This is a genomic window from Psychrobacter celer, from assembly GCF_016107555.1.
Classification (GTDB): Bacteria; Pseudomonadota; Gammaproteobacteria; order Pseudomonadales; family Moraxellaceae; genus Psychrobacter; species Psychrobacter celer.
On record NZ_JABASU010000007.1, the window covers coordinates 1 to 111,440 of the forward strand.

General features: G+C 47.4%; 90 protein-coding genes. 46 read left to right on the forward strand and 44 right to left on the reverse strand.

Annotated features, from left to right (window positions below; translation table 11 throughout):
* Positions 1-160: 160 nt before the first annotated feature.
* A complete protein-coding gene (locus JFC05_RS05100; RefSeq protein ID WP_198336039.1) occupies positions 161-910 on the reverse strand; it encodes a hypothetical protein in 750 nt (249 codons plus the stop codon).
* A 223-nt stretch (positions 911-1,133) separates the two neighbouring features.
* Between JFC05_RS05100 and JFC05_RS05105 the strand changes: the two genes are divergently transcribed.
* The 4 genes from JFC05_RS05105 to JFC05_RS05120 all read left to right on the forward strand — a co-directional run bounded on the left by JFC05_RS05105 (position 1,134) and on the right by JFC05_RS05120 (position 6,139).
* Entirely contained in the window at positions 1,134-1,571 is a 438-nt protein-coding gene (locus tag JFC05_RS05105; protein WP_198336040.1) for an HIT family protein, read from the forward strand.
* Between the two features lie 340 nt (positions 1,572-1,911).
* Entirely contained in the window at positions 1,912-3,957 is a 2,046-nt protein-coding gene (locus JFC05_RS05110; protein ID WP_105246160.1) for a BCCT family transporter, read from the forward strand.
* Positions 3,958-4,087: 130 nt separating this feature from the next.
* The gene (dusB, locus tag JFC05_RS05115; protein WP_227697420.1) at positions 4,088-5,134 is read left to right on the forward strand and encodes a tRNA dihydrouridine synthase DusB; all 1,047 of its coding nucleotides are present in this window, start codon (positions 4,088-4,090) and stop codon (positions 5,132-5,134) included.
* Between the two features lie 117 nt (positions 5,135-5,251).
* Positions 5,252-6,139, forward strand: a complete 888-nt coding sequence (locus JFC05_RS05120; RefSeq protein ID WP_198336041.1) for an SDR family NAD(P)-dependent oxidoreductase — start codon at positions 5,252-5,254, stop codon at positions 6,137-6,139.
* A 55-nt stretch (positions 6,140-6,194) separates the two neighbouring features.
* Here JFC05_RS05120 and JFC05_RS05125 read toward each other — a convergent pair whose 3' ends face one another.
* The 4 genes from JFC05_RS05125 to lipB all read right to left on the reverse strand — a co-directional run bounded on the left by JFC05_RS05125 (position 6,195) and on the right by lipB (position 8,871).
* A complete protein-coding gene (locus JFC05_RS05125; RefSeq protein ID WP_198336042.1) occupies positions 6,195-6,530 on the reverse strand; it encodes a hypothetical protein in 336 nt (111 codons plus the stop codon).
* A gap of 113 nt (positions 6,531-6,643) precedes the next feature.
* Positions 6,644-7,117 (reverse strand): hypothetical protein, encoded by a 474-nt coding sequence (locus JFC05_RS05130; RefSeq protein ID WP_198336043.1) that lies wholly within the window; start codon positions 7,115-7,117, stop codon positions 6,644-6,646.
* 177 nt (positions 7,118-7,294) lie between these two features.
* Positions 7,295-7,825: an inorganic diphosphatase gene (locus JFC05_RS05135; protein WP_105246152.1), complete on the reverse strand. Its 531-nt coding sequence runs from the start codon at positions 7,823-7,825 to the stop codon at positions 7,295-7,297.
* A gap of 197 nt (positions 7,826-8,022) precedes the next feature.
* Positions 8,023-8,871, reverse strand: a complete 849-nt coding sequence (gene lipB, locus JFC05_RS05140) for a lipoyl(octanoyl) transferase LipB (RefSeq protein WP_198336044.1) — start codon at positions 8,869-8,871, stop codon at positions 8,023-8,025.
* A 629-nt stretch (positions 8,872-9,500) separates the two neighbouring features.
* Between lipB and JFC05_RS05145 the strand changes: the two genes are divergently transcribed.
* The 5 genes from JFC05_RS05145 (at position 9,501) to pncB (ending at position 17,802) form a co-directional block, all read left to right on the forward strand.
* Positions 9,501-10,955: a coniferyl aldehyde dehydrogenase gene (locus JFC05_RS05145; protein ID WP_198336045.1), complete on the forward strand. Its 1,455-nt coding sequence runs from the start codon at positions 9,501-9,503 to the stop codon at positions 10,953-10,955.
* A 343-nt stretch (positions 10,956-11,298) separates the two neighbouring features.
* Positions 11,299-13,242, forward strand: a complete 1,944-nt coding sequence (locus tag JFC05_RS05150; RefSeq protein ID WP_198336046.1) for a glycine betaine ABC transporter substrate-binding protein — start codon at positions 11,299-11,301, stop codon at positions 13,240-13,242.
* A gap of 65 nt (positions 13,243-13,307) precedes the next feature.
* On the forward strand, positions 13,308-14,210 hold the full coding sequence (locus JFC05_RS05155; RefSeq protein ID WP_198336102.1) for an ATP-binding cassette domain-containing protein: 903 nt from the start codon (positions 13,308-13,310) through the stop codon (positions 14,208-14,210).
* 380 nt (positions 14,211-14,590) lie between these two features.
* Positions 14,591-16,291, forward strand: a complete 1,701-nt coding sequence (gene msrAB / locus JFC05_RS05160; RefSeq protein ID WP_244658157.1) for a bifunctional peptide-methionine (S)-S-oxide reductase MsrA/peptide-methionine (R)-S-oxide reductase MsrB — start codon at positions 14,591-14,593, stop codon at positions 16,289-16,291.
* 287 nt (positions 16,292-16,578) lie between these two features.
* Complete coding sequence (gene pncB / locus JFC05_RS05165) at positions 16,579-17,802, forward strand: nicotinate phosphoribosyltransferase (protein ID WP_192992890.1); 1,224 nt, start codon at positions 16,579-16,581, stop codon at positions 17,800-17,802.
* 10 nt (positions 17,803-17,812) lie between these two features.
* On the opposite strand, the gene xseB is transcribed toward pncB, so the two are convergent.
* The 3 genes from xseB to JFC05_RS05180 form a co-directional block, all read right to left on the reverse strand.
* Entirely contained in the window at positions 17,813-18,070 is a 258-nt protein-coding gene (gene xseB, locus JFC05_RS05170; protein WP_198336048.1) for an exodeoxyribonuclease VII small subunit, read from the reverse strand.
* Positions 18,071-18,130: 60 nt separating this feature from the next.
* Positions 18,131-19,693, reverse strand: coding sequence for an exodeoxyribonuclease VII large subunit (gene xseA / locus JFC05_RS05175; protein WP_198336049.1), 1,563 nt, complete (start codon positions 19,691-19,693; stop codon positions 18,131-18,133).
* 332 nt (positions 19,694-20,025) lie between these two features.
* A complete protein-coding gene (locus tag JFC05_RS05180; RefSeq protein WP_198336050.1) occupies positions 20,026-20,394 on the reverse strand; it encodes a hypothetical protein in 369 nt (122 codons plus the stop codon).
* A gap of 257 nt (positions 20,395-20,651) precedes the next feature.
* On the opposite strand from JFC05_RS05180, the gene JFC05_RS05185 reads away from it, so the two are divergent.
* The 11 genes from JFC05_RS05185 to purF all read left to right on the forward strand — a co-directional run bounded on the left by JFC05_RS05185 (position 20,652) and on the right by purF (position 31,387).
* On the forward strand, positions 20,652-21,308 hold the full coding sequence (locus JFC05_RS05185; protein ID WP_198336051.1) for an alpha/beta hydrolase: 657 nt from the start codon (positions 20,652-20,654) through the stop codon (positions 21,306-21,308).
* Between the two features lie 101 nt (positions 21,309-21,409).
* Positions 21,410-22,510, forward strand: a complete 1,101-nt coding sequence (gene zapE / locus JFC05_RS05190) for a cell division protein ZapE (RefSeq protein ID WP_105246127.1) — start codon at positions 21,410-21,412, stop codon at positions 22,508-22,510.
* Positions 22,511-22,753: 243 nt separating this feature from the next.
* Complete coding sequence (locus JFC05_RS05195) at positions 22,754-23,338, forward strand: nitroreductase family protein (RefSeq protein ID WP_227697426.1); 585 nt, start codon at positions 22,754-22,756, stop codon at positions 23,336-23,338.
* A gap of 116 nt (positions 23,339-23,454) precedes the next feature.
* Positions 23,455-24,747, forward strand: coding sequence for an NAD(P)H-dependent glycerol-3-phosphate dehydrogenase (locus JFC05_RS05200; RefSeq protein ID WP_198336053.1), 1,293 nt, complete (start codon positions 23,455-23,457; stop codon positions 24,745-24,747).
* Between the two features lie 75 nt (positions 24,748-24,822).
* Positions 24,823-25,281: a phosphohistidine phosphatase SixA gene (sixA, locus tag JFC05_RS05205; protein WP_192992887.1), complete on the forward strand. Its 459-nt coding sequence runs from the start codon at positions 24,823-24,825 to the stop codon at positions 25,279-25,281.
* 116 nt (positions 25,282-25,397) lie between these two features.
* Positions 25,398-26,633 carry a type II secretion system protein GspL gene (gene gspL, locus JFC05_RS05210; protein ID WP_198336054.1) on the forward strand — a complete coding sequence of 412 codons (1,236 nt, stop codon included), beginning with the start codon at positions 25,398-25,400 and terminating at the stop codon, positions 26,631-26,633.
* A 44-nt stretch (positions 26,634-26,677) separates the two neighbouring features.
* Entirely contained in the window at positions 26,678-27,253 is a 576-nt protein-coding gene (gspM, locus tag JFC05_RS05215; protein WP_198336055.1) for a type II secretion system protein GspM, read from the forward strand.
* Positions 27,254-27,405: 152 nt separating this feature from the next.
* On the forward strand, positions 27,406-27,864 hold the full coding sequence (locus JFC05_RS05220; protein ID WP_227697421.1) for a DUF4870 family protein: 459 nt from the start codon (positions 27,406-27,408) through the stop codon (positions 27,862-27,864).
* A gap of 119 nt (positions 27,865-27,983) precedes the next feature.
* Positions 27,984-29,018, forward strand: coding sequence for a quinone-dependent dihydroorotate dehydrogenase (locus tag JFC05_RS05225; protein ID WP_198336056.1), 1,035 nt, complete (start codon positions 27,984-27,986; stop codon positions 29,016-29,018).
* A gap of 60 nt (positions 29,019-29,078) precedes the next feature.
* Positions 29,079-29,576 (forward strand): CvpA family protein, encoded by a 498-nt coding sequence (locus JFC05_RS05230; RefSeq protein WP_192992885.1) that lies wholly within the window; start codon positions 29,079-29,081, stop codon positions 29,574-29,576.
* 275 nt (positions 29,577-29,851) lie between these two features.
* Positions 29,852-31,387, forward strand: coding sequence for an amidophosphoribosyltransferase (gene purF / locus JFC05_RS05235; RefSeq protein WP_198336057.1), 1,536 nt, complete (start codon positions 29,852-29,854; stop codon positions 31,385-31,387).
* Between the two features lie 114 nt (positions 31,388-31,501).
* Here the strand turns inward: purF and JFC05_RS05240 are convergent, their stop codons facing one another.
* The 6 genes from JFC05_RS05240 to yajC all read right to left on the reverse strand — a co-directional run bounded on the left by JFC05_RS05240 (position 31,502) and on the right by yajC (position 38,352).
* Positions 31,502-31,861 carry an AzlD domain-containing protein gene (locus tag JFC05_RS05240; RefSeq protein ID WP_198336058.1) on the reverse strand — a complete coding sequence of 120 codons (360 nt, stop codon included), beginning with the start codon at positions 31,859-31,861 and terminating at the stop codon, positions 31,502-31,504.
* Positions 31,851-32,582, reverse strand: a complete 732-nt coding sequence (locus JFC05_RS05245) for an AzlC family ABC transporter permease (protein ID WP_420850561.1) — start codon at positions 32,580-32,582, stop codon at positions 31,851-31,853. The genes JFC05_RS05240 and JFC05_RS05245 overlap by 11 nt, the downstream gene beginning before the upstream one ends.
* Positions 32,583-32,815: 233 nt before the next feature.
* Positions 32,816-34,222, reverse strand: a complete 1,407-nt coding sequence (locus JFC05_RS05250) for an MATE family efflux transporter (protein ID WP_198336059.1) — start codon at positions 34,220-34,222, stop codon at positions 32,816-32,818.
* A gap of 307 nt (positions 34,223-34,529) precedes the next feature.
* Positions 34,530-35,753, reverse strand: coding sequence for a protein translocase subunit SecF (gene secF, locus JFC05_RS05255; RefSeq protein ID WP_198336060.1), 1,224 nt, complete (start codon positions 35,751-35,753; stop codon positions 34,530-34,532).
* Between the two features lie 9 nt (positions 35,754-35,762).
* The gene (secD, locus tag JFC05_RS05260) at positions 35,763-37,640 is read right to left on the reverse strand and encodes a protein translocase subunit SecD (protein WP_198336104.1); all 1,878 of its coding nucleotides are present in this window, start codon (positions 37,638-37,640) and stop codon (positions 35,763-35,765) included.
* A 382-nt stretch (positions 37,641-38,022) separates the two neighbouring features.
* Entirely contained in the window at positions 38,023-38,352 is a 330-nt protein-coding gene (gene yajC / locus JFC05_RS05265) for a preprotein translocase subunit YajC (RefSeq protein WP_075102080.1), read from the reverse strand.
* Between the two features lie 522 nt (positions 38,353-38,874).
* On the opposite strand from yajC, the gene JFC05_RS05270 reads away from it, so the two are divergent.
* From JFC05_RS05270 to JFC05_RS05280, 3 genes are all read left to right on the forward strand, one after another.
* Entirely contained in the window at positions 38,875-40,155 is a 1,281-nt protein-coding gene (locus JFC05_RS05270) for a CNNM domain-containing protein (protein ID WP_227697428.1), read from the forward strand.
* Positions 40,156-40,877: 722 nt separating this feature from the next.
* Entirely contained in the window at positions 40,878-41,372 is a 495-nt protein-coding gene (locus tag JFC05_RS05275; RefSeq protein WP_198336061.1) for a hypothetical protein, read from the forward strand.
* Between the two features lie 273 nt (positions 41,373-41,645).
* Entirely contained in the window at positions 41,646-44,639 is a 2,994-nt protein-coding gene (locus tag JFC05_RS05280; RefSeq protein WP_198336062.1) for a LysM peptidoglycan-binding domain-containing protein, read from the forward strand.
* Positions 44,640-44,714: 75 nt separating this feature from the next.
* Here JFC05_RS05280 and JFC05_RS05285 read toward each other — a convergent pair whose 3' ends face one another.
* The gene (locus JFC05_RS05285; RefSeq protein ID WP_198336063.1) at positions 44,715-45,923 is read right to left on the reverse strand and encodes an MltF family protein; all 1,209 of its coding nucleotides are present in this window, start codon (positions 45,921-45,923) and stop codon (positions 44,715-44,717) included.
* A gap of 967 nt (positions 45,924-46,890) precedes the next feature.
* Positions 46,891-47,721, reverse strand: coding sequence for a Nif3-like dinuclear metal center hexameric protein (locus JFC05_RS05290; RefSeq protein WP_198336064.1), 831 nt, complete (start codon positions 47,719-47,721; stop codon positions 46,891-46,893).
* A gap of 336 nt (positions 47,722-48,057) precedes the next feature.
* Here JFC05_RS05290 and JFC05_RS05295 point away from each other — a divergent pair, with 336 nt between their 5' ends.
* Positions 48,058-49,362, forward strand: coding sequence for a S1C family serine protease (locus JFC05_RS05295; protein WP_198336065.1), 1,305 nt, complete (start codon positions 48,058-48,060; stop codon positions 49,360-49,362).
* Positions 49,363-49,453: 91 nt separating this feature from the next.
* On the opposite strand, the gene yfaE is transcribed toward JFC05_RS05295, so the two are convergent.
* From yfaE to JFC05_RS05360, 13 genes are all read right to left on the reverse strand, one after another.
* Positions 49,454-49,720: a class I ribonucleotide reductase maintenance protein YfaE gene (gene yfaE / locus JFC05_RS05300; protein WP_192992875.1), complete on the reverse strand. Its 267-nt coding sequence runs from the start codon at positions 49,718-49,720 to the stop codon at positions 49,454-49,456.
* Positions 49,721-49,823: 103 nt separating this feature from the next.
* Positions 49,824-50,957 carry a class Ia ribonucleoside-diphosphate reductase subunit beta gene (gene nrdB, locus JFC05_RS05305; RefSeq protein WP_198336066.1) on the reverse strand — a complete coding sequence of 378 codons (1,134 nt, stop codon included), beginning with the start codon at positions 50,955-50,957 and terminating at the stop codon, positions 49,824-49,826.
* Positions 50,958-51,009: 52 nt separating this feature from the next.
* Positions 51,010-51,387 (reverse strand): hypothetical protein, encoded by a 378-nt coding sequence (locus JFC05_RS05310; RefSeq protein ID WP_227697422.1) that lies wholly within the window; start codon positions 51,385-51,387, stop codon positions 51,010-51,012.
* A 64-nt stretch (positions 51,388-51,451) separates the two neighbouring features.
* Positions 51,452-51,739, reverse strand: coding sequence for a type II toxin-antitoxin system RelE family toxin (locus JFC05_RS05315; protein WP_198336067.1), 288 nt, complete (start codon positions 51,737-51,739; stop codon positions 51,452-51,454).
* On the reverse strand, positions 51,729-51,980 hold the full coding sequence (locus JFC05_RS05320) for a type II toxin-antitoxin system Phd/YefM family antitoxin (RefSeq protein WP_198336068.1): 252 nt from the start codon (positions 51,978-51,980) through the stop codon (positions 51,729-51,731). The genes JFC05_RS05315 and JFC05_RS05320 overlap by 11 nt, the downstream gene beginning before the upstream one ends.
* A gap of 132 nt (positions 51,981-52,112) precedes the next feature.
* The gene (locus JFC05_RS05325; protein ID WP_198336069.1) at positions 52,113-53,255 is read right to left on the reverse strand and encodes a hypothetical protein; all 1,143 of its coding nucleotides are present in this window, start codon (positions 53,253-53,255) and stop codon (positions 52,113-52,115) included.
* A 133-nt stretch (positions 53,256-53,388) separates the two neighbouring features.
* Complete coding sequence (gene nrdA, locus JFC05_RS05330) at positions 53,389-55,665, reverse strand: class 1a ribonucleoside-diphosphate reductase subunit alpha (RefSeq protein WP_198336070.1); 2,277 nt, start codon at positions 55,663-55,665, stop codon at positions 53,389-53,391.
* A gap of 534 nt (positions 55,666-56,199) precedes the next feature.
* Positions 56,200-56,577 carry a YbeD family protein gene (locus JFC05_RS05335; RefSeq protein WP_227697423.1) on the reverse strand — a complete coding sequence of 126 codons (378 nt, stop codon included), beginning with the start codon at positions 56,575-56,577 and terminating at the stop codon, positions 56,200-56,202.
* Positions 56,578-56,658: 81 nt separating this feature from the next.
* Positions 56,659-57,357: a class I SAM-dependent DNA methyltransferase gene (locus tag JFC05_RS05340; RefSeq protein ID WP_198336071.1), complete on the reverse strand. Its 699-nt coding sequence runs from the start codon at positions 57,355-57,357 to the stop codon at positions 56,659-56,661.
* Positions 57,358-57,483: 126 nt separating this feature from the next.
* Positions 57,484-58,131 carry a thiaminase II gene (gene tenA, locus JFC05_RS05345; RefSeq protein WP_198336072.1) on the reverse strand — a complete coding sequence of 216 codons (648 nt, stop codon included), beginning with the start codon at positions 58,129-58,131 and terminating at the stop codon, positions 57,484-57,486.
* A gap of 939 nt (positions 58,132-59,070) precedes the next feature.
* Positions 59,071-60,996 (reverse strand): RNA polymerase sigma factor RpoD, encoded by a 1,926-nt coding sequence (gene rpoD / locus JFC05_RS05350; RefSeq protein WP_198336073.1) that lies wholly within the window; start codon positions 60,994-60,996, stop codon positions 59,071-59,073.
* 644 nt (positions 60,997-61,640) lie between these two features.
* Complete coding sequence (locus tag JFC05_RS05355; RefSeq protein ID WP_198336074.1) at positions 61,641-63,788, reverse strand: DNA primase; 2,148 nt, start codon at positions 63,786-63,788, stop codon at positions 61,641-61,643.
* A 155-nt stretch (positions 63,789-63,943) separates the two neighbouring features.
* Positions 63,944-65,113 carry an outer membrane protein assembly factor BamD gene (locus tag JFC05_RS05360; protein ID WP_198336075.1) on the reverse strand — a complete coding sequence of 390 codons (1,170 nt, stop codon included), beginning with the start codon at positions 65,111-65,113 and terminating at the stop codon, positions 63,944-63,946.
* A gap of 728 nt (positions 65,114-65,841) precedes the next feature.
* Here JFC05_RS05360 and JFC05_RS05365 point away from each other — a divergent pair.
* The 3 genes from JFC05_RS05365 to JFC05_RS05375 all read left to right on the forward strand — a co-directional run bounded on the left by JFC05_RS05365 (position 65,842) and on the right by JFC05_RS05375 (position 68,801).
* A complete protein-coding gene (locus JFC05_RS05365; RefSeq protein WP_227697424.1) occupies positions 65,842-67,083 on the forward strand; it encodes an RluA family pseudouridine synthase in 1,242 nt (413 codons plus the stop codon).
* Positions 67,084-67,143: 60 nt separating this feature from the next.
* Complete coding sequence (locus JFC05_RS05370) at positions 67,144-68,100, forward strand: purine nucleoside phosphorylase YfiH/LACC1 family protein (RefSeq protein WP_198336076.1); 957 nt, start codon at positions 67,144-67,146, stop codon at positions 68,098-68,100.
* 83 nt (positions 68,101-68,183) lie between these two features.
* Complete coding sequence (locus JFC05_RS05375; RefSeq protein ID WP_198336077.1) at positions 68,184-68,801, forward strand: flavodoxin family protein; 618 nt, start codon at positions 68,184-68,186, stop codon at positions 68,799-68,801.
* 421 nt (positions 68,802-69,222) lie between these two features.
* Here JFC05_RS05375 and JFC05_RS12845 read toward each other — a convergent pair whose 3' ends face one another.
* Positions 69,223-69,357 carry a hypothetical protein gene (locus JFC05_RS12845; protein WP_265089355.1) on the reverse strand — a complete coding sequence of 45 codons (135 nt, stop codon included), beginning with the start codon at positions 69,355-69,357 and terminating at the stop codon, positions 69,223-69,225.
* 726 nt (positions 69,358-70,083) lie between these two features.
* Between JFC05_RS12845 and JFC05_RS05380 the strand changes: the two genes are divergently transcribed.
* From JFC05_RS05380 to JFC05_RS05390, 3 genes are all read left to right on the forward strand, one after another.
* Entirely contained in the window at positions 70,084-71,538 is a 1,455-nt protein-coding gene (locus tag JFC05_RS05380) for a cytochrome c (RefSeq protein ID WP_198336078.1), read from the forward strand.
* A 240-nt stretch (positions 71,539-71,778) separates the two neighbouring features.
* Positions 71,779-73,380 (forward strand): flavin monoamine oxidase family protein, encoded by a 1,602-nt coding sequence (locus JFC05_RS05385; RefSeq protein ID WP_198336079.1) that lies wholly within the window; start codon positions 71,779-71,781, stop codon positions 73,378-73,380.
* A gap of 30 nt (positions 73,381-73,410) precedes the next feature.
* A complete protein-coding gene (locus tag JFC05_RS05390; RefSeq protein WP_198336080.1) occupies positions 73,411-74,064 on the forward strand; it encodes a c-type cytochrome in 654 nt (217 codons plus the stop codon).
* Positions 74,065-74,176: 112 nt separating this feature from the next.
* Here the strand turns inward: JFC05_RS05390 and JFC05_RS05395 are convergent, their stop codons facing one another.
* From JFC05_RS05395 to tolQ, 4 genes are all read right to left on the reverse strand, one after another.
* Positions 74,177-75,514, reverse strand: coding sequence for a PD40 domain-containing protein (locus JFC05_RS05395; RefSeq protein WP_198336081.1), 1,338 nt, complete (start codon positions 75,512-75,514; stop codon positions 74,177-74,179).
* Positions 75,515-75,627: 113 nt separating this feature from the next.
* Positions 75,628-76,626 carry a TonB C-terminal domain-containing protein gene (locus tag JFC05_RS05400; RefSeq protein ID WP_227697425.1) on the reverse strand — a complete coding sequence of 333 codons (999 nt, stop codon included), beginning with the start codon at positions 76,624-76,626 and terminating at the stop codon, positions 75,628-75,630.
* Positions 76,627-76,704: 78 nt separating this feature from the next.
* Positions 76,705-77,163, reverse strand: a complete 459-nt coding sequence (tolR, locus tag JFC05_RS05405) for a protein TolR (RefSeq protein WP_198336082.1) — start codon at positions 77,161-77,163, stop codon at positions 76,705-76,707.
* Between the two features lie 4 nt (positions 77,164-77,167).
* Entirely contained in the window at positions 77,168-77,908 is a 741-nt protein-coding gene (tolQ, locus tag JFC05_RS05410) for a protein TolQ (RefSeq protein WP_198336083.1), read from the reverse strand.
* 426 nt (positions 77,909-78,334) lie between these two features.
* Between tolQ and JFC05_RS05415 the strand changes: the two genes are divergently transcribed.
* The 3 genes from JFC05_RS05415 to JFC05_RS05425 all read left to right on the forward strand — a co-directional run bounded on the left by JFC05_RS05415 (position 78,335) and on the right by JFC05_RS05425 (position 84,317).
* Positions 78,335-79,630: an NCS2 family permease gene (locus tag JFC05_RS05415; RefSeq protein ID WP_198336084.1), complete on the forward strand. Its 1,296-nt coding sequence runs from the start codon at positions 78,335-78,337 to the stop codon at positions 79,628-79,630.
* 758 nt (positions 79,631-80,388) lie between these two features.
* Positions 80,389-83,613 carry a bifunctional proline dehydrogenase/L-glutamate gamma-semialdehyde dehydrogenase PutA gene (gene putA / locus JFC05_RS05420; protein ID WP_198336085.1) on the forward strand — a complete coding sequence of 1,075 codons (3,225 nt, stop codon included), beginning with the start codon at positions 80,389-80,391 and terminating at the stop codon, positions 83,611-83,613.
* 11 nt (positions 83,614-83,624) lie between these two features.
* Positions 83,625-84,317, forward strand: coding sequence for an aldehyde dehydrogenase family protein (locus tag JFC05_RS05425; RefSeq protein WP_192994086.1), 693 nt, complete (start codon positions 83,625-83,627; stop codon positions 84,315-84,317).
* A 178-nt stretch (positions 84,318-84,495) separates the two neighbouring features.
* Here the strand turns inward: JFC05_RS05425 and JFC05_RS05430 are convergent, their stop codons facing one another.
* On the reverse strand, positions 84,496-85,668 hold the full coding sequence (locus tag JFC05_RS05430; protein WP_198336086.1) for a cupin domain-containing protein: 1,173 nt from the start codon (positions 85,666-85,668) through the stop codon (positions 84,496-84,498).
* A gap of 133 nt (positions 85,669-85,801) precedes the next feature.
* On the opposite strand from JFC05_RS05430, the gene JFC05_RS05435 reads away from it, so the two are divergent.
* On the forward strand, positions 85,802-85,987 hold the full coding sequence (locus tag JFC05_RS05435) for an NF038104 family lipoprotein (RefSeq protein WP_198336087.1): 186 nt from the start codon (positions 85,802-85,804) through the stop codon (positions 85,985-85,987).
* 164 nt (positions 85,988-86,151) lie between these two features.
* Here the strand turns inward: JFC05_RS05435 and purB are convergent, their stop codons facing one another.
* Positions 86,152-87,543, reverse strand: a complete 1,392-nt coding sequence (gene purB, locus JFC05_RS05440) for an adenylosuccinate lyase (RefSeq protein WP_198336088.1) — start codon at positions 87,541-87,543, stop codon at positions 86,152-86,154.
* A 284-nt stretch (positions 87,544-87,827) separates the two neighbouring features.
* A complete protein-coding gene (mnmA, locus tag JFC05_RS05445) occupies positions 87,828-89,057 on the reverse strand; it encodes a tRNA 2-thiouridine(34) synthase MnmA (RefSeq protein ID WP_198336089.1) in 1,230 nt (409 codons plus the stop codon).
* 152 nt (positions 89,058-89,209) lie between these two features.
* Between mnmA and ispF the strand changes: the two genes are divergently transcribed.
* The 6 genes from ispF (at position 89,210) to JFC05_RS05475 (ending at position 94,782) form a co-directional block, all read left to right on the forward strand.
* A complete protein-coding gene (gene ispF / locus JFC05_RS05450) occupies positions 89,210-89,707 on the forward strand; it encodes a 2-C-methyl-D-erythritol 2,4-cyclodiphosphate synthase (protein ID WP_198336090.1) in 498 nt (165 codons plus the stop codon).
* 258 nt (positions 89,708-89,965) lie between these two features.
* Positions 89,966-90,316, forward strand: coding sequence for a Grx4 family monothiol glutaredoxin (gene grxD / locus JFC05_RS05455; RefSeq protein WP_075102413.1), 351 nt, complete (start codon positions 89,966-89,968; stop codon positions 90,314-90,316).
* Between the two features lie 183 nt (positions 90,317-90,499).
* On the forward strand, positions 90,500-91,027 hold the full coding sequence (locus tag JFC05_RS05460) for a hypothetical protein (RefSeq protein WP_105246033.1): 528 nt from the start codon (positions 90,500-90,502) through the stop codon (positions 91,025-91,027).
* Positions 91,028-91,304: 277 nt separating this feature from the next.
* Positions 91,305-93,200 (forward strand): tRNA uridine-5-carboxymethylaminomethyl(34) synthesis enzyme MnmG, encoded by a 1,896-nt coding sequence (gene mnmG, locus JFC05_RS05465; protein WP_198336091.1) that lies wholly within the window; start codon positions 91,305-91,307, stop codon positions 93,198-93,200.
* 180 nt (positions 93,201-93,380) lie between these two features.
* A complete protein-coding gene (locus tag JFC05_RS05470; RefSeq protein WP_198336092.1) occupies positions 93,381-93,590 on the forward strand; it encodes a ChaB family protein in 210 nt (69 codons plus the stop codon).
* Between the two features lie 232 nt (positions 93,591-93,822).
* Positions 93,823-94,782 (forward strand): AEC family transporter, encoded by a 960-nt coding sequence (locus JFC05_RS05475; RefSeq protein ID WP_198336093.1) that lies wholly within the window; start codon positions 93,823-93,825, stop codon positions 94,780-94,782.
* Positions 94,783-94,881: 99 nt separating this feature from the next.
* Here JFC05_RS05475 and JFC05_RS05480 read toward each other — a convergent pair whose 3' ends face one another.
* From JFC05_RS05480 to JFC05_RS05495, 4 genes are all read right to left on the reverse strand, one after another.
* Positions 94,882-95,034 (reverse strand): hypothetical protein, encoded by a 153-nt coding sequence (locus JFC05_RS05480; protein WP_158676725.1) that lies wholly within the window; start codon positions 95,032-95,034, stop codon positions 94,882-94,884.
* Between the two features lie 48 nt (positions 95,035-95,082).
* Positions 95,083-96,084, reverse strand: a complete 1,002-nt coding sequence (locus JFC05_RS05485) for an LLM class flavin-dependent oxidoreductase (protein ID WP_198336094.1) — start codon at positions 96,082-96,084, stop codon at positions 95,083-95,085.
* A 208-nt stretch (positions 96,085-96,292) separates the two neighbouring features.
* A complete protein-coding gene (locus tag JFC05_RS05490; protein ID WP_198336095.1) occupies positions 96,293-98,851 on the reverse strand; it encodes a membrane-bound PQQ-dependent dehydrogenase, glucose/quinate/shikimate family in 2,559 nt (852 codons plus the stop codon).
* Positions 98,852-99,053: 202 nt separating this feature from the next.
* Positions 99,054-99,983, reverse strand: coding sequence for a LysR substrate-binding domain-containing protein (locus JFC05_RS05495; RefSeq protein WP_198336096.1), 930 nt, complete (start codon positions 99,981-99,983; stop codon positions 99,054-99,056).
* Between the two features lie 509 nt (positions 99,984-100,492).
* Between JFC05_RS05495 and JFC05_RS05500 the strand changes: the two genes are divergently transcribed.
* From JFC05_RS05500 to JFC05_RS05515, 4 genes are all read left to right on the forward strand, one after another.
* Positions 100,493-102,325 carry an AmpG family muropeptide MFS transporter gene (locus JFC05_RS05500; RefSeq protein ID WP_198336097.1) on the forward strand — a complete coding sequence of 611 codons (1,833 nt, stop codon included), beginning with the start codon at positions 100,493-100,495 and terminating at the stop codon, positions 102,323-102,325.
* A gap of 104 nt (positions 102,326-102,429) precedes the next feature.
* Positions 102,430-103,311, forward strand: coding sequence for a peptide chain release factor N(5)-glutamine methyltransferase (gene prmC / locus JFC05_RS05505; RefSeq protein ID WP_198336098.1), 882 nt, complete (start codon positions 102,430-102,432; stop codon positions 103,309-103,311).
* A 47-nt stretch (positions 103,312-103,358) separates the two neighbouring features.
* Entirely contained in the window at positions 103,359-104,162 is an 804-nt protein-coding gene (locus JFC05_RS05510; RefSeq protein WP_244658153.1) for a HesA/MoeB/ThiF family protein, read from the forward strand.
* A 31-nt stretch (positions 104,163-104,193) separates the two neighbouring features.
* Positions 104,194-105,513: an ABC1 kinase family protein gene (locus JFC05_RS05515; protein WP_105246017.1), complete on the forward strand. Its 1,320-nt coding sequence runs from the start codon at positions 104,194-104,196 to the stop codon at positions 105,511-105,513.
* Positions 105,514-105,616: 103 nt separating this feature from the next.
* On the opposite strand, the gene JFC05_RS05520 is transcribed toward JFC05_RS05515, so the two are convergent.
* Positions 105,617-106,105, reverse strand: a complete 489-nt coding sequence (locus tag JFC05_RS05520; RefSeq protein ID WP_100749496.1) for an Lrp/AsnC family transcriptional regulator — start codon at positions 106,103-106,105, stop codon at positions 105,617-105,619.
* A 218-nt stretch (positions 106,106-106,323) separates the two neighbouring features.
* On the opposite strand from JFC05_RS05520, the gene leuA reads away from it, so the two are divergent.
* Positions 106,324-108,108 (forward strand): 2-isopropylmalate synthase, encoded by a 1,785-nt coding sequence (leuA, locus tag JFC05_RS05525; protein ID WP_198336099.1) that lies wholly within the window; start codon positions 106,324-106,326, stop codon positions 108,106-108,108.
* 214 nt (positions 108,109-108,322) lie between these two features.
* On the forward strand, positions 108,323-108,943 hold the full coding sequence (locus tag JFC05_RS05530; protein ID WP_198336100.1) for a hypothetical protein: 621 nt from the start codon (positions 108,323-108,325) through the stop codon (positions 108,941-108,943).
* Positions 108,944-109,150: 207 nt separating this feature from the next.
* Here JFC05_RS05530 and accC read toward each other — a convergent pair whose 3' ends face one another.
* Both accC and accB read right to left on the reverse strand, forming a co-directional pair.
* A complete protein-coding gene (gene accC, locus JFC05_RS05535) occupies positions 109,151-110,512 on the reverse strand; it encodes an acetyl-CoA carboxylase biotin carboxylase subunit (protein ID WP_192995612.1) in 1,362 nt (453 codons plus the stop codon).
* A 192-nt stretch (positions 110,513-110,704) separates the two neighbouring features.
* The gene (accB, locus tag JFC05_RS05540; RefSeq protein ID WP_075102426.1) at positions 110,705-111,133 is read right to left on the reverse strand and encodes an acetyl-CoA carboxylase biotin carboxyl carrier protein; all 429 of its coding nucleotides are present in this window, start codon (positions 111,131-111,133) and stop codon (positions 110,705-110,707) included.
* Positions 111,134-111,440 lie beyond the last annotated feature (307 nt).

Here is a 111,440-nt window from a genome sequence, read left to right on the forward strand (position 1 = left end):
TTTGTTTATACCAACTTAGTTTACTCTTTCTCATAGTGCTATCCTAAATAATTTTGCTTATCTAGGACAGCCCCAAATCTTATTTTAATAGCAATGTGCCGTCCTGCAAGCGCATCAACGATAAACCATAAGAAGGCATAAGGCGGCCCAACACGACAATTTATGCTAGGCGCTCTAAGATGGCTTTGTCAAACCAAGGCAGATCGGTTTTATCCGCTTCTAGTCGGGCGATAACCTCTAGAGCGTGAGGCGCTGGCAATAGCTGATACTCAGCGCTGGCGGCGATGGGTAGTATCCGCACGTTTGCTGCCGCTTGTGAGTCAGCATCCTCTAAAACAGAGACAAGCGTTTGTTTGTCGTTTTTGTAGAGCACATCGACGCGACCAAAAAACTGCCAGTCTTTTAAGGCGGTGCTCAGCGCATCCACCGCCTCTTTGGTATAGATTTGCTCGGTGTCTTTGCCCGTATTGGTCCAGTGCAGACGCACAGCTAACTGCAGCGTCTCGCTAAACACCACCAGTGAGCCGATGACCTTGATATGCCAAGGACTGCTGATGAGCGCGGCCTCAATCCCGATGAGCTGCGCGGCCTCACTGGCATTCATCGGCCTATTAAACTGAGCCAGTAGGGCAGGTGTGAGCGGGTTGGCTTGCTTGATGGCATCGTCTAAGCTGTCGTAATGATATAAAAAAGGCAGCGGCAACTCCTGCGTCACTGTTTTTTTGCTGACTTTACAGTTGTGTATTTGCCAATGAATGCTGCTATCGGTCAGCACCTCGGCCAAAATCACGCTATTAGGCGGCAGGCTCTGCGCTGGATGCTCAGTACGCGTTTCTGCAGCAGATCTGGCAGCTAAATGGTCGTTTAGGTTGTCGTTTGATAAAGGCGTCGGCAAGGTAGGCGAATCCATAAATATAGCATCATTAAAGTAGAGGGTTAATATAACATTTAAAGTCTATGAGTCGCCAATAAATTGCTGAGCGAGTCGGCGCATATCGGTATGGAGGCTTTGATTGACAAGTCAGCAAGCGGCTTGTACTCAGGCGATATTTCGTCCACTATATAACACTTGTTGTGAGCAAAGCTTCCGAGTCATTCACTCACCACACTGGCCAATGAATAAAGGAATAACAATGAATCAAAACAATCACGTTCAATATGACGACAATAACATCTTTGCAAAAATGCTAAAGGGCGAGATTCCATATCATAAGGTTTATGAAGACGATAAGACCCTTGCCTTTATGGATATCATGCCACAAGCAAAAGGCCACGTACTGGTCATTCCCAAACAAAAAGCAATCGACTTGGCTGATCTGGAGCCTGAATATGCGGCAGCGGTACTGATGACCGCCAAAAAAGTCATGCAAGCGCAGCGCCAAGTGTTTGAGCGCGAAGGTATCATCCAAATGCAGCTAAATGGCTCGCAAGCTGGGCAGACGGTGTTTCATTATCATGTCCATCTGATTCCATCAAGTATTCATGAGCTAGGCCGTCATGCCGTCACCCAAGCAGATCAAGGCGAGCTGGCAGATCTGGCGCAACAGCTTGCCGCAGTTATTGCAGGATAATATTGTCATTGTAGACAAACAGATATATTTTATATATTAAAGGCGGCTAACAAGCTGCCTTTTTTGCTTGGTAATAGTCATGTAACAATCGTTAAAGTAGTGTTACAAGGACAGAGATTGTCTGGGGTTTTTCAAAAGAGTGTGATAAATATCATAATGGCTGACTGTTGGTTAAGCAGTTTCGTCTTTAGAACCCATACATCAAACCAGTGCCTATAAGCAGACAATGTCAGAAGTCAAAAATGTAGTATCAAACATTTATCAGACAGACATTTTATGCAAAAAATATTTTAACAAGCACGGTTGATCGGTTTTGTCACTTTTTGAGGATATCACTTCTATGAGTAAATTACCTCGCTCCACTATTTTGTTGCCAGTTTTTGTCCCAGCGGCGGCCATCATGCTGCTATTGGTGATTGGCACTGCTATCAATCCAGAGGCGGCCGGTGAGCTGTTTAGTACCGTTCTGGCATTTACCACTGAGACGTTCGGCTGGTTTTATATGCTGGCAGTTGCCATATTTTTGATGTTTGTCATCGTGTTGGCGTTTTCGCCTTATGGCAGCATCAAGTTAGGCCCTGACCATGCAGAGGCTGAATATCAGTTCCTCGAATGGTTTGCTATGCTGTTTTCGGCAGGTTACGGCATTGCCTTGCTCTTTTATGGTGTCGCCGAGCCGGTCTTACATTTTGCCAGTCCACCACTCTCAGAGCCTCAGACGATTGAGGCGGCCAAGGAGGCGATGCAGATTGCCTATTTTCATTGGGGGTTTCATATTTGGGCGATATACGGCGTCGTGGGGCTGTCATTGGCGTATTTTTCCTTTCGGCACGGTTTACCGCTGTCGGTGCGCTCAACCCTCTATCCCTTAATCGGTGACAAAATCCATGGGCCTATCGGACATACGGTGGATGTGTTTGCGATTTTGGGTACCATGTTTGGTATCGCCACCAGTTTGGGTCTGTCTGTGGCTCAGATTAATGCAGGCTTGAATTACTTATTACCCGATATGATTCCAGTGAGCACCACCGTACAAGTCATCATCATTGCGCTGGTGACCACCGCAGCACTGGTGTCTGTACTGGCTGGGATGGATAAGGGTGTCAAACGCCTGTCTATCTTAAACATGGTGCTGGCCACGGCTTTGATGCTGTTTGTGTTTGTGGTTGGGCCGTCGATATTTATCCTAAATGCCTTTATGGAAAATACAGGCAGTTATTTGGGCAATATCGTTGAGCGCACCTTTAGCCTACAAGCCTATCAGTCGAGCGATTGGATCGGTAGCTGGACGCTATTTATCTTTGCATGGACGATCGCGTGGGCGCCTTTTGTCGGACTATTTATCGCCAAAATCAGTCGCGGCCGTACCATTCGTGAGTTTGTATTGGGCGTGATGCTTGTGCCAACGCTGTTTACCTTCTTTTGGTTTTCGGTATTTGGGGATACCGCGCTGCATATGATTATGGTCGATGGTTATGAGGCGCTGATCGGCGAGGTACAAAACAACCAAGCCATTGCTTTGTTTAAGTTGCTAGAAAACTTACCTTTTACTCAAATTGTCTCGTCATTGACCGTCCTACTGATTATTACTTTTTTTGTGACGTCATCGGACTCAGGATCATTGGTCATCGACTCGCTCGCCGCCGGCGGTCGTAGTGATACGCCGTGGTGGCAGCGCTCATTTTGGGTAGTTACAGAAGGTGCTGTAGCGGCGGTGCTGCTGATCGCAGGTGGCCTAAGCGCTCTGCAGACAGCGGCTATCGTCAGTGCCTTGCCTTTTGCAGTGATTATCTTAATTTCGACATTTGGTATGTGGCGTGCGCTACGTATCGAGGGGCATCGTAATCAAAGTCTGGCTACTGACAACCATCTACCACCGCATCTGCTCAAATTAGACGCATGGCGTGATCGTATTGATTATATTACCAATCAGCCAACGCGCGAAAAGGTGCTCGGCTATATCAAGGGCACGGTGATGTCATCGATGCAGGAGGTTGCAGAAAAATTTGCCGAGACAGGCTGGTTGCCTGAGGTTAACTATGATGAGGTAAACAATCGAGCGGTACTAGAGCTAAGACGCGGTGATAATGTCGAGTTTTGGTACGAAGTACGCCTATCAGAGCATGAAGTTCCTGACTATTATACTGAAGATATGGCGGGTAACCTGCCCCAAGAGCACCATCACCGTGCTGAGGTTTATTTGCGCCGCGGTGGCCAAACCTATGACTTATATGGTTATCAGCCAGAGTCGGTAATCAACGATATCATCGATCAGTTTGAAAAATATCTGTATTTCGTCAATGTCTCGCCCGATATTTTGCCTTGGCGTATGCAGGAACACGATGATGATATTACCCTAGAGCAGGGCAGTGTGTTTGATAAGTAAGCGAGCGCATTGCTTATTTGGAAGTCGTATTGGAAGTCATAACGGCAAAGGATTGACTTGAATGGCTTGCAATATGCGTACGAACCCTTAGAATAACGGCTTGTTTTCTATGCAAATCAAGCCGTTTTTTATGTCTATAAATACTTCTGCGAATCCTGTGATGGCTGATTCTTCAGTACCAGTTGCCGCTCAGCATCCCTTATTACAGCCGCTTGATATCGGTGGTCTGAGTATCGAAAACCGTCTGATGGTCGCGCCCATGGCCGGCGTGACGGATAACCCTTTTCGTAGACTGTGCAAATCTTTTGGCGCAGGGCATGCAGTCAGTGAAATGATCATCGCCGATACCGCGCTTTATGCCAGCAAAAAGTCTTTGTACCGTGCCAATTTTGATAATGAAATTGCGCCCATCTCGGCACAAATAGCAGGGGCTGAGCCTGATAAATTGGCTGAAGCGGCGCGTTATCAGATTGACAATGGCGCGCAGATTATTGATATCAATATGGGCTGTCCTGCCAAAAAAGTCTGCCGTAAGCTGGCAGGCTCAGCTTTGCTGCAAGACGAAGATTTGGTGGCGCGTCTGCTCGATGCGGCAGTAGGTGCAGTCGATGCTCCCGTCACCCTAAAGACGCGACTGGGTTATGAAAATGGCCGCGAAAATATCTTGCGAGTGGCGCGCCGTGCTGAGCAAGCTGGTATCGCAGCGATTGCGATTCATGGGCGGACGCGTGAGGACATGTATACAGGTACGGCGCGTTATGAGCTGATACGCGAAGTCAAAGACAGTATCGGTATCCCTGTCATTGCCAATGGCGATATCGATAGCCCTGAAAAAGCCCAATATGTCTACGAGATGACAGGCTGCGATGCCGTGATGATAGGGCGCGCCGCTCAAGGTCAGCCGTGGCTGTTTCGTGATATCGGTCATTTTTTGCAGACAGGTGAGCGGCTACCAGCACCAAGTATTCGCGAGATTAAAGAGATTGTGCTCGCGCATCTACAAGAGCTGTATGATTTTTATGGCGAATACTCAGGCTGCCGTATTGCGCGTAAGCATATTGCGTGGTACACCACGGGCATCCCAAATTCCAATGCCTTTCGCCAAGCGATGTATGGCGAAGAGAGTACCGCAGGACAGTTTCGTGTGGTCGAGGATTTTCTGTGTACGCATCAGTAGTCACTAGGGCGGGTAAATAATCATCAATCGCGATGTTTGTACTGACGATTTATTCACCTCAGGCCATATTTTTTGCTATTCTACAAAAGAACATAAAACAAACAAAAAGGACTTTTTATGGCCAACCCCTCAAAAAAAGCAATCGCCAAAGCGGTTAAAGGTAAGCATATCATAATCACGGGTGCCTCAAGTGGTATCGGCGAGCGTACTGCTTTTTTGCTCAGTGAGTGCGGCGCTCATGTGATTTTGTTGGCACGTACCAAAGACAAGCTAAAAATTGTCGCGGACAATATCGAAACACTCGGTGGCAGGGCCAGTTATTATCCATGTGATTTGACCGATATGGATGATATCGAAGACGTCAGTAAACGGATTCTTGCTGATTTTGGTCATGTCGATGTGTTGGTCAATAATGCGGGGCGCTCGATTCGCCGTTCAGTGCATGAATCAGTCAACCGTTTTCATGACTTTGAGCGCACGATGGATGTCAATTACTTTGGTGCGGTAAAGATTATTTTGGGACTACTTCCGACGATGATTGGCAGAAAGAAGGGGCAAATTGTCAATATCTCCTCCATTGGCGTACTGGCAAACAGTCCGCGTTTTGCCGCTTATGTCGCCTCAAAGTCAGCGCTTGATGCGTTTAGTCGCTGTCTGGCAGCAGAGGTCAAAGGCGATAATATCAAAGTCACCAACATTTTTATGCCGCTGGTGCGCACGCCGATGATTGCCCCGACCAAGCTGTATCGTTATATGCCAGCATTGATGCCTGATGAGGCGGCGATGATGATCGCCAAAGCGATCGTCCATAAACCAAACAGTATCGCCAGCAACATGGGTAGATTTGCGTCTGCAAGCTACTCGTTGGTACCTGCATTTAACGTGGGGGTACAGTCTATTGGTTATCGTATCTTCCCAAGCTCGACGGCTGCCCAGACGACCGATAGTAAGCCAAATCTAGCGCAGCGTATTTTTGCAAAAATACTGCCTGGTGAGCATCACTAGTATAAGCGCTCAGTAGGGAGTACAGAGAGGCTCCCTACTGAGGCTTGATCCTTACTTATTGCACCCCATCTGCGGATGCCTTATCTAAGTTGGGGTTGTTTTCATTGACCGTCACCGTATCATCAGCTTTTTGGTCATTTTCTACACTGCCACTGCTAGAATAGTAGGCTGTACCTCCCGCACCTTCCTCATCTTCTGTAGAGTTAGGAGTAGGAGCTTGGTCTTTCTCTTCGCTCGCTGTTTGCACAGGCGTTATTTCGCTAGATTCTATATTATTGTTATCGTCTGGCTTTTGGGTCTCATTGCTGCAAGCACCAAGACCCAAGAGGCTCACCCAACATACTATCCATAATTTATTTTTAAGCGATTTTGCCGCTATAGATGTTTTCATTTTAATATCCTTATTGCCGTTAAGATCAAACCTTGCGTAAAATTCATACCAGTAGCGCGTTTAAATCCATAATAGTTTTACATTCAGCTAACTATAAAACCCGCCATGTCGCTCTAACCAAACACTCGCCATAATATCCAAAACAATCCCGCCATAATCACCATAATCAGCAATAAACGTTTTGTCCAATATGGCATTAAGGGTTTTTTGTATCCCAAGTTATTTAGCTGGCTATCAACCCCTTGTTGTAGGTCTTTAAAACCTTGAGTCTGCTTGGTGGTTTTGACGCGTGTTTTGATCAGTTTGCCAGATTCTAGCTCTTCTTTTGTTTCTTGCTCTCGATCAAAGCTAATGGCGTGATTAGAGATGCCTTGTTTGTTTGCGATGGTATTGAGTTTTTGTTGCTGCTTTACTTTTAACGCGGTTTCATAAGCGTCTATTCGCACCTTGGCTTCATCCATACTGATATTTTCATCTTGCGCCAATGTTTTGATGGCCATGACGAGGTTGTTTTTTTCAACCATCATGATCACATCTTTTGGCAGTTTTGGATTGACTGGCTTTGAGCTTGGGTCGGGGTTAAACATGGTGTTCCTTATTGTCGATGAGCATATATCATATGAGCACGGGTTATTATAACCATTTTAACCAAGCATCATTCAAGCGGTGAGCGATATTTGGGCAGTGGAGAAACAAAAAAATACCGCCATCATTGTTATGATAGCGGTATATTGCAGCGAGATTATCTGGGTATCAGTAATGGCTTATAGGTCTTTCCAGCGCTGGATAGACTCTTTGATGACTTCTTTGGCCTCAGCCACGTCGCCCCATGATTCAACCACAGTGGTGCCCGCTTTTTTCAGGTCTTTATAGTGGCTGAAGTGGAACTGTAGCTGGTTGATCAGCTGTTTAGGTAGGTCTTCTAAGCTGTTGTATGCATTGCCGGTATCACGGTCATCCGCTGGTACGACGACGATTTTGTCATCGACTTCGCCATCATCCACAAACTTCATCACACCGATGACTTTGGCTTTTAAGAAAACACCAGTCGGCAGTGGCTGCTCTGTGATGATCAGCGCATCCAACTCGTCGCCATCTTCGTCTAGCGTTTGCGGGATAAAGCCGTAGTTACAAGGCTTGGCAAAGATTTGTGGATCGATACGATCCAGCTCAAACACGGCCAATTCGCGGTTCCATTCAATTTTATGGCTGCTACCGGTAGGGATTTCTACTACCACGTTGATGATGCCGCCGTCTACGTCGCCTGCGTCCAAAATTTTATTAAAATCTGCCATAAAATACTCCGATTTGCTTTTGTTTTAAATGTCTAAATACAATAAGAAAAGCTCAAAGGTTGAGCTGAGCTGTCATATAGGTGTGACAGCTGTCTGTACCGCCAGCGATTATAGCAAGTTTGCGACAATTTTTCTCAAAATATTTAAGTCTAAGTATGCAAGATATTATGCAAAAAAAGACTCAAAGGTCACAAGCTTTAGTGACTTGGTTTGGGAGCCAACGGGCGCAGTGCTATCTGTCCTGCATGGCGCTGAGCGATATTGTCGATGAGTTTTTGTGTGACGTTCTCATAGCTCAAGGGTTCGCGGACTTGCCCTGCGCTTTGTGTCTTTGGGGAGGATGCCATGTTGATAAAATCAGCCAGCCTAAGCATTTGCATGCCAGCATAGCCACATGGGTTGATGGCATTAAACGCGGATAAATCACAAGTTAAATTAATAGCGATACCGTGGTAACTAAAACCATGCTTAATCTTAAAGCCTAATGACGCCATTTTACCTAACATGATGGATGATGGGTGGATGTCAGTCGATACAATGCCTTTATCGGCTGGGCTGTCGTCATACTCTGTGCTGGTATCGGCATAGAGATAGACACCTGGCGCATCACGGCGCGCTTGGGCACGAATGCGCGTATCACCAGCTGTATGGTTTTGTAAGCAGTCATTGATCACATCTTCGATGGCTTGCTCAGCGTGTGAGACTAAATTACGCACACTCCAGCCCAAGCTCTCTAAATCAAATAACCAATACAGCACCAATTGCCCATGACCATGCCAAGTCACTTGACCACCGCGATCGGTTTTGATAATTGGGGTGTCTGTACGCTGCAAAATGTGCTCTTCTTTACCCGCTTGTCCTAAGGTATAGACATCATTGTGATCGACAATCCACAGCTCATCTGGCGTGCGCTGCTGTTTGGTTTTTTTTAACTCAATACGTGTCAGCGTGCGCGCGAGCATCGCATCCAAGGTAGGGACATAATCGGCCGCGGACAAAGACTTACTGATCAGTGTATCACTCAGGGGTTGTATGGCGTTTTGCATGGCAGTCACAACGTATGGTAGATATATAGAATTGGCAAAAGATATGAAGGCAAGGGCGTGTCCTCTTCAATCGATAGCCATCTAAATGAGTTAGAAATGGCTAAATCTGACCAAACAGTATCAAATAGCTAACGAATATCTCGATATTATCTGGGCTATTTTCGTTGTTTGATTAGGGCGTGTTGAATATTCAACACGCCCTACAGTTTTTGGCGGCAATTCATCTCATTTTTATTGCTATTTTTAAAATGAGGACACGTCCAAGTAGGTCAGTTGCCTAAAGTGTAGCAGTTTTTGGCAGTGTCGCCCAAACTTATCTGCTTATTAGATACCGCCCAAATAAAAATTTGGAAATTAAAAAGTTTGGCCGCGGCGTAAGCGATGACTTTTGCTCTATTAAAAAACGCACTAGTCAGTTTAAAATGCTATTCATTGCTCAGTCGATGCGCTACATTAAAGTGCCCGTCGGAGCGTCTAAAAGCGTAAGGGATACAATTTTATGACTGTTTTTTATGACGGATTTTGGTTGGGTCTGCTAAAAACGAAGACAGGCAGGATGGGCGCTAAAAATACAGCGCCGCTCGCCCAAAAAAGTATATCAGTCCCAACGCATATAACAAGGAAGAGACATGACAGACAATACCCAAAATATCAATGAGCATATGCCGCACCAAACCTCTAGTATCGCGCACACCGCCGAAGAGATGCGAGCGCAATTTGAGCATCTACAAGCGCTGAGCCGTACGCAGCCGATAAACGACTGGGCCACGCGTGAGACGCAGCTGGATAACCTTGAGATGATGCTCAGCGACAACCAAGCCAGCTTTGCCAGTGCCATCAGCGCTGACTTTGGCCATCGTAGTGAGTCTGAGACGCAGTTTGCTGAGTTGTTCCCCAGTTTTACAGGGATTAGTCATGCCAAAAAACACGGCAAAAAATGGATGAAGCCTCAGCGTGCACCGATCTCGACACTGTATATGCCAGCCCACAACGAAATCCAGCCGCAGCCGTTAGGGGTGGTCGGCATCATGGTGCCTTGGAACTATCCGCTGTTTTTGGCCGTAGGCCCGATGATAGATGCGCTCGCTGCTGGCAATAGAATCATGATTAAAATGAGTGAGGCGGCACCAAAGTTTGCGCAGACGTTCGCCGATGCTGTGGCTCGTTATTTTTCCTCCGACATGATATGTGTGGTGCTGGGAGAAGTCGATATCGCGGTGGCTTTTAGTGAGCTGCCGTTTGATCATCTGCTGTATACTGGCTCGACAGCGGTCGGCAAAAAAGTCATGGCCGCCGCCGCCCCCAATCTGACGCCAGTGACGTTAGAGCTGGGTGGTAAGTCGCCGGTGATCGTCTTGGATGATGCCAATTTGGAATCGGCGGTCAATCGCGTGATGATGGGCAAGACACTAAATGCTGGTCAAACCTGTATCGCCCCTGATTATGTGCTGATTCCCCGTCGTTATCATGAGTCATTTATCCAAGCGGCAAAAGACTGGATGGATAAGCACTATCCTGATATTGAGCACAATCCTGACTACTCACGCATCATCAATGGCGCGCAGTTTGAGCGCGTAAAAGGCTATTTGAACGCGCTACCAAGCGAGCAGGTGCATGCGCTGACCTCGATTGAGGCCAACAGCGAAACACGCCTGATGCCGCCTGTGATCGTTCGGGAGCCTGCGTTAGACAGTGAGGTGATGGACAATGAGATTTTTGCGCCGATTTTGCCTTTGATACACTACGAAACGCTAGATGATGCCATTCACTTGGTCAATTCGCGCCCGCGTCCGCTGGCTTTGTATGTATTTGGCGAACATCAAGGCGATATAGAGCAAGTGCGTAATCGTACGGTCTCAGGTGGTCTGTGTGTCAACGAGGTCCTCATGCACGTGGCGCAGCACGACTTACCCTTTGGCGGCGTTGGTGATTCGGGCACCGGTGCTTATCATGGTAAGGCAGGATTTGAGCGTCTTAGTCACATGAAGCCGGTGTTTGTACAGGCCAAGCTCAACGGCATGAATTTACTACTACCGCCTTATGGTGGACTGTTTAAAAAAGCCATGGCTCTATTTTTAAAGTAGCACTCAAACACAGTCGCCTTGTAAATCACTGTGTCCGATATAATCATGCTCAGTGTAGCCATGCCTAATACAGCCTTGTGGCGACACGTTTTAAGCATACTTATGCATCTACCTAGGTAGGTGCTCTTTTTTGGCCAAATAGCGGTAGACTGCGCATGGGTAGTGAACAATAAGCATTTGTCATCTTTGTGAGAAGTCGCTACACTTTGTAGTACCTCTAAACAACGGCAACCTATCATTTAAGCCAATCGCTCATGCGTGCTACTGACGCAAGAGATTCGTTCATACTTACGTGTAGGTATAGGCGAGTGGCATCCATCATCCATCATCAATAGGACTGAGCATGCGCCAATGGATTGCGTTAAGTTTACTCTGTATGAGTATATTACTCCTGCCCGTGGCAGCCTCGGCGGCCTGCCAATCACCTGTCAAATTTGGCGCGCTGACATGGGAGAGTGGTCAGTTTATCTCTGGGGTACTCAAGTATATCGTCGAAGATGGCTATGAGTGTGCGGTCGAGGAGGTGCCAGGTGCTGGCCCTGCGCTCGAAACCGCGCTGTCGCAAGACGATATTCAAGTCATCGGTGAGCAGTGGGTTGGGCGCTCACCGATCATGGAACAGGCCATTGCGCAAGATAAAGTTGCTGTCATCGGCGATACGCTAAAAGGCGGCGCAACCCAAGGCTGGTATGTGCCCAAATACGTGCTAGAAGAAAATCCGGGACTGCGCAGCTACCAAGATCTGCCCAAGTATGCCCATTTGTTTGAAGACCCAGAAGATCCAGGCAGTGCTCGTTTTATGAATTGCCCTTCTGGCTGGACTTGTGAGGTGTTTAATACGCGGCTACTAAAAAATACAGGATTGGATGGTGTTTTTAACAACGCGCACCCCGGTACAGGCGCGGCACTCGATGCCGAGATATCGTCTGCATTTGAGCAGCACAAACCCTTATTGTTTTATTACTGGCAGCCGACAGGGTTGATGGCGAAATACGACTTTGCCGCGCTTGAGTTTCCTGCGCACGATGATGCTTGTTGGCAGGATTTGCTGCGCGCAGATGGCAGCGCTGACTGCGTCTCAGGCTTCCCCGTTTCTCCTTTGGGGATTGCTGTCTCCACCCCGTTTATAGCGTCCCACCCAGCGCTGGTTGATGTTTTTAATAACGTACAGTTTAGTGCCGATGCGCTCAATGGCGCTATCTTAGAGATGAGTGAAAACAAACGTAGCGGCGAAGAGCAAGCGTTGGTGTTTTTGCGCGAGCATCCAGACGTCTGGCGCACGTGGGTGACTGACGAAGCGGCCATCAATCTAGCAGCGCAGTTAGATATTAGCCTCACAGGTGCGGCAGCCAACGATAGCACTATCGCTCATGATGATGGCATCAATAATCAAGCATTTGGCCTTGCATCGAGCTTCCCATCATGGTCGCTTGAGACCCCGCTCAATAATACCTTGGCAAGCGTGGTAAAAAACTACGGTGAGGTGTTTCGTACCATCAGTACTTTGGCACTTACTTATTTATTGTTACCGATTGAGCGGCTATTGACCGCGATGCCGCCATGGCTGCTTATCTTACTCGTCACGGTATTGGGATGGTTTGCGGTTCGTAAGGTGTGGTTTGCCTTGGCATGCGGTGCAGGGCTGTTTTTGATCGGTGCTTTTGGGCTGTGGGGCGCGCTGATTGATACTTTTGCCCTGCTAATCGTCTCGGTGCTGGTGACAGTGGTGATTGGCATTCCGATCGGGATTGCGATGTCGGGCAGTAAGATACTGCGTAAGATAGTCACGCCCATTTTGGATGTGATGCAGACCATGCCAAGCTTTGTATATTTGATTCCGGTGCTGATGCTATTTGGAATTGGTAAGGTGCCAGCGCTGTTTGCTACCGTCATTTATGCCTTGCCGCCGCTGATTCGCCTGACGACGCTGGGCATTACCCAAGTCGATCATGAGATGATCGAGGCAGGGCGCTCGTTTGGCAGTACGCATCGTCAGCTGCTGATTTGGATTAAGCTACCACAAGCATTACCAAGTATCATGGCGGGGATCAATCAAGCGGTGATGATGTCACTGTCCATGGTGGTGCTGGCTTCTATGATTGGCGCGCCAGGTCTTGGCGAGGATGTGCTGCAGTCTATTCAAACGCTAAATATCGGTCAAGGGCTACAAGCAGGTACCGCGATCGTCATCGTCGCCATTATCATTGATCGTATCACTCAGGCATTTGGTCAAGGCAAGCGCGCCCGCCAACAAACCATCGATGCTGGCAAGCGTCCGATAGGGTGATAAGTAGCGGCTACATCGAGCTAAGCTGTGCTAAACCGCATAAAAACCCCATAGCGAGAACCATGATGAACCATATTCAGCTTGAAAATATCAGTAAGATTTATAACGCCAGCACGGCACAGGCGCAGGTAGCTTTATCGCTATTGGCGCAAGGGATGGACAGTACCGAGGTCAAAGAGCAGACAGGGTATTCGGTCGGGCTTTATGACATCAACCTCGCCATCAAAGCAGGGGAGCTGCACTGTATCATGGGGCTCTCAGGCTCAGGCAAGTCGACTTTGATACGGCATATCAATCGTCTAATAGACCCAAGCTGTGGCAAAATATGGGTCGATACCAGCCTACATACAACAAACCCTAGTCGCGCGCCTGCTACCGTAGTAGCAGAGGAGACGCAGACTACAGCGCAAGCAGAATCGTCTGCTATCGATATATTGACGCTCAATGATAAAGCGCTGCAGCAGTATCGTCAGCATACCGTCAGTATGGTGTTTCAGCATTTCGGCCTAGTACCGCACATGACTGTCATACAAAACGTCGCCTATGGCCTACGGGTACGGAAGATGAGTACCAAAGCGCGCCATGAGATTGCACGGCATTGGCTCAATGAAGTCGGACTGCCCAATCTAGAACACAGCTACCCTGACGAGCTATCAGGCGGTATGCAGCAGCGTGTTGGGCTGGCACGGGCACTGGCGACAGACAACCCAATCTTGCTGATGGATGAGGCGTTTTCTGCCCTTGATCCGCTGATTCGTGCTCAGCTACAAGACCAGCTGTTGGAGCTGCAAGATCGGCTGAGCAAGACCATCGTTTTTATTACCCATGATATCGATGAGGCCATCAAGGTCGGCCAACGCATCAGCATCTTAAACGGTGGTCGTTTGGTACAGACGGGCACCCCGCAGCAGCTACGTCACGACCCTGCTGATGATTATGTGGCGCAGTTTATGCACACTAAGTCGTGATGCTGATTTTGACGTTTTTTATCGACAGCAAAGGCATTTTGCACGATAGAGTGTAGGGTCTGATCGGTGATACAACGGTTAACAAAAGCTCAATATGAAACCGCTGTTTTTAATATTGTCTGAATTGTATTTAGGCAGAGATGGTCGTACTATAAAAATATCTGCCACTCATAGCAGTGTTAGTTAAAGGATCTATTATGTCAAACCAGCCTACCGATAAAAACGATCAACCACGCCACTTAAATTGGTACAAAGATCAGTCAAGTACCAGCCATTCTATAAGTAACGTTACCGCCAAACCCCCATCACAGCATGTAGTAACACAGCCCCCTCACTCAAAACCATCACGCTACCTAAAAAATACCAGCCGCTATGGCGTGATGGCGGTGCTCAGCGCTGGGCTGCTGATGGCTTGCGGTCAAATGAGTAATGCTGATAATAGTGCCAGTAGTAGTGCTGGCAGTAGTGCCAGTCAGCAAAACAGCGGCGTGACCAGCTCACGAGATATGTTGCCATCTGACATGCTTGGGCAGATGCAAGCATTGCCGCAATTGACCACAGGTCTGGGCGAGACAGGCGCGGCAGTGATCGACCCTGATAAGCCGACCTTGGTTAAGTTTTGGGCGAGCTGGTGCCCGCTGTGTTTGGGCACACTGGCTGAGACCGAAGTGTGGCGCCTTGATCCTAAGTTCTCTGGTTTAAACGTAGTCACTATGGTAAGTCCTGGTCATCTCAATGAGAAAGCTGAGGGTGAGTTTGCCTCATGGTATGCAGGCGTGCAGTCAGAGTATCCCAAACTACCGGTATTGACTGACCCTTCTGGCGCTATCATCAAGCAGCTTGGCGTGCAGGTCTATCCAAGCTGGGCGATACTGGATAAAACCGGCAACTTGGTACACTTAGTCAAAGGCAATCTATCGACCGAGCAAGCATATGCGCTGGCGGACAATGCCGAAAACGACTTTGCCGAGCTAAAGGCTGGCAGTAGCAAGCCTGCAAACGCCCAAGCGGCAGCCAGCAATAGCAAGATTGAAACCATCAAGCAAAAAGATGGGGTGTATTATAATGACAAAGGCAACGCCATCAATACCCGCTCTATCTATCTGGCAGGCGGCTGCTTTTGGGGTGTTGAAGCCTATATGGAGCGTGTCGATGGCGTGGTCGATGCGCTATCAGGCTATGCCAATGGGGATACTGCCAACCCCAGTTATGAGCAGGTCATTCGCGGCTCAGGGCATGCTGAAGCAGTAAAAGTCACTTATGATGCTGATAAGATAGATCTTGATACGGTTTTGCAGTATTATTTTCGCGTCATTGACCCGACCAGCCTAAACAAACAAGGCAATGATCGCGGTGTGCAGTATCGTACTGGGGTGTATTATACCGATCAAGACGATAAAGCGGTCATCGACGCGGCGCTAAAGCGAGTACAGAGCCAATATAAGCAAAAAGTTGTGGTCGAAAATGAGCCGTTAGACAACTTTTATGTGGCGGAGATGTATCATCAAGACTATCTGGCAAAAAACCCAAATGGCTACTGTCATGTCGATCTCAGCCTTGCCGATGATAAGCTTGAGAGTACGGCACCACCCAAGCTTGCGCCTGTCAGCACCGTCGCAGAAGCGCTAGAGCCCAAGCGTTATGCTGGGTTTGATAAAAGTGCGCTACAGCAGACGCTCACCAAAGCTCAGTACAATATCACTCAACAGGCAGGAACAGAGCGGGCGTTTAGTCATGAGTATGATGACTTGTTTGCTCCTGGGATTTATGTCGATGTGGTCTCGGGCGAGCCTTTGTTTTTATCTACTGATAAGTACCAGTCAGGCTGCGGTTGGCCAAGCTTTACCAAGCCCATCGATATGCAAGTGATTACCCAGCACGAAGACCGAGCGTTTAATATGGTGCGTACCGAGGTGCGCTCGCGGGTCGCGGACTCACACTTGGGCCATGTGTTCCCCGATGGGCCAAAGGATCGTGGCGGCCTACGTTATTGTATCAATGGTGGCGCGCTGCAGTTTATCCCCGTCGATGTGATGCCGCAGTCAGGCTATGCGCCTTTGGTCAAACTGATTACGTCGTAGTGGTATCGACAGCGTTATACAGTGTTATAAATGTTTTGCCATTTTTGACCCATTTAGCTGACTATTAGCTGACTATCAGTTAGATTGAGGGCACGCCTTAATAAAAGCACTAAGAAAGCAGGAACTCTGAAAAAAGCAGCAAATTTCGTTATACTTGACGACTGATGAATGCGCGCTGCAAACGTGTTGTTTGTGCGCCATATCTGGTTGTTTATCATATTATATACTGTGTCGCTTTGAGTATTAGGTGACGTTATTTTTTATTTTTGTGTTTCTAAGGCCATAGTATGACCGTTACCTATGCACCTATTATTACCTCGTTACTTGATAACGATTTGTACAAATTCACCATGCTCCAAGCCATGCTGCATCAGTTTCCACAGACGCATGGGGTTTATCGCTTTCGTTGCCGCAATAATAAGGATACTGTCTATCCCTTAGCCGATATCAAAGACGCTCTAGAGCAGCAACTAGATAGTCTGTGCGAGTTACGGTTTTCGGAAGATGAATTAGAATATCTGCGCGGTTTGCGCTTTATTCGTTCAGACTTCGTCGATTATCTTGAGCTGTTTAAGCTCAAGCGCCGTTTTATCACTGTCAGCACCGATGAAAAAGACAGACTGTGCATCGATATCGAAGGACCGATGATACAGGCAATGTTTTTTGAAGTGTTTGTTTTGGCCATTGTCAATGAATTGTATTTTAGTGCCTTATCAGACGCTCAAGTCTTGGCAGAAGGCCAGCGCCGGCTAGACGCCAAAGTTGAGCTATTGCATCATTATGCAGCCGAGCAAAGCAGCTATAGCCCCGATACACCGCCTTTTATCGTGGCTGATTTTGGTACGCGTCGCCGCTTTAGCAAATCTTGGCAAGCGCATGTGGTGGAGACCCTACACAAGGCTGCCCCAAAGATAGTTGGCGGCACCTCAAACGTTTATCTAGCAAAAAAACTGGGAATGACGCCGATCGGTACGATGGCGCACGAGTTTATGCAGGCATTTCAGGCATTGGATGTGCGTTTGCGCGATTCACAAAAAGCGGCGCTGGAAGCGTGGGTCCATGAGTATCGCGGCGACTTAGGAATCGCGCTGACAGATGTCGTCGGTATGGATGCGTTTTTGCGTGATTTTGACTTGTATTTTGCCAAGCTGTTTGATGGCTTGCGTCACGACAGCGGCGACCCCTATGTGTGGGGTGACAAGGCCATCGCGCATTATAAAAAGCTCAAGATAAACCCTAAGACTAAGATTTTGACTTTTAGTGATGGTTTGGATTTGGACAAAGCGTGGGAGCTGCATCAGTATTTCAAAGACCGTATCAAAACCAGCTTTGGCATCGGCACCAACTTGACCAATGACATGGGCATAACCCCAATCAATATCGTGCTAAAGCTGGTCGAGTGTAACGGTCAGCCTGTGGCAAAATTGTCTGACAGCCCAGGCAAGACCATGATTAATAATGACACCTATCTTGCCTATCTTCGCCAAGTGTTTGAGGTGGATACGCCATAATAAAGCGCCACTAGGGGTTGCTATTTTGATCACTACTCTCTGTGCGACCTTCTTCAGCAAACGCCGCATCTAGCGCTTGCTGTACGGCATTGATGCGGGTTTCGCAGACACGATACGCCGCGATTGACTCTTCGACCGTGGTCATAAGGTTGTCGATATCGGGTTCATCTTGCTGCTGTAGCTGCTCGGCATTGGTTTTTAAAATATCGTAAGCCGCCTTAAAGGTTTTTGGGGCGGCTTTTTTGCGTCGGCGAGTCGGGGTAGTCATAAGTTTTTCCTAAGCTCTGGTAATGGTTTTGGTAGATAATAGGGTTTAAGTAATTAGTCCTTAAACGTTGTTGTCTGATTCGGTTAGCGTATTAGCAGATTCTGCCCTCTTGTGATTGTCTTTAATCTCAACAATCTGCGCCTGTGCTTTGCCATCTTTTAAGACGATATGAATGGTTTGCTCAGGATAAAGCTGCGTGCTGCTGGTCAGAATTTGTTTGTCTTTGGCATCAGTGAGCATGGTATAGCCCTGCTTGAGCACACGAGAAGGACGGTGTAAAAGGACAATGTCACGCAGATGCTCGCTATTACGCTGCGCTTGTATGACACGCAGCTGGGCGGTTTGTATCACCGTTTTTTGGTAGTTTTGACTATAAGTAGAAGCGGCTGCTAATTGCTGATAAGCCAAGGATTGAGTCTGCGCGCGCAGATTGCTGGTGAGTCTGGCGGCTTGCTTAACTTGGCGCTGGGCGCTTTGCTGAATGCTACGCCACGCATAATCACTGTCTTTTCGCAGTGCGGTCAGCTGACCGATAGTGTGCGATTGGATATGGCTCAATTGTCGTGACGTTTTTTGCTCAGCCATCGTGAGCTGCTGTGTGGCCGCTTGTTTGATTTGTGCTTGGTATTGCAGCGTTTGGGTAATGAGCTGAGCCAGATGACTGATAATCGCTGCGATAACTTTTGATGGCGTATCAAAGCTAGTATGCGCCACCTCATCTAGAATGACTTTATCCCGCTCATGACCGATGCCGACCCACACAGGAATAGGCTGCTCAGCCACCAATGCTGCCAGCTCATAGTCATTTAAGTAAGCCAAATCGCCCACCGCACCGCCGCCGCGGATAATTACTAATAAATCTGGCAAACGCTGATAGGTATCTTGGAATTGCTGCTGAGTGCTGACGATGGCTTGGCGAATCTCGCTTGGCGCATGATTGCCTTGAAAGGTGGCATGATGGTAATGAAATTGACAAGCACCGGTACTGGCTAAGCGGTCTGCATCGGCCTGAAAGTCGCCCAATCCTGCGGCTTTTTCGGGGGCGATGACCAGCACATGCTCGATATCAAACGGTGTCGGTAGCTGCTGATTGAGGTGCAGGAGTCCTTCGCCCGTTAAGCGGTCAACCATCTCAGCGTATTGCCGCGCCAAATCGCCTAACGTGTAGCTTGGATCGATATCCTCGATCGTGAGCGAAAAGCCATACTGCGCATGAAAACCTGCCGATACTTTGAGCAGTACGGTCAGATCGCGCTCAAGCGACATGCCCGTTGCGCGCTCAAACTTCGCCAAAACGCGGGCGGCCTTAAAGCGCCAGAGGTTGCCGCGGCAGCTGGCCACGACCTTACCATCGTTATCTTTTTCGGCCAACTCAAAATAATAGTGCCCCCCTTTGCTCGATAAGTTGCGAATCTCAGCCTTCACCCACACGCGATGGTTAAAGGTTTCTTTTACCACCATCTCTACCGCCGACAAGTAGTCACTTAAGCGCAGCACCGTGTCTTCTAAACTGACTTCTAGGCTGTTTTCTTGCTCAGCAAGCTCAGCTTCTAACGTCGCCAAGTCTTTGGCAGGGGCTAGGACTTTGGCTTGTTTGATATTTGAGAGATTGGGTTTGCGCATAATAGGAGACCAAAGCCGACTAAGACATAAAAGTATAAAGTGGGACAGAAAGGTATGAAATGGTTGCTATCAAAACCAAAGAGACCATATCGTAAAAAGCAATGCGGCAAAAAAACAACCAACCCTATCAATCAGAGAGCAAGGCAAGTTGACAATCCGCGAAATAGCGCTGCGTGTATCGCTTGAGGTCTTGAGCTGATGATAGTTTACCTCAAAAGCGCAGTCACAAAAAGAGAAGCCAACTGATCTGCTGCATAAATGCTGTGACAAACAGAAGGGCTGGCGAGTGGCTAGCGACTGTGTTTACGCACCATCACGTTATTGGCAGTGAATTATTGGCAGCGAAAGCTGATGGTGTATTCATAGTCGTCATCACGCGATAAATCTGGTGAACCGGTACCAAAGATACTACCGAGCACCGCGCCAGCTTGTCCAACCATGCGGCCTGTGCGCTCATCCAAGATACCATTGTAGTTGACTGTGTCCTCAATGATAATTACTTGCTTGCTGCGGCATGTTTTTTGAGCGCTATCGATGGCGTTTTGTTGCGCTTTGACTTTTGTATCGGCGATACCTGTGGTCTCGTAGGTAGCGTGGGCGCGTTGAATGACCGGTGATGACGGGGTGCTTTGGCAGGCGCTCAAAGCAAGTGCGGCGGCCAATGTGGCACCAAAAGCGGCGGTTTTATTCATAGTAATCATAATGTATTCCTCAATTTAGATGTTGAGTATTGTAATGATAAATGGCACTGACGCTTTGCCAGTCACCACTACACAATCAGTATGAATCTAACCCATTCGGCGCTTTGGTGTCTAGGTAGTTATTGTGTGCGCTCTTACCGTTGTCTTACTTGTAGGCATTTAGGCGGTTACTAGGGTGTCTGTACAGCAAATCACTTGAAATATAAACCATATCTAGGATAATTGAGACATTCATTCTTAATTAAGTAAGTAATAATATGCACCTGATTCCTGCTCCTGCTGGCGTGCTCGAGGTCGATGCGCTCTGGCAACAAGACAACCCTAACGATCCCAATACCGATACGGTGGCGCTGCTTTGTCACCCCAACCCTTTGTTTGATGGGACGATGAATAACAAAGTGGTCACGACCATGTACCGCTTTGCTCGCGATAGTGGCATGCATGTGGTGCGGTTTAATTTTCGCGGTGTCGGTCAGTCCACAGGCGAGCATGACTATGCCGATGGCGAAGTCGTCGATGCGATGACCGTGCTACAATGGATCGCTGAGCAAACCGGCGCGCGCAAGCTGTGGTTGGGCGGTTTTTCCTTTGGCGGGTATGTCACCGCGCGCGTCGCCGAACAAGTGCTTGAGGCCTCACATATCTGGGACGTGAGCGATTTTGAGCTTATAAATATCGCGCTTATCGCGCCATCGGTAGAAAAAAACGACAGCAGTGATATCGACTTACCTGCTGATAAGACCTTTGAGATTTATGGTAATGCTGATGAGGTGATTGACCCTGCTAATATGCAAGCATTTGCGGATCGTCTGGGTATCGCCGTCAGTGTGGTCGATGGGGCGGGGCACTTTTTTCATGGCCGTTTGTCTGAATTAAAAAAACTGCTTGAGCACCACAGTTTTTCTGGACGATAGCTAGGATCGACTGCTATGAGCGCCGCCTCAGCTATATACGATCGTAAAAACACAACCATTTGATTTTATTAAATAAATTTTATTAAACAATGAGTCGCATTATGAGTTTATCCCCGTTGCAACGCTACGAGCAAGCCATCAGCACAGGTGAGTTTACGCGAGATGAACAGCAATATCAGGCCATGAGCTACCTCGATGAGCTGTATCACCAGCTCAATGACAGCGTGCCACAAAAAAAGCGCTTTTTTAGCTTTTTGAAATCCAAGCCTGCTGCCCCAAAGGGTCTGTATATGTGGGGCGGGGTAGGCCGCGGTAAGACGTGGATGATGGACATGTTTTATGACTCATTGACCATCGAGCGTAAGATGCGGCAGCACTTTCATCATTTCATGCAGCGCGTGCACCAAGAGCTTAACGCGCTCCAAGGTCAAAGTGATCCACTCGAAAAAGTCGCTGATATTATTTACAAAGAAGCGGTGGTGATTTGTTTTGATGAGTTTTTTGTCTCCAACGTCTCTGATGCCATGATCTTAGGCGATTTGTTTACCATGCTGTTTAATCGTGGCGTGACGTTGGTCGCCACCTCCAATATCGAGCCAGCAGGTCTGTATAAAGATGGCCTGCACCGTGACCGCTTTTTGCCTGCGATCGCTGAGGTCGAGCACCATACTACGGTGATGAATATCGACTCAGGCATCGACTATCGTTTGCGGGTACTGCAGCAAGCTGAGCTGTATGAGTCGCCATTGACCAAGGCCAATCATCACTGGCTGGCCAACCGTTTTGCCAGCCTGTCTAACAACCAAAAAATCAGCAAAGAGCCCATCGTCATCAATGGCCGCTCGATTAAGGTCAACGCCCGTACCGAAGATATCTTGTTTTGTGACTTTAGACACTTGTGTATGGAGCCGCGCTCTGCTGCAGATTTTATCGAAATCGCCAAACAGTTTAGTACGGTGTTGGTCGATGTGGTGCCAGCCTTAGACGATGATTTACGTGATCCAACGCGGCGCTTTATTTATCTGGTCGATGAGTTTTATGATCGCCGTGTCAAGCTACTGGTGCGTGCCGAGCAGTCTATTCTTGAGCTTTATCAAGGAGAAAAACTGGCTTTTGAGATTGAACGTACACGTTCGCGTTTGCTTGAGATGCAATCAGAAGACTATCTGCGTACGGAGCATCGCACCGAAGAGGCTGCGTAGCGGCAATGGCTGTTGAATACAGTAATAGCTGTTGAGGGCAAGGGTGTGTTAAAGGTATCACAAAGGCATGATATCAGTGTGCGCATGCAATGGTTTTTAGTCGTTTTGAGTAAAAAATAGCTTCAAGGATTATCAAAGCTTGACGCAACCCGTCTGTGACCACAAAATAAATAAGGAGCGGTAATGACTACCTCTGATAAAAATAATAAAAAGCAGTCTATACAAAGTATCGACACGGATGAGATGCCAGTCAATAGTGAAGCGATGATCGGCTGGATTGGCTCGAGGCGCAGCATGGGCAATCTAGACACGCCTGCACCTACCCGTGCTCAGATAGAAGCAGCAATCGCCTGTGCGGCCACAGCGCCTGACCACAAAAAGCTGCAACCGTGGCGGTTTATCGTCACCGAAGGTGAGGCGCGTCATCAGTTGGGCGCGGCATTGGTGAGCGCCGCAAAGGCACAGGCTGCACAACAAGGTAAAGTGCTGACCGAAAAAACCATCAAAAAAACTCATACCATGCCGCTACGTGCACCTGTTATCATAACGGTAGTGACCAACATGCAAGCACACAAAAAAGTGCCGCCTTTTGAGCAGCTGCTCAGCGCAGGCGCCGCTGTCCAAAATATGCTACTGGCTCTAAAGGCACAAGGCTTTAGTACGGTATGGCGGACAGGCTTACTCTGTAATGAGCCTGCGGTCAAGGCATACTTTGGCGTGGGGGCAGATGATTATATTACCGCTTTTGTTTATACTGGCACCAGTCCTAAGGACGAGCCTACACGCAAGCCCATTGACATTGAGCCGCTCATACGTTTTGAGTCATAAGGTTTACAGGCGCTTTGGTTTAGATGCCTACAATATACAATAAACACGGTCGGCATCTTGGTTTTCAATCACGATAATGCTACTTATAATAAGTCAGTCAACACGGATACCAGAACATGACTAGCCCTAACGACAGTAATAAAGACACCAATAACGAGCATAATGACACGGATAAGCAAAGCTCTGATAAACAAAACAGTCTGCTGGCAGGCATCATCGAGCGCGCCACCAAATCAGGTCTGGGCCGTAAAAAGCTCAATCCCAGTGCGGTAGAGTCTGCCGTTGCAAAAAACATGGCCAAAATCCATAGCAATCCGACTAAGCTACGTTTGGCGTTTTTGGGCGGCGGCAGTTTTGGTACTGCCATGGCAAACCTCGCGGCGCGGAATGGCTGTGATACCACGCTTTGGGTGCGCAATAAGCGCACTGTTAAGGCGATGGCAAAAACCCAAACCAACAAAAAATATTTGCCAGGACATAAGCTTGATGATCGCTTAAAATACAGTCATGACTTGGCCGCCGCAGTCAAAGACAAAGACATTGTTTTTATCGCGGTGCCTGGTTTGGCCTTTCGTGAGACACTAAAAAACATCGCGTCTTTTATCAGTGGGCAATCCATTGTTTCTTTGACCAAAGGTATGGAAAAAGACACGTTTGCCTTGATGAGTGATATCATCAAAGAAGAGTTGCCAGAGGTGAATTTTGGCGTGATGTCAGGGCCCAATCTGGCCATAGAAATCATGAAAAACATGCCCTCTGCTACGGTGATTGCGAGTGAGTCTGAGCCGCTGCGTCATGCGGTACAAGCCGCGCTGCATAGTGCGTTTTTTCGGGTATTTGCCAGTGATGATGTCAAAGGCGTAGAGCTGGGCGGCGCGCTCAAAAACATTTATGCGATTGCTATGGGTATGGCGGCGGCCTATGAGGTCGGCGAAAACACCAAGGCCATGATATTGACTCGCGCTTTGGCTGAGATGAGCCGTTTCGGGGTTGAGGCGGGGGCCAATCCATTGACCTTCTTAGGCCTGTCAGGTGTTGGCGATTTATACGCAACCTGTAACTCAGAGCTCAGTCGCAACTTTCGTATCGGTAATATGCTTGGTCGTGGTATGAATATCGATGCAGCAGTCAAAAAGCTGGGTCAGACCGCGGAAGGGGTCAATACCATCCAGCAAGTGCACGAAAAAGCCACCCGCGAGGGCATCTATATGCCCATCACTCATGCCCTATACGCCGTCATTTATGAAGACAAGGCCGCCTTGGGTGTGGCTTTGCATCTGATGGAAGCTGGGTTTCGTAGCGATGTCGAGTTTGTGATGGCGCATGATCATAGCAATGCAGCGCTGACAGCACATATGAAAAGCTCAGCCAGCAAAACCGCTGACAAGGACAGTGATAAAGACAAATAATACGCCAAATAGAAAAGCCGACTTGTTAAAAACTCGCAGTAGGTATGCAGCGCTTAGGCGGTATTAAGGAAGCTTATGAAAATTATATTGGTACGTCATGGTCAAGCAGAGAACGACACGCGGCCAGACAGCGCGCGTCAACTGACAGATCTGGGTAGAGAGCAGGCGGCGCAAACGGCAGAGTTCGTGATGACACGCTATCAGCCAGATCAGTTTATCGTGAGTCCTTATGATAGAGCGCAGCAAACCTTGGCCGCGTTTCAAGCCTGTGCGCCAACGGTGCCCTTTGTCATACTAGATAACATTACGCCAGCAGATGATGCGCATCAAGCCTTGATCGATCTCGGTCATATTGAAGCCGAGTGCTTGGTTGTGGTGTGTCATATGTCAATCGTCGCTCACATCGCAGGGCTACTGATAGGGGAGTATCCTGAGTCGTTTGCCTTGGCAGAAGCACGAGTGTTTGAGATGGACTTTGTGATGGCTGGCATGGCGCGGGAAACGGATCGCTTTGTACCAAAGCAGCCTTATTAGCTTGTTTGATGTGATACGTGTTTTGCCCGTGATTATGGTCGTCACCCAGTAGCAGTTATCTACACAATAACGCCACCTACCTTTGATAAATGCTTTAATGATTAAGGACACGCTTAGTGATACATGTTTGGTTACGGGCGCAGCATAGCCCACTGGCTGTCTGGCATGAAGACCTCCAACACTGGCAAAGCGTTGAGGGGTGGCAGCAGCTACAAGAGCGGTATGGTAATTATAAAGCCAATGGAAAAAATGCGGTCTGCCTGTACTTTCCATCCAGTCATGTATTGCAGGTAGATACTGAGCTAAATACTGCTCAGCTCAAGCAGCTGGGCAATAGTGGCAAGCAGTATTTGTTTGAAGAGACCTCTTTGACTCCTGTAGAGCAGTTGGCCGTTCGCCAGATCAGTCACGCTGAGCGTCATCAATTGTATGCCTTGGCGCAGAGCGATATCGACTCATGGCAACAAAGCGCGCAGTTGGCTGGCATGAGCCTCATCGCACTATTGCCTGATTTTTTGTTATTGCCTGCGCCAACGGAGCAGGCCGGTCAGCAAATCACGCTTTATCAAGACGAGCAAACCACTTTGCTGCGCCAGTCTGCATGGCAGGGCATGGCGGTCAGTTATTTACCGCTGATTTTTGAGCGTTTTCCGCACTTAAGCGAGGTGAGCCTTTTGCCGCCTATCGCCGCTATGGAGCAGCAAGACGAGCTGGACGCTCGGTCTGATTGGTTTGCCCGCACTGCTGATCTTATCGCTGATCATCAGCTGCTGCTGACGCCGTTATCTGCCTCCCCAGTACCACTTGAAAACCCTGAGCGCCATGCGCTAAATTTCTTTGTAAAATCCGCTGATTCTCAGCTATCGCCGTATTTACGGGTGGCGATGATGGTGGCGTTGGCAGCGCTAGTGCTACAAATAGCAACCGATGGCGTGCAGTGGTATCAGTACCAGCAGGCAGCCACGGCGACCAAAGCTGAGATTGCAAATCAGTATAACTCTTGGTTTGCCAACGAGCCACTGAGCAGTCGCAACAAGCTACAAATACAGCTGCAACCAAAACTGCGCCATGACAGTCAAGCACAGGCGTCTCATATGGCGACACTGGCACGGCTATCGCCATTGATCAAACAGTCTTCATTGCATGCACAAGCTTTGGTGATGCAGCCCTCTGCGCTGAGTTTTACCTTGATTGCTCCTGATCGTGGTAGTCTTGACCAGTTTACCAGCACCTTGGTCGCCCAAGGCATCGATGCAAAGCTGGCTCAGGTCAATAGCACTGAGCAAGGGCAGTTCAGTGGTCAGATCACAGTAGCGGTCGCAGAGAGTGCAGACTTGCAAGCGGCCTCATAGTCTAAGTCTTTCTTACTTATCGCAAAATCAGCAAAAGGTAGAAAATGAAACGTTTACAGCGCCGTGCCAAGAGCCGCAACAGTATTGCTGAGCCGAGTAAGCTGATAAAGGACAATGCTTTATTGGGGCGCTTTAGTCATTACCGAAACACATTATCGTCGCGCTGGCATGCCTTGCCATCACGCGATCAGCTAGCGCTAACGGTACTGTCTGTGTTTTTATTGGTGTTTGTGGGTGGTTATGGTGGCTATAGTATGCATCAAGCAGCAACAGACAGTAAAAATGCCTATCAAGCGCAAGTGGCTGATTATTTTTGGCTGCGTGCTCAGGCAGGCAATATCGACAGTCAGGCGCTCACTGCATCTGCCGCCCCAGACGGCGCAGCGGCCATGCCGCCTGCCAGCCGCGTCAGTACGCTACTTGATCATTCAGGCATTGCCAATGCGCAAGTCGTCGCGGCGGGCGATGCGGTACAGCTCAGCTTTGATCATGCCAGTCAAGCGGTGGTCAGTGGCGCACTTGCCAAGCTGCAGCAGCAAGGTTGGCAGTTTACTCAGCTATCGATGCAACAAGATTTGACCAGTCAGCTAATACAAGTGCAAGCGACCATCGCTCAGTAAGTCATCTATGAGCGTCAATCACGGCGCTCACTCTACAGAGTCATTAGCCACTGAATCATCTACGGCAGGCTATTGATAGATGCACCATTGAAAACCCCTTTGTTTGACACAATGAACTAAGTATCAGTCACTGTCAGATATGGATGCGTACAATGGCCAATTATCCTATAAATAACAATAACGATAGCAATCAGGCGAAAGATACTATGAATAGCGACAAACGCCGCTCCTTAATCACTTACAATCACATCACTTATCTGCTCTATGTGGTCAGTTATTTTACTGCAGGTCTGTTGTGGATTGTGCCGATCGTGATGAACTATGCTAAGCGTCATGATGCCGATGGCTCATGGCTTGCTACTCATTTTGATTGGCAAATCAAGACCTTTTGGTACAGTATTGTTTGGTTTGTCTTGGGCATTGTTATTATTGCCTTTGCGCTCGGTGGATTTGGGGTGAGTATGTTGACCGATAGTAGCAACAACATGGCCATCGGTTCGGTACTACTGGCAGGGGTTGGCTTGCTAATAATGCTGTTTACTTTTATTTGGCATCTCTACCGAATCATCAGAGGTTGGATTGCACTCACAGACAATCGCCCTGTGCCTTAATATAAAAATTTAGCCCATGAAACTTTGCTCTTATTTCTGTTAAGCTGATATAATCGCAGCGCTTGATCTTATTCGCACTTTTCATTCACCATAACTTTCGAGCAGGGTCTGCCACCATTATGTCTTATGCCTTACTTCGCCCTTTTTTGTTTAATATGGATCCTGAGCACGCCCATGAGATGACACTGTCTTTATTGGACAAAGCGCACAGAGCGCGTGTATTAGGGTTGGCCTATGGTCAGTTGATGCAGCCCACTGACTGTATGGGATTGCAGTTTTCCAATCCTGTGGGGTTGGCCGCTGGACTGGACAAAAACGGCGATTATATCGATGCGCTGGCGGAGCTGGGGTTTGGCTTTATTGAGGTCGGGACCGTCACGCCTCGAGCGCAGGCGGGCAATGAGAAACCCAGACTCTTTCGAATCAAACAAGCCGATGCGATTATCAATCGTATGGGGTTTAATAATCAGGGCGTTGATTATCTGATAGAAAACGTTAAGCGGTGTAAATACAAAGGCAATATCGGAATTAATATCGGCAAAAACGCCGACACCCCTGTAGAGCAGGCGGCCGATGACTATGTATACTGTCTTGAGCGTGTCTATCCGCATGCCTCTTATATTACGGTCAATATCTCCTCGCCCAACACCAAAAACTTACGCGATTTGCAAAGTGGCGAAGCACTGACGCAGCTGCTGCATACGATCAAAAACCGCCACAGTCAGTTGGCTACCGAATATGGCTTTTATGTGCCATTGGTGCTAAAGGTAGCTCCAGATTTAGAGCCATTACAAGTTGACTATATATCGCAGCAATTAATAGACTTTGAGATTGACGGTCTAATCGCAACCAATACCACGCTGAGCCGAGTCGGGGTTGAGGATCTGCGAGATGGCGACCAAGCAGGCGGGCTATCAGGTCGTCCGGTGAGTCATACCAGTACCCAGATATTGCAGCAGTTCTCAGATCAGCTAGAGGGCAAGGTGGCACTGATTGGGGTTGGCGGTATCGACAGCGGTGCCAAAGCGGTCAAAAAAATCGAAGCAGGGGCCGATATGATACAGCTATATACTGGACTTATCTATCGTGGGCCTGGTCTGGTACAGTCTTGTATTCAGGCGATCGGCGGCTATTATGACGCCATGGAAAGCTAAAGCCTGTCATCAGCGGCACTCTCTCACCATACAAATGATAAAACCAATGAGGCATAGGACATGAGTGGTTTGGATATCGTGATTGCTATCGTCGTCTTGGTTGGACTGTGGCGCGGCTTTCAGGTAGGGCTGATTAAGACAGCAGTGGGTTTACTGGGCTGGTTTGTTGCCCTTATCGCCGCCACTCGGTTGGCAGGTTCGATTGCTCCGCAGCTGGTGGGTGTGGTGCAAAACCCTGTTTTGCAGATAGCCATGGCGTTTTTATTGGTGGTGATTGTTATTTTGGCCATTATGCACTTGGTTGCTTTTGTATTCTCCGGTGTCCTTCAGACGCTGCGTTTGGGTGTGTTGGATAAAATGGCAGGCGGCGTACTCGGTGCGGCAAAAAACGTACTGATGGTCTTGGTGGTACTGAGTGTCAGCGCGCCTCTGCTGGTACAAATGCCGCAGTGGCAAACGTCCGTCCTCGCGCCAGAGCTATTGCCTTATGCACCGATGGGTAAAGCCTTGGTGTCAGACGTACTGGGCATGGCGTGGGATCAGGTCAATCAGTCTTAAGCGCTCGATATCATCGGCCAATTTTGGTTAGACCAAATTTTATGACATTATCTTCGTATTTTTCCTTGATAAAAAATGATTTGATAGCAATTACAGCTCATAAACGGGCAATCGACATTCTAGAGTCGATGGCGGGCATTTTTGACAAATAACACATCAGTGTAGTAAGAGATATCATCAGGTAGATGGCAAGGCGATGCTGGCTGCTAAACAGGCCGCTCTAAAGTCTCGTCGTCATTGTAGTACTAATGTATGGGTCAAAATAGGATAAAACTATGTGTGGAGTCGTTGGGGTTGCAGCTCATGAGCCAGTCAATCAGATTCTTTATGATGGCTTGACGATGCTACAGCATCGCGGGCAAGATGCAGCAGGTATTGTGACGTTGCAAGATGGACGACTCTATCTGCGTAAAGAAAATGGCATGGTCCGTGATGTGTTTATGAACCATCATATGATCAAGCTGGTCGGCAAATTTGGTATCGGCCACGTACGCTATCCAACAGCGGGCACCTCTAGCAGCGCAGAAGCTCAGCCATTTTATGTCAACTCGCCTTATGGGATCACCTTGGCACACAATGGTAATTTAACCAATGCTGAGAGTTTGGCAAAAGAGCTGTACATCGAAGATCGTCGCCATCTAAATACCGACTCTGACTCTGAGGTCCTGCTCAACGTACTAGCGCATGAGATGCAAAACTTGGGTAAAACCAACCCAAGCGCTGACGATATTTTTGAAGCGGTAAAAGCGGTATATAGCCGCTGCGAAGGCGCTTATGGCGTGGTCGCTTTGATCACAGGTCACGGCTTATTGGCGTTTCGTGATCCAAACGGTATTCGTCCGCTGATTTTTGGTAAGCGCATGGCACCCAACGGCGGCACCGAATACATGGTGGCATCTGAGTCTGTGGCATTGACAGGGTCAGGCTTTAGCATTATTCGTGATGTCAAACCAGGCGAAGCAATTTTTATCGATTTGGATCACAAGCTGCATACCCATCAATGTGTTGAGCAAAAAGAATACACGCCTTGTATCTTTGAGTATGTTTACTTTGCCCGTCCAGACTCTATTATGGACAACATCTCAGTTTACAAATCACGCTTGCGCATGGGCGAAAAACTGGCAGACAAAATCCTTGCAGAGTGGGGCGACGATCACGATATCGACGTGGTGATTCCTATTCCAGACACCTCGCGCACCTCTGCGATGGAGCTGGCGCTAAAGATGAACGTCAAGTACCGTGAAGGGTTTATGAAAAACCGCTATATCGGGCGTACCTTTATTATGCCAGGTCAGCAGCAGCGCAAAAAATCTGTCCGTCAAAAGCTCAGTGCAGTACCGCTTGAGTTTAAGGGCAAAAACGTACTGTTGGTAGATGACTCTATCGTCCGTGGTACGACTTGTCACGAGATCATCCAGATGGCGCGTGATGCTGGTGCCAACAAAGTGTTTTTTGCTAGTGCCGCGCCGCCAGTCAAGTATCCAAACGTGTATGGTATCGATATGCCGGTGCGTAGCGAGCTGATCGCCTCTGGTCATACGGTAGAGGAAGTGCGTGATATCATCGGTGCTGATCGTTTGATTTTCCAAGATTTAGAGGATTTGATTGACGCGGTCAAGGACACCAAGTACAGTAAAGTAGAAGGGTTTGATTGTGCCGTGTTTAATGGCTGCTACATCACAGGTCAAATCAACGAAGCCTATCTTGACTATCTACAAGAGCAGCGCAGCGACACTGCCAAAACAGGTAAAAAAGGCGTGCAAATCGTCGCCGATACGCCAGTCGATATGATGGGCGTCGAAGAGCTATAATGTCTCACTGAGCAGCCGCTCATAGTATCTAATAAAAAGGCTGGACTCTTATCAGAGTTCAGCCTTTTTCATCACAAGATAAAGATAAGATAAAGCGGTGCTGCTATAAAACTGTTAGCCCAAAAACTGAGTAAACAGCCACAGCAGCCCATTAATGGCAGCGATACCAACGACCATACTGACCAATAACTGACGGCTGATATGATAAATCAGTAGCACCAACAGTAGCGCGCCAATCTGTGCCATCAGCAAATGTAGCTCTGCGCTATGCATACCGGTGGTTACTGATAAGTTTTGATAAGAAAGGCTGGTGAGGATAAGCAGCACCATCACTGATAAGGGCAGGCTTTCGTTTAAACGGTGTAGCCACGGCGTGTCCAGCAGCTTTTTTGGTATCAAAGCGGGGAGTGCACGCGTCACAAAGGTCACTGTAGCCATTGCAAAGGTGGCCAAAATCAGATAACTACTGCTCATGAGCGTCTCCTTTTATACCGCGCTGTACCCAAAAACCACGTGCCAAAATCATCAACATACAAATAAAAATGGCCACCAATAATAACCAGTTGCTGGTAAATAGTGAGGCAATCAGTAACGCAACAATGGCAATGCCAATAGGAAAATAGCGTTTGATGCTCTGAAACTGCTCATAGGCCAATATCGCAAACAGACAGACCAGCGCAAAATCTAAATGCGGCACCATATCACTAAGGGTGCTGCCGATCATCACGCCGATCGCGCTCGCCAACACCCACCAGCTTTGGTTAAATAGACTAATGGGTAAAATTAGCGACCGCCTTGATTCCTGAGGTAGGCTGGTCATCATCGAAAATGTCTCGTCGGTCAAGGCAAACAAACAGTAGGTTTTGGCGATTTTATTCTGCGGGAGAGAGTGGAGCAATGGCATCCCATAAAACACATGACGCAGGTTAATTGCGGCAATATTGGTTGCCATATTGCCAATCGGTAGGCCGGCACTTAGCATGGGCAAGCAGGCGTACTGAGCGGCGCCTGCATAGAGTACGACACTGAGCATAATGGTCGCCCATATAGGGACGCCCGCCACCTGCGCGAGCACACCAAAGGCTATCCCCGCTGGCAGATAACCCATTGCCACAGGCAAACTTTTTTTAAATCCCTCGGCCCAGTTATAGTGGGCCCTATGCTGCTGATGTAATGATTTTGATTGAGTAGTCACGTGACATCCTAATTTTCTTACTGACTTTTTTATTAACTTGCTATAACGTTTTTATATCGAACTGACGATATCAACATCGGAGCAAATACCGCCTTACGCGTTATAGTTAGCTGAATGTAAAACTGTTATGGATTTAAACGCGCTACTGGTATAAATTTTACTTGCGTGCTGCGTTCCCAGAGGCTGCGCAAAATTCATCCCAGTAGCGCTATGACATTTTTAGAGTGTATCGACTATATTTGGAGCTTTTCATAATCGCCTGTCTGATGAGCGCGGTATAAAAAACCTATTAAAATGGTAAGTCTGAGTAGCAATAGGCTCCAGACGCTGAGCCAAATACCAGTCATATCCCACTGCTGATAGAGTAGCCAGCTTAGCGGAAAAAAGACAGCCGCTAAGATAAGCGCGGCATTCCGAATCACCTTGCCAGCAGTCAGACCAAAAAATATGCCATCCAGCCAATATGCGCCCACACCGACTAAGGGTAAGAGCACTGCATACCAGTGATATTGGTCAGCTAAGCGAAACACCGCTTCAATATTGGTCATAAATGGCAGGTAGATAGGCATGGCCAGCCACCAAACCGCGCTTAATAAGATAGCCAGCGTGTAACTGACGATCCCAGTGCGCTTGATAACGACGCGAAAGCTTGCCCAGTCGCGTCGCCCAGCTGCCTGTCCGCTCAGCGTCTCAGCTGATACAGCGACGCCATCTAAAGCAAAGGCAGATATGCTCAATACTTGTAATAATATGGCATTGGCCGCCAATATAACATCGCCACTTTGAGCAGATAGACGGGTAATCCAAGCAAAGCTTAACGTTAGAATCAGCGTACGTATAAAGATGTCTTTGTTCAGTGAAAATAGCCTAAGCATTTTCTCTTTAGTAAAGTGCTGGCTGTCAGCACAAATCAAGGTCCGCCAAGATATCTTTAGGTGCCGGCAGCTCAGCCATAAAGCCAATAATACACCTGACCAAAACGCAATGGTGGTGCCCAGTGCCACACCGACCAGCTCCATCTGTAACCCAAAGACAAAAAACAGCGTTAGGATAATGTTGAGTATGGCAATAAAGCCCTGCTGATACAGCATATAACGGGTTTTGCCTTGCCCTGCAAACCAGCCAATAAAAGCAAAGTTCATCAGCTCGGCGATGACACCCCAAAAACGCACATCCAAATACGTCTTGGCCGCGCGGCCACTTTCAGGATTGGCCGATAGTGCCTGTAGACCAAAATCTATCAGCCAAGGCTTTGCCAGCAGCAATACCAAGCCGATGGCCGTGGCTAATAATAAAGCACGCTGTAAAATGGACAATAAAGGAGTAATAGCATGATAATCAAGCGTGTTTTTATCTTTGCTTGCTACGTCCAGTTGTCCCAGAGCTTGCGCGGATAGTCCAGACGATGCATATTGCAAAAAGTTAAAACTAACCAGCAGTAAAGACAGCAATTGTATCGCAAGCCCCATACCTGCAAGCTTAGCAGTATCATTCATATTGCCGACGATGGCCGTATCGATCACGCTTTGTAGCGGCATGGCCAGATTTGCCAGCAAAACTGGCAGCGCAATTGCGATGATGCGCGCGTAGCGGGTATCAATCGGTGGTAAGGCGTTAGCAGAGGAGGCGGTAACTGACATTTTTGACCCGTTTTATGCCCTTTGTTAAAGACAGTGCGCTGTCGTAGGCGACGCTAAATGAAATCAACATACAATATGATGATACGTAATAGACATACGTCTTTTTGCTGGCTGAGGCTGTCTTATATTGACCTGATTGTGGTCAGTAGTCCGTAAACGCAGCAAAAAGACAAAAGCACCTAGACTCACAGCTGGTGAGTCAGGTGCTTCTTTTTACACGCTATTATTGTATTAAAAATACAAATTTTGTGTTTATGTTGTCAGTTGGCCATGAGATAAGAGAATGCCATCATGGCCAAATACGGCTTTATTCGTACATTTTTGGATCGTTAAACGTCACGATTTCTTCTTCAAACTCAGGCTTTACTTTTACAATAAAGTCGTCACGTGATAGTCCCATACGTAGTGGGATTGAGCTTGCGATGTAAGTCGATGAATACGTACCAGCCAGTAGACCAATAAATAGCGCTACTGAGAACCAGTATAGTCCATCACCGCCTAAGAACATCATGGCCAATACCACAAGTAACACGGTTGAGATGGTCATAATCGTACGGCGCAACGTCTCTGTCAAAGACAGGTCAATGGTCTGTCGCGGTGAGATACCACGGACGCGGCGGAAGTTTTCGCGAATGCGGTCATAGACGACAATCGTATCGTTCAATGAGTAACCGATCAAGGCCAAAATAGCAGCCAACACCGTCAAATCAAATGGAAAGCCGAATAGGGCAAAGACACCAATAGTAACAATGGCGTCATGAAACAGCGAAAGCACCGCTCCCAATGATAGCTTAAATTGGAAACGTAGGGCCACATAACCGAGCATACAAACCAGCGCCAGTGCCAACGCCATGACGGAGTTTAAATACACTTCGTTGCCCACTTGGCTACCGATGATATTGACGTTACTGATATCAGCAGCATTATCGGGCAGTGTCAATGCTTGGGTTAAGCTGGCATTTAGTCCATCGACATTATCAGACTGCGGCGGTAGACGTACCAGCAATTCTTCTCGAGTACCCAAATACTGTACCACAGCATCATCAAAGCCACCATCGGCTAAAGCCTGTACGACCTCTACTTGCTCGACAGGTTGCTCATAGCGTACGTCTGCTGAGACGCCTCCGGTAAAGTCAAGGCCTAGGTTTAGGCCATTGACCGCAATTGCAATGATACTACCAATGACCATCAAGAGCGATAAAAGCGCCATTGGCTTTTCTATCTTCATAAATGGAATGATGCGCTGATCGCCTATCGCTTTGATGCCGCCTTCTGCTTGCGCTGCTGCATAGTCCTCTGCATCACCTATATCCAGATTTGGATCGATGGCTTGGGTGCTGAGCGTTTGTGCGGCGTTATCACCGCTATCGCTGCGGCGTGCTTTTTTTGATTGGGCTTGGTTGTTGCTGCCTTTGCCATCACGGCGTGGTTTTTTGCGACGGCGCGTGCTGCTAGCGTCTGTGTTTGAGCCGCCTGGACCATTTCGATCTGGATTGTTTTGTTCTAAAGGGTTGTTCTTATCGATCGCCATAGTGTTCTCCTAACCGATGCTCAAACGTTTGATAGATTTACGCTTACCATAAGCAATTTGTACCAGCGCACGTGTCACCATGATGGCGGTAAATAGTGAGCTGACAATACCGATAGCTAACGTAATTGCAAAGCCTTTGATCGGGCCTGTGCCGATGGCAAACAAGATAAACGCCACCAACAATGTGGTGAGGTTGGCATCAAAAATACTACTAAAGGCGCGATCAAATCCTGCCACAATAGCGGATTTTGGCCGTACGCCGTTGGCCAGCTCTTCGCGTATGCGCTCAAAAATCAGGACGTTGGCATCGACCGCCATACCGATGGTCAAAACGATACCTGCAATGCCTGGTAGGGTAAGCGATGAGCCTAAAATCGACATAATAGCGATGATAATAATGACGTTTACCGCTAGAGCCACGTTGGCGATGACACCAAAGAGGCGATAAAAAACAATCATAAAGGCAAAGACCAGCAAATAACCGACCTGCGTCGAAAATAAGCCTTTTTCGATGTTTTCTTGACCGAGTGATGGGCCAATAGTGCGCTCTTCGACGAAATACATCGGAGCCGCTAAAGCACCTGAGCGTAGTAACAGTGCCAGTTCAGCTGCTTCAGCACTACTATCTAGCCCCGTGATGCGGAAAGATGAGCCAAGTACCGCTTGAATATTGGCGCGGTTGATGACCTTTGTCTCAGCGTAAGGCGTGCGTACTTCGACGGTCTCGCCAGTCTCTGGGTCTTCTTCATAGGTGATTCTTTGTTTGTTTTCGATAAACAAAACTGCCATCTGTTTGCCAACAGCAGTACGGGTGGCATTTTGCATTAGCTTACCACCAGCACTGTCTAGCGTGATACTCACTTCTGGCGAGCCGTTTTCGTCGACGCCTGTCTGTGCATTGGTGACTTTATCACCTGTGACGATGGCTTGACGCTCTAGCAGTACTGGAGGGCCATCGAGCGTCTCAAAGGGAAAAGCCTCAGTGCCTGCTGGTGGAATGCCGCCTGTGTAGGTGTCAGCGTCTTCAGCGACCATGCGAAACTCAAGGTTTGCCGTACGTCCAAGGACACGTTTGGCCTCGGCTGTGTCCTGTACGCCAGGTAGCTCTACCACGATACGGCTAGCGCCTTGTGACTGTACGAGGGCTTCAGTCACGCCCAGCTCTGCAATACGATTACGTAGGGTCGTGAGGTTTTGATTGACCGCGTAGCTTTTGATCTCATCGATGGTGGCGTCATTGTATGCCAAGATTAGCGCTGGGCCTTGCTCATCAATCGAAGACTGCAAACTAAAGGTATTGCCCATTGAGCCTTGTAGGATGTTTTGAGCACGGTTACGCGCGTCCGTATCAGCAAAATGCAGTACGATGCTTTGGTTTTCAGTTTTGATGCCTTTGACCGCCACTCGTTCAGCACGTAGCTCACGGCGCATATCACGGCTCGCACTACTTAAGCGCTGCTCGAGAGCCTTATCCATATCGACTTCGAGGACAAAGCGCACACCGCCGCGCAAATCCAGACCAAGTTTCATCGGTTTTGCGCCGATGCTACGTAGCCACTCTGGCGTGGTCTGTGCTAAGTTGAGCGCCACGACATAGTCCTCGCCCAGATTTTGACGCAATACTTCTTGCGCCTTGAGCTGATCGACTGGGTTTTTTAGGCGTACCAGCGCACTGTTGCCCTCAAACGTACCATCATGACTGTCCAGACCTGCCTCAGTAAGGAGTCTTTGTGACTCGGTCAAAATACCTTCAGACAGCTGAGTACCTGCGGCAGCACTGGTAATCTGTACGGCAGGTTCGTCAGGGTAGAGGTTGGGGGCAGCATACAGACCGGCAATGATAAGCACGACGGCGATGAGTAAGTATTTCCAAGCGGGATATTGCATAATCACTTCTTTAGGTTGATAAACGACTGGCGACGTAGGCCACAAGTTAGCAGATGGGAAGTTAGCGATAGCAATGGCCGAGTGCCGTATTTGGCAGTCGTTGTCATGTACCATTGCGATCATCCGCGATGATAATAAAGCATAAAACAATAAAGCAAATAATACAGATGACGCTTTGCGCCGTCATCCAAAATATCTGTTATCGAAAGATTGTCGATAACATAAAGCTGACAACTTATCGCCGTCTTTGGCATTATAAAATGCATGGTTTTGCTACTTTATAGCGAAAAATGACCGTAGACAAGGTACGGTCATTTTTTTAGGCACGTACGTATTTATCAGTGCGACGAGCGCACGATCATAAATACAGCACGGCTGATAATTATACGCTCTCTATAGTGCCAGCAGGCAATACTGAGATGACAGAAGCGCGCTGTATCTTCACATCTGTGTTGTTGTTCAAGCTGACGACAGCATAGTCGCCCTCGATGTCTTTGATACGGCCCATCAGACCACCGGCAAAGATAATCTCATTGCCGACACTAAGCGCATTGACCATAGCACGATGCTCTTTGGTACGCTTAGACTGCGGGCGAATGACCAAAAAATAAAAAATCGCAAAAAAAGCGACAGGCAATAAGATCTGGCCAAATATTGACGCAGCGCCTGCAGTTTCTGGGGCCGCATGGGCGGCTTGGATAAATAGCAACATAATTTACTCTCAGTAAGTCATAGACAATAATAAAATTAGACGCATAGTAACAAAAAATCCCAGACTTGGTAACTGTTAATCATAAGCTGGGTGTGTTTTCTCTGGTATATCGGGCGATTGATCGCATCAAATGCTAGCCAAAAACCCGTATGACGAAACGTAAAACCTCGGGGATAAACGGCGTACCTAAAAAATCGCACTTAAAAAGCGCGGCTTATTGTGAAATATTATCATCAATGCTACTATCAAATGGCAATAATTGCCGCCACACGATACCCAGAGGGTAGGGCTGGTAAGCTGTCCTTATAAAATGTCACGCGCAGCAGCCAGATGTTGGTTGTTGACTGACTGGGTTATTAGTTGCCTATACGACAAGCTGTCAGGCAAGGTGGTGGGCATCAATGAGTGCCTGTTTATCGAGTATTAACCAGCTTTTATGCGGTAGATGCTCGGCGGCGCGTACTCATGGTATTATCTTTTTCTTCTTTTCTGTTTAGGTTACCTAACTTGTCCACCTCTTTTATGTTTGTACCTCGTTTAAGTCGTCCGCGGGCTTGTCGTCAAGATGAGTCAGCAGAACCTCCCCCAAAGATGTGTCGTCCTGCTCGTTTTGGTCGGCCGTTACTCGCGATGTTGCCGTTTCCTGCCATCTTGTTACTACCGCAGCTGGCTTGGGCGGCTGACGCGGCGGCTGCACCAACAGCGCTGAATGTGATGCTGCTGATATTTTTTGTCGTACTGGCCATTGGCGTGTCTTTTGCATGTTCGTTGGCCGAGTCTGTTTTGCTGAGTATGACGCCGTCGTTTATCGCGGACGTACAAGAAAGCAACCCCAAAAAAGCGGAAATGCTTAAAAGCCTAAAAGTTGATAATATCGATCAGTCGCTGGCCGCTATTTTGACATTAAACACAGTGGCGCACACGCTTGGCTCTATCGGCGCTGGTGCCCAAGCGACTATCGTCTTTGGTAGTGCTTGGTTTGGACTGTTTTCGGCGATTATGACGCTGGCGATTTTGTTTTTGTCTGAAATCATTCCCAAGACTTTGGGCACGCTGTATTGGCGTCAGCTTAGCGGTCTGGTGGCTTATTTTGTCCGCGGTATTATCTTACTGCTGTATCCACTGATTTGGATATCAGAGCGCCTCACCAAACTGCTGGTGCGCGGCAAAGAGCCGCAAACCTTTAGCCGCCGTGAGTTTGCCGCTTTGGCCAGTATCGGTGAGGAGTCAGGTCAGATAGACCCGCTAGAGTCGCGCATTATCCGTAACTTGCTGGCCTTTGGCGCTATCAAGGTTGAGGATATCATGACGCCGCGCTCAGTGATGCTCGCTTTTGAAGAAAATAAAACCGTGGCTGAGCTGCTGGTGGATCGCCCTAAGCTGACGTTTTCGCGTTTGCCGATTTATGATGGTGATTTGGACAATATTACTGGTTTTGTGCTAAAAACAGATATGCTGCTGGCCAAAGTCAACCACGCCATGCACAAACCGTTGACCCAGTTTAAACGAGAGATCACCTTTGTATTCTCAAAGATGAAGCTGTTTGACTTGCTAGAGCTGATGCTAAAAAACCGTGTGCACATTGCCATTACTGTGGGTGAGTATGGTGAGGTCAAAGGCTTGGTGACGTTGGAGGATGTGTTTGAAACCTTGCTCGGGCTGGAGATTGTCGATGAGATAGACCGCGTCGAGGACATGCAAGCGCTGGCACGGCAAATGATGGACAGACGTGTAGAGCGGCTCGGTATGAAGCTCAGTGATGATGAACAGTCTGAAGACAATGGCTCAGAAACCAAGTCATAACGCTAAGCGTGACTGATTACACTGCTCTGAGTTTTCGTCACTATTAAGCCTTACTGTGATAATCAGTGAGGCTTGATATGATGGTATACTTCAAGATAGTCTATCGTTATCATCAGTTGCCGTAAAACCACCCACTTCAGGGGGTGGATATAAGGCGACAAAGTTGCTACAGTCAATCAGCCATTAAATTAAACCATCTACAAAAAACAGCTAAGACAAGTATAAATTGCGAGTACGCAGTGTCTTAACTGGTAGATGGTGTTCCACACACACTCTCAAACTAGCTCGTGTCAACAGACAATCTTAACGGTAGGGTTAGTTTGAAATAAGAATCTTAGATGCAAGGTGTGAATTGCAAGGCGGTAGCCACCTCTAAGATTTGCGGTCGGGCTTGACCGTCTAGTTGTAGGAATCCCCTCACTTTAGGGAGGGGAGGAAGTCAAAGATGTTCGCAATAATTACACAGGGTGTCACATGGCTGTGAGAATTGAATGATAGTCTCACACTATGATACGAGTCTGCCGTGATTGGACTAAAAAAATTACCAAAATGGCTCGTAAAGTCAATATTAAGGCGTCAATACCTATACTCAGTATAGGTGGCCTATTTAGTCAAACGATAAATGCGCTTGTGGTCTCTACGTCAATACATAGATAAATATAAAATGTATGATAAATAGAAAATGTATGACCATAACGCCGATAATATCGCTAAGGATTATCATGAAACGAGTATGGGGAAACGGGCTTTTGGCTCTGATGATAAAAAGTACCAGTGTGGCTGCTATCGTTGCTGCTGCAAGCACCATCACGATCAATGCGCAGGCGGCGACCATGACCGAAGCGCTAGTAAAAAACTACGCCGCTGCCATGAAGTCATCAGCGAACAGCCAAAACATCAACCAAGTTGCACGTTTGGTCTCTGATGATGCGCTGATTTCTTTATCTAGAAAAGGAAAAACAACCAGTCTGGACAAAGAAGCTTATCTAAAACTGCTGCAAAACAGCTGGAACGACACTTCCAATTATCGCTACGATATCTCTGTCGATAACATCGTCATCACAGGCGGACAGGCCAAAGCCAATGTGATCACCAATGAAAGCTGGGTAAAAGATGGTCAGCAGGTCTCGTTTGTCACCACCTCGCGGGTGACCTTGACGCTCTCGACGGGCAATGCTGTCTTATTGCGAGCGGTCTCACAAGTGACTATTAATTAAGAGTATTTCATTAAAAGTATCTGATTAAGAGTAGCTAATTAAGACCATCAATCATTAAGATGGTGAATAAATACAGCTCATCCATGATATATAACCATTCCTTATAAGGTTTTGTTCATATATCTATGCTTATATTCATAGAAGTCACAAAAAAGAGCGGCCGTAATTTTTGCTTAAGGTCTTTACATCAGACCGGTCTTTGCTTTACATTGCAGACTATACTATCAAGCAACTTATCTCATTACTTCTTGTCGTTAGGAAACCTCCAATATCATGTCTACTGTGCTCTCAAACTCTCGCTCATTTATTGCGTTACCATTGACGCTTGCGGTATCGACGTTACTCATCAGTGCTTGTAGCAATACCTCGCCGGTAAAAAACAAAGGCGCGACCAACACCTCGGCGACGGTTGCCAAGCGTTCTGGTAAGCAAGCAGCAAAATCTGCCACCACGGATTACTCTACCGCTTATCTTGATGCTGAAAGCTTAGACGAGTTAGCGGATTTGTTAGAAGCGACAGACATGACCATGGTAGAAGGCAACAAACTTGCCATTCAGCAATACGGTGATTTGTGGAATCGTTTGCGTGCCGGCTACCGTATGAACGGCGGACAGCCAATTTATAACCAGCGTATCGAAGCACAAAAAAGCTGGTTTACCAGCCGACAAGAGTATCTAAACCGTTTGACTGCGCGTGCCAGTCGTTATATTTATCACACAGTGCGAGAAGCAGAGCGCCGTAATATCCCAACCGAGCTGGCGCTATTGCCTGTGATAGAAAGCTCTTATGACCCAAGTGGGACCAGTAGTGCCGCAGCAGCTGGCTTATGGCAGTTTATCCCTAGTACGGGCCGTATTTATGGGTTAAATCAAAGCAGCACTTATGATGGTCGCCGTGACGTCATTGAGTCGACGCGCGCTGCCTATGATTTTCTGACCGCATTGCACAACCAGTTTGGTAGTTGGGAGCTGGCGTTAGCCGCTTATAATGCAGGGCCCGGTCGTGTGCAAAATGCCATCGATGCTAATGCGGCTCGTGGTCTGCCCACGGATTACTGGTCACTTAGACTGCCCACCGAAACCATGAACTACGTGCCACGCTTTTTAGCAGTGGCCGAAATCGTTGCCAAGCCTGAGCAGTACGGTGTCTATCTACCAGCTATCGCCAACCGTCAGCATTTTCGCAGTGTGCCTGTCAATTATGGTGTCAGTTTATCGGAAGTATCACAAATCACAGGCGTCAGTTATGATGAGCTCGAAAGACTCAATACCGCGCTCACCTCAGGGCGTGTCGATGCCTCAGGCCCACAGCGGGTGATTATCCCTAATGATGTGAGCCTCAACCTAGACGCCAAGCTCAGCTCGCTGCGTGGTAATGGCATGGGTAATGTGTTGACTGCCAGTAATAACAGCACCACCACTAGCAGATCAAGCTCACCAAGCTATAACAGTAAGCCTTATACCAGTTCTGCTTTGCCATCTACTGGCAGCGCATTGGCAGACTATGCCGCTAGCGCCAGTGTGCCGCAGCAGACGACGAGCTATATCTCGCCTACAACGACACAGACGAGCAGCTCGGTCTATAGCAACACCGCCGCCGTACATACTGAGCCGCCGTTGACCACCGCCGAGACTAATAAAATCAATGCTGAGCTAAAAAAAAGCAACAGCCTACCGACCACGTCTGCAAAAATCACTCAAAACAATACCATCGTTCAAGAGCCGCCTTTGAGCAAAGAAGAACGTGATTTTATTGCCAAGCAGATACGCAGTAGCACGCCTGAGACCAATGTCATCAACGCCGATGGCAACATTAACTTATCGGCGGTGCAGACGCAGCAGTCTATCTTGGAGGCGACAGGCGATGAAAAAAAACTGAGCTTTGCAAAAACGCCAGTCAGCAAGCCAAAGCCACAAGGCACACGTAGTACCTATACGGTAAAACGTGGTGATACGCTGTCCAATATTGCCAGTCGAGCTGGCGTGAGCTGGCGCGATATCGCCGAATGGAACCAAATAGATGCCAGCGCCAAGCTGCTGTCTGGCAGCACCTTGTATCTATACAATGCCAAGCCCATTAAGCCTCTGAGCAGTGCGAGCAGCACAGCGGCCAACCAGCCAGAAAGCTATGTGGTACAAGGGGGTGATACGCTGATCGGTACGGCCAACCGTTTTGGTCTATCGGTCACGCAGTTGGCCAGTTACAACAACCTAAGTAGTCGCGCGGATTTACTCAGAGGTCAAAAGCTATGGCTGGTACCTGGCAAAGTGAAAGCACCTGCTACAACACCAGCGGCGCCCTCTACCAGATCAAAAAAATCAAGCACTGCAACCAAAAACTACAAGGTCAAACCGGGTGATGGTCTGATTGCCTTGGCGCGTCAGTTCAATGTGCCAACCGCTACTTTGGCCAGTCTCAACGGCCTTAACAGCACAGACTCTCTATATGTCGGGCAAACCCTAAAAGTACCTGCCAGCGCAGACATAGACGCGGCCTCTCGTACTAGCAGCAGTAGAGCGCAGAGTAGTGCAAGCTCAGTGGCAACCACCAGTTATAAGGTAAAATCAGGTGAGACTTTAATTGGTATTGCCAACAGTATCGGCGTCAGTCCAGCAGAGCTGGCAGCGGTAAACAGTAACTTTGATGCCAAAGCTCGCCTGCAACGTGGTCAAACAATTAAAGTGCCTGCGCCCAAAGATATCGTCGATCGTCAGCTAAATGATAAAGCGGTCAGTTATAAAGTCAAATCCGGTGATACCCTAACGAGCGTAGCAAGACGTTACAATATCGGTCTGAGTGACTTGGCTGCCGCCAATAACTTAAAGACCAACTCAAACTTGATACTAGGCCGTACCATTACGATTCCTGCTAGCGGTAGCCCAGTGGGCTCTCGTGCCAGCAGCCAAAGCAGCAATGCGACGAGCAATACCTCAACCAGTACAGTCAGCAGTGGCAAAAAGCTGGGCAATACCGAAAACTACAAGGTCAAGTCAGGCGATGGCTTGATTGCGCTTGCTAGAGAGTTTGGTGTATCGGTAGAAGATCTGGCGGCGACCAATGATTTGGCAACCAATGCCCAACTGCAACGCGGACAGACGCTAAAAGTACCAAAAGCAACCGTCAGCTATACCGTAGGCTCAGGAGATAGTCTCATCGGGCTGGCGCGTAAATACGGAGTGTCGACCCAAGAGTTGGCAGATATGAATAATATCGCAGCCGACACCATGCTACAACGTGGTCAGCGTCTGACGGTACCCAATCGTTAATAGCGTATATAGTCATCACACAAAAAAGCGGCTCTTATCATAAGAGCCGCTTTTGCGTTTTTGAGTGTCATGTCATTAGACAGTTTGCGTCTTAATGGTTTCAAGATAGCTTCTGATATTGCTGACATAGTGCATCGCTTGACCATAGCGGCTGTTAGAGGCTCTGTGTTCTGCGAGATAGGCATAGACGTTGGCCCAGCTCTTATCATCGATGCCTTGCGTACGCAGTTTACGCTGGATGCTTTTGACCGCATTTGGACCCATATTGTATCCTGCTAGTGCAAACCAAATTCGATCAGACTTTGGCACATCAGCGAACTCATCTTTCATTTGCTCTAAATAACGCGCGCCGCCGCCGATGCTTTGATACGGATCCACACGGTTTGATACGCCCATCGCTTTGGCAGTATTGTTGGTAAGCATCATCAGGCCGCGTACGCCGGTGGGCGAGACCGCATTGGCATCCAGATGTGACTCCTGATAGCCCATAGCAACCAATAATTCCCAATCGTGATTATAATTGCGCGCTTGCTCTTCAAACGATGATTGATAATCAGGCAGCCTCTCTGTCAGTGTTTTTTTAAAGTGATCTTGACTATAAGCGTCTTTTAGTAGGGTTTGATTATAAAACGCGGCCAGCTTTTGGGTGTTTTTTAGCTTAATACTATCGCACAAAAAATAACTGGCTTTTTGTGACAATGGATCATCAGGGGCATTAAACGACCAGCTGACCTTTGGATGCAGGCCGTTTTTGGTCAAACTGGCATCATAGCCGCAGCTGACGTTGATGGATGACAAATTTAGCTGGCTTTTTAGTTGAGTACTGGCGGTGGTCAATGCCATGTCCGCCTCACCAGATTTTAGAGCATGTAAGGCTGCTTCTTCACTGGCGTAGGCTTTTAGGTCGATATCGACACCGAGCTCGTCAGCATAAGTACGTACCAAGTCAAACCCAAAACCATGCTGAAACCCATCGGTCGCAAAATACGTACTATCTCCTGGGACAGCAGCGACGGTCAAGGTGTTGTCTAGCATGACATGGTCATAGGCCGGTACGCTTGCCTGCATCGTCGTTAGGCTCTCAGCAGGTAGCGAGAGCAGGGCGATACTAGACACTTGCGCCAGTTTTTTGGTCTTGGCAAACCGATTTGAAGTAGTAGGGGTAACGGATGAAACGATGTTACTTTTGGTGTTTGGTAGGCGCTTAGATGGACGCAGCAGATAAGAAATACGGCGTTTGGCCCCTTGCGCTGATACTTTCACACGATAAGTAATACGCTGCATGGATGTCTCCTGATTTTAGCCATCCTACTTACCGTAAATGCTCGCTTGTGTATGCCAATAGCACATATACCGAGGTTGCATTTCAACTGAAGAACGCGGTTAAATAACTGTCGTGTGCGTTCAGTTTGCTTATTAAAAAGTCGTGCCGCGTATGAGTTTTCTATAAACACGTGCAGCGCTGTCACAGCCAAGTATCTATTGTCAAAAAAAGCTTATTAAAAAAGCCATGCCTGCAAAAAACAGACGCAAAAACCCCAGAAGGCGATAAATCAGATGATTCCTTCATCGACAATAGATAAGACTGAACGTAACGACTCCCTAACAAACACAGGTAAGGTCATGATTAAATTATTGAAACAAACACGTAGATACCTGTACCAAAGCGGCGCCAAACCATGCGTCTCAATGATAAAGTCAATGCACTACGCTAATATCAGCAGCGGCTTACTCTTTATATCGTTTAGGGTAGAGTAAACCGCCGATCATATTTGCTGTTCAGCGATACAGGGTTATTCGTTTTTTATCCAGTCATAACACCGACTGACAAAAAACATCAAACCACCATCGCAACACCAAGACAATAAGCCGTGCGTAAGTCTCGCAAAACTCAAGTTATAGATAAATAGTAACGCTAAATGGCTGTCTATTATCTATTTGTTATCTATCTTGGTGCCATAACCGGAAGCTGTAATAATGGGAAGTTTCATGACAAAACGTTCTTTGTTACAGGTAGTAATATGTGGTTACTGGTTTTATTATTCAAGTAGAGTTAAGAAATTAGCGATAAAACTTAACAATTTGCTTATAAACGGTCAAATTTGGCTGTATTATGAAGTAGAAGCTAAAAAACGACTAAGTTTTATCGTTAGATAACCGTCAAATAACCATCACTGACGTATCGAATTTTCAATATCGTAAACCAAGAGTATTGGTGTTAAGCTTTACTTGTGCTGGGTTGACGCCGAATCTAAGCGGGGTTATCGATATCGATAAAGCGCACAGATAGACCAAATTGTTGAGCGACGATATCTCCGAGTGCTTGAATCCCTGCGCGCTCTGTCGCGTGATGGCCACATGCAAAGTAATCAATCCCAAGCTCACGGGCGCTATGGGTCGTGCGCTCTGATATCTCGCCTGAGATATAAGCATCACAGCCCATGGCTGCGGCTTGCTCGATCATATCTTGCGCGCCGCCAGTACAGATGCCGATACGTTTTAACAGTTTTGGGGCGGCTGTATCTGCGGCTCTATCTGCCAAATACTGATAATGACCTGAGATATGTAGCGGTATGCGTCCTAGGGCTTGCGTGATGGTCTGAGTTAGGCTTTCCGCGTTTTGCGGCGGGCATGTGGCGATATTGCCAACGGGGTGCGGTTCATGAGGGTATAGCGCCTCTGTGATGGTCAGCCCTAACATCTCGGCGAGCTTGGCATTGTTACCGATTTTTGGATGAGCATCGAGCGGCAAGTGATAGCCAATCAGCGAGATTCCGTGTTGCATCAATTTACGAATACGCTGGCCTTTCATGCCAGTGATGGTCATCGGTTCGCCTTTCCAAAAATACCCATGATGGACCATAATCGCATCGGCGTCCTCGGCGATGGCAGCATCGATGAGTGCCTCGCAAGCCGTCACGCCAGTCACGATGCGTCTGATAGGCCGGCCGCCATCGACTTGTAGGCCATTTGGCGCATAGTCTTTAAATGCGCTGGCAGACAGATAGTCATCACAAAACTCAGTCAGCGCTTGGGCAGTAATCGTCATATCGGCAGAGGTCGGGGTATCGTGAGCGGTCATGGTGGTTCCTTGTCGTTATTTGCGTTATTTGATTGGCCAGTGAGACAAATAATCTGCATTTTAGCATGACAGTGCCAAAGAGTAGACAAGGCCAATAACTGAAATGGTACACGATGCGTTACTATTCGGTAGAATTGGCAGTTATAATTTGCCTATGGTAGGTCAGCTTTAGAACTGACGATATACAAGACCACTTGAGCGATAGCGTTTTGCTGCTGATATTTGCTATGCTATTGCTCAAAGTAGGCCAGTAGTAACTGGCCTGCGATTTGTCCCGGTTTTATTTATCATTGTTTTTTTATTGTTTGTGTGCATCAAAATTATAGAGGTTTTTATATGTCGCCATCCCCGAACACCAATAACAAGGCGTCTGTGTTAAAGTGGCTTCCTTGGATCTTATTGCTGCTAGTATTGGCAGCGTTTACCTGGTTGTTCATGAGTATGAAAACGACGTCAGAGGCGACGTGGGAGCCACCGAGGACGTCACCTGCTGAGCAGCAAGCATCGGCTCCTGTCGCTGACACGCCTGCATCGATCTCCTCTTATCATAATGCCGTCGCCCGCGCGTCACAGTCGGTCGTCAATATCTATACCACGCAGACCATGGCCGAGCATCCATACATGAATGACCCTGTCTTGCGCCGTTTTTTTGAGTTTCACGGCGGGCCATCGCAGGATCAAGGCTCTACCAACTTAGGCTCTGGGGTGATTGTCTCAGAAGACGGCTATATCGTGACCAACGCCCATGTCATCGAAAAAGCCGATGAAATCACCGTCGCGTTTAATGACGGGCGTAAGAGCCGCGCCAAGATCATCGGTACCGATCCTGATAGTGATTTGGCGGTGATCAAAGTCGATATGACCGGACTGACGCCGCTTGGTTTCCGCGAGGATCCTATCCGCGTCGGCGATTTGGCCTTGGCCATTGGCAACCCGTTCGGTGTCGGCCAAACGGTAACGCAAGGGATCATCTCCGCCACTGGGCGTACTGGTCTTGGAGTCAATAAGTTTGAAGACTTTATTCAGACCGATGCGGCGATCAACCCTGGTAACTCAGGCGGCGCGCTCGTCGATGCGCATGGCGAGCTGGTCGGTATCAATACCGTGATATTTTCCCGCTCTGGCGGCTCGATGGGCATCGGCTTTGCTATTCCGACCGCCCTTGTCGAACAGGTGATGAATGCCTTAATCAAAGATGGCAAGGTCAGTCGTGGCTGGCTAGGTATCGAGATTCAGTCACAGCTTCGTGATCCTACGCAGCTTGAGACCTCGACCGGTGTAGAAGTATTAAACGTCATCGACCAAAGTCCTGCAGCCAAAAGTGGCCTACGAGTGGGCGATATTATCTTGACCATCGACGGGGTCGAGATGACCGATGCCAATACCTTGATTCAGTATGTGGCCCGTAAGCCGCCCAATACTGAGCTCAATGCCCAGATACTACGCCAAGGCAAAAACGCGCAGGTAAAAATCGTATTAGAGGAGCGTCCGGTACAAGAGCCAACCCCGCGTCCCGTCATCATTCACGACGAAACGCTTGGCGGTTCCGGTCAGCCATACTTACCAGATGAAGAGGTACCGATGATGTCAGAGGCAGAGCGTGATCGTATGCGTGAGGAGCTACTTAAGCTGTTTGAGTAGGGTATAGAGGTCGGTAACTGCCACAAAAAAGCGCGCTGCCTTTTGAGGTAGCGCGTTTTTCTGTGGCTTCTGGTTTTAAAGTGAGCCGTCTTTACTTAATCACGGGCTCATGATTGATATGAATGACCCCTTGCACACGGCAACAGCAAGGTAGGATCTCATCCTCATCTATCATCGCCAGCGGCTCAAATGGATAGTCGACGCTGTGTGAGCTTGAGATACGCTTGACGCGGCAGCTACCGCAGTAGCCTTCGCGGCACTGATAGCTGATATCGTGCCCAGTACGCAGTAAGCCGTCTAGCAAGGTCTCGCTATCATGCAAATAAAAGCGCTGTTTGCTGGTCACTACCCACGTCATTGCCCAAGCTCCTGATGGTCATTTTTATTGGTGTTTTTTGCCTTGATGATAGCGCGCCTGTATGACAGCGATATGTCATCGACGCGCTAATAACATCTAAAAATTACAGCTCAAAGTCATCAAAGTCGCTGTCTGACAGATCAGAGTCGATCTGACCGACCAAGTATGAGCTAATCTCTGTCTCTTGCGGTGCCACTTGTACGTTGTCAGACGACAGCCACGTATTAATCCATGGGATAGGGTTTGATTTTGAATTTGGGAACGCCGCTGGCAAGCCGACCGCTTCCATGCGCAGGTTGGTGATGTATTCGATATACTGACAAAGAATGTCTTTGTTTAGACCGATCATCGAGCCATCTTTAAACAGATAACCTGCCCATTGTTTTTCTTGCTCAGCAGCCTTCCGGAATATCTCGATACTTTCATCAAAACACTCTGCAGCAATCTCGACCATCTCAGGATCATCTTTACCATTACGCATCAGATTGATCATGTGCTGAGTACCCGTCAAATGCAGCGCCTCATCACGCGCGATCAGTTTGATGATCTTGGCGTTGCCTTCCATCAATTTTCGCTCAGCGAAGGCAAACGAGCAGGCAAACGACACATAAAAACGAATGGCTTCTAGGACGTTGACCGCCATGATGCACAGATACATCTGTTTTTTGAGTGACTTTAGATCGACGGTGATCTGCTCGCCATTGATATTGTGCGTACCAGCACCGTATAGGCTATACAGCTGCGAGTTGCGGTACAGATCGTCATAATACTGCGCAATATCAGAGGCGCGCTGCAAGATATGCTCGTTTTCCATGATATCATCAAAGATAACGCCAGGGTCATTGACGATATTGCGGATGATATGGGTATAGCTGCGCGAGTGAATGGTCTCGGAGAACGACCACGTCTCGATCCAAGTCTCCAGCTCAGGGATAGACACCAGCGGGAGTAGCACCACGTTTGGGCTACGGCCTTGGATAGAGTCGAGTAGGGTCTGATACTTGAGGTTGCTCAAAAATATATGCTGCTCGTGCGAGGAGAGGTTGCTAAAGTCGATACGGTCGCGTGACACATCGACTTCCTCTGGACGCCAAAAAAACGACAGTTGTTTTTCGATCAATTGCTCAAAGATTGGGTGCTTTTGCTGGTCATAACGCGCCACGTTGACTGGCTGACCAAAAAACATCGGCTCTGTCAGCGCATTGTTTGGCGTTTGAGAAAAAATCGAGTACGTCATTGTTCTACCTTTATCAGTAATACGGTTGTTGGTTTATATGGAGTTGATGGTTTTATAAGTTTTCTAGCGATATTTGTTCTGGGGTTTGTCCGTCATTCATATAGGCTTTGAGTATCTCGCTTAGCTCTGCATCATCTAGGGCATCTAGCTCGTCGATTGCGCTTTTGCGTCGGGTACTTATGCCGTCGTCATCGGTGTCTTTTGGCGGTTTTTGCTCAGCCTTTTTATTGGCTCTTTTGGTGGGTTTTTTGGGCGTTTTGGTCTCGATTGTGCCGGCGTGCTCGCTTAGCTGCTGTCGTACCTCGGCGATGTCAACGTCTATTTGTACGATATGCGAGCTACCATCGTTTAGGTCAGAAAACACGTTTGGGATAAAAAGCCCACCGTCTTTGATGATTGCGGTATATTGCACGTCTATGACCTCCGTCATTTTTATTCTTTATGTGTTGCGATTATAGCGGTAAAGTTAAAGGGTTTTTTTGATTATACTTAAGCTATGGCTGGCGTACTGCAAGGTTTTCATACACCTTATTGTTTTCTCTTTTGCCGACAGCCAGCACATAGACCACCACAACGTCATCTTTGACGCTATATACCAAACGATAGCCTACAGTACGCAATTTGATTTTATAGGTATCTGGATGCCCTGAGAGTTTTGACGCAGGCACATGAGGATTGGATAGTCGCTGCTGTAATTTTTTCTTAAATTGCTGCTGGATACTTGGCGATATTTTTTTCCATTCTTTTAACGCTAACGGGTGAAACTCAAGACTATAAGTCATCGAGCGTAACCTTTATCGGTGTCTGCCCGTCATTCATGCGAGCATCAACGGTTTGGCTAAGTGCCATATCGTCCATCGCCTCCATCATACGCTCGTACATGTCTGTGGAAACTAAGTAAGCCACGGGCTTATTGTGATTTAAAATAGCAACGGATTCACCATCCGACTGTTTAATCAGTGCCGAAGGGTTGGTCTTGAGCTCTGAGATACTGGCTGTCTGTGTCGCAAATATCGGTTGCATGATTCATTCTCCGCTAAAATTATGCTCTAAATATAGGTCTAATTTTAGCACGAAAATTAAGTCTTATTTGTTATTGTGTTAAATTAAATATTTGCGGTAGCCAATCCCGCCTACCGCTTGTATTTTCACAAGCTATTTTGAGCCTTTATTAAATGAACTTAATAATCCAGTTAACTGTTCAATACCGTCAAAAGTTGTTGGCATTTGGTCTTCAGTAGCCACAATAGGAGCAAAAATAACGCTTTCGAACCTCTCGAAACTTTCTTTCATACCTTCTCTTAAATCTTTAGTATCTGAGTCATAATTATGTATAAATTGACAAAGAGTTAAACGTAAATCAATCTGGAGTATTTGAGACTTAATTGACTTAACGTTGACTAAAGATATTCTAAAAAAGTACAGTAGTATAAATAAAAACAAAACTGTTGAGATGGTTACTATTATAAATACAGGACTATCAAAATTGTTAGAAACTAAATAATTAGCTGACCAAACAGATTTTGATATTATAAGTAAGATTATTATGGCCATCAGGATATAGTATGCACCATTTTGCCAATCTAACTCTTTTTTCTTCTGTTCTCTAAGTGCTCTGAAGCCGTTTGATAAGCCAACAAAATTATATTCACTTTTCTGTTCTTCGAGTGATTTTTGTATTTCTTCAATATCTTGTTTTAAAAGTTCGTTTGAATTTAGCTTTTTTGCTATAAAATCTTCATTACTTTTTAATGTAGCGACAGTTTCAATGACTTCAGGATCAAGATGTTGTTGTAAATGTTTACCAAACACTTCTTTAGGAATAATAAACCATAGATATGTCAAACGTTTGAAACTATCCTCTGATAAGCAATCAGAATTAAATACCAGTTTTTCAGTGTGTTGAGCAAAAAACTCTCTTAGTTTTTCGTCTGTAGTAATGAGAGAAAATTCATACATATCTGCATACAATACTAAATAAAGACTATCTATTACCTCATTAGGAGTAAGTGAGTCTGAATGCATGTCACTATGGATTCTAAATAAAATATGATTTTGATAGGATAGTAAGTGACTATTAACAGCATTGTTAACATCTACCCAGTTATTAAACTTCAAATCCTGAGTGTCTAGAGAATTAATTTTTTCAATATTATTATCGCTTAAAATAATTCTAAAAGTATTTATTATTTTTCGCTGCTTTTCAGTACATTCGTTAGTAGTAGAATAATCATTTAAATAAGCAATTACTTTGTCTGTTAACGATTTAAATTCTTCGCTTTTATACTTATATAGCATCCTTACCTCAACTGAAAAATATTTTATAAATATAAAATAAGCGTATAAGATTATAGCGCAACTCAAAAAGATAAAAATCTGAAAGGGCTACGCTATAAACTTATAATTGTGTAATAGACTTTATGAGAAAGCTCTAAATCTTACAAGCACCGCCAGCACAATCATCTTCCATATCCGCTTGCGCGTCATTGGCACCATCACGGGTGTTATGGTAGTACAACGTCTTCACGCCCATTTTATAAGCGTTTAGCAAATCTTTGAGCAATATCTTCATCGGTACACGGCCTCCTTCATAACGCACCGGATCGTAGTTGGTATTGGCTGAGATACTTTGGTCGACGAACTTTTGCATGATAGCGACCAGCTTTAGGTAACCGTCATTGTTTGGCATTTGCCATAGTAGCTCGTACTGCTCTTTTAGCTTGTCAATCTCAGGAACGACTTGCTTTAAGATGCCATCTTTTGAGGCTTTGATAGACACCAGACCGCGTGGTGGCTCGATACCGTTGGTGGCGTTGGCGATCTGACTTGAGGTCTCAGACGGCATCAAGGCGGTAAGGGTCGAGTTGCGTAGACCGTGTTCGGTAATCTCACTACGTAGCGTTTCCCAATCGAGATGTAGTGGCTCTTGGCAGATGTTATCCAAGTCAGACTTATAAGTATCGATCGGCAAAATACCTTGCGAGTACGTGGTCTCATTAAAGGCAGGGCACGCGCCTTGCTCTTTGGCCAATTTGTTTGAGGCTTTGAGCAGATAGTACTGTAGTGCTTCAAAGGTTTGATGTGTCAGACCCAATGCTGAATCATCTGAGTATCGCACGCCATTTTTGGCCAAGTAGTACGCATAGTTGATCACTCCCACACCTAAGGTACGGCGACGCATACTGCCATTTTCAGCAGCTTTGACCGGATAGTCTTGATAGTCGAGTAGGGCGTCTAGTGCACGGACGATCAGCTCTGCTGGCTCTTCGATGTCGCTGACGCTCTCGACTTTACCTAAATTGACCGCTGATAGCGTACAAAGCGCGATCTCGCCAGTCTCGTCATTGATGTTGTCAAGTGGTTTGGTCGGTAAGGCAATCTCCATACACAGGTTTGACTGGCGAATCGGTGCCACGCTCGCGTCAAATGGGCTATGGGTGTTGCAATGATCGACGTTTTGGATATAGATACGACCCGTACTGGCGCGCTCTTGCATCATCAGGCTGAACAAATCAGCAGCTGGGATTTGACGGCTACGGATGTTTGGGTCTTGCTCATACTGGGTGTATAGCGCTTCAAATTTGTCCTGATCTTCAAAAAACGCATCATACAAGCCTGGGACATCCGAGGGCGAAAACAGCGAGATGTCTTGGCCTTTGATCAGGCGAGTGTATAGCGTTTTGTTGATTTGCACGCCATAGTCCATATGACGGACGCGGTTGTCTTCGACGCCGCGGTTGTTTTTGAGGACGAGTAACGACTCAACTTCTAGATGCCATAGTGGGTAAAACAGCGTTGCAGCACCGCCGCGTACGCCGCCTTGTGAGCAACACTTCACCGCAGTTTGGAATAATTTATAGAATGGAATACAGCCAGTATGCTGCGCTTCACCGCCGCGAATAGGGCTGCCAAGGGCGCGAATACGACCAGCGTTGATGCCGATACCAGCGCGCTGTGACACATAACGCACGATGGCGCTGGTGGTGGCGTTGATAGAGTCTAGGCTATCGCCGCATTCGATCAAGACGCACGAGCTAAACTGACGCGATGGCGTGCGCACACCCGACATGATAGGCGTCGGTAGGGAAATCTTAAACTGTGAGGTCGCATCATAAAAGCGTTTGACATAGCTTAAGCGGCTGGCCTTGTCGTAGTTGGCAAACAGGCACATACCGACCAGCATATACAAAAACTGCGGGCTTTCATAAACGCGCTTGGTGACGCGATCTTGTACGAGGTATTTGCCTGCCATTTGCTCTACCGCGGCATAGGCAAGATTCATATCGCGCCAGTGGTCGATGTACTCGTTTAACTCATCAAACTCGCTACGGCTATAGTCGGCTAGGATATGCTCATCGTATTTGCCTGCCTCTGTCAGAGTCGTCACATGATCAAATAGGTGCGGCGGGGTAAATTTGTTATACGCAATCTTACGCAAGTGAAAGATAGCAAGGCGCGCGGCCAGATACTGATAATCAGGCGTCTCTTCAGAGATCAAATCTGCGGCAGACTTGATGATGGTTTCGTGAATGTCACGGGTTTTGATGCCTTCATAAAACTGAATATGCGACTTTAGCTCAACTTGTGAGACAGACACATTATCTAAATCGTGCGCGGCCCATTCGATCACCTTATGAATTTTATCCAAATCAATAAGCTCTAATCGTCCGTCACGTTTGGTCACTTTGATTTTGTCGATGTGTGTCATATTGCCCTCTTAAGTTGATTGCTTATTGTGATGCAAAGCGGAAATAGCCCGCTGGCATGCTTTATGACGCTATAGCTGTCTTGTGGTGGTAGGGTGTTTTTTTAGGCAAAACTCTACCGCTGCTCGTAGTAAATTAAAAATTCACTGAGCACTACATATAGCGTATTTGTTAGTAGGTAGGCACAATATAGCGGGAAATTTTTGAAAATGCTATATTGATTTTAGTGGCAATCTATGTTGCTAAGAGGTTGCCGAGGCCGCCAATTTTGGCAAAGGGTGATGGCATAAGGGTTAGGGGCGAATAGCCTCGTGGATAATTTTTTTTGTAAAAATGTGGTAGACATTTACTTTTTATTGCCGCCCAAAAAATTGATCTATAGCCTTGTTTTGCAGCTGCACGATGCGGATGCAGATTGTACAGCAGACCATAAAAAATCGCCACTCATATGAGTGACGATTTAGACGAAAAACGGACTGGTTTTTTTAAAAGTCCATCAGCTCGTCGGTTAGCAGCGCTTATCGTGACAAAAAGCCCTACAACACCATGCGGACAGTCTTGGCGCTATCAAGAGAAGCATACAGCGTGTTTACTTGCTCAGCTTCGGTCAGATACAGATTGACGCGTGCTGAGTGAAAGCGGCCTGTTTTTGAGGGTTTGACATCTATCGAGGCCAAATCAAAATCAGGGAACTGACTACCGAGGATAAGCTTGACTTCGTTAAGTAAGGTCTCATGCTCGCCTTCATGACCGATGATGCTCATCGGGTAGTTCATCGGAAAGTCCCACAGCTCTGGGTTTTGGATATCGGTTTTTTTGCCTTTTAGCACACCGTCATTAGGGGTTAGGTTAGTGACATTGACCGCTCGGTGAGCAGTCGGGTTTTGGCCGTTATCTTTTGGGTCGTCACTCATAATCTTGCCTCGCTGTTATAAAAATACATTGTTCTGTTTATGATGGCGCAGCTGGTATTATTCAAGTGTCTTTGGCCACAGCTACTTTTTATACCCACAAATAGCCACATAATCACCGCGATCATACCCTTCGATGACCTCTTGCACTTGGTCATTGGCATACATAGGGTGGGTCAGTAGGGTCTGCGCGTATTGCAAGTCGGTAAAGCCATTGGCCTGCATCAGTTTGATTTTTTCATCAGTGGTGCGCCAATTGGCAGAGCGGACCAACTCGATAGGATAGGGGTTGGCAGGGGAGATGTGCGCGAGCAGGGGATGCGCCCAGCTATCTACCGCACTGGCCAGATTATAAAGACTGGCAAAGCCGCTTTCTTTTGGGACGTCAATGAGGATAAGTTTGCCGCCAGTCTTTAGCGCGTCAAAGGCTTTGTTGATACATAAGTCCAAGTCGCTGATATAGCTGACACTGCCGTTAAACATAATGATGTCAAATTTATTGGGCGCAATCTCACTGGTTTCGGCAGGGCTGATATCTACTAGCAAGCCGCGTTTTTCAGCGATTTTTGCCATATCTGTTGACGGCTCGATGCCGTGTTTGATGTGGATGTCATAATCCTTGGCCAGTAGCATCTCAAACAGACCACTACCGCAGCCGATAGACAGTATCTCACTGTCCTTATCCAAAAAGTGCGCCACTAGCTTTAGCTCGCTGGCCAGTAAGTTTTGGTTGTCCAAAAACCAGCTGTCGTATGCGCTGGCGTGCTCATCAAATGCTGCCATAAAATCTCTCCTTGAGGGTGGTTGTTGTTTTATCATCAATTTTAAATAAAATGAATGTATAAGATACGATGCGAGTAGGACTATCGCTGATTTAAAGTCGGTGAATCATACTATAAAAAATACAGTCTAAGACAAGTCCAACGCCTGCTGCCAAAAGCTGACTTCCATCCGCGCGGCGGTGTCAAATAAGCGCTGGAACTTATCGGCCTGTGCTGTGCTGGCATCTGCCAATAGCAGGTCAATCTGTGCTTCGTTTTGCGCGGTAATGGCCTGAAAGTCATCGCTAGAAAAGACATCAATCCAAGGCTGATAAGGGTTGCCGGCGATAAATCCAGCTTGTTTAATGCGCTTGCCAATCTCTCCGTAACCCATCAGACAAGGCGCAATTGCGGCATACAGCGCCGCCAAAGAGCCTGACATGGCAGCGTCTAATATATAGCGGCTATAGGCGATGGTAACAGCAGATTCAGGCGCACCCTCGACCTCGTGCAAAGGGATATCCCAAAGACGGCAAAAGTCTAGATACATGCCGATCTCCATATCGAGCATGGCGTTTAGCCCTGCTTGACCGACGCGCATTTGTGCCAGTGTGTCGCTCTTATACACGCTCAGCGCCATCACGCGAGCATAGTGAATTAAGTATAGGTAGTCTTGGACAAGGTAGTGGCGAAAGCTATCAGGGGCGAGGGTGCCGTCGGCCAATTGTTTGACAAAGTCATGCTGAATATAGTCATCCCACGTGGGGCAGCGGTGACGTAGTGTTTGGTAGTTCATGGTTTTTACTTACCTTTATAAAATACCAGTAAGCAAAGCGTAGGGCGCATAGGTGAAAAGACATGACTCGTTTGCCAGTCTAAATAACATAGATTGGCAAGTTGTGGCGTCAATGTGACTTATATATCGGCACGCTTGTTTCCTACGTCAGTGCTAACTGCATCAGGTTCGCGGGTAACTCTCAGCCATGATTTTGATTGACGACAAAAAAATCAAAGCACCCCGACAAGGTTTGTTTTTAAGGTTTATTTTTTAATAATAGCGATAAAATAGCGTTTAAAGTAAATCCGCTCTATGATAGGCGAGAACAGCCACCATTAGCAAGTGATGCTCAAATAACCATATAGTTAGCTGGATGTAAAACTGTTATAGATTTAAACGCGCTACTGGTATAAATTTTACTTGCGTGCTGCGTTCCCAGAGGCTGCGCAAAATTCATCCCAGTAGCGCTATGACATTTTAGAGTGTATCGACTATATATAAAAGTGACCTAGATTTAAAAATCTATTTTTTTGTCAGCTGTTTAATAGTAGTGTGATAAAGCATGAGCATGGCTTTAAAACGCCGCTCATACAGTCCTTCTGCATACAGCAGCTCCACACTTAAGCTGTCGATCACGCCCAGATATGCATCAGTATACAGCGCTAGCTGTGCTAGGTGGTTATACGCTCAATAATACATAAAGGCAATGATTTTTTGAATGAAATGCTTTTGAGAGGATAGATGATGAGGTACAAAGACGGTTTATTGATTAATCAATGAAAGCTGTATGGTATCTATCAATAAGTAGACATAATGAATAAGCGGCCTCGACACATAGACCGACACAATGAGTAGACACAAAAAAAGCTGAGATATACTCAGCTTTTTCATGTTAGCAAAATTATTATTAGCAAATACTTGAGACCTATTATCTAGACTCCGTATATCCCTGATAACTTAGTCGTTCTCTAAAAAAGAGCGTAGATGCTCAGAGCGCGAAGGGTGGCGCAGTTTACGCAGAGCTTTTGCTTCGATCTGACGGATACGCTCACGGGTGACATCGAACTGCTTGCCGACTTCCTCTAGTGTATGATCGGTTGGCATATCGATACCAAAGCGCATTTTTAACACGCGCGCTTCACGTTCGGTGAGATTGCCCAATACATCACGTGTCGCTTCTTGTAGGCCAGCTGCTGTGGCATCGTCAACAGGGCTTGAGATGGTACCATCTTCGATAAAGTCACCTAGGTGTGAGTCTTCGTCATCACCGATAGGCGTCTCCATCGAGATCGGTTCTTTGGCAATTTTGAGCACTTTACGGACTTTGACTTCGTCCATCTCTAAGCGTTCGCCTAGCTCCTCAGGCGTCGGCTCGCGTCCCATCTCCTGTAGCAGCTGACGTGAGACACGGTTTATCTTGTTGATGGTCTCAATCATGTGCACAGGGATACGGATGGTGCGCGCTTGGTCAGCGATAGAGCGGGTAATCGCCTGACGAATCCACCATGTCGCATAGGTCGAAAACTTATAACCGCGGCGATATTCAAACTTATCGACCGCCTTCATCAGACCGATGTTACCTTCTTGGATGAGATCCAAGAACTGTAGACCACGGTTGGTGTATTTTTTGGCGATAGAGATGACCAGACGTAGGTTGGCCTCGACCATTTCTTTTTTGGCGCGGCGCGCTTTTGCTTCACCGACGGCCATACGGCGGGCGACGTCTTTCATATCGTGGATTTTCATGTCGAGCTGCTGCTCGTAGTCACGAATGCGGCGCTGCAATAAAATCACATCGTCGGCGACTTTTTCTAGGGTGCCGGCAAATGCAGGCTTACCTTTGATACGCTCAATGAGCCAATCGACGTTGGTTTCGTTGCTAGGAAAGGTCTTACGGAACTCGTCACGCGGCATACGACCACGGCGAATCACCAAACGCATGATTTGACGCTCTTGCTTACGCACATCGTCATAGACATCGTGCATGATGGCCATGACTTGATCTGATAGGCGGTTATTGAGCTTGAGCATCATAAAACGCTCTGCCAATAGCGCATAGGCAGCATCTGCTTCGACACTACCACGGCCATAATCAAGCAAGGCTTGTTTGGCTTTGTTAAATAAGTGCTCGATCTCTTCTAGGCGCAGACGGACTTCTTCTGGATCAAGGCCGCTGGTTTCTTCTTCCGCTTCCTCTTCCACGTCGTCTTCGTCTTCGTCGTCCTCATCGTCAAGCGCGGCTGCCTTGGCATTGACCTTGGCTTTGATAACGGGTGGATTTTCTTTTTCTTCTTTGATGCGCTCACGCTCTTCTTTTGCCGCGTCTTTGGCTTCTTGAGCGGTAATTTTGTCTTCTTCAGTTTCAGGATCTAAGAAACCTGTGATGACATCGGACAGTTTCTTTTCACCATCTTGTACTTTTTGATACTCGTCAAGGACGAACTGCACCGTACCTGGCCAGTAAGCCATGGCATGCTGCACGTCGCGGATACCTTCTTCAATACGCTTGGCGATGGCAATCTCGCCTTCGCGGGTCAACAAATCGACCGTGCCCATCTCGCGCATATACATACGCACAGGGTCAGTGGTGCGACCAGGCTCAGTCTCAACAGAGGCGAGTACAGCCGCTGCTTCGTCTGCTGCCATGTCATCATCACTTGAGTCATCGTTCATCAAGATGTCATCGGCATCAGGCGCAGATTCGAAGATTTTGATACCAACGTCGGTTAGCATCTGCACAATATCTTCGATCTGATCGCTTTCGGTAATAGAGTCTGGCAGTTGGTCATTCACCTCAGCATAGGTTAGATACCCCTGCTCTTTACCCATTTGGATTAAGGTGGCCAGTTGAGATGTGGACTGAGAAACTGACTTATCTTTCATAAATACTCGCTTACTTGCATCGGACATTTTTATATTGTGACTCGCTATCGCTCTTGGGGTGCGTTGATCTTATCAATCGATTGATCAAAATATGGCGTAGAGGTTGTCAATAATATCAAAAATGAGTGGATATGAATAAAGGCTCAAAACACTACAATAATTTTGCTAAAAACAGCTAAAAACTTAAAAAACATCAAGTACTAAAACAAGACGCAATATCGGTATTAGGACATACCCTCAATTCAGTCGATAGTCACACAAATGGGCTAAAAAATGAGGACGCGCCCTAAAATCTATCTAAAGACATCTGCCAATCAGCAGAGAGTAAACAAGGCTGTCAATACGCAGCGCCACAGTTTACCACAGACCGCAGTCATCAAGCACGAGGTAGTGATAGTGACCAACGGTTTTTTACTGATTATTTGCGGTCTTTTTATTTAGCCGCTCATCAAGTCGTGCGCAGGCTATTTGGCATAATCACTAGTAGTGGGGGCGGCGGCCATACTTTTAAAGGGGATGTGCTTTTTTAATAAAAACCAGCGGTTTTTAGCAGGTCTAATTATTATTTTAAAAAGGCATTTTTAAAGGCATTATTTTTAAAAATAACATTTTCAAAACTGTCATCCCCCATACATCAATCGACCCTAGACCGTGGTCATCTGTGCTGACTGCTCTGCTTGCTGCGCGCGTAGCCAGTCATTTAGCAGTTGGGTCTGCTTACGGACAATCGCCAGCTTGATATGGTCAGGGTTTTTTATCAAATCTTGTATTTTTTTCTTCATGCTGCGCTCAAGTAGCTGGCTGACCAGCTCTTCAATGAGACCATCGAGGCTTAAGATATTGCGCGCTGTCAAGGCGCGATAAAAACCACTCCAGCTACGGCTTAGGTTTTCTTGCGTGCTGGGCTGGAGATTTGACATGACAAAATGAGCAGCCGCGTTTACATCTGCAGGCAAGTACTTTAAGCAGCGCGTGATGGTACTGACGATATCCAGCAATTCGTTATCTTGCAAGTCTTGCCACGCCAAAGGCCGCAAGGTATCGGCTGAGGTTTTTTGTCTGATATGGGCAGGTAGCTGCAAATCATGAATACCTGCCTGCCGCCAAATCGACTCTATTGGGTCATCGAGCAACGCCCGCGGCTGAAACAAAAAACACAGCTGCAACTGCTGGCTGATGGTCATCTCACCATCAAAATCTAGCAGCGCATCTTTGGCGTCTTTGTTTTGGTTGCGTCTGCCGCCAAGCTTTTGGTAAATATCGTTGTTTAGCAAGTAACGAAAGCTACTGCCTTTGGGCAGTGCCGCGGTCAATGAGCGCACTTGCGACATCAGCTTGGCTTTGCCTTCTGCCAAGGATAAATCGTGGCGCTCACTGAGATAGGCAAAAATATACTGCGACAATGGCATGGCGTTTACGATTTGCTCGCGCATGGCATCGCTACCCTGAGCCTTGATAAAGGTATCAGGATCATGGCCATTGGGCAGGGTCAAAAAGCGCAGCTCTTTGTCGTCACTGAGTACCGGCAGTGCCACCTCAAGGGTGCGCCAAGCCGCTTTTTGTCCTGCGCTATCGCCATCGAAGCTCAGGGTGAGGGTCGGGTTGAGCGTTAGTAATCGCGATATCTGGCTTTCATTAATGGCGGTGCCCATGGACGCCACCGCGCCATAGATGCCAACTTGGTAGAGAGCTATGACATCCATATAGCCTTCGACCACCAGCCAGCTGTCGGCGCGCTGCTGGCGAGATTCATAGTAACCATACAGCACATGCTGCTTATGGAATACAGGCGAGTCTGAGGAGTTGATGTATTTGGGTTTTACCTCGTCATCGAGCGCTCGACCGCCAAAGCCGATGGTGCGCCCTTGGTTGTCTCGAATTGGAAAAATCACCCGATCACGTAGTAAGTCGTAGTCGCGGCCAGACTCAGATTGCCGCACCAGTCCTAGGGCTTTTAGGCCTTCGATATCCTGCGGAAACTGATGCTCAAGGTGCTGCCAGCCAAAGGGCGCGTAGCCAAGACCAAAGGTCTCAAATGTATCCTCTGTGATACCGCGTGACAAAAAATAGTGCTTGGCATGCGGATGCGTGGTCAGATTGTGCTGATAAAACTGCTGGATTTGTTCGAGCAGATCGTACAAGTTACCTTCTTGATCAAGCGCCCCGTCATTGATACTGTTGACACTATCAAAACCCATACCACTATCTGAGTCGCTTAGCCAAGCGGGCGGGTAGCTGGCGTCGTTTGGGTAGTCTGAGCCATAGTCCTCTGCTGCATAAGGGGCCAAGTCATAGGCGGCTAAGGGTGGGTAATCGTCATAGCCATGGCTATCGTGGGCCGGCTGTTCGGCATAGTGGGTAGGATTTGTTTGCTCTTGATTATCAAAAGACCTATGTGGTGATGAGGGACTATCAGCTTGTGACTTGCTAATTGGCCGCGCCGCTGATTTAGTAGTAGGCGGCTGCTTGGTGCGCTGATAGCTCACATTTCGCTGTTCTTCTTGCGGGACTTCAATGCCCGTTTGTTTGGATAGCTCATTGACCGCTTCAATAAAGGTAAGGCTTTCATAATCACGCAAAAAACTGATGGCATTGCCGCCGACACCACAGCCAAAGCAGTGATAAATGTTTTTTTGTGGATTGACATAAAACGACGGCGATTTTTCGCCATGAAAGGGGCAGCAGCCTTTATACTCATTACCTGCACGTTTGAGCGTGGTATGACGACCAATGATACTGATCAAGTCAGCTTGGCTGTTTAGTTGCTCAAGGATATGGTTAGGGATGCTCATACAAAAAACAGTTTACCATAGGTCAGTGGTTTTGATGGATATATGTGTCTATATGCGTTTATGCGCGTCTGGCTATCATACAAAAACAGAAAAATAAGGCCAACAATGTGTTGACCTTATTTTATGATGTCAGAAACTGTGGGCTAAAAAACCGCCTATTCTACGGGTGTCGTGCGGCGTACCGGATTGGTGTTTTGCGGATCGACGTTTGCTTCTCTGGCGGTAGAGCCTGTACTGGCTTGATCGGTCACGCGCTCCGTTTCAGCTTCAGGCAAGCCCAGACCTATATTGATACCGCGATTACGGGTAGGCGCGCTGCTAGTCGATGTGCTGCTTGGCGCTGTATTGGTATTTGCTGTGTTGTTCGCGGGCAATCTGAGCTGCTGAGCATTGCGCACTATTTGGGTTTTGGTTGCGCCATTGTACTCACCTGTCGCCACCGAGGTGTCTTTCATGCCTGAGCGTCCAAGCTGACCAAAGGTAAACTTATTAAACCAGCTACGGTCGCGTTTGGTACTTAGCTTCACGCGGCCATCACGGGTCAGCCACGTGGGGTAGTTGATCTGCAACAGCGTCTTATATTCACTTGCCAAGTCCGTCATGCCAAGCTTGTCATAGCTATAAGCAAGGACAGCGATGGCTTCTGGGATAGATTCGCTAAGTGGGTAGTATTGAAACACCCATTTGGCACGGTTGGCTGCTGCCACATAGGCTTCGCGCTCGATATACCATCTGGCTGCACTCATCTCACTTTCGGCAAATTGATTATAAATAAACGTCATGCGCTGCGCAGCATCTGGCGTATATGGGCTGTTTGGGTATTTGTTGATAAGCTCTTGAAAATTGGCAAAGGCCAGACGGAAGTAGGCTGTATCACGTTCGGCTTGATTGAGCTTAAACAGTTTAAGACCCTCAGATGAGCCTTGCATATTGGCAACGCCGCGCACATAGTAAGCGTAACTGACCTGTGGGTTAGAAGGATATAAACGAATAAACTGCTCAGCACTGGCTGCCGCCATCTCATATTTGCCGCTTTCGTATTGGGCATACATCATGTCAAGCAGCGCTTGCTCTGCATACTGACCGGTGGGATAAAAAGTGCGCAAATTGGTCAAATCTTCGATCGCTTGGGTATAGCGTCCTTTATCAATCTGAGTAATCGCATCGTTATAGTAAGCTTGCTCGGGTTTCTCTGCCGTTTCTACCGCGTCGACGTCTTTGCCGCCAGTCAGATTTTTAAAGGTCTGACAACCCACAAGGTTTACGCTCAGCGCCAGTAGGGTGATTGAGGACAGTTTGATAAACGTATTGCCAACAGCTTGCATACTTTTTCTCCGACACAGGACGCATAATAGTAGCGGCGCTACCATGCTATATAAAAGGTTAATAATAAAAAACGATGCTTAGGCACCGGCTCATGGTCTGTTATTGAGCATGCCAATATCAAAAGACAGCCCCATAGCATACAGCAAAATATGGCTTACTTTATATAATAACTTGTGCTTCGTCTATGGTTTATCTTTATGCCCATCACCATACATGCCATATTTTGGCGGCTGCGTGCTTGTGCTGCGCCTGCTTGACACTGACAATATAGCAGACCCTCGATGATTTTTGCAGTTTAGCATGAGCGGCCTTAGCGAGCGATAAGCAATGCCCCTGACGATGACAAATATACAGTAAATTACAGCCATGTTATATTTCAGAGAGTTAAGCGATATTACTGACTGGCCTATAAGGCGCAAAATCTGACAGATACTGTACTGCATCTATAGGGCTTAGGCGCTGAGCATGATACACTATGATGATATTGTTTTTGCTTTTTTTTGTGAGGGCAGTGCTTTGGTGATAGTCGATACACTTTAAAAGTGACATATTATTTTGAATGAATGATAGCCTGTAATAAGTAGTTAATATAGGGTTTTATCAGGATGTCTGAGCCAAAGTATGTCCACAGTAAACAAAGAGAGTAGATAAAGACCGCCTGACAAAATCGACTTATTGGCCCATGTCAGCGTTATGACCATATGACCATATGATGAATGATGATGCTATGACAAACCCTTCCACCCATCCAATATCGAATCACTCGCTCATGACTGATTCAACAGCGCAAGAGTCACCAAACCCGATGCCAAATGATGTTTTGAATGATAGTAAGCCAACTGATGACACGCAGATGACACTCAATGAGCCGCTACACGATAGTGTAGCAGCAGAGGAGGCCGCGCCCGAAGATAGCGAGATATTCGCGTATGAAGAGGGCGATGACAGCGACGATGGTGATGTCATTGACGATAGTGAGGATGATGATGCGCCAGCCGCTGACCAAGCCGAGGTGAATGTGATCCATACTGTCACAGAAGACGAGGCTGGTCTGCGTATTGATAAGCTGGCTTCGCAAGTCTTTACGGATTTTTCGCGAGTGCAATTACAAGGCTGGATCAGTGATGGTAGCCTGCTACACAATGGCCAAGTCCAAAAACCCAAAGTACGTGTCAAAGCTGAAGATGTGCTGCATCTGTCCACGACTTTGCAGCAGCACAGCGAAGATCAACCAGAGAATATCGCCATCGATGTCGTCTACGAAGACGATGATGTGCTGGTGATTGACAAGCCTGTCGGTATGGTCGTCCACCCTGGCGCGGGCAATCAGACGGGCACCTTGGTCAATGCGTTACTGTATCATTATCCGCAGCAGCACCATCTGCCGCGTGCAGGTCTGGTGCACCGTATCGATAAAGACACCTCAGGGCTACTACTGATAGGAAAAACCAAACCCGCCCAAATGGCCTTGATGGAACAGTTAAAAGACAAGTCTGTCTATCGTCATTATCAGTGCGTAGTCGCAGGAGATGCGGCAAGCCTGCTACGTCATCGCCGTATCGATGCGCCAATCGGTCGCCACCGTAATCAGCGTACAAAAATGACTGTGATGACAGCAGGGCGTGAGGCGGTCACTCATTTGTTAGAGGTAACCCCGCTGAATGAAAACTACTGTCTATTAGACGTCGGTTTGGAGACGGGTCGTACTCACCAAATACGTGTGCATTTGAGCCATATTACTTATCCGATAGTTGGTGACCGTGTCTATGGCGGGCGTCGTCAATTACGCGCAGGTTTAAGCGATGCCCAGCGTCAAGCGATTAGCAGCTTTCCGCGTCAGGCGTTGCACGCCTATGCGTTAGGGTTTGTCCATCCGACCACAGGCGAGGATATCGAAGTCACCACACCGCTGCCAGAAGACATGCAAACGCTTATTTCGGTATTAAGTGATGGTTACGATGACGAGTAACCGTCATACTATTGTTAACGCGAGCTATCGTTAACTCGTGCTAAGAGACAGGAAGCTGCTATGACAAAAAACCTGCCAATGACAGTGCTGGCACACATTGATGATGTGGTGGTCTTTCAAACGGCCGCTTGTCTTGAGACAGATACAGATATTAGTAGTGATTTATATCAAAGCCAGCAATCAACCGCTCAGGCAAACTACGGTGCGCTGAATTTAGGCCTGCATGTCAATGATCATGCAGTTAGGGTACTAGGCAACCGCATGCGCGTATTGGCGGCCATCAACGAGCAGCTCAGGCCAGTTGACGCTTTAGCGACTGACCGCGCCCAAGGCCGCTATATTAAGCGTTTGCATTGGGTCGATCAGGTTCATGGCAAGCATATTTATGATGTCGATGCTTGTCCGCTAAGTATGCAGCCCGCGGCAGCGGACGCCATGGTCAGTCAACAAGCAGGGTTAGGGCTGGCTATCATGACCGCTGACTGTGTGCCTGTGGTACTGTACCAACCCGCCAGTGGTCAGATTGCCGCGATTCATGCTGGTTGGCAAGGGCTGGCGGTCGGTGTCATTCCAGCGGCGGTGCAGCGCTTTACGCAGGCAGGAGAAATTCAGGCGTGGATAGGGGTGTGTATCAGCCAAGCCAACTACGAAGTAGACAGCCGCGTGCGAGACAAGCTACTGGCAGGATGCCGAGACAGTCAGGCATTACCTGCGCATACCCTAAGCGGTACGGAGCGTTTTGATCAGCTGTATGTGGCCACGTCAGCGGCGCATCAAACCACCGATTCTGCTGCCTGTAAAGATAAGATCACACTAGATTTGCCTAAGATAGCCGCCGACCAGCTCAGCCATGCGGGTGTGAACCTAGCAAACAGAGCGCCGATTAGCTGCAGCTATGCCGACTCGCACTATTATTCTTATCGTCGGCAAACCCACTTGCAGCAGCCTGCGACTGGGCGGATGGCACTGATTATCGTGCGTGGCGCTTTGAGCCATACGGGCGGCGAGATGTCATAGACGATACGTCGTTTGATTGGTCACTGATTTGGCCTTTATTTATTTTCGTTTTTTTTATTTTTATTTATCATTATAGAGTTTGTATGAACACATCAACCGAAGCCTCTGCATCAGCTGCCGCTCCCCAAAGCCCGCCTAACGTAACGATGGCGGTTATTTATCATAGTAACTATGGTCATACCAAGCGCGTCGCAGAAGCGATCGTACAAGGTGCGCGTACTCAGTTGCCCGCCGATCAGGCACGCGCGATTGATGTGCACGACATCGATTGGGCGTTTGTCGATCAGGCAGATTTGTTGGTATTTGGCAGTGCAGTCTATATGGGCAGTGTCACCGCTGAGTTCAAAACTTTTATGGACGAGACCTCAAAGCGCTGGTACCACCGAAAATGGGAGGGCAAATGGGCTGCCGCTTTTGCCAATTCAGGCGGTTTAAGCGGGGATAAGCTCGCAGTCTTACAGCAGATATCCTTGTATGCGATGCAGCATGGTATGAACTGGATTGGCTTGCCGCTAATGCCAACGGGGCACGAAGCGACAGACCTCAACCGTTTGTCGAGCTTTTTGGGCTTGATGACCCAGTCGCTTGATGGGCCGCCTGAAACGACGCCAGGACCTGGCGATATCGATACCGCGATTTGGTTTGGCAATCATTTGGCTAAGACCATTATCAAACATCAGCCAGCCGATAGCAGACCCTAGTATCAGCTTTGCTATATCATATGGCCGTTTATTTCATATAGTCGATTTATTCTAAAGGTGACAGGGCGCTACTGGTATAAGTTTTATGTACGTGCTGCTCCCACAGAGGCGGTGCATCTCCTACATTTCTAACAATTTTGTTTTAAGCTGATTATGTCGGTTTGAGGATGGTTTGAGCATCAGTGATTATTCTCTCTTAACTTAAATATAGTTAATTTACTTTAAAACCGATACAGTGCAGCTGGTATGAATTTTGCGCCGCATCTGTCAGCGTAGACACAGCAAGCAAGGAAAATTTGTACCAGTTGCACGTGCATATGAGCGTATCGACTTTATTTCGAACTGACTATAGTATCCAAAAAGCAGACAGCCAATGTTGTCTGCTTTTTTTGGTTTTATATCCAATCGACTATAGAGGTTTTTATTTGGCCTCATGAACGTGAGCGTGCAGAGTGGTAGGCACAGAGGTGACAGGAATAGGACTTTCGACAAACTGAAACGACTGGCAGCCTGATAGCAGCATCATCGTGCTCAATAAAGCAAATAGTGACTTCATAATAAAATCTCAAAAAGGGCCCTGCCAACTACAAACAAGTCGGTGCAAATCATATAAACATAGAAAAATATAGGTAAGCGATATTACTGTATGACAGGTCTGATAGGCGATACAGCATCCAGCAATGTATCTATTATGTACAGTAAAGGCAGGCCAAAGTAAAAAATAACGCCAGCGTTTTAGTATTATACAAGATTATGGCGCGTTTTAATAAAATATAAAAATGAATGTTTAAGGTAAGCCATTGTTTTTGATTATTATATTTCTAAACTGTTTTATAAAATATGCTTTTGTATATTATTAAAAATATAAGCGAGTCGGCTCAGGTAGTTTTTTAACTTTTGTAAAAAAATGGAGGTAATAAGTTACTACGCAAGCAATAGCAGAAAAATAGCTTTACATTAGTAAGGGAGTAGAGAGTATCGAGTAACCATTTATAAGGCTGATTTAGACCAGAGGCTAATCAGTAAAAGATTAAAATAAGCGCAATATACTGGCCATGAGTGTGTTATCTGCTGCTTTAAATAAGGCATACAGTGCCAAATAAGTGATGGTCAACGCAGATGTATTATCTGGTCAAAAATTATTTGATAAGTCATATGCTGGAAAAATGGATTTTTAAGATACGTCAGGAAGCCAATATTAAAAGATAACAATAATGAAAACATCTTAGTGAATTAAAAATATCAAATCATTAAAACTAGATGCCAGCTATAAGAGGATATTATGAAGCCATTTTCTATGATGTTATCGATGCTCGTCATCGGTATGACCTCTGGTACCGTCATGGCGCAAGGCAGTAACGTTGCCGATGCCACCCTACCAAATGCCAGCTTGCCCAATGTCAGCCCCGCCAATAGCGAGCTGGTCAATCGCGGCGCTTATATCGCAAGGGCGGCTGACTGTATGGCCTGTCACGGCGAGGACTATACAGGCGGGACCGCCATAGAGACTCCCATGGGGGATATTTACTCTACCAATATCACACCCTCAAAACGTTATGGCATCGGTGATTATACCGAAAAAGACCTAAAAAATGCTTTGCAAAAAGGCCGTGCTCCTACACATATGCTTTATCCTGCCATGCCATATCCCTCTTATCATGGTATGAATGACGAAGACATCAAGGCACTATTTGCGTATTTACAAACGGTGCCCGCTGTCGATGAAGCGCCCAAACAAAAGACTGATTTGCCGTTTCCCTTTAATATCCGTGCCCTAATGCTGGGCTGGAACTTCTTAAACGTGCCAGCGACCGAAAACCGTGAAGGCCTGAGCCCAACGCAGCAGCGCGGTGAGTATTTGGTCAATAATCTCGAGCATTGCGGTACTTGTCATACGCCGCGTAACAGCACCATGGGGTTTGATAAAGAAAAATACCTATCTGGTGCCCAGCTCGGGCATTGGTATGCACCCAATATCACCCCTGACGAGTCAAGCGGTATCGGCAGTTGGAGTGAGCAGGATATCGTCACCTATCTACGGACAGGGGAGCTGGATCAGCGGGCGTATGCTGGCGGTCCGATGGGCGAGGCCGTGGCTCATAGTACGCAGTACCTCACACACGAAGATTTAAGCGCGATCGCCTCTTATCTAAAAGCCATCCCAGCGGTGCAGACAGATGACAAAGTATCAGCTGTCGATGTGGCGCGCTTGCCAACCCCTATCAATGACTCAATCACTCATGATCTTTTGGCACAAAAAGACTATCTGGCTCAGGCCAAAGCAGATGCGGGCAATAGCAGTAATTCGCCTGAGTCTTTGTACCTAGCGACATGTGGTAGCTGCCATGGTGTCAATGGTTATGGTCAACCGGATGCCCAGTATTCTCCTATCGTCGGTCTGAGCAGTATTCGCCGTGACAACCCTGATGCGCTTGTCAATATCATCTTGCATGGGGTAGTCGGCAGCACCAATACCTCACCGATTATGCCTGGGTTTGCCGACCAGCTCGATAGTGAACAAATTGCCAGTATCGCCAATTATGTGCGCGTAAACTTCGGCGGACTGACAGACAGCGACGTCAGTGCTGCTGATGTCGAACGTATTGCGTCAGCAGGGAATGAGCAGCCGTTTTTAATAAAATACGCAGGTTTACTGGCGATTATTGGCATCATCGTAGCGATTTTGCTCATCATCTTCATAATACGAGCCATCATGCGCAAAAGACGCCAGTCGTAACCTTGCTGTCTTTTGTCATGGATGCTACTAAGTAACGCCAGACTATTTAGCAAAACCAATCACAAATAATAATAGGGCAGACGGCCGCGCACACGTTGAGTATCGCATAGTAGCATCATCAGTCTGCTACCAAGCTGATAGCTTTATAGGAAAATAGCCTATCAATACTCAAACTGGCGGTGCCACACAGAGCAAAAAACCACAAGCGAACCGTCATGCACCAACTTTAAGGATATGATTATGAAAGACATGCTCCAATCCCCAACACGGCGCCAATTGCTCTCCATGATCGGTAAAACAGCCGGAGCAACGGCGATGTATCAGGCGATGACCACGCTAGGGTTTGCCTCTGAGTCGACATTTCAAGAGTCCATGGAGCTTGAAGGGGCACCTCCGGGCGCTAGTATTATCGTCCTTGGGGCAGGCTTGGGTGGTCTGACGGCCGCTTATGAGCTGCGTCAGGCAGGCTATAATGTCAAGGTTTTGGAGTTTCAAAACCGCGGCGGCGGGCGTAGCTGGACACTAAATAGCGGAGATAGATATACCGAGCTTGGCGGTGCGGAAGTGACATGCGACTTTGAGGAAGGCAATTATTTTAATGGTGGGCCTTGGCGATTACCGAGCCATCATTATGCAGTGTTTCATTACTGCAAAAAATTTGGCGTAGAAATGCAGCCGTTTATCCAAACCAATGATCGAGCTTATTTGCATCGGACCAATTACTTCGGCGGTGTCCCTCAGCGTCTAGGGGACGTCAAAAACGATATTCAAGGCAATATCGCAGAGCTGATGTCCAAGGTGGTCAACGTCGGCGGCCTGGATCGCTCGGTCAATACCGAAGATAAAGAAAAGCTACTAGAGGGCTTAAAAGGTTGGGGCGTGCTGGACAAAGACTATCGTTATCGCGCGAGCAATGCCACCAGCAAGCACCGCGGCTATAGCGTATTGCCAGGCGGCGGGCTTATGCCAACAGAGACACCCTCAAAACCGCTACCGATGAGTGAGATACTAGACTCAGGCATGTGGTCTGATATTTATAGCAATCATATGACGTATGCGCATCAGCCCACGATGTTTCAGCCAGTAGGTGGCATGGGTAAGATAGGCGACGCCTTTACGCGTGAGTGCCGCGATATGATCGAATTTAATGCCAAGGTCACTAAGATTCACCAAGATGAGACGGGCGTGACGGTCAGCTATGTAGATAGCAACAACCCAGAAGGGACGGTGAAGACGGTACGGGCGGATTGGTGTGTCTGCAATATTCCTCTGACTGTCTTGACCCAGCTTGATATCAATGTCTCAAAGCCTATGAAGCAGGCGATGGCGGCAGTGCCTTATGATACTTCTTATAAAGTCGGCCTAGAATTTAAGCGCCGTTTTTGGGAAGAGGATGAGTGGATCTATGGCGGCTTAACCTATACCAATATGCCAATTACCCAAATCGCTTATCCCTCTGAGGATATGTTTAAGGACGGCACAGGCGTTTTATTAGGGGCGTATGGTTTTGGCGCTACTTCTTATAAATTTAATACCCTAACGCCGCAGGAGCGTATCAACGTCGCACTGGCCTATGGTAAATATATTCACCCACAGTATCCCAAAGAGTTTCGTGCTGGGACATCAGTGGTCTGGCATCGCATTCCGTGGACTTTGGGCTGTTATGGTATCTGGAGCGAATCTAGCCGCAAACAGCACTACGATACGCTGTGCAGCATAGACAATCGTATCGTCTTAACTGGCGAGCATTGCTCTCATATACCAGCATGGCAAGAAGGCGCTATTTTATCTGGCATAGACGCCGCCAATCGCCTGCATAAAAAAGCAAAAATGCTTGGTTAATATTGATAACAATAAAATTCAGAGGCTATCATGGACAATGCAATCGTAAAAAAAACAATCAGGGAGAATACAACATCAAAAATGCTGCCTGTGATGTTGCTGAGTGTGATGAGTGGCGCGGTGGTAATGGGCTGTAGCCAGCAAGCAGATGATGTGGAGACGGTGGCCAGTGTACAAGAAGCTGACCTTGCTCCAGATTATCAAGCCAGCCGCAATACGGGCAGTTGGGGCGGTGTCTATATGAGTCGCGACGAGCTAAAAGCCCCGCAGATCAACGTCGTCGATGACAGCTCGTTGCCAAGTATGGCGCAAGATGCCAGCCTTAGCAAATGGGAGGCAAAGTTTGAGGGCACCAATGCTTTTGTCACCACCGATGGCAAAAAGCTATACCACGACTCCTGTGCAGGCTGTCATATGCACGAAGGTCAAGGCGCGTACGGGGCAGGGTATTATCCGCCGCTGGCGAACAACAGCAAGATGCAGTCAAAATATTATATTATCGATATCTTGATTAATGGCTTTCGCGGTATGCCGTCTTTTCATATGATGATGGACGATGAGCAAATGGCTGCTGTCACGCAATATGTGGTCAGCGATCTTAATGGGTTTACCGATACGGTGACCGCCGCCGATGTTGCCAAATTAAGACACGCCAATCCACCAGGCCATGATCCAAGCGAGTAGCTCGCTGGCATACAAAAACGCCTGATTAACTATCAGGCGTTTTTTGTGGATGCTGTGGTCGCCAAGATAAAGTCGCTGTATCGTTTTTATATCGGATTGATGATATGAGAGTCTATTGTGGGCTGGCTGACCAAACGGGCGAGCGTATCACGCCTTGACCAGACTTGCCAAAGGACTCACCGCCATTTAGGGACTTGATGATTAGCACTCCTTTGCCACCTTGGGTAGCGGCATATACCACACGCTTACCATTTGGCGAAAAGCTTGGCGCTTCATCGATGCCCGTATTGCCTAAATTAGCTGTCACCGCGCCATTGCTATTCATCACCGCTGCGGCTCGCCCACTCAAAAAGGCGATCTGCGTGCCATCGTGACTGAACTGCGGACTGGTGGCGTAGCTACTGTTTGAGACTTTGGTCGTGCGCCCTGAGCCAAACTCATAGCGATAAATCTGCGGCTTATTAAAGCCTGCACGGTCACTGACAAACACAAACGATTTGCCATCTGGGGCGTAGCTTGGCTGTACCTCGCTGCTTGGCCAGTTGGTCAGTCTTTTGGGCTGGCCGCCGCTGGTACTCATCTCATAGATATGCGAGCTGCCTTCAAAGCTGCTAGAAAACAGTATTTTGCTACCATCGGGCGAAAACGACGGGCTAAGATTGCTGCCTTTAAATGGAGTAAGTGCGCTGGCACCGCCGCCACTCACGTTTTGGATATAAATCACTGGATAAGACTGGTCGCGTTGGATAGCATAGGCGATACGGTTGCCATCAGGAGACCAAGCAGGCGAGAAGATAGAGCCTGCCACTTCGGTGATAGTCTTGGCGTTTTCGCCATCGGCATCCATTACTTTTAGGCGTGAGACTTTTTGTTTGCCGGTGCCGACTTCTTCGATATAGGCGATGCGTCCTGAGAAGTCGCCTGGCGTACCGGTGATCAGCTCATACACCTTATCAGCGATGACGTGACCGGCATAGCGCATGCTGTCTTTGTTGTTGTCAGCGCTGAGGCTTTGCTTGCCTTGTAGCACCCGACCTGATTTGACATCGATGACCTCATACTCTGTGATGACTTTACCGCGATTGCTGCGAGTACTGCCCACCACCAAATAAGGAATACCCATGCTTTGCCAGACCGGCAAGCTGCCTGCCAGCTCGCTGCTACTATGCGGCTGCTGCGGCAAGTCTTTGCTGGTGACTTTTAGCTCTGTTTTGCTCAAGTCATTGAGAATAATCGGCGATAGTACCGAGTCTCCTGCAAAGGGTACAAACGCGACTTGGTTTTGTTGTCTTGGCGCAACCACCGTGACATCGATCTCCATAGGCGCAGCAGTAGCAGAATATAAAGGAGCAAACAGCAATGGCGTAACCAATAGCGAAGCCGAAGCGAGGTTTAACGCGGAGAAAGTGGTGACCTTTGAGGTTGGTAGCTTTAAAGATAATGGTTTCATAGGTGAATACCCTAAGTTAAAAGTTTTAAAATAATCGGCGGTATGAGATAAACGTCAGAAAGCTCTAATGTCGCCTTATTTGACACTAGCCCTCAAATAGTTTTTACCTTAATCTATTGAACCATAACGTTGATAGTTAAAGCCGCAAAGCTGGCAGGGTTAGTCAAATCAATAGGTAGGGGGCTTGCGGCAAAAGCGGCTTTTTCCGCAGCATCATTAACAGCGCTATTAGCGCCAGTAGCTTTGGCGGACAATACGTTACCTTGATTATCTAATCTTAAAGCTACTTTAGCAGTAATACCTTGGGTTTCAAGCGGTGCTTTTAAATTTCTCTGAATTTCAGCGGCTATGCTGTTCTTAAAATCATCCGCAGAAGCCGAAGCGCTACTACGGGTACTAGCAGGCTTGCTATCAGCCGTTGATTGACCTTCTGATAAGTCAAAGGTTTTACCTGCGCTACCAGAACCACCAGTATCAATTTTTAGGTTTCGGTCGGTAGACGTAGGACGAGTAATCTTGGGTGGGTTGTTTTGTTTTTGATGAAACTCATCCAGCCGCCTTTGTTCCTCTATCAGCTGCTTTTTTTTATCTTGTTCAACTGCTTCGTGTTCTTCTAATATGGCTTCATCAAGCTTGGCTGCCCACTCTGCCATACGGCGTTCATATTCTTGATTTTGCTCAAGCAGACGTTGGTGCTGCGTCTCATTCATGAGAATTGATGCACTCGCAGGATCGTCAGAGCGTGTGAATACAGGTGCTCGCTGCGCATTCGGTTGGTCAGTGCTTTGGCTGGTAGAGCCGCTATCAAATGTCTGAGGGGGCAAGGTGCTGGATATACCGTTTGTACTACTGTCGGTTTGCATGGCCTCTGCAGCGGCAGCTCGGTTGGCCAATATCTGTCCTTGCATCTCAGCGAGCTGCTCTGGCGAGACCATGACCGTCTCGATACCACCTGCTGTCTCTACATCGGTATGTTGATACGCGTATATCAAGATGCCCAGTACCAGCCCATGTGCGAGCAAGCTCAGCAGCATAGGTAAGGTGAGCCCGTTGCCTTCAGGCTCGGTGGGCACATAAACGACAGGGGCATTATGCATGGTGTGATTACTCATGAGCGTGGTATATCAGATTGTTTGCTATGATTTGCTGTATCATTGCTTGGCACTGTATTAGCAAAAATAGCGAGACAATCACAGCGATGGGGTCGGTAAAGGCTCACCAGTGAGTAGTCCGACTTTTTCGATCCCTGCTTGTTGTAGGCTGGCCATCAATGTCATGATAGCGCCATACTGATTGTTTTGATCGGCATTGATCATCACTTGTACCGGTGGCTTGCCAGTATTGCTATTTTGTGTTTGAAGATTGGACAGCGTATTGATCAGCTCAGGCTCACTAATCGGCATGTCAATGTTGTTTTCATAGCTGATAAATAGCTCGCCGCTCGCCGTTAGAGACACAATGATTGGTAGCTGACTTTGGCTCATGGTGTTGGTTTGCTCTTTGGGCAGATCCACGTCGACACCAGTGATGAGCAGCGGCGCGGTCACCATAAATATCACCAGTAGTACCAGCATGACGTCGATATAAGGAACGACATTCATCTCTGCATTTAGGGGTTTTTTTTCACGGCGATAGGGGCTTTGTCTCATATACTTAGCGTCCTTGCACCTGACTGGCACTCGATGGTGCCTCTGAGCTTGGGTTATTTTCGCGGTTCGTGCTGCGCTCAGCGCTGGTCTCACGCTGGAGCATACCAGTCATTTCATCACAAAACAGCGCGCGCGACTCATACAGACGGCCAGACTTGGCGGTGAAATGGTTGTAGGCCAGTACAGCAGGAATCGCAGCAAATAGACCCATAGCAGTGGCGATCAGTGCTTCAGCAATCCCAGGAGCGACCGCAGCGAGGGTAGCTTGTTCAGTTTGTGATAGCCCCAAAAACGCATTCATAATGCCCCAAACCGTCCCAAACAGTCCAATATAAGGCGCCACTGAGCCAATACTGGCAAGCGTGGTCAGTCCTGACTCTAGTAATAACTGCTGACGACCCAATCCGACACGTAGCTTGCGCTCCACACCATCGATGATGTCGTCTTTGGGTTGGCGTTTTTTATGCATTCTTAAATATTCAGAAAACCCAACATAAAAAATCTGCTCAAGCCCTTGCCGATCAGGGGAGCCTTGTACGCCTTGATAGAGCTTGGCCAAGTCTTCACCCGACCAAAACCACGTCTCAAATTGTTGATCGAAGTTTTTGGCAGTACCCAGCCGTGCACTCATACGAAAAATAATCACCCAGCTAAGTAGCGAGGCCAATAACAACAACGCCATGACGATTTGTACCAGCAAACTGGCTTGGGTAACAAGGTCGATAATGTTTAATGATTCAGGCATGTATTTGACTCATGAGTGATGAATAACAACTGGTAGGACAAGTCCTAGTGTAGTGTACTGTGAAATGAAAAAAAGGTCATTTATTAAAGTGTTAAACGGTAAATAAAACCGGTAAAAATGATACATTGTTATTTTCGATTGATTTGGTGACTTATCACATGACCTAAACCACAAAACAGTCATAAATAAAGCGAAAACAGCTGTTTGCACCCATCAGGCACGGGTAATGATTGAATTTGTACGCCAATTTCTCTAAAATGTTGCACTTTGTTACCGTTGCCGTTTTGATAATGACGTCGCAATCTATTTGCTGACGTCATATTTATTTTAGGCACCAATAAATTTGTTCTTTCTCTAAGATACGGTCTATTTATATATTTTGATGTTTAAATAAGGCCATACCTTAGCAAGCTGGGCGCGACACTTATGAATGCAATTGAACGCTATTTTGGGATCAACGGTGAAAACACCACGGTCAAAACGGAAATCCTCGCTGGTATAACCACCTTTTTGACGATGGCTTATATCATCTTTGTCAACCCCAACGTATTGGCAGAAGCTGGTATGGACAAAGGGGCGGTGTTTGTTGCTACCTGTTTGGCAGCGGCATTAGGCTGCTTTATCATGGGTATCTATGCCCGATTGCCTGTGGCATTGGCTCCTGGTATGGGCTTAAACGCCTTTTTTACCTATGGCGTCGTTTTAGGGATGGGCTATGCGTGGGAAACCGCGTTAGGCGCTGTTTTCTTATCAGGTTGTTTATTTATTCTCTTAAGCCTATTTAAGATTCGCGAGTGGATCATCAATGCCATTCCAGCCAGCCTCAAGCAAGGCATCGTGGCGGGTATTGGTGCGTTTTTGGCATTTATTGCCTTACAAAGCTCAGGCATCATCGTTGGCCGTGATGCGACACTAGTGATGCTAGGCGATATGACCGCGTTTGCACCGATGATGGCGGCGCTGGGCTTTTTTATTATTATCGGCTTGGTCTACAAAAAAGTCCCAGGCGCGGTGACGATTGGTATTTTGGCGATTACTCTGATCAGCTTGTTTACAGGGCATACACAGTTTACAGGCATCATGTCGACGCCGCCATCTGTCGCACCAACCTTTATGAAACTCGATATCGCAGGTGCCTTTGATATCGGTATGATCAGTGTGATTTTTGCGTTCTTGTTTGTCGACTTGTTTGATACTGCGGGCAGTCTGGTGGGTATCGCCAACAAGGCAGGTCTGATCGATAAAGACGGTAATATCCCTAACATGGACAAGGCGCTGCTTGCTGACTCAACAGCGACGGTCGCAGGCGCTATGCTAGGTACATCATCGACGACCAGTTATATCGAGAGCGCCTCAGGTGTGGCCTCAGGTGGCCGTACAGGTCTGATGGCAGTGACCGTGGGCGTGATGTTTGTGCTGAGTATTTTCTTTGCACCCCTTGCTGGGATGATTCCTGCATACGCGACTGCTGGCGCAATTTTTTATGTCTCGGTATTGATGTTGTTTACGCTAAAAGACATCAACTGGGAAGACTTAACCGAAGCGGCACCAGTGGCGGTAGTCCTGTTACTTACACCGCTGACGTACTCTATCGCTGATGGTATCGCGCTTGGGTTTATCACCTTTACTGCTGTCAAGCTGATGACGGGTAAGTTTTCAGAGATTAGCCTCCCTGTATGGGTATTGACGGCTATTTTGCTTGCCAAGCTGGTACTGCTATAAGTATTTGGCGTTATCAATGCGTTTGATACAAATACACTTGATATAACGGCTCAATATTGCGTTGTCATCCGTAAAAACCCTCTTTATCTGATATGGATAAAAAGGGTTTTTTTATGTGGGTGCAGTAGAGGGTTTTTAGGGTGCAGGTTTTAGCAAGGGGCGCGTCCAAGTATTTGATTAGAAAAACAATTAACACACAATAGTAAACACAAAAATATAACTCAGGCGTCATGATGGAAAATTTGCTAGTAACTGATTGTTTTTTAGTAAGATATTAATTGTCAAAAATACGCGATATCGTTAGTTGGAAAATTTTTTTCATGATATTATAGCGACGTTAAGCGCATCACCTCAATCAACGCCGTAGAGGTTTTTCTTACAGTGAATTTGCATTATCTTAGATGACAGGGATTCGCCATATTTGACACGTCGATGTTTGATATCGCTATCGCAAAACCTGCTCATCGCACTCCTTTCACTACTAACAAGAAGAAGGCACTAATGCCGCTTAACTTTTCGTTGTTGCCTTTGTATTGTTAACGTAGCCCGTTTAACACTCGAACGACCTACTTAACCGTTTCCAGCCTATGCTGGATTTTCTCGTTTTGTGATGGCGCCGTTTGGTTTTTTGATTATCGCTGCATGCATATATTGTGATTGCTATTTATTTAACCGCTGTCATTAGCGGTGATACAAGACGATCAGACTTCCTAAAGCCCCATTTATGATGGTTTTTAAACGATAGTTATGGAGTTGTTATGAACCCAGTAGACCAGTTTACCCCGCAAGAGCCGATTTTATTTAAGCCTGTCGATTTGCTAGCGCCAGAGTATATTACCCAGTCGTCAAAAGCACTATACGCGTGTATCTCACCTTTATATTGTGTGGATGAAGAGCGCTGGTTGTCAGAGCTGTTGCCACTTGCTAAGCCCAGCGACAAAGAGCGTGACGACGCTGCTGAGCAAACACGCCAGCTGGTCGAGCATGTACGCAATGATGGCAAAGCCGTCAAGATGGTGGACTCATTATTGCTTGAGTATAGCCTTGATACCCAAGAAGGTATCTTGCTCATGAGCTTGGCTGAAGCCTTGATTCGCGTACCAGACAATTATACGGCTGATGCTTTGATCCATGACAAGATGAGCGTGGCTGACTGGAAAAAACACATCAAAAATGACAATGGTTTTATGGTCAATGCCTCGACATGGGGCATGATGATGACCGGCCGCGTCGTGAGTATCGATAGCAACACCACGGCCACAGGGTTTTTGGATCGTATGACCAAAAAAATGGGCGAGCCGGTGATTCGTAGTGCCATGCAAAAAGCCATGCGCATCATGGGGCATCAGTTTGTATTGGGGGAAACCATCGAGGGCGCCAATAAAAACAGTCAGCCGTATCGCAATAAAGGCTATACCTATTCATTTGATATGCTGGGTGAGGCAGCCATCACGCATAAAGATGCTGAAAAGTACTTTAATGATTATCTGCACGCCATCAAAGCCACCGCAGATATCAAAGTGGCTGAGGGCATGCCAAAACCGTCAGTATCTATCAAGCTGTCGGCGCTGCATCCACGCTATGAGGCCACGCAAGAAGCGCAAGTGATGGGACTACTGCGCCAGCGCTGTTTGCTACTGATCGAAGCGGCGCGCGCCGTCAATGTCGATATCAGTATCGATGCCGAAGAAGCGGATCGCCTTGAGATTTCGCTAAAACTGTTTGAGTCTTTGTATCGTGACAATTTGACTGCCGGCTGGGATGGCTTAGGGTTGGTGGTGCAGGGCTACTCAAAGCGCGCGATTGCAGTTTTGGCATGGCTGGCGCAGTTAGCGGCAGAAATGGGTGATCGCATTCCAGTACGTTTGGTCAAAGGCGCGTACTGGGATACGGAGATCAAATTGGCTCAGCAAAAAGGGCTGGCAGGTTATCCTGTCTGGACACGAAAAGAAGGCACCGACACGGCTTATCTGGCGTGCGCGCGCTTCTTGTTATCAGATCATCTGCGCGGGCTGATTTGGCCGCAGTTTGCGACGCACAATGCGCATACGCTAGCATCAGTCATGACCATGAGTGCGCATCGAGACTTTGAGTTTCAGCGTCTACACGGCATGGGCGATGCGCTTTATGATCATATCTTGCAAGCCTATCAGATTCCGGTGCGTATCTATGCGCCAGTCGGTGCTCATAAAGACTTGCTACCATACTTGGTACGTCGTTTGCTCGAAAACGGTGCCAACAGCTCGTTTGTCCATCAGCTACTAGACAAGTCTTATCCGATTGATAAGCTGACCGTGCACCCTTTTGATAAGCTGCTGGCCAACGCAACATTGCACAATCCAGAGATTCCTTTGCCATTAGATATCTATGGCGAGCGCCGCGCCAGCTTTGGCCCTAATATCTTTGTAGAGTCGCAGTGGCTACCGTTTAAAGCGGCAATTGATAGCCATTTGCACAAGACATGGTCAGCGACTTCTATCATCAATGGCGCGGCGATTGATGAGTATAAAGTGGATGGTCAAGTCAACAAGCTTGAAGCGCACACAGTACGCGCGCCTTGGAATCACGACGTGATCGCTGGTGAAGTGGTTTATGCCAATGCTGATCTGGCACAACAAGCGACCCTAGCGGCCGTGGCAGGACAAGCAGCATGGCAAGCGCAGTCAGCGGCCAAGCGCGCAGCTATACTACGTAAGATTGCTGATTTGTATGAAGAAAACTACGCTGAGCTCATGGCACTGTGCCAAGTAGAAGCGGGCAAAACCATGCAAGACAGTATCGATGAGATCAAAGAGGCGGTCGATTTTTGCCGTTTTTATGCGGATGAAGCAGAGCGCCTAGATGAGGTGGTGCACGAGTTTACAGACTTGTCTGGTAAGCCTGCACGTCAAGTGTATAAAGCGCGCGGTACCTTTGTTTGTATCAGTCCTTGGAACTTTCCGCTGGCCATCTATACCGGTCAAATCGTGGCGGCGCTGGCCGCAGGCAATACCGTGGTTGCTAAACCTGCTGAGCAGACCAGCCTGATTGCGCATTTTGGTGCACAACTGATGTATCAAGCAGGGGTGCCGGTAGAAGCGTTGCAGTTGGTAATAGGCGCAGGTGAGGTAGGCGGTGCATTGACGGCCGCTGACAATATTGCAGGTGTGATATTTACAGGCTCTACCCAGACCGCCCAGCGTATCAACCAAAGCTTAAACAGTCATACACAAAGCAGTGGTGAGCTACCAATACTAATCGCCGAAACAGGCGGACAAAATGCGATGATCGTCGACTCAACCGCCTTGCCTGAGCAAGTGGTCAAAGACGCTGTGCTATCTGCCTTTGGCTCAGCGGGTCAGCGCTGCTCAGCATGCCGTATCTTGTGTGTACAAGAAGAGATGGCTGATGATTTGATTGAGCTGCTGCAAGGCAATATGGCGGAGCTGTCGGTCGGCAATCCGCTGTACGCCGCCACGGATGTCGGTCCGGTAATCGATGCCGATGCCAAAAATGGCCTAGAAACGCATATCGAGCGCATGCGTGCTGAGCCAACCGCGACGATCTTGGCACAGACGCCCATGAGTGTCAGCTCGGTCGTCAGTCAAGAAAAATCGACCTTTGTCTTACCGACAGCGATAGAAGTAAAAAGTATTGATGTGATAGGCGGTGAGCACTTCGGTCCTATCTTGCACGTTTTGCGTTATCAAGCACGTGATCTAAACAAGCTGATCGATGCCATCAATAGCACCGGCTTTGGTTTGACATTGGGTATTCATAGCCGTATCGAAAACACCGCCGAGCATATCGAGCGCCGCGTGCTGGTGGGTAATACGTATATCAACCGCAACCAAATCGGCGCGGTGGTCAACGTCCAGCCATTTGGTGGCTGTGGCCTCTCAGGTACTGGCCCCAAAGCAGGTGGCCCGCATTATGTGGCGCGCCTGATGAAATTAGATAGCGACAATCAACCTTCAACATCCACGCAATCAGCAATCGCATAAGGAGTAGCAAGATGGCGACTGAATTTAAAAAAAATCATGCCCAAGTTTGTGAGTCTTGGCGATTACTTGGCGCGGTCAATCGCGCCGCTTATCTGCAAGCAGCCATTCCTCGGTTGGCCTTGCTGACGGGCGATGCCAATAAAGCCAAGCGCTTATTCAATCATTTGTTGAGCGCTGCGCCAAGCTTAGATGAAGTGCACCGTATGACAGGCGCGACAGGAGAGTCCAATGATCTGTACATGACGGCTCGTGGCAAAACCATGGTCATCGGTAGTGAGTCAGCGCGTACGATGGCAGTGCTTGGTCAGCTAATCGCCGCCCTGCTGACGGGTAACGAAGTGATACTACACTGCCCAAGTCAGGCGGAGATGTGCGATGAAGCGGCAAAAGTGCTTTATGAGATAGGAGTAAGCGATGATGTCTTAAGCGTCGCCAACGACTCACAAACCATCACACTGTTATACATCGATCGCCTCGCGCAGGTCGCAGTGGCAGGCAGTAATAGTGAAGTGCAGGCCATCAGCCAAGAGCTGGCCAACACCGATGGTATCTTGACGCAAGTCATTAGTGTGACCGATATGGACGGCATGTCAGAGATGCTCACGCCTGACTATCTGCATCGGTTTGTCACTGAGCGCGTCAAAACCATCAATACCACCGCGATTGGTGGTAATGCTAGCTTGCTTGAGCTTGGTACCGACTAGGGTTGTTTCTTGCATTGCAGCTTAAGTCATATAGATAGATGATGCTGAGCGGTGAGTGCGCAAGATAACACCAACAGTAATAATAAAAACCGATATCTGAAAGCTCAGGTATCGGTTTTTTTATTGAGGACAGACTGAGATGGCCTATACAAGATAACTTGTACAAAACAATGAGCAGTTACTCAGCATAATCAAGCCAAACCCAGCCGTTCTCCAGCCACTCCATTAAGTCATCGGGATCGATGTCTGCAACATCATCCGCCTGCAAAGCTTCACCATCTGCCAAGCGCTGCAATGTCTGTTTGGCAATAGTATCTAGACCATCTAGGCGTTGACCATTAGCGTACAAGATGAGTTCATCGGCATGTTTATGATAGAGCAGCCGATTGCTGTAATCTGCTTGCAAGGTCGCGCCTTCCGTTATGGCTTGCATGAGCTCATCGGTCGTTAGAGTCTCCTCAGGTACCAGCGCGTCATATTGACGCTTGCTGACGACCTCAGATACTGCCTGACGAATGATATCGTCACCACGCTCAGACTGTAGCATGTGCAAGAGCTGCTCTTTGATCGCACTGATACTCTCTGATTGCAATGCGCCAGATGCCTGTAGTGCTTGCGGCAATAGCAGCGGAATAAACAAATCGCTATCGTTGGTGGCGATATCCGCTAAGCTATCGATAATTTGCATAAGGTTGGGACGACGGCAGCCAAAAGAAAACGTCAGACAATCATCTTGCGCCACGCCGAAATGCGAGAGTTTGGGCGGCACATAAAGCACGTCACCCGCTTCTAATATCTCATCAAAGATAATGTCGCCCATATCATCAAACAGTCTTATCGGCTCATCTGCGACAAACTCCGTATTCTTATCACAGTATTTACCTAGCTGCCAACGGCGAGAGCCATAGCCTTGCGCCAAAAATACATCATAATCATCATAGTGCTTGCCGACCGAGCCGCCTTTAGGCGCGTAAGAGACCATAATGTCATCACGCTGCCACTGCGGAATATAGTCAAACGCTTGCCACAATTGCCCAAGCTCAGGCGACCATTGCTCAAGGTTTTGCACAAGGACTGTCCACTGCGCTGGCAGGTTGTCAAAGTCGGTTTCGCTTAAGGGGCTTTTTTTGAGTTGCCACTGCGGCTCATCGACTGGCTTAGTTGCCGCTTGAGTGAGCAGGCGGGCAGAGGCCTCTTCTTCAAGCGCTAGGCCGAGCATATCTTCTGGCTCAAACATACCGATTAGTTGCGGCAGACCTTGCTTGATCAGCAATGGCTTTTTTTGCCAATACTCATTTAAGAATTGCTCAGGGGTCATATTATCAGGTAAACAAAGGGGTATAGCGCTCATTGGTAAATCCATATAAAAATTAGGAAAAATTAATAGTCAGGATGACTTTATAGGAGAGTTTTAATCGTTTATGATGACTTTTCGATAGCTTAATACAAAGACTATCGGCTTATCTTAAAATTATAGGAAGTTTATGAAAAAGTTGCATTTCATCGTCATTATCGCCAGCGTATTTGTCCTACAAGCTTGTGTCCACAAAATTGTCACTGTACCTGCCAAAGTTGCTTATAAAACCACCAAAGGCGTAGTCAAAGGCACGGTCGCGGTCGGCAAGGCTATCATACCAGGCGACAGTGATGACGATGATGATAAAAAATAAAACCTTACTTATCACCTATGAGTTTTTAAGATCATCATAGCATGCAAAGTAAGGTTGTTTTTTTATGGACTTAGGCGAATGTATAGCCAGTTTGAACAAATAGAGATGAGGCAATTGTGCCTTATCTCTATTACTTTAAGGTATTCAATTCACCTTAGCAAACTTTATAGTTTTGCTATCCAGTCTTGAATAGCGCGTGCTTGCTCAGCAGCATTACCCGTATAGGTCGCAGGCGTCAGCTCGCGCAGGCTTGCTTTGTCGCTATCTGAGACAGCAGCCAACTCATCGCTCTCTACAAAGGTGAGCATGGCTTCGCGAGTCATGGCATTACCGCGAGTCAAGGCTTTGAGCTTCTCGTATGGGTTTTCGACACGGTAGCGGCGCATGACCGTTTGAATCGGCTCTGCCAAGACTTCTTGTGCCTGATCCAAGTCGTCATCTAAGCGCTGAGGATTGACTTCCAATTTGCCCACGCCTTTTAGGCACGCATCATAAGCAATCATACTTTGTGCCAAGCCCACGCCGATATTACGCAGTACTGTAGAATCTGACAAATCACGCTGCATACGTGAAATTGGCAGCTTTTCCCCTAAGTGCGCTAGCATGGCATTGGCCGCGCCCAAGTTGCCTTCTGAGTTTTCAAAGTCAATCGGATTGACCTTGTGCGGCATGGTAGATGAACCGACTTCGCCGTCTTTTAGGCGCTGTTTAAAATAGCCTAAGCTAATATATTGCCAAATGTCACGGTTAAAATCGATTAATATAGTATTAAAACGTTTGACCGCATCAAACAATTCAGCGATATAGTCATGTGGCTCGATCTGAGTGGTATAAGGGTTAAACGTCAGCTCAAGGCGCTCGGTGATAAACTGCTCAGCATGACTTTGCCAGTTGACTTCTGGATAGGCTGATAGGTGAGCATTGTAGTTACCGACTGCGCCATTGATTTTACCGAGTAGCTCAACCTGACCGATTTGCTTAATTTGACGAGCTAAGCGATAAGCGACATTGGCCATCTCTTTACCTAGCGTCGTTGGGCTAGCAGTTTGACCGTGCGTGCGTGACAGCATGGGCTGATCAGCGTGAGTAATCGCCAAGTCAACGATGCTATCGGTCACTTGCTGCATTTTTGCAACCACAAGCTCGCGGCTGTCTTTGAGCATAAGCGCATAAGACAAATTGTTAATATCTTCACTGGTACAAGCAAAATGGATAAACTCCAAGCTGTCTTCTAGCTGCTGATTGCCGCGAAACTTATCTTTGATAAAGTACTCAACCGCTTTGACGTCGTGATTAGTCGTCGCCTCAATATCTTTAATCGCCTGCGCGTCACTTTCACTAAAATCATCAACGATACTATTCAAAAAGGCATTGGTATCTGCATCAAACGCTGATAATTCACCGATGGCATCATTATCTGCTAACGACTGTAACCAGCGGATCTCAACGGTGACACGCGCTTTAATAAGACCAAACTCAGAAAGATAAGGACGTAAGCTGTCAGCTTTTGAAGCATAACGGCCATCAATTGGGGAAAGAGCGGTAAGTGGGGTCATGGTATCGCCTTTGAATGAACAGAAAGTGAATGACTGCTTACGACAGCAGTAAATTTTGGTGGCGCAATTATAGCAAAAACTGATGCAAAAAAGGGAGTGTCAGCGATATTTCCCACGAATTAATAGTACGTCAAAGACAGATATCAACGTCAATAGATTTGGGAGAAATTGAATAGAGAGAGGAGTCAAAAACGATTGAGGATCATAATCCAAACGCGAACGGACGACATGACAAGCGGAGCAGTAACGGTTGCTACTGCCGCTTGTCAAAAATTAAACCCTATCTAAAAACCGCATGGCGCATCAATAGACTCAATCACACCGCCACCCAAACAAACCTCATCAATATAAAACACCGCAGACTGACCCGGCGTCACTGCGCGCTGCGGCTCATCAAAGACCACGCGCACCTCGCTGCCGTCAGTATTTGTCGCAAACACACGGCAGGCTTGATCGGGTTGACGATAGCGTGTCTTTGCCATACAGCTTAAACCTTCGCTAGTAAAAACAGCTTTGGGTGCAGCACCATCGACCCAATCCATTTTATAAGCTTGCAGCTCATTGCTCATCAGCATAGGATGCTCATGACCTTGACCAACGATTAGCTGGTTTTTCTCTAAATCTTTAGCAAGGACAAACCAAGGCTCCTCAGGGCGATCTTTTACACCGCCGATACCGATACCGCCGCGCTGACCTAAAGTGTAGTACATTAGCCCATCATGCTGACCGATAACATGTCCATCGTCAGTGATGATATCGCCTTTTTGGGCAGGCAAGTACTGCTGCAAAAAGTCCTTAAAGCGGCGCTCACCAATGAAGCAAATACCGGTTGAGTCTTTTTTCTTCGCGGTCACTAAATCATGCTCTTCTGCGATGCGGCGTACTTCAGGCTTCTCTAACTCTCCGACTGGGAATAAAGTCTTGGCTATCTTGTCGCCGCCAACTGCATGCAAGAAGTAGCTTTGGTCCTTGTTGTTATCAAGGCCGCGCAATAGCTGCGCTACCTCCATACCCGCGCTATTTTTATAATTTACGCTGCGGCGCGTGTAATGACCGGTAGCGATATAATCAGCGCCAAGCGTCAGCGCATAGTCTAAAAACGCCTTAAATTTGATTTCTTTATTGCATAAAATATCAGGGTTGGGCGTGCGTCCGGCTTTGTATTCGGCCAAAAAATGTTCAAACACGCGATCCCAGTATTCCATCGCAAAGTTGGCAGTGTGCAATTTGATACCGATTTTGTCACAGACTGCTTGTGCGTCTGCGAGGTCATCCATTGCCGTACAGTATTCAGTACCGTCATCTTCTTCCCAGTTTTTCATAAACAGACCTTCAACGATAAAGCCTGCTTGCTGCAGAAGTACGGCTGATACCGAAGAGTCCACACCGCCTGACATACCAACGATGACCCGCTTCGTGTTTGGGCTATCGATGTCGGCTAAGTTTAGAGGGCGATGGTGAGTGATTGCAGTAGCTTGACTGGATAAATTTTGCGTGGCTGATGTAACTGGCATAACGGAGCGCTCAACAATTTGTGATAACATAGGCGCTATATTATAGCATTGAATTAAAAATCAATGCTTATCAAGCTAATTTCTAGTTTTAAAAATAGCTTAGATGCTTTCATAAAAGTTTCGCTTATGTTGAATAAAATTTTGGATGAACAATGATAAAAATTGGTCAAGGTATTGACGTTCATGCTTTTCATAACAATGGTGAACAGCAACAATATGTCATATTAGCTGGCGTGCCGATTGAGCACACCCATAGCTTGCTGGCGCACTCAGACGGTGATGTAGTGCTACACGCACTTGCTGACGCGCTACTGGGCGCATTGGCGCTCGGCGATATCGGGCAACACTTCCCTGATACTGATGCCGCGCATGCTGGCTTGGACTCACGAGTGTTACTGCGCTATGTGTATAGGAAAATAGTCGACGCCGGCTACAAGATTGGTAATGCTGATATTACCGTGATGTGTGAGCGCCCTAAGCTTGCTCCCCACAATCAAGCGATGCGCGCCAACATCGCCAGTGATTTGCAAACCGATATCAGTAATGTCAGCATAAAAGCCACGACCACAGAAAAACTGGGTTTTACCGGCCGTCAAGAGGGCATTATGGCCAGTGCCGTGGTATTATTGCTCGCTGCTGAGCCTCGGTAGCGTGGCTGTGATGGGTGTGATGACGGGTGATGCAATGATGAGGGATATAATATTGGCACTTCTTTTATGAGGACTGACAATGTTTAGGCGATGGATCAAACGCTAGCAAGCCATGCTTGTAATATACGGACCATCGCCCCATGTATCAGCCATAGCCTTTATTTCTTTGTTTATCTATTTGTTTATCGAATGAATAATTGGCAATATCGTTACCCCACATACCTTTTTAATAAACCGCTTTATCAATAGGAGCCTTTTATGAGTGAGCAAACCCCAAACACTGCTGCAAACGATGTCGAACAACTGATTCGTGATCAGATCCGTGACAACAAAGTCCTTATCTATATGAAAGGTACGCCGCAGTTTCCACAGTGCGGCTTTTCTGCACGTTCGATCGAAGTCTTGACGCAAATCGGCCGTCCATTTGCCTTTGTGAATATTTTAGAAAACCCAGAGATTCGTGCGACCTTGCCTAAGATTGCCAACTGGCCTACGTTTCCGCAGTTATGGATCAATGGCGAGCTGATGGGCGGCTCAGATATTATTTTAGAGATGTATCAATCAGGTGAGCTTAAGCCATTGGTTGAAGCCAACAGCCCTGCAGCGTAATATCTGTATGAAGATGTGGCCGCTAAGGTCTCTGTAACGGCGCAACATCTGTCCAAGACCCGAGTCTGCCTACGCACGGCTCGGGTTTTTTGTGGGCGTGATGCGGCATTTTGCATTGTTTTTAGCGGTTTTGGCCCCATATAGGGCTTAGGATAAACGCCATTTTAATAATAAGAGATACTTATGAATCATCCTGAAAAAAGCACCGCACCGCAAAATGAGCAAGCCGCTATTGAAAAGCGCCGCGAGCATTTAAAAGCTGAGTCGCAGCGTCTGATCGATATGGCGAATAATGAGCCACACTCGGCACTTAAGTGTATCCATCAGCTCAGTGTGGCAGGCGGCGCCACTGAAGCGACTTATATCGCTATTGAGCAGCGTATCGTGGCCGATCAAGACGCAGCAGGTGCTTATCACCTGGCCTTGTTGGCACAAAACACGCCTGATTTGCCCATCGATGCGCGCCAGCTGATTGAGTTGGTCGTCAATAAAGGCGACAATACGCAGCGTTTGGCCTTACTTAAAAATCTGCCGTTACCGCCTGTCGATCATATCAAAGAGACTATCTTGGCCAGCAACGATGGTGAAGCAATTGGACAAATGAACGCGTATTTGCAAATCAATCCAGAAGGCTATGGCAGTCGCCATATGCTTGGCAGTAGTCAAAAAGATCGTATCGTGCCACTAAGCCCTGGTAATAGCATAGAGTAATGGCATTTATACGGCTTTATGAGTAAGTAAGCGGTGATTATTTGCTTTGGCTTCCTCAGTTATTTGCTATAAATAGTTTTTGTTTGAGCATTTTTTACACATCAAAAAATTGTTATAATAATGGGTCATCTACTCCCTGATCAGCGGCTTATCTGAGCCGTTGTCTCTTTTTATTTTTTCTTCGATTTTAATTCGACTGACGTTTGTGGGCTGGGCGTTTGCTACGTGACAAAAAAGTAGTGAGCGAGGGCCGCGTTATGAGTCAAGTGAGGCATACATGCAATACCCAAAACATTACGACGTGATAGTGATCGGTGGTGGTCATGCTGGCACAGAAGCTGCGCTGGCAGCCGCACGTATGGGCGCGCAGACCTTGCTACTCACTCATAATATTGAGACGCTCGGACAAATGAGCTGTAACCCCGCGATTGGCGGTATTGGCAAGTCGCACCTAGTACGTGAGATAGATGCGTTAGGTGGTGCGATGGCATTGGCAACCGACAAGGCGGGTATCCAGTTTCGGGTGTTAAATAGCCGTAAGGGTGCTGCTGTACGTGCCACGCGCGCACAAGCGGATCGTATCTTGTACAAAGCCGCCATTCGTCATACGCTTGAGAACCAGCCCAATCTTGATTTATTTCAACAAGCGGCCGATGATATCTTAGTAGAAAATGGCCGTGCGACAGCGGTGGTCACCTCGACAGGTATTGTTTTCAAGACAGAAACAGTCGTTCTGACGTCAGGGACGTTTTTGGGCGGTGTCATTCATATCGGACTTGAAAACGCAAAAGGTGGCCGCGCAGGAGACCAGCCTTCTATCAAGCTGGCTGACCGCTTGCGTGAGCTCAAACTGCCAGTCGGCCGCCTAAAGACAGGCACGCCTGCGCGTATCGATGCGCGTACGGTGGATTTTAGCGTCATGACGGTACAGCCGGGTGATACACCGCTACCCGTAATGAGCTATATGGGTGATGCCTCTATGCATCCTGAGCAAGTCAATTGCTATATCACCCACACAAATGCGCGTACCCATGACATCATCCGCGAAAACCTTGATCGCTCGCCGATGTTTTCTGGCAAAATCGAAGGCGTAGGCCCGCGTTATTGCCCGTCTATCGAAGACAAAATTCATCGTTTTGCGGATAAAGACAGTCATCAAATCTTTATCGAGCCTGAAGGCCTGACCACACATGAGTTGTATCCAAATGGTATCTCAACCAGCTTGCCTTTCGATGTGCAGTTAGAGTTTATTCATAGTATGAAAGGGCTTGAGAATGCACACATCACCCGTCCAGGGTATGCCATCGAATACGACTACTTCAATCCACAAAGCCTAAAGCCCACGCTTGAGACCAAATCCATTGATCGATTGTACTTTGCAGGGCAAATCAACGGTACCACAGGTTATGAAGAAGCGGGCGTGCAGGGGTTGCTGGCCGGTACTAACGCGGCACTCGTCACCACCAATAATAGTGAGTTTGAGACGTGGACACCGCGCCGTGACGAGGCGTATCTGGGCGTACTTGTCGACGATCTCATCACCCACGGTACCAAAGAGCCGTATCGTATGTTTACCAGCCGTGCTGAATATCGTTTGCTTCTGCGTGAGGACAATGCGGATCAGCGCTTGACCGAGACGGGCCGCAAGCTCGGTTTGGTTGATGACGCTCGCTGGCAAGCATATCAAGACAAAATGGATGCCATCGCCACCGAATCGGCTCGTCTAAAAGACATGTGGGCCACGCCTGCCAATGCCCTTGGAAAAAAACTTACTGAGCAAACCGGTGAAGTCTTATCCAAAGAAGCCACGGCGTTTGACTTGCTAAAGCGTCCGCAGATTCACTTTGCGGATATTGCTGCGATGACTGACTCGCAAGTCGATGAGCAAGTAGGCGAGCAGATAGAAATCTCGGTCAAATACGCCGGCTATATCGACCGTCAATCCGAAGAGATTGAGCAAATGAAGCGTTTGGAGAGTACGACATTACCGATGGATTTTGATTATAGTGTGGTCTCAGGCTTATCAAATGAGATTGTACAAAAGCTATCGCAAGTACGGCCTGCGACGCTAGGTCAAGCTGGTCGCATCAGCGGTGTGACGCCGGCGGCGGTTCAGCTGCTGGCCATGACGGTCAAAAAACAAAAAAAAGCGCAAGCGACGCTTAACGTTTGATGATGACACAGATTTGTCATTCAATATAAGACGGCAAGAGGCTCGCCCTAACACCCATAATGATTGGTCATTATGGGTTTTTTGTTGCTAAAGGCTTGGCGGTTTTTGGCGATAGCAAAAATAGCAGGTAGAATATTGTATCGGTAATGAAGCCAATGAATGACAAAAAGGAGTGCGATTATGCCTTACAATACTTTATCAGAGCTGCCAGCGGCAGTAAAAGACCATCTACCCAAACACGGACAAGAGATATTTCTTGCGGCATTTAATAGTGCAAGCGAGCAATACGACGACGAGTCACGCTGGTTTGCCACGGCATGGGCGGCGGTCGAAAACGTTTACGAAAAAAACTCGGACGACAAATGGGTCAAAAAACCAGATCATAAATAACGCTTTTGGTCTGTAGAGATATAGTTACTGACACTCAGAAGCACGTAGCACACAGTATCCTGCCTGCCAGTTTTATGCGGGATTGACTATAGCTGCATTGCGATAGACCAAATGTCAGCCGATTTTATGCTAGATTAGGCGTTTATCTGATTTTCTAGTCACCTTATTACCTGATATAGAGGCATGGCGGCAAACGTGCTGCTGTGCGTCTATGGTGTTTTTTGAGTTTTTTATGATAGAAGCCATCATTTTTGCGATTACCATTGTCTTGCCTAACCTAGCGCTGATGGGGTTGGGGTTTTTTATGCAAAGGCGCGGTGAGGCCAGTCAGGTTTTTATCGATCAAGCCTCAAGCTTTGTGTTTAATTACTGCTTGCCGTGTCTGCTTTTTTTTAGTGTGGTCGACAGTGAAGTGGACTATGCTAAGCAAATCACGCTGATCGGGGCAGGTATTGTCGTGACCTTTATTTTGTTTGTCGGTGCAGAGCTCTATGCCAAGCGTTTTGTCAGTCGGCCCATCGATCAAGGGGTTTTTGTCCAAGGCGTCTTTCGTAGCAATATGGCAATCATTGGCTTAGCGACTGTGGCAAACGCCTATGGTGAGCGCGGCTTGAGTATCGGCGCTGTTTATATGGGTGTGGTGACTATATTGTTTAATATCCTCGCTGTTATTACGCTCAGCCGTGTCTCCAAAAGTGTGGATGACACATTGATTAGCCGCAGCACGATGATCCTCAAAAAAGTTTTTACCAACCCACTTATTTTGGCATTGCTATCAGCATTCGCTTATAAGGCATTGCCATTGCCACCGCTTACAGGAGTCATTCATACAACGGGTGATCTATTAGCAGCGGTTGCATTGCCGCTAGCACTGATTTGCGCTGGTGCTAGTATTGATTTGAAATCGATGCTGCATCCATCGGGCTTGTCCATGCAGGCAAGTATCGGCCGTATCGTGATAGCGCCTATCGTTGCTATCGCCGTTGGACTGAGCTTTGGGCTGTCAGGGGTGCATATGGGCGTGCTATTTTTGATGGTGGCGTCACCAACCGCCGCCGCCAGCTACGTGATGGCAAAAGCCATGGGCGGCAATGATGTACTCGCGGCCAATATTTTGGCCTTTACGACAGTGGTGGGGATGTTTGGTATGGCGATTGGGGCGGCCGCCTTACGTGCGCTTGGTCTGATGTAGCTTATATATAGTCAGTGCTTTGTTGGACATAGCGTCAACTGGTCGTTGTAATACTAAAAACCCCCTTTTTTCAAAATAGAAAAAAGGGGGTTTTTAATGTCAATTTATATTGTCTCGGTTACGCTTTTCTTCTCGACGTTGCTTACGTTTGGGGCTGGTGCGATACGTCAGATAACCGCCAACGACCATCACGGCAATAAATGCTGCAATGTACAAAAATATCGATGAACCAATAAAAGCAGAGGGTTCCATAAGTATGATCTCATAGTGGTTTATCAATAATTATGCAAGCGTCCCATCTTATTGTAAAGTAAACAAATTTAGCTCAGGTGTAAGTTCAAGTGAACGCAAACGCGCTGCTTGATCATAGATGTTGGCCGTGACGATTAGCTCATCTGGCTCATATTGTGCTAAAAACTGCGCAAGCTTTGGTTTGACTGTCTCAACCGAGCCAATAAACGATACTGACAACGCATTATCCACCATCATTTTTTCAGCCTCACTCCAGATACTATCCATATCATGAGTGGGTTTGGGCATTTGTCCCGTTTCGCCTCGGCGCAAACGTACAAAGCTCTGCTGTGCTGAGGTAAAGTGATACTGAGCAGTTTCGTCATCATCAGCGAGTAATAGATTTGCCGCCAGCATGACATAAGGCTTATCTAAATAGGCAGACGGCTTGAACTGCTCGCGGTAGGTGTTAATCGCCTGCGCTAGCATCTGCGGGGCAAAATGTGAGGCAAACACATAGGGCAGTCCTAAATGCGCGGCTAAGGTCGCACCAAAAAGGGACGAGCCCAATATCCAAATAGGGACGCCTGATCTGGCGCCAGGGAACGCTTGTACAGGGCTGCCATCTGTATCGTTGCCCAAGAAGTACATCAGTTCTTGTACATCTTGTGGAAAGCGCTCAGCATCTTTCATCTGGCGACGCAGCGCCTGAAACGTCGCGCCATCAGTACCAGGGGCGCGGCCCAAACCGAGATCAATTCGATCGCCATAAAGCGCTTGTAAGGTGCCAAACTGTTCAGCGATGACCAGCGGGGCATGGTTGGGCAGCATCACACCGCCTGCACCGATACGGATACGGCTGGTCTGGCTACCGATATGTGAGAGTAGCACCGAGGTGGCGGCACTGGCGATACCTGGCATGTTGTGATGCTCTGCCATCCAGTAGCGGTTGAGACCGACTTTTTCTGCTTGCTGAGCGGTTGCCACGGTTTGGGCGATACCGTCAGCGACGGTTTTACCTTCGGGTACGGGGGCGAGATCCAAAAACGATAAAGGAATTTTGTTATTCATAAATTATCCAGTAGAGTGATTAATTATTTTCTCTTGATATGCTTGTCACCACTATCGATTTCAAGCGGTGTTACAGAGTAGCAATAAATCATAACAAAGCGCCATTAGTGAGTAGATAACAAAACCAGTCGCACATAAAAAAGCAGGCAACCTAAGTTACCTGCTTTTTTGAAATGACATTATGTAAATGGTAAGTTATTCAAATCACTTATTTGGCTGGATTGCCAAGCTTATAAGCGACCACATAATCACCGATCTTCGTACCTACTGAACCATGTCCACCAGCAACCAATACCACCATTTGCTCACCTTTAGAGTTCAAGTAGGTCATAGGTGTAGCCTGACCACCTGCTGGAATACGTACATTCCATAGGACATCGCCATTCTTTAGATCATAAGCACGGAAGTTGTTTTCTGTTGCTGCTGACAAGAATGCGACGCCACCTTTAGTGATGATAGGTCCACCAATACCAGGTACCCCCAATTCAAACTTGATTGGAATAGGAGATAAGTCCTGTACGGTACCGTTTTTGCGCTGATAAGCAATCTCGCCTGTGGCCAGATCAGCACCTGCGATAGTGCCCCATGGTGGCTGCTGGCAAGGTACACCAAGTGGTGATAAGAATGGTCCCATTTCTACCGCATAGTCTGCGCCTTCGTTGGCATTCACACCTTGTTCACCTTTATTGGTCTCAACATCGCCAAGTGTGTCTTTAGGGATGAGTTTTGAGGTAAAGGCAAGATAAGTTGGCATACCGAACATCACGCCATTTTCAGGATCAACAGCGAGTCCGCCCCAATTAAAGGTACCAAAGTTACCAGGATAGACTAACGTACCATTGGTTGATGGCGGCGTGTAGCGGCCGTCGTAGTTGAGTTTGTTGAACTCAATACGGCACATCATCTGATCGATGAGACTTGCGCCCCACATATCTTTTTCAGTCAGTTTCTCAGGCGCAAAGCTCAGACCAGAGTAAGGCTGTGTAGGCGATGCATGTTCACCAGCAATCAGGTAGCCTTGCGGTGCATCACGTTCTTTGATAGGCACAATAGGCTCGCCTGTGGCACGGTTCAAGACATAAACATCGCCTTGTTTGGTCGGTATAACCAATGCAGGCTGGACACCATCAGCGGTATCTAAGTCAAGCAGTGTTGGCTGCGCAGGCGTATCCATATCCCAAAGATCATGATGGACAAACTGCTGTACCCAGCGCGCTTCACCAGTTTTCAGATCTAGTGCGACCACAGAGGTTGCATACTTTTCTTCAGCAGCATTACGATAGCTACCGAGCTGATCGGGCGTGCGATTGCCCATTGGGAAGTAGGCCAAACCAAGCTCTTCATCAGCACTAGCAGTCGACCATGAGTTTGGCGAGCTGGTGCGATAGACTTGAGTTGGATCATTGACATCAAAAGGGGCTGTGTTGTCAGGATCACCTGAATCCCAGTTCCACATAAGCTCGCCAGTATTCACGTCATAAGCACGGATCACACCAGAAGGTGAGTTTACATCGTAGTTGTCGTTAACAGCACCAGCAACAATAATAACGCCACCTGCAACCACTGGGGCAGATGTTGAGTAGTAGTAGCCTGCTTGCTGGAATGGCATGTTGTGCATCAAATCTAATGCGCCATCTTCACCAAAGTCTTGACAGCGTTGTCCTGTTTTTGGATCGAGGGCATATAGCTTGGCATCAGAAGTTGGGATAAAGATCTTGGCATCGCATTGCTTGGAAGGATTTTCAAAGGTATTTCCAGCAATTTTTTGCACCAATGTATCGCCAGTCGCAGCCGGTTTATTAGCCGCTACTACGTTATTATCAGTGGTGTCACTGACGGCGCTATCGCTAGCTGTCTCGGTACTAGCATTAGCTGCTGGCGTAGTGCTGTTTGTACCAGCTTGACCAGCGTAATAAGAGACACCGCGGCAAGTTTGATGCTGACGTTGGAGGTTTTCGCCAACCTTAGGATCGAACTTCCATAGAGTCTCACCAGAGTCGGCATCTAATGCTAGCACCCAGTTATGCGGCGTACACATATAAAGAGCGTTGCCGATCTTTAGTGGGGTTGCTTGATAAGTGGTTTCGCCAACATCATTAGGACCTTTGACATCACCGGTTTGGATTTGCCACGCCAGCTCCAAATCTTTGACATTATCAGTGTTGATTTGAGTCAAAGGAGAATAGCGTTGTCCATAATCAGTACGGCCATAGGCGCTCCACTCACCATCTGGTGTTTGCTCACCAGTGGATAATGGGTCGCCAAGGTTGGTAGAAGTGGCATTTTGACCACTGTCATCTTTGGCAGTTAAATCGAGCTCGCCCAATTTGTCGGTGGCATTATTGGCCATACTACCAAAAGAGAGCAGTGCGCCCACAACCACACTGGCCATTAGTCCCCAATAATAAAGAGGACTTTTCTTAGTGTTGTTTGTGGTTGTTACTTGAGCGTGTTTCCCGTGCATCTTCTTAGAGACCCACGGTAAAAGCATTAATAAACCAAATATTAGTGGGAAACCCAAGCGAGTTGCCAGCGCCCACCAATAAAATCCAGATTCCCAAAGCGACCATACTAGTGTCACAACGATAAATATCGCGTACACCCCGTAAGCGCTCCAATGTTTTTTGAACAATAAAAATGCTGTCGTTAACATCATAACGCCAGCAAAAAGATAGTAAGGACTACCGCCTAAAGAGAGCAGATAAGCGCCGCCAATAATCAAGGGGACGGCAAAAACTGCCATAATGATCGCTACGAGTTTTTCCATGAGCGGTATCACCTGTTACATAGAAGCAAATGGACATGCAGTGGTCGACACTCAGTACAAATCGATGTCTAGGCGTCCAGCAATACATGCAGAAATAAAAAAGAAATCAAACGTTGAACAACGTTTGAGACTGTATTTTATCACTTATGCATAAGCTCGGTAAAGGTGGCGTAAGGTAGGACAGACGCTCTAGCCGCTTTGTTTAGTTGTCAAATTGTTTCTGACACAGCTCCATAAAGGCGCGGCCATATTGGCGAATCTCAGCATCATCGCGTACTGCCATCCAACTGGTAAACCGTCCAAAATGATCGACGGGGATGGCGGTTAGGTTTTGATAGTGACTGGGCTCAAAGGCCATCTCGGCGATGATCCCAATGCCCAGCCCTAGACCCACGTAAGTGCTAATCACGTCGGCATCGAGCGCGGCCAAAACGATATCAGGCTCAAGACCAGCATTGTTAAAGGTCTTGTCGATAGCGCCGCGACCGGTAAAGCCGCCATGGTAAGTCACAATCGGATAGCTGGCCAGCGTCGGCAGATCAATGGACTCTAAGCCTGCGAGCTCATGATCGCTTGGTACGATGACGCGGTGTGTCCAGTCATAATAACGATAACAGCGTAGGTAGTTATTATGGAGCAATGACTCCGTTGCAATACCAATATCGGCCTGCCCACGAATGACCATCTGCGCGATGGTCTCAGGATCCGCTTGCTGCAAGATCAAGTTGACTTTTGGAAATCGCTCTTTGAACTCTTTGACCACTTTTGGCAGTACGTATCTGGCCTGCGTGTGCGTGGTGGCAATTGTCAAAGTACCGATATTTGGATTATTAAAATCCAGACTTAGGTTTTCGATGGTGCGGATTTCAGCAAAGATAGACTCAATATGCGGCATCAGCGCCGTACCCATCGCCGTCAGCCCAGTCAGCCGTTTGCCTTGACGGATAAATACTTCGGTCTTCAGTTGGTTTTCAAGTGCCGCGATATGCTTTGACAAGCTCGATTGGCTGGTGTGCAGTACAGTCGCTGCTTGACTTAAGTTATAGCCATTAATCACCGTATGCCACACCGTTTCCAACTGTTTGAGCTGAATTTGTAGATGTCGCTGATTGACCACTACGTCGATTGCCATAACTAAATCCTATTATATAAATACACAGACCCTGCCTGTATATAAAATGCTTGTATATAAAAATGAAAACGTACGAATACGGCCTAGTGTAAAACAAAGTTATTATTCTTGTATATAATAAATAGCTATCAAAATATGATAATTATGAATATAAGCTGTAAGCATAGGTTGTGAATATATAAATTTTCGTCACATTCAGCTTTATTAGCTGTCATACCGTATTTGCGATAAAGAACTGTTTAAAAAAGCAAGATACGGCGTTGAATAAGAAATATGATTAACAATAAAGTAAGGTAGAAGCGGTAAAGGGATACAGTGATTGATAAAGGGACAACATAAAGCCTCAATATTCGATTTACTTGCTAGCCCATACAAAAATATCTAGTCAAGGTCAGCGTTCTCAAGTACCATAATTCAATTTTGTTATTACGACTATCGTCATAAAAGCCCAATGCGCGTGTGGTGCTGTATGATGGTGTGTTATCTGTCCTAAGTGCTGGTGAGTTATTATGTCTGCTGTCAAATCTGTGCCGCCCAATCAACCGAGTGCAAAAAAATCATGGGGCGAGGCCGCCAAGGCTTATTTGGACTCGCGTGTCATTGTGATGCTGTTTTTGGGGTTTTCAGCCGGTATTCCTATCTTACTGATATTTTCTAGTCTGTCGTTATGGCTAAGAGAAGCGGGTATAGATCGCAGCGTGGTGACGATGTTTAGCTGGGCGGCACTTGGTTACTCGTTTAAGTTTATTTGGGCGCCTTTGATTGATGCGCTGCCGGTGCCTTTTTTGACCAAGTGGCTGGGACGGCGTCGCAGCTGGATGGTGGTGTCGCAGCTGCTTATCGTATTGGCGATTTTTTTGATGGCGACCGTCAATCCTGTCAGTGAAGATGTGCTGATTTATATGGCAGGTGCGGCGGTGTTGCTGGGTTTTTCGTCAGCCACCCAAGATATCGTCATTGATGCCTATCGTATTGAGCTGGCACCGCCGTCTATGCAGTCGATTTTGTCTTCTATTTATGTGTCAGGCTACCGTATCGGTATGATTGTCGCTGGGGCAGGTGCGCTGTACTTGGCGGACTATTTTGGCTCGACGGAGGCTTTTTATAGTTATGAAGCATGGCGCAATACCTATTATATTATGGCAGGGGTCATGACATTAGGTATCTTGACGACGTTTGCCAGCTATGAGCCGACCGCTGAGATATTGCAAAGCAACAAACAACATCGCAATTTAAAGGTTTTTTTGATTTATTCAGCGTTGCTGCTCATACCAGGGCTGTTGTTTGGTGTGGCTTATTTACTCAATATGCTGATTAACTTGGCGATCGATACTCCTGTGGCATTGATACCGCAGGTCGCTCTGCCCAGTATCAAGTTTTACTTTTTGGCATTGGTTGCTTGCGCGCCCTTGCTGCTGCTGTACTTTATTATCAATCAGCCAAAAATCATCAATAAAGCACCGCTGGTGGCCGAGACGCGTGAAGACTATGTCAGACTGGTATTATTGTTTGTCTTTGCTGTCGTGGCATTTATCGCCGCCTATGTATTGATAGGGCAGCTCTTGCCGGCGTTTGACGGGGTGTTTGTCAGCTTTGTTAGTGAGACGCTGCATTTATTGATGAGCTTGGCGGTCGCTTTAGTAGCAGGCTTTGCGCTGGTGCAGGCGGGGCTAGTCAACAAACAAATTGCCATGGCGACATGGATTGAGCCGATTGTTGATTTTTTTAGACGCTATGGTATGAAAGCGCTTTTGCTACTGGCGTTGATCGGCTTATATCGTATCTCTGATATCGTCGCTGGGGTCATATCTAATGTGTTTTACCAAGACATGGGCTTTAGCAAAACCGACATCGCCAATGCAGTAAAACTGGTTGGGGTGATTATGGCCATCGCTGGTGGCTTTTTGGGTGGACTGTTAGCGCAGCGATTTCGTATCATGCATGCCATGATGATTGGTGCCATCTTGGCATGTGCGACCAATTTATTGTTTGTGGTTTTGACGTATAATCCAGGCAGCCTGCCTATCATGTATATGGCGGTGATATTTGATAATTTGGCGGCAGGGCTGGCCAGTGCTGTGTTTATCGCTTTTTTGTCTGCTTTGACGTCCATACGTTTTACGGCTGTGCAGTATGCGATTTTTTCCTCATTGATGACCTTGATTCCTAAGGTGATGGGCGGCTATTCTGGCTCTATCGTCGATAGCATGGGTTATCCGTTTTTCTTTATTTTTACCTTTGCCCTCGGGATTCCAATTTTGGCGCTGATTTATTTTGTCGATAAACACATCGTCATCGGTGATAATGATGATATTTATGATAATGACGATGATAACCCATAACCCTTAATGACAATGATGATAATGGTGCGGGCGCGCCTTCATTGACCAAGGAAAACCCTAATATCGGCGTTTAAGAATATATATGAAAAATATAAACGGTAGTCATGTCCAGTATTAAACATCTAAAGCAGTACATTCGCCAGCTATCGGATGATGCTGACAATAGCCGTTTGCCTTCGTTTTGGTTTACAGATTGGCTGCTGGCGGTCATTGATAAACCGTCCTTGTTTTTGATCACTGACGAAGAGTATCAGCTGACAGAAAGTGAGCTTGCGCAGTTTTATGCAGGTATCGAAAAACTGCAGGCTGGTACCCCATTGGCATATCTGACTGGTCAACAAGCGTTTTGGTCGCTTAGCTTTACTGTCAATGAGCATACCCTCATTCCTCGGCCCGACACCGAGGTATTGGTCGAGCAAGTACTACAATGGATACAATCGCAGCCGATAAATGACGAGCATCCTACACCAAAATATCTTTTGGATTTAGGCACTGGCTCAGGCTGTATCGCGATCAGTTTGGCGCATGAGCTAAAGCACCACTTGCGATATGCTCATTGGCATACTGTTGCGCTCGATGTCTCGCCTGAAGCGCTAGAGGTTGCTAAACATAATGCGCTAATCAATGAAGTGGGGGAGATTGATTTTATCCAAAGCAGTTGGTATGAGTCGCTGCCGACCGACAGGATGTTTGATGTGATTGTCTCAAACCCACCTTATATCGATGAGGAAGATGCGCACTTGGCACACTTGAGAGCCGAGCCAATGAGCGCTCTTAGTGCGCCCAATCATGGTCTGGCTGATATCGAGCATATCACGCAGCTGGCACCTAAATACTTGCGTGCAGGCGGGCTACTGGCGCTAGAGCACGGATTTGATCAAGGCGAGGCGGTGCGTCAGATACTCTCGTCCCATGGCTTTGGCGGGATACAGACGGTGCAAGACTATGGCGGAAACGATCGGGTGACGCTGGGGCATCTGGCATAAAGGGCTTTTTAGATGTTTTTTCTAACAAATCGTGGTGAAAGAGTGTGATGAAAGGTATGACGCAGGCGACAGAGACACAGCCGCTATCAGATAGCGAGCTAATGCGTTATGCGCGGCAGATACTGCTAGAGGGCTGGGATGTCGATGCTCAGTTACGTTTAAAATCAGCGCGCGTCGTTATGATAGGAGCCGGTGGCCTTGGGTGTCCGGCTTCTGAAACGCTGGTACGGGCGGGGCTTGGACAAATCCATTTGATTGATGATGATGTGATTGAGGCCAGCAATCTGCAGCGGCAGACGCTGTTTTTACCTAGTGACATCGGCAAAGCCAAAGCTCTGACAGCCGCGCAGATGTTAGAAAAAATCAATCCGTTGATAAAGGCGCGTGGGTCAGTGGCAAGGCTGAGCGAAGACAATGCCTATGAGCTACTGGGCATAGCATCTGGTAAGCCTGATTTATTATTGGACTGTACGGACAATTTTGCTACCCGCGATATGATCAATCGTATCAGTGTGCGCTATCAGCTTCCGTTATTGTCTGCCTCAGCGATCGCCATGCAAGGGCAGCTGGCCTTGTATGAGCCGCATCGGCAGACGGGCTGCTATCATTGTGTCTTTGGCTCGGTGCTCATCGATGCAGAGGCAGATGAGCGAAACTGTGCCAACTCGGGTGTGCTGGCAAGTACGACCGCGATTATGGGTAACCTACAAGCCAATGCGGCGCTGCAATATCTAGGATTAACCAAAAATCCACTGACAAATAAGCTACTGATATGGGATGGTAGCCAGATGCAGCAGCGGCTGATGGGCTATCGTCCAGACCCAGCGTGCCCTGTCTGCGCCCATGCCTAAACTCAATCGATCGTGGTATAAGTTATTTTTTATGAAAATTCATCGTCCGCATTTATTAAAACACACTTTCAATGTCGTCAATCGGGTTCGTCAAACTGCAAGTGTGGCAGGTCTCTCGGCGCTCAGAGTCGCCAAAGGTGAAAAGCCAGACGCGAGGCTATTAAAAGAAACCTTTGAGCAGCTTGGTACTACTTATATCAAGATAGGCCAGTTTATCGCCAGCACGCCATCGTTGTTTCCGCGTGAGTATGTCAAGGCGTTTCAGAGCTGTTTGGATCAAACCACGCCATTGTCGTACACCTATATCGAGCAGGTATTAAATGAAGAGCTGGCAACGGATGGCATGACGCTTGAGGATAAGTTTGCACATATCGACCCGACACCGCTGGCGTCGGCGTCTATCGCCCAAGTGCATGCTGCGCGTCTACATAATGGTGATGAGGTGGTGCTCAAGGTACAAAAACCTGGTGTCGAGACCATCATGCAGACGGATTTGGGCGTATTGTATGGCGTTACCAAGCTGCTTGAGCTGCTGATGCCATCGATGAAGTTTGCCAGTATCGCACCGATCATCGATGAGATTCGGTTGCGTATGCTGGCCGAGACGGATTTTATCGCTGAAGCGCAAAACATTCGAGATTTTCAGCAGTTTTTAGCGGTATCTGGCAATACTCGCGTGGTCGCGCCCAAAGTATATGAGGCGCTGACCACCAAGCGCGTGTTGACCATGAGCCGATTGTATGGGGTGTCAATGGTCGATGAAGTGCTGATGCGTCAGTACTGTGCCGACCCTGCACAGGTGATGGCTGATACTTTAAACACCTGGTTTGCCAGTTTGATGCTGTGTAATAGTTTCCATGCAGATTTGCATGCGGGTAATTTGATGCTGCTGACCGATGGACGCATTGGCTTTTTAGACTTTGGAATCGTGGGTAGGCTCAAAGCTGAGAGCTGGCGCGCTTGTATGGGAATGATGCAGGCCATGCAAGACAGTGACTATCAAGCGATGGCACGTCATATGGTCGATATGGAAATGACGCACGAGAGCCATCAGGTGGATGTCGCCGCACTGGGCGATGACTTGCAGCGCATGATGCAGACCATCATGGCAGAGGACAAAGCTTTTACCAGCGGTGTGCCATTTAATAGTAAAGAGCAAGCTGACGAGCTCAACCAGATGATGCTAGAGATCGTGGAAGTTGGCAAACGTCATGGTATTCACTTCCCGCGGGACTTTGCCTTATTGACCAAGCAGATGCTGTATTTTGATCGTTTTATGCGTACGCTTGCGCCCGATATGGACATGTTTAGCGATCAGCGGGTACAGATGCTGGGCCAGACGGTGAACTAAAATCACAAATGATTGTACCTGTTGTCTCTATTGCACCTATTATACCTAGGGCGTGTCCTTGGTTAGAGCCAAGTCGCCAGCGCGGCACGCCCTAATATAGCCGTCAAACCACATTGCGGCTAAACACTTCTCGCAGCTCAAAGCTTGTATGTACTTGGGCGACACCCTCGATACGATTGAGGCGATGCAATAAAAACTCCTCATAATGCGCCATATCGCGTACCCGCACCTTAATCAGATAGTCCTCTGTGCGACCGGTGACGATACTACAGCTCACCACTTCATCAAAGCTTTGAATTTTTGACTCAAATATCTCAAAACGCTCGGCAGTATGACGATCCATGCTGATGGCGATAAAGACGGCAAGCGGGTAGCCGAGCTTTTGCGCGTCTGTTTGTGTGTGGTAGCCGGTGATGATGCCAGTGTCTTCTAAGCGCTTGATGCGGCGCGCGCATGGCGTCGCCGAAAGATTGACCTGCTCTGCCAGCTCCGTGATACTCATGCGCGCTTGCGTCTGCAGCAAGCGTAATAGCGCTCTGTCGGTCTCGTCAATCTCTACAGAAAACCCTTTATCAATATAGCTGTTTGACATAAATATCCATCTTATTAGTGAAATGTACTAATTATATTGATAAATGCAGAGTTTTTCACCAAAATAGCACCAAATAAGACAAAAGAAAGCTGATTTTCGGCTGACAAACTTTGATATTATGATGGCATAAAGAGTGGTTATCTCGTATGATAAACATAAATCCAATCATCAACCATCCTGTAAAACCCGTAACCCTTGATACCATCTAAGGATTGATTATGTCTGACCAAGCCACACGCACGGCGACAAGTACAGCTGCCAAAATCACCCCAAAAAATACTGCTTTTGATTATAAAAAGTATCGTCCATTTGCGTTTGCTCCTGCGCTGCCAGATCGCACATGGCCGAGCAAAACAATCGACAAAGCACCAATCTGGGCAAGCGTGGATCTGCGTGATGGTAACCAAGCACTGATTGATCCGATGACCATCGAGCAAAAAATGCGCTTTTTTAAGACTTTGGTTGCCGTCGGTTTTAAAGAGATCGAAATCGGCTTTCCATCGGCCGCGCAGGTTGAGTTTGATTTTGCCCGCAAACTTATCGAAGAAAACCATGTGCCTGATGATGTCACCTTACAAGTATTGGTACAGGCGCGTGAGCATTTGATCGCTCGTACCTTTGAGTCGTTGAAGGGCGCTAAGCGGGCGATTGTCCACGTTTATAACTCAACGAGCCGTGTCCAACGCGAAAAAGTCTATGGTAAAGACAAAGCCGAGATCAAAGAGATAGCAATCGCTGGGGCCAATCTATTGGTAGATTATGCAGCCAAATATCCTGAAACCGAATGGGTCTTTCAGTATTCTCCTGAGAGCTTTAGCCAGACAGAGACTGAATATGCGGTGGAAGTCTGCGATGCTGTCTGTGAAGTATGGCAACCCCAAAATGGGCAGGAAGTGATTTTAAACTTACCCGCCACGGTTGAGGCCTCTATGCCCAATGTCTTTGCCGATCAGGTTGAGTATTTTTGTCGCCATCTCACCCACAGAGAGCACGTGACGGTCAGTTTGCATACGCACAATGATCGCGGCTGCGCGGTGGCAGCCGCAGAGCTTGGCGTCTTGGCGGGTGCTGATCGTATCGAGGGCACGTTGCTCGGAAATGGCGAGCGCACAGGTAACATGGATGTCATGGTCATGGCCATGAACTTATTTAGCCAAGGTGTCGATCCTGAGCTTGATTTTAGCAACATGAGCGAAATCGTACAGGTGGTGAGCGAGTGTAATAACTTGCCACTGCATCCGCGTCATCCGTATGTCGGTGAGCTGGTGTTTACCGCCTTTAGTGGCTCGCACCAAGACGCCATCAAAAAATCGCTCGATTATAATGAAAGACATCAAGACGAGACGGACGATATCTGGGATGTGGCCTATCTGCCAATTGATCCTGCGCATATTGGTCGTAGCTACCAAGATGTCGTCCGTATCAACAGCCAATCGGGTAAAGGCGGCGTCGCTTATATCTTGCAGCGTAACTACGGCTTTAATTTGCCGCGCTGGATGCAGATTGACTTTAGCGGTGTGGTACAAAAACAAGCCGAACGCGTGGCGCGCGAATTGCAAAACGACGAAATCTTGCAAACCTTTGAAGACACCTATCTGCAGCAAGGCAGCTTTGAGCTATTAGACTATAGTGTCAATAATAAAGGCGGCGAGGTCTACTTTAATGGTCAAGTGCAGATGAATGGCGATATCATCGACATCGATGGTACTGGTAATGGGCCGCTGTCGTCCTTTATCAATGGTCTGGCCCAACATACAGGAAAGTCATTGCACATCATCAATTATGCTGAGCATGCAATCAACCCGCAGCATAATAGTGGTCATGGCATCGATGATGATACCAATCGAGATAATAAAACCAACGCCAATGCCGCCGCTTACATTCAGTTAAATGTCGATGGTGAGGTGTACTCTGGTATCGGTACGTGCAGCAGTACGGTATCGGCGATGCTAAAAGGCGCGCTATCGGCCTTTGCTCAGGCAGTCAGTGCGGTCGCCGCCTAAACCTGACAGCGGGTGATATAGCCCTACTATTGGTTATTATAACGTCATAGCGTTTTGCATCATGCAAGCGGCGCTATGGCGTTGTTTTGTGTGAGTCATAGGCAGCACTGGTGGCGTTACGACTGATAGCATAAAGTTACTTGTGTTTTTGGTGTCTAAGACTTACGCTAATGTATATAGCACCTACTATAAAACAATAAATCAAAGGTTAATTATGGAACCTATATCATTTGCTTCATTTACTTTGGCTTCTATTTTGGCCTCGTTGCCTGCCAATGGTGAAGTCGTGACCAAACCGACCATCACGACCCATATCAGTCCTGCTATCGCGGGGCAGTGGGAGATAGATTTGGACAGTAGTATCACGATGACCAAAGACGCGCAGGCGCGGCAAGCGGCCCGAAAAGAGAGATTGGCGTCAGCGAATAGCGAGCCGAAGATTAAGGAGGGCGCAGCAGGCGGGATACTCACACAAAGCGAGGAGCGCATCCTACAGACTGAGCCAAACACCGATCAAAACTTACTCGCCTCAACCAAGAAGTCTAATCAATGCCGTGAGTTGTATAACTTTGGTGCGGATAATGAGATGTGGGCGGTAAGTGGTAAGGAGTGGACGTACGGACGTTACTTGGTGACACACCGCGAGGAAGGGCTGCCTATTATCGCCCTCAAGACTGTTTATGACAATAACGAAGTAGACTGCTCAGGCAATCAAATTGATCAGACCGATGAGGCACTCATTGCGTTTTTGTACCATGATGGCAACCAAATGCAGTGGTGCGCGGATCCTGAGGGTAACGAATGTTTTATGAATTTTCATAGAATCCTGCCGTAAGCTCTCATAAAGGCTGATATGGTTAAATCCCTAAAAACTGATATCGCGCTGCTAGAAGGGGTTTGCGCAGCATCGAGCGGCGTAGATATAGCGGGCCAATAAAACTGATATCAGTAGCCTTGTCTTTATCTGTATATGTCTTATTTGGTCAAAAAAACCGCCAATCAACGATTGGCGGTTTTTTATTGAGGCATACAGCAAACTAAATTATGAGTCGGCTTTGGCATGGTTGGGCGTCAAAAGCTCTCTTTCTAAGTAGTGAATGTTTTGGGCTTCATGGACAAAATTGTCATCCGCCAAAATCACATCGCGATGCAGCGGTATATTGGTTTTGATGCCTTCAATGACGAGCTCATCAAGCGCATGCAGGGTCTTGGACACCGCTTGTTGGCGCGTTTGACCATGGCAAATCAGCTTGCCAATGAGTGAGTCATAATAGGTCGGTATTTCATAGCCAGGGTAGAGGTGTGAATCAAAACGCACGCCTGCACCGCTTGGTGTAAACAGCTGAGAGATGGTGCCTGGGCAAGGGACAAAAGTAGCGGCGTCCTCGGCATTGATACGGCACTCAATCGCATGACCTTGTACTTCGATCTCGCTTTGACGATAAGACAGACCATAACCGGCTGCGATTTTGAGCTGTTCGACGACCACGTCGATACCGGTGATCATCTCAGTCACAGGATGCTCTACTTGCACGCGCGTGTTCATCTCGATAAAGAAAAACTCGTTGTTTTCGAACAAAAACTCAAAGGTGCCCGCGCCGCGATATTTGACCAGCTCGCACGCTTTTACGCAGGCTTTTAAGATAGGCTCGCGCACATCGTCTGGGATATCAGGGGCAGGGGCTTCTTCTAGTACTTTTTGGTGGCGACGCTGTAGTGAGCAATCACGGTCATAGAGGTGAATGGCGTTACCATTACCATCCCCTAATACTTGTATCTCTACGTGGCGCGGGTTTTGTAGATAGCGCTCCATATAGACGGTGTCATCACCGAACCACAGCTCCGCTTCTTGTTTGGCGGCTTGTACTTGTCCAATCAGCTCATCAAAACGCTCGACCACGCGCATGCCGCGACCACCACCACCAGCGGCAGCTTTGATCAAAAGAGGAAAGCCGATATTGCGGGCTTGCTCTTCGGCATTGTGCAAGGTAACTGCGCCCACAGAGCCTGGAACGGTTGGCACGCCTGCTTTTTTCATGGCATTAATCGCCGAGACTTTGTTGCCCATTAAGCGGATATGATCGGCATTGGGACCGACGAAGGTCAGTCCTGCTTCTTCTACTTGTTCGGCAAATTCAGCATTTTCAGATAAAAAACCGTAGCCTGGATGGATGGCGTCAGCACCCGTTATTTCTGCCGCCGTCAAGATCGTATTGATATCGAGGTAGCTTTGGTTGGCATTGGGTTTGCCGATACAGATAGCTTCGTCAACAAAGCGCAGATGCATAAGATTGGCATCTGCGGTGGAGTAGACGCCGACGGTTTCGATACCTAACGCCTTACAGGCTCGAACGATACGTAGGGCGATTTCACCTCTATTGGCAATGAGCAGTTTTTTTATCATGGGGTCATCCTTTTTGACGCGGCAGACATTGATTGAGCCTTGATGGGGAGCTTCGGCATTTGATATCCGTATTCGGCATCGGTAGATAGTGACAGCTTACAACAACGTAAAACGGTATAAAGTGCCAAAATAAGGTGCCGAAATAAAGTGCTAAAGACTCAATCAGTATGAAGTAAAGTGAGGCAAATATCGTTACGCTTTATAGCGTATGACAGGTTGACCAAACTGCACAACTTCAGAGTTATCTACCAAAATCTCGTCAATGACACCGCTTTGGGTGGCCTCAAGAGGGTTCATGATTTTCATCGCTTCGATAATACCAAGCGTGTCGCCCGCTTGTACTTTTTGGCCGACCTTAACAAACGGTGGATCATTGGGGCTTGGGGCAGAATAAAAAACGCCAACCATTGGCGATGTCTCAACGCTACCTGCCTTTGCTGCTGGTTTTGTATCTGCAGCCACTGGTGCTGCGCCAGCAGTAGGAGCGGCCATCATGGTCGGTACAGGGGCATCATAGTGACGAGTGAGACTGATGTGTTCGTCATCAGAGCTGATTTCTAGATTGACCAGTTCACTTTCTTCCATGAGGGCGATGAGGGTGCGTATTTTTTCAATATCCATAGTTTTTATCTTGCCTTGTACTAAATTCGAGAAATAGTGTAACTAAATATTGTTTGATTGCTAATGATACCTAGATTCAGGCCAATGAGCAATCAATGTACAGTTGTTAACTGAGAATTTTTACATATTTTGACGTAATCTAGCTGTTTTAGTAAGAAACCCACTACGATTTATCATTATCGATGTGGTTTTTAAGCCAAGCTGCTTGTACATCGTGCTGCATTCGGTCGCACGTTTGTATGATGGTCCTAACCGTTCCAAAAATCTTACTCAAACCTAGCCAATATTGACTATTAGATAGGTTTGA

Bases quoted from the DNA above. Each gene is read 5' to 3' on its own strand.
- secF (WP_198336060.1), bottom strand. From the start codon at position 35,753: ATGGCGATCGATAAGAACAACCCTTTAGAACAAAACAATCCAGATCGA.
- putA (WP_198336085.1), top strand. From the start codon at position 80,389: ATGAACCCAGTAGACCAGTTTACCCCGCAAGAGCCGATTTTATTTAAG.
- tolR (WP_198336082.1), bottom strand. From the start codon at position 77,163: ATGAGACAAAGCCCCTATCGCCGTGAAAAAAAACCCCTAAATGCAGAG.
- JFC05_RS05155 (WP_198336102.1), top strand. From the start codon at position 13,308: ATGAACCATATTCAGCTTGAAAATATCAGTAAGATTTATAACGCCAGC.
- JFC05_RS05335 (WP_227697423.1), bottom strand. From the start codon at position 56,577: ATGAGTGACGACCCAAAAGATAACGGCCAAAACCCGACTGCTCACCGA.
- JFC05_RS05495 (WP_198336096.1), bottom strand. From the start codon at position 99,983: ATGGCAATCGACGTAGTGGTCAATCAGCGACATCTACAAATTCAGCTC.
- xseA (WP_198336049.1), bottom strand. From the start codon at position 19,693: ATGCGCAAACCCAATCTCTCAAATATCAAACAAGCCAAAGTCCTAGCC.
- JFC05_RS05530 (WP_198336100.1), top strand. From the start codon at position 108,323: ATGGAACCTATATCATTTGCTTCATTTACTTTGGCTTCTATTTTGGCC.
- nrdA (WP_198336070.1), bottom strand. From the start codon at position 55,665: ATGACACACATCGACAAAATCAAAGTGACCAAACGTGACGGACGATTA.
- ispF (WP_198336090.1), top strand. From the start codon at position 89,210: ATGATAAAAATTGGTCAAGGTATTGACGTTCATGCTTTTCATAACAAT.
- JFC05_RS05240 (WP_198336058.1), bottom strand. From the start codon at position 31,861: ATGAGCAGTAGTTATCTGATTTTGGCCACCTTTGCAATGGCTACAGTG.
- JFC05_RS05500 (WP_198336097.1), top strand. From the start codon at position 100,493: ATGTCTGCTGTCAAATCTGTGCCGCCCAATCAACCGAGTGCAAAAAAA.
- JFC05_RS05435 (WP_198336087.1), top strand. From the start codon at position 85,802: ATGAAAAAGTTGCATTTCATCGTCATTATCGCCAGCGTATTTGTCCTA.
- grxD (WP_075102413.1), top strand. From the start codon at position 89,966: ATGAGTGAGCAAACCCCAAACACTGCTGCAAACGATGTCGAACAACTG.
- JFC05_RS05180 (WP_198336050.1), bottom strand. From the start codon at position 20,394: ATGATTACTATGAATAAAACCGCCGCTTTTGGTGCCACATTGGCCGCC.
- JFC05_RS05280 (WP_198336062.1), top strand. From the start codon at position 41,646: ATGTCTACTGTGCTCTCAAACTCTCGCTCATTTATTGCGTTACCATTG.
- rpoD (WP_198336073.1), bottom strand. From the start codon at position 60,996: ATGAAAGATAAGTCAGTTTCTCAGTCCACATCTCAACTGGCCACCTTA.
- JFC05_RS05375 (WP_198336077.1), top strand. From the start codon at position 68,184: ATGAACACATCAACCGAAGCCTCTGCATCAGCTGCCGCTCCCCAAAGC.
- JFC05_RS05120 (WP_198336041.1), top strand. From the start codon at position 5,252: ATGGCCAACCCCTCAAAAAAAGCAATCGCCAAAGCGGTTAAAGGTAAG.
- JFC05_RS05400 (WP_227697425.1), bottom strand. From the start codon at position 76,626: ATGAGTAATCACACCATGCATAATGCCCCTGTCGTTTATGTGCCCACC.
- JFC05_RS05275 (WP_198336061.1), top strand. From the start codon at position 40,878: ATGAAACGAGTATGGGGAAACGGGCTTTTGGCTCTGATGATAAAAAGT.
- JFC05_RS05480 (WP_158676725.1), bottom strand. From the start codon at position 95,034: ATGGAACCCTCTGCTTTTATTGGTTCATCGATATTTTTGTACATTGCA.
- JFC05_RS05355 (WP_198336074.1), bottom strand. From the start codon at position 63,788: ATGAGCATCCCTAACCATATCCTTGAGCAACTAAACAGCCAAGCTGAC.
- JFC05_RS05520 (WP_100749496.1), bottom strand. From the start codon at position 106,105: ATGTCAAACAGCTATATTGATAAAGGGTTTTCTGTAGAGATTGACGAG.
- JFC05_RS05250 (WP_198336059.1), bottom strand. From the start codon at position 34,222: ATGTCAGTTACCGCCTCCTCTGCTAACGCCTTACCACCGATTGATACC.
- zapE (WP_105246127.1), top strand. From the start codon at position 21,410: ATGAGTTTATCCCCGTTGCAACGCTACGAGCAAGCCATCAGCACAGGT.
- JFC05_RS05220 (WP_227697421.1), top strand. From the start codon at position 27,406: ATGGCCAATTATCCTATAAATAACAATAACGATAGCAATCAGGCGAAA.
- JFC05_RS05485 (WP_198336094.1), bottom strand. From the start codon at position 96,084: ATGAATAACAAAATTCCTTTATCGTTTTTGGATCTCGCCCCCGTACCC.
- JFC05_RS05380 (WP_198336078.1), top strand. From the start codon at position 70,084: ATGAAGCCATTTTCTATGATGTTATCGATGCTCGTCATCGGTATGACC.
- purF (WP_198336057.1), top strand. From the start codon at position 29,852: ATGTGTGGAGTCGTTGGGGTTGCAGCTCATGAGCCAGTCAATCAGATT.
- JFC05_RS05100 (WP_198336039.1), bottom strand. From the start codon at position 910: ATGGATTCGCCTACCTTGCCGACGCCTTTATCAAACGACAACCTAAAC.
- accC (WP_192995612.1), bottom strand. From the start codon at position 110,512: ATGATAAAAAAACTGCTCATTGCCAATAGAGGTGAAATCGCCCTACGT.
- JFC05_RS05230 (WP_192992885.1), top strand. From the start codon at position 29,079: ATGAGTGGTTTGGATATCGTGATTGCTATCGTCGTCTTGGTTGGACTG.
- JFC05_RS05320 (WP_198336068.1), bottom strand. From the start codon at position 51,980: ATGCAACCGATATTTGCGACACAGACAGCCAGTATCTCAGAGCTCAAG.
- tenA (WP_198336072.1), bottom strand. From the start codon at position 58,131: ATGAACTACCAAACACTACGTCACCGCTGCCCCACGTGGGATGACTAT.
- secD (WP_198336104.1), bottom strand. From the start codon at position 37,640: ATGCAATATCCCGCTTGGAAATACTTACTCATCGCCGTCGTGCTTATC.
- JFC05_RS05475 (WP_198336093.1), top strand. From the start codon at position 93,823: ATGATAGAAGCCATCATTTTTGCGATTACCATTGTCTTGCCTAACCTA.
- sixA (WP_192992887.1), top strand. From the start codon at position 24,823: ATGAAAATTATATTGGTACGTCATGGTCAAGCAGAGAACGACACGCGG.
- JFC05_RS05145 (WP_198336045.1), top strand. From the start codon at position 9,501: ATGACAGACAATACCCAAAATATCAATGAGCATATGCCGCACCAAACC.
- JFC05_RS05510 (WP_244658153.1), top strand. From the start codon at position 103,359: ATGAAAGGTATGACGCAGGCGACAGAGACACAGCCGCTATCAGATAGC.
- leuA (WP_198336099.1), top strand. From the start codon at position 106,324: ATGTCTGACCAAGCCACACGCACGGCGACAAGTACAGCTGCCAAAATC.
- nrdB (WP_198336066.1), bottom strand. From the start codon at position 50,957: ATGACGTACTCGATTTTTTCTCAAACGCCAAACAATGCGCTGACAGAG.
- JFC05_RS05185 (WP_198336051.1), top strand. From the start codon at position 20,652: ATGCACCTGATTCCTGCTCCTGCTGGCGTGCTCGAGGTCGATGCGCTC.
- JFC05_RS05425 (WP_192994086.1), top strand. From the start codon at position 83,625: ATGGCGACTGAATTTAAAAAAAATCATGCCCAAGTTTGTGAGTCTTGG.
- JFC05_RS05310 (WP_227697422.1), bottom strand. From the start codon at position 51,387: ATGACGGAGGTCATAGACGTGCAATATACCGCAATCATCAAAGACGGT.
- JFC05_RS05285 (WP_198336063.1), bottom strand. From the start codon at position 45,923: ATGCAGCGTATTACTTATCGTGTGAAAGTATCAGCGCAAGGGGCCAAA.
- JFC05_RS05360 (WP_198336075.1), bottom strand. From the start codon at position 65,113: ATGCAAGCTGTTGGCAATACGTTTATCAAACTGTCCTCAATCACCCTA.
- JFC05_RS05315 (WP_198336067.1), bottom strand. From the start codon at position 51,739: ATGACTTATAGTCTTGAGTTTCACCCGTTAGCGTTAAAAGAATGGAAA.
- JFC05_RS05130 (WP_198336043.1), bottom strand. From the start codon at position 7,117: ATGTTTAACCCCGACCCAAGCTCAAAGCCAGTCAATCCAAAACTGCCA.
- JFC05_RS05370 (WP_198336076.1), top strand. From the start codon at position 67,144: ATGACAAAAAACCTGCCAATGACAGTGCTGGCACACATTGATGATGTG.
- JFC05_RS05385 (WP_198336079.1), top strand. From the start codon at position 71,779: ATGAAAGACATGCTCCAATCCCCAACACGGCGCCAATTGCTCTCCATG.
- yajC (WP_075102080.1), bottom strand. From the start codon at position 38,352: ATGTTGCTATTTATCCAAGCCGCCCATGCGGCCCCAGAAACTGCAGGC.
- JFC05_RS05110 (WP_105246160.1), top strand. From the start codon at position 1,912: ATGAGTAAATTACCTCGCTCCACTATTTTGTTGCCAGTTTTTGTCCCA.
- JFC05_RS05390 (WP_198336080.1), top strand. From the start codon at position 73,411: ATGGACAATGCAATCGTAAAAAAAACAATCAGGGAGAATACAACATCA.
- JFC05_RS05105 (WP_198336040.1), top strand. From the start codon at position 1,134: ATGAATCAAAACAATCACGTTCAATATGACGACAATAACATCTTTGCA.
- accB (WP_075102426.1), bottom strand. From the start codon at position 111,133: ATGGATATTGAAAAAATACGCACCCTCATCGCCCTCATGGAAGAAAGT.
- mnmG (WP_198336091.1), top strand. From the start codon at position 91,305: ATGCAATACCCAAAACATTACGACGTGATAGTGATCGGTGGTGGTCAT.
- msrAB (WP_244658157.1), top strand. From the start codon at position 14,591: ATGGCGGTGCTCAGCGCTGGGCTGCTGATGGCTTGCGGTCAAATGAGT.
- JFC05_RS05270 (WP_227697428.1), top strand. From the start codon at position 38,875: ATGTTTGTACCTCGTTTAAGTCGTCCGCGGGCTTGTCGTCAAGATGAG.
- JFC05_RS05135 (WP_105246152.1), bottom strand. From the start codon at position 7,825: ATGGCAGATTTTAATAAAATTTTGGACGCAGGCGACGTAGACGGCGGC.
- JFC05_RS05365 (WP_227697424.1), top strand. From the start codon at position 65,842: ATGACAAACCCTTCCACCCATCCAATATCGAATCACTCGCTCATGACT.
- JFC05_RS05415 (WP_198336084.1), top strand. From the start codon at position 78,335: ATGAATGCAATTGAACGCTATTTTGGGATCAACGGTGAAAACACCACG.
- tolQ (WP_198336083.1), bottom strand. From the start codon at position 77,908: ATGCCTGAATCATTAAACATTATCGACCTTGTTACCCAAGCCAGTTTG.
- pncB (WP_192992890.1), top strand. From the start codon at position 16,579: ATGACCGTTACCTATGCACCTATTATTACCTCGTTACTTGATAACGAT.
- yfaE (WP_192992875.1), bottom strand. From the start codon at position 49,720: ATGACGTGGGTAGTGACCAGCAAACAGCGCTTTTATTTGCATGATAGC.
- JFC05_RS05460 (WP_105246033.1), top strand. From the start codon at position 90,500: ATGAATCATCCTGAAAAAAGCACCGCACCGCAAAATGAGCAAGCCGCT.
- JFC05_RS05430 (WP_198336086.1), bottom strand. From the start codon at position 85,668: ATGAGCGCTATACCCCTTTGTTTACCTGATAATATGACCCCTGAGCAA.
- JFC05_RS05150 (WP_198336046.1), top strand. From the start codon at position 11,299: ATGCGCCAATGGATTGCGTTAAGTTTACTCTGTATGAGTATATTACTC.
- JFC05_RS05395 (WP_198336081.1), bottom strand. From the start codon at position 75,514: ATGAAACCATTATCTTTAAAGCTACCAACCTCAAAGGTCACCACTTTC.
- JFC05_RS05470 (WP_198336092.1), top strand. From the start codon at position 93,381: ATGCCTTACAATACTTTATCAGAGCTGCCAGCGGCAGTAAAAGACCAT.
- JFC05_RS05295 (WP_198336065.1), top strand. From the start codon at position 48,058: ATGTCGCCATCCCCGAACACCAATAACAAGGCGTCTGTGTTAAAGTGG.
- JFC05_RS05195 (WP_227697426.1), top strand. From the start codon at position 22,754: ATGCCAGTCAATAGTGAAGCGATGATCGGCTGGATTGGCTCGAGGCGC.
- JFC05_RS12845 (WP_265089355.1), bottom strand. From the start codon at position 69,357: ATGAAGTCACTATTTGCTTTATTGAGCACGATGATGCTGCTATCAGGC.
- JFC05_RS05325 (WP_198336069.1), bottom strand. From the start codon at position 53,255: ATGCTATATAAGTATAAAAGCGAAGAATTTAAATCGTTAACAGACAAA.
- xseB (WP_198336048.1), bottom strand. From the start codon at position 18,070: ATGACTACCCCGACTCGCCGACGCAAAAAAGCCGCCCCAAAAACCTTT.
- JFC05_RS05490 (WP_198336095.1), bottom strand. From the start codon at position 98,851: ATGGAAAAACTCGTAGCGATCATTATGGCAGTTTTTGCCGTCCCCTTG.
- JFC05_RS05125 (WP_198336042.1), bottom strand. From the start codon at position 6,530: ATGAAAACATCTATAGCGGCAAAATCGCTTAAAAATAAATTATGGATA.
- JFC05_RS05515 (WP_105246017.1), top strand. From the start codon at position 104,194: ATGAAAATTCATCGTCCGCATTTATTAAAACACACTTTCAATGTCGTC.
- mnmA (WP_198336089.1), bottom strand. From the start codon at position 89,057: ATGCCAGTTACATCAGCCACGCAAAATTTATCCAGTCAAGCTACTGCA.
- purB (WP_198336088.1), bottom strand. From the start codon at position 87,543: ATGACCCCACTTACCGCTCTTTCCCCAATTGATGGCCGTTATGCTTCA.
- dusB (WP_227697420.1), top strand. From the start codon at position 4,088: ATGTCTATAAATACTTCTGCGAATCCTGTGATGGCTGATTCTTCAGTA.
- prmC (WP_198336098.1), top strand. From the start codon at position 102,430: ATGTCCAGTATTAAACATCTAAAGCAGTACATTCGCCAGCTATCGGAT.
- lipB (WP_198336044.1), bottom strand. From the start codon at position 8,871: ATGCAAAACGCCATACAACCCCTGAGTGATACACTGATCAGTAAGTCT.
- JFC05_RS05340 (WP_198336071.1), bottom strand. From the start codon at position 57,357: ATGGCAGCATTTGATGAGCACGCCAGCGCATACGACAGCTGGTTTTTG.
- JFC05_RS05290 (WP_198336064.1), bottom strand. From the start codon at position 47,721: ATGACCGCTCACGATACCCCGACCTCTGCCGATATGACGATTACTGCC.
- gspM (WP_198336055.1), top strand. From the start codon at position 26,678: ATGAAACGTTTACAGCGCCGTGCCAAGAGCCGCAACAGTATTGCTGAG.
- JFC05_RS05200 (WP_198336053.1), top strand. From the start codon at position 23,455: ATGACTAGCCCTAACGACAGTAATAAAGACACCAATAACGAGCATAAT.
- JFC05_RS05225 (WP_198336056.1), top strand. From the start codon at position 27,984: ATGTCTTATGCCTTACTTCGCCCTTTTTTGTTTAATATGGATCCTGAG.